The sequence below is a fragment of the Coprobacter tertius genome (assembly GCF_024330105.1).
In the GTDB taxonomy this organism is placed as follows: Bacteria; Bacteroidota; Bacteroidia; order Bacteroidales; family Coprobacteraceae; genus Coprobacter; species Coprobacter tertius.
On record NZ_JANDHW010000004.1, the window covers coordinates 173,014 to 288,356 of the forward strand.

At 40.2% G+C, this 115,343-nt stretch carries 97 protein-coding genes (2 of these 97 only partly in view); 44 read left to right on the plus strand and 53 right to left on the minus strand.

Annotated elements, in window-relative coordinates; translation table 11 throughout:
• Positions 1–359 carry the final stretch of an AraC family transcriptional regulator gene (locus NMU02_RS05555; RefSeq protein ID WP_255026409.1) on the plus strand. Its footprint begins 757 nt before the window's first position, so the window shows 359 of its 1,116 coding nt (coding positions 758–1,116); its start codon lies beyond the left edge, outside the window; the stop codon is at positions 357–359.
• Between the two features lie 224 nt (positions 360–583).
• The gene (locus tag NMU02_RS05560) at positions 584–2,275 is read left to right on the plus strand and encodes a leucine-rich repeat domain-containing protein (protein WP_255026410.1); all 1,692 of its coding nucleotides are present in this window, start codon (positions 584–586) and stop codon (positions 2,273–2,275) included.
• A gap of 727 nt (positions 2,276–3,002) precedes the next feature.
• Here NMU02_RS05560 and NMU02_RS05565 read toward each other — a convergent pair.
• From NMU02_RS05565 to aroC, 4 genes are read right to left on the minus strand one after another with little or no spacing between them, the layout of a single operon-like run.
• A complete protein-coding gene (locus NMU02_RS05565; RefSeq protein ID WP_255026411.1) occupies positions 3,003–4,121 on the minus strand; it encodes a DUF362 domain-containing protein in 1,119 nt (372 codons plus the stop codon).
• Positions 4,122–4,162: 41 nt separating this feature from the next.
• Complete coding sequence (mnmL, locus tag NMU02_RS05570) at positions 4,163–5,083, minus strand: tRNA modification radical SAM protein MnmL/YtqA (protein WP_255026412.1); 921 nt, start codon at positions 5,081–5,083, stop codon at positions 4,163–4,165.
• 2 nt (positions 5,084–5,085) lie between these two features.
• Positions 5,086–6,444 (minus strand): dipeptidase, encoded by a 1,359-nt coding sequence (locus tag NMU02_RS05575; RefSeq protein WP_255026413.1) that lies wholly within the window; start codon positions 6,442–6,444, stop codon positions 5,086–5,088.
• Positions 6,445–6,454: 10 nt separating this feature from the next.
• A complete protein-coding gene (gene aroC / locus NMU02_RS05580; protein WP_255026415.1) occupies positions 6,455–7,528 on the minus strand; it encodes a chorismate synthase in 1,074 nt (357 codons plus the stop codon).
• A 230-nt stretch (positions 7,529–7,758) separates the two neighbouring features.
• On the opposite strand from aroC, the gene NMU02_RS05585 reads away from it, so the two are divergent.
• A complete protein-coding gene (locus NMU02_RS05585; protein WP_255026416.1) occupies positions 7,759–8,454 on the plus strand; it encodes a YiaD family glycine zipper/OmpA-like lipoprotein in 696 nt (231 codons plus the stop codon).
• A 568-nt stretch (positions 8,455–9,022) separates the two neighbouring features.
• On the opposite strand, the gene NMU02_RS05590 is transcribed toward NMU02_RS05585, so the two are convergent.
• Complete coding sequence (locus NMU02_RS05590) at positions 9,023–12,118, minus strand: ATP-binding protein (protein WP_255026586.1); 3,096 nt, start codon at positions 12,116–12,118, stop codon at positions 9,023–9,025.
• 397 nt (positions 12,119–12,515) lie between these two features.
• On the opposite strand from NMU02_RS05590, the gene mtnN reads away from it, so the two are divergent.
• Both mtnN and NMU02_RS05600 read left to right on the plus strand, forming a co-directional pair.
• The gene (gene mtnN / locus NMU02_RS05595; protein ID WP_255026420.1) at positions 12,516–13,208 is read left to right on the plus strand and encodes a 5'-methylthioadenosine/S-adenosylhomocysteine nucleosidase; all 693 of its coding nucleotides are present in this window, start codon (positions 12,516–12,518) and stop codon (positions 13,206–13,208) included.
• 411 nt (positions 13,209–13,619) lie between these two features.
• Entirely contained in the window at positions 13,620–14,171 is a 552-nt protein-coding gene (locus tag NMU02_RS05600; protein WP_255026422.1) for a DJ-1 family glyoxalase III, read from the plus strand.
• Positions 14,172–14,235: 64 nt separating this feature from the next.
• Here NMU02_RS05600 and NMU02_RS05605 read toward each other — a convergent pair whose 3' ends face one another.
• Positions 14,236–15,507 carry a hemolysin family protein gene (locus NMU02_RS05605; protein WP_255026423.1) on the minus strand — a complete coding sequence of 424 codons (1,272 nt, stop codon included), beginning with the start codon at positions 15,505–15,507 and terminating at the stop codon, positions 14,236–14,238.
• 314 nt (positions 15,508–15,821) lie between these two features.
• Here NMU02_RS05605 and NMU02_RS05610 point away from each other — a divergent pair, with 314 nt between their 5' ends.
• Both NMU02_RS05610 and NMU02_RS05615 read left to right on the plus strand, forming a co-directional pair.
• Positions 15,822–16,094 (plus strand): HU family DNA-binding protein, encoded by a 273-nt coding sequence (locus NMU02_RS05610; protein ID WP_255026424.1) that lies wholly within the window; start codon positions 15,822–15,824, stop codon positions 16,092–16,094.
• A 298-nt stretch (positions 16,095–16,392) separates the two neighbouring features.
• Positions 16,393–17,964 (plus strand): Rne/Rng family ribonuclease, encoded by a 1,572-nt coding sequence (locus tag NMU02_RS05615; protein WP_255026426.1) that lies wholly within the window; start codon positions 16,393–16,395, stop codon positions 17,962–17,964.
• Positions 17,965–18,196: 232 nt separating this feature from the next.
• Here the strand turns inward: NMU02_RS05615 and NMU02_RS05620 are convergent, their stop codons facing one another.
• The 7 genes from NMU02_RS05620 to NMU02_RS05650 form a co-directional block, all read right to left on the minus strand.
• Positions 18,197–19,837, minus strand: a complete 1,641-nt coding sequence (locus tag NMU02_RS05620) for a tetratricopeptide repeat protein (protein WP_255026427.1) — start codon at positions 19,835–19,837, stop codon at positions 18,197–18,199.
• Positions 19,838–19,856: 19 nt separating this feature from the next.
• Positions 19,857–20,816 (minus strand): PstS family phosphate ABC transporter substrate-binding protein, encoded by a 960-nt coding sequence (locus tag NMU02_RS05625; RefSeq protein WP_435522014.1) that lies wholly within the window; start codon positions 20,814–20,816, stop codon positions 19,857–19,859.
• A gap of 14 nt (positions 20,817–20,830) precedes the next feature.
• A complete protein-coding gene (locus NMU02_RS05630; RefSeq protein ID WP_255026429.1) occupies positions 20,831–21,061 on the minus strand; it encodes a hypothetical protein in 231 nt (76 codons plus the stop codon).
• Positions 21,062–21,164: 103 nt separating this feature from the next.
• Positions 21,165–21,992: an energy transducer TonB gene (locus NMU02_RS05635; RefSeq protein WP_255026431.1), complete on the minus strand. Its 828-nt coding sequence runs from the start codon at positions 21,990–21,992 to the stop codon at positions 21,165–21,167.
• A 35-nt stretch (positions 21,993–22,027) separates the two neighbouring features.
• The gene (locus NMU02_RS05640) at positions 22,028–22,684 is read right to left on the minus strand and encodes an ExbD/TolR family protein (protein WP_255026432.1); all 657 of its coding nucleotides are present in this window, start codon (positions 22,682–22,684) and stop codon (positions 22,028–22,030) included.
• A gap of 11 nt (positions 22,685–22,695) precedes the next feature.
• The gene (locus NMU02_RS05645; protein WP_255026433.1) at positions 22,696–23,313 is read right to left on the minus strand and encodes an ExbD/TolR family protein; all 618 of its coding nucleotides are present in this window, start codon (positions 23,311–23,313) and stop codon (positions 22,696–22,698) included.
• Between the two features lie 19 nt (positions 23,314–23,332).
• The gene (locus NMU02_RS05650) at positions 23,333–24,151 is read right to left on the minus strand and encodes a MotA/TolQ/ExbB proton channel family protein (protein WP_255026434.1); all 819 of its coding nucleotides are present in this window, start codon (positions 24,149–24,151) and stop codon (positions 23,333–23,335) included.
• Positions 24,152–24,855: 704 nt separating this feature from the next.
• On the opposite strand from NMU02_RS05650, the gene NMU02_RS05655 reads away from it, so the two are divergent.
• The 4 genes from NMU02_RS05655 (at position 24,856) to NMU02_RS05670 (ending at position 30,836) form a co-directional block, all read left to right on the plus strand.
• Positions 24,856–25,248 (plus strand): DUF6769 family protein, encoded by a 393-nt coding sequence (locus NMU02_RS05655; RefSeq protein WP_255026436.1) that lies wholly within the window; start codon positions 24,856–24,858, stop codon positions 25,246–25,248.
• 105 nt (positions 25,249–25,353) lie between these two features.
• A complete protein-coding gene (locus tag NMU02_RS05660) occupies positions 25,354–26,550 on the plus strand; it encodes an efflux RND transporter periplasmic adaptor subunit (protein WP_255026437.1) in 1,197 nt (398 codons plus the stop codon).
• A gap of 21 nt (positions 26,551–26,571) precedes the next feature.
• Positions 26,572–29,661 carry an efflux RND transporter permease subunit gene (locus NMU02_RS05665; RefSeq protein ID WP_255026441.1) on the plus strand — a complete coding sequence of 1,030 codons (3,090 nt, stop codon included), beginning with the start codon at positions 26,572–26,574 and terminating at the stop codon, positions 29,659–29,661.
• Positions 29,658–30,836, plus strand: a complete 1,179-nt coding sequence (locus tag NMU02_RS05670; protein ID WP_255026442.1) for a TolC family protein — start codon at positions 29,658–29,660, stop codon at positions 30,834–30,836. The genes NMU02_RS05665 and NMU02_RS05670 overlap by 4 nt, the downstream gene beginning before the upstream one ends.
• 328 nt (positions 30,837–31,164) lie before the next feature.
• Here NMU02_RS05670 and NMU02_RS05675 read toward each other — a convergent pair whose 3' ends face one another.
• On the minus strand, positions 31,165–32,037 hold the full coding sequence (locus NMU02_RS05675; RefSeq protein ID WP_255026443.1) for a nucleoside phosphorylase: 873 nt from the start codon (positions 32,035–32,037) through the stop codon (positions 31,165–31,167).
• Positions 32,038–32,273: 236 nt separating this feature from the next.
• Here NMU02_RS05675 and hisS point away from each other — a divergent pair, with 236 nt between their 5' ends.
• From hisS to cysK, 4 genes are all read left to right on the plus strand, one after another.
• Positions 32,274–33,635, plus strand: a complete 1,362-nt coding sequence (gene hisS / locus NMU02_RS05680; protein ID WP_255026444.1) for a histidine--tRNA ligase — start codon at positions 32,274–32,276, stop codon at positions 33,633–33,635.
• Between the two features lie 10 nt (positions 33,636–33,645).
• On the plus strand, positions 33,646–34,152 hold the full coding sequence (locus NMU02_RS05685) for a GNAT family N-acetyltransferase (RefSeq protein ID WP_255026445.1): 507 nt from the start codon (positions 33,646–33,648) through the stop codon (positions 34,150–34,152).
• A 72-nt stretch (positions 34,153–34,224) separates the two neighbouring features.
• Positions 34,225–35,577 (plus strand): sulfatase family protein, encoded by a 1,353-nt coding sequence (locus tag NMU02_RS05690; RefSeq protein ID WP_255026446.1) that lies wholly within the window; start codon positions 34,225–34,227, stop codon positions 35,575–35,577.
• Between the two features lie 123 nt (positions 35,578–35,700).
• Positions 35,701–36,648: a cysteine synthase A gene (gene cysK / locus NMU02_RS05695; RefSeq protein WP_255026447.1), complete on the plus strand. Its 948-nt coding sequence runs from the start codon at positions 35,701–35,703 to the stop codon at positions 36,646–36,648.
• 68 nt (positions 36,649–36,716) lie between these two features.
• Here the strand turns inward: cysK and NMU02_RS05700 are convergent, their stop codons facing one another.
• From NMU02_RS05700 to NMU02_RS05735, 8 genes are all read right to left on the minus strand, one after another.
• Positions 36,717–37,442 carry a BT1926 family outer membrane beta-barrel protein gene (locus NMU02_RS05700; RefSeq protein ID WP_255026448.1) on the minus strand — a complete coding sequence of 242 codons (726 nt, stop codon included), beginning with the start codon at positions 37,440–37,442 and terminating at the stop codon, positions 36,717–36,719.
• A 428-nt stretch (positions 37,443–37,870) separates the two neighbouring features.
• Positions 37,871–38,089 (minus strand): immunity 17 family protein, encoded by a 219-nt coding sequence (locus NMU02_RS05705; RefSeq protein WP_255026449.1) that lies wholly within the window; start codon positions 38,087–38,089, stop codon positions 37,871–37,873.
• Positions 38,090–38,093: 4 nt separating this feature from the next.
• On the minus strand, positions 38,094–38,510 hold the full coding sequence (gene tsaE, locus NMU02_RS05710) for a tRNA (adenosine(37)-N6)-threonylcarbamoyltransferase complex ATPase subunit type 1 TsaE (RefSeq protein WP_255026451.1): 417 nt from the start codon (positions 38,508–38,510) through the stop codon (positions 38,094–38,096).
• A 41-nt stretch (positions 38,511–38,551) separates the two neighbouring features.
• The gene (porX, locus tag NMU02_RS05715; RefSeq protein ID WP_255026453.1) at positions 38,552–40,099 is read right to left on the minus strand and encodes a T9SS response regulator signal transducer PorX; all 1,548 of its coding nucleotides are present in this window, start codon (positions 40,097–40,099) and stop codon (positions 38,552–38,554) included.
• Positions 40,083–42,851, minus strand: coding sequence for a type IX secretion system periplasmic lipoprotein PorW/SprE (gene porW, locus NMU02_RS05720; protein WP_290427115.1), 2,769 nt, complete (start codon positions 42,849–42,851; stop codon positions 40,083–40,085). The genes porX and porW overlap by 17 nt, the downstream gene beginning before the upstream one ends.
• 180 nt (positions 42,852–43,031) lie before the next feature.
• Positions 43,032–43,847, minus strand: coding sequence for a metal ABC transporter permease (locus NMU02_RS05725; RefSeq protein WP_255026590.1), 816 nt, complete (start codon positions 43,845–43,847; stop codon positions 43,032–43,034).
• Positions 43,848–43,861: 14 nt separating this feature from the next.
• Positions 43,862–44,263 carry a phospholipase gene (locus NMU02_RS05730; protein ID WP_255026455.1) on the minus strand — a complete coding sequence of 134 codons (402 nt, stop codon included), beginning with the start codon at positions 44,261–44,263 and terminating at the stop codon, positions 43,862–43,864.
• Positions 44,264–44,270: 7 nt separating this feature from the next.
• Entirely contained in the window at positions 44,271–45,494 is a 1,224-nt protein-coding gene (locus NMU02_RS05735; protein WP_255026457.1) for a 3-phosphoshikimate 1-carboxyvinyltransferase, read from the minus strand.
• Positions 45,495–45,595: 101 nt separating this feature from the next.
• Between NMU02_RS05735 and NMU02_RS05740 the strand changes: the two genes are divergently transcribed.
• Complete coding sequence (locus tag NMU02_RS05740; RefSeq protein WP_255026459.1) at positions 45,596–45,808, plus strand: hypothetical protein; 213 nt, start codon at positions 45,596–45,598, stop codon at positions 45,806–45,808.
• Between the two features lie 203 nt (positions 45,809–46,011).
• On the opposite strand, the gene NMU02_RS05745 is transcribed toward NMU02_RS05740, so the two are convergent.
• The 3 genes from NMU02_RS05745 to NMU02_RS05755 are packed head-to-tail and all read right to left on the minus strand — an operon-like array spanning position 46,012 to position 48,488.
• Positions 46,012–46,782, minus strand: a complete 771-nt coding sequence (locus tag NMU02_RS05745) for a TatD family hydrolase (RefSeq protein WP_255026460.1) — start codon at positions 46,780–46,782, stop codon at positions 46,012–46,014.
• A complete protein-coding gene (locus NMU02_RS05750) occupies positions 46,782–47,477 on the minus strand; it encodes a hypothetical protein (protein ID WP_255026462.1) in 696 nt (231 codons plus the stop codon). Before NMU02_RS05750 ends, NMU02_RS05745 begins: the two co-directional genes overlap by 1 nt.
• A 36-nt stretch (positions 47,478–47,513) precedes the next feature.
• Positions 47,514–48,488, minus strand: a complete 975-nt coding sequence (locus tag NMU02_RS05755) for a polyprenyl synthetase family protein (protein WP_255026463.1) — start codon at positions 48,486–48,488, stop codon at positions 47,514–47,516.
• A 212-nt stretch (positions 48,489–48,700) separates the two neighbouring features.
• Here NMU02_RS05755 and porQ point away from each other — a divergent pair, with 212 nt between their 5' ends.
• The 10 genes from porQ to NMU02_RS05805 all read left to right on the plus strand — a co-directional run bounded on the left by porQ (position 48,701) and on the right by NMU02_RS05805 (position 63,818).
• Positions 48,701–49,753 carry a type IX secretion system protein PorQ gene (gene porQ, locus NMU02_RS05760; protein ID WP_255026464.1) on the plus strand — a complete coding sequence of 351 codons (1,053 nt, stop codon included), beginning with the start codon at positions 48,701–48,703 and terminating at the stop codon, positions 49,751–49,753.
• A 72-nt stretch (positions 49,754–49,825) separates the two neighbouring features.
• Positions 49,826–50,710, plus strand: a complete 885-nt coding sequence (locus NMU02_RS05765) for a helix-turn-helix transcriptional regulator (RefSeq protein ID WP_255026465.1) — start codon at positions 49,826–49,828, stop codon at positions 50,708–50,710.
• A gap of 64 nt (positions 50,711–50,774) precedes the next feature.
• Positions 50,775–51,521 (plus strand): (d)CMP kinase, encoded by a 747-nt coding sequence (gene cmk / locus NMU02_RS05770; protein WP_435522015.1) that lies wholly within the window; start codon positions 50,775–50,777, stop codon positions 51,519–51,521.
• Positions 51,522–51,530: 9 nt separating this feature from the next.
• Positions 51,531–52,400: a 4-hydroxy-3-methylbut-2-enyl diphosphate reductase gene (locus NMU02_RS05775; RefSeq protein WP_255026469.1), complete on the plus strand. Its 870-nt coding sequence runs from the start codon at positions 51,531–51,533 to the stop codon at positions 52,398–52,400.
• Positions 52,401–52,476: 76 nt separating this feature from the next.
• Positions 52,477–53,457 carry a 6-phosphofructokinase gene (pfkA, locus tag NMU02_RS05780; RefSeq protein WP_255026474.1) on the plus strand — a complete coding sequence of 327 codons (981 nt, stop codon included), beginning with the start codon at positions 52,477–52,479 and terminating at the stop codon, positions 53,455–53,457.
• A gap of 108 nt (positions 53,458–53,565) precedes the next feature.
• Positions 53,566–56,418: an endonuclease gene (locus NMU02_RS05785; protein WP_255026476.1), complete on the plus strand. Its 2,853-nt coding sequence runs from the start codon at positions 53,566–53,568 to the stop codon at positions 56,416–56,418.
• A gap of 313 nt (positions 56,419–56,731) precedes the next feature.
• A complete protein-coding gene (locus NMU02_RS05790) occupies positions 56,732–58,978 on the plus strand; it encodes a RelA/SpoT family protein (protein ID WP_435522016.1) in 2,247 nt (748 codons plus the stop codon).
• Between the two features lie 45 nt (positions 58,979–59,023).
• Positions 59,024–61,120, plus strand: coding sequence for an HD family phosphohydrolase (locus tag NMU02_RS05795; RefSeq protein ID WP_255026480.1), 2,097 nt, complete (start codon positions 59,024–59,026; stop codon positions 61,118–61,120).
• A gap of 241 nt (positions 61,121–61,361) precedes the next feature.
• Positions 61,362–62,087, plus strand: coding sequence for a carbohydrate binding domain-containing protein (locus NMU02_RS05800; RefSeq protein ID WP_255026481.1), 726 nt, complete (start codon positions 61,362–61,364; stop codon positions 62,085–62,087).
• A 162-nt stretch (positions 62,088–62,249) separates the two neighbouring features.
• On the plus strand, positions 62,250–63,818 hold the full coding sequence (locus tag NMU02_RS05805; RefSeq protein WP_255026482.1) for a T9SS type A sorting domain-containing protein: 1,569 nt from the start codon (positions 62,250–62,252) through the stop codon (positions 63,816–63,818).
• 305 nt (positions 63,819–64,123) lie between these two features.
• On the opposite strand, the gene NMU02_RS05810 is transcribed toward NMU02_RS05805, so the two are convergent.
• Together NMU02_RS05810 and NMU02_RS05815 are read right to left on the minus strand one after the other, a co-directional pair.
• Positions 64,124–64,723 carry an OmpH/Skp family outer membrane protein gene (locus tag NMU02_RS05810; protein WP_255026483.1) on the minus strand — a complete coding sequence of 200 codons (600 nt, stop codon included), beginning with the start codon at positions 64,721–64,723 and terminating at the stop codon, positions 64,124–64,126.
• Between the two features lie 29 nt (positions 64,724–64,752).
• Positions 64,753–64,965, minus strand: coding sequence for a hypothetical protein (locus NMU02_RS05815; protein ID WP_255026484.1), 213 nt, complete (start codon positions 64,963–64,965; stop codon positions 64,753–64,755).
• Positions 64,966–65,126: 161 nt separating this feature from the next.
• Between NMU02_RS05815 and NMU02_RS05820 the strand changes: the two genes are divergently transcribed.
• Positions 65,127–66,590: an aminoacyl-histidine dipeptidase gene (locus tag NMU02_RS05820; protein WP_255026485.1), complete on the plus strand. Its 1,464-nt coding sequence runs from the start codon at positions 65,127–65,129 to the stop codon at positions 66,588–66,590.
• A 71-nt stretch (positions 66,591–66,661) separates the two neighbouring features.
• Here NMU02_RS05820 and pgeF read toward each other — a convergent pair whose 3' ends face one another.
• From pgeF to hpt, 4 genes are all read right to left on the minus strand, one after another.
• The gene (gene pgeF, locus NMU02_RS05825; RefSeq protein ID WP_255026592.1) at positions 66,662–67,474 is read right to left on the minus strand and encodes a peptidoglycan editing factor PgeF; all 813 of its coding nucleotides are present in this window, start codon (positions 67,472–67,474) and stop codon (positions 66,662–66,664) included.
• Complete coding sequence (obgE, locus tag NMU02_RS05830; protein ID WP_255026486.1) at positions 67,471–68,595, minus strand: GTPase ObgE; 1,125 nt, start codon at positions 68,593–68,595, stop codon at positions 67,471–67,473. Before obgE ends, pgeF begins: the two co-directional genes overlap by 4 nt.
• A 190-nt stretch (positions 68,596–68,785) precedes the next feature.
• Positions 68,786–69,358 carry an adenylate kinase gene (locus NMU02_RS05835; protein ID WP_255026594.1) on the minus strand — a complete coding sequence of 191 codons (573 nt, stop codon included), beginning with the start codon at positions 69,356–69,358 and terminating at the stop codon, positions 68,786–68,788.
• A 108-nt stretch (positions 69,359–69,466) separates the two neighbouring features.
• A complete protein-coding gene (hpt, locus tag NMU02_RS05840) occupies positions 69,467–70,003 on the minus strand; it encodes a hypoxanthine phosphoribosyltransferase (protein ID WP_255026487.1) in 537 nt (178 codons plus the stop codon).
• 322 nt (positions 70,004–70,325) lie between these two features.
• Here hpt and NMU02_RS05845 point away from each other — a divergent pair, with 322 nt between their 5' ends.
• Complete coding sequence (locus NMU02_RS05845; RefSeq protein ID WP_255026488.1) at positions 70,326–71,849, plus strand: NAD(P)H-hydrate dehydratase; 1,524 nt, start codon at positions 70,326–70,328, stop codon at positions 71,847–71,849.
• A gap of 25 nt (positions 71,850–71,874) precedes the next feature.
• Positions 71,875–72,939 carry a DUF4831 family protein gene (locus NMU02_RS05850; protein WP_255026489.1) on the plus strand — a complete coding sequence of 355 codons (1,065 nt, stop codon included), beginning with the start codon at positions 71,875–71,877 and terminating at the stop codon, positions 72,937–72,939.
• A 41-nt stretch (positions 72,940–72,980) separates the two neighbouring features.
• Here NMU02_RS05850 and NMU02_RS05855 read toward each other — a convergent pair whose 3' ends face one another.
• Positions 72,981–74,075, minus strand: a complete 1,095-nt coding sequence (locus tag NMU02_RS05855; protein ID WP_255026490.1) for a glycosyltransferase family 4 protein — start codon at positions 74,073–74,075, stop codon at positions 72,981–72,983.
• 161 nt (positions 74,076–74,236) lie between these two features.
• Between NMU02_RS05855 and NMU02_RS05860 the strand changes: the two genes are divergently transcribed.
• Positions 74,237–75,520, plus strand: coding sequence for a phenylacetate--CoA ligase family protein (locus NMU02_RS05860; RefSeq protein WP_255026491.1), 1,284 nt, complete (start codon positions 74,237–74,239; stop codon positions 75,518–75,520).
• A 355-nt stretch (positions 75,521–75,875) separates the two neighbouring features.
• On the opposite strand, the gene argB is transcribed toward NMU02_RS05860, so the two are convergent.
• The 5 genes from argB to NMU02_RS05885 form a co-directional block, all read right to left on the minus strand.
• Entirely contained in the window at positions 75,876–76,643 is a 768-nt protein-coding gene (gene argB / locus NMU02_RS05865; protein ID WP_255026492.1) for an acetylglutamate kinase, read from the minus strand.
• Positions 76,644–76,645: 2 nt separating this feature from the next.
• Positions 76,646–77,762, minus strand: a protein-coding gene (gene prfB / locus NMU02_RS05870; RefSeq protein WP_255026493.1) for a peptide chain release factor 2 whose coding sequence is annotated in 2 segments (ribosomal slippage) — positions 76,646–77,698 and positions 77,700–77,762 — 1,116 coding nt in all. Because the reading frame shifts where the segments join, the coding sequence is not laid out codon by codon here.
• A 110-nt stretch (positions 77,763–77,872) separates the two neighbouring features.
• Entirely contained in the window at positions 77,873–79,678 is a 1,806-nt protein-coding gene (locus NMU02_RS05875) for an AMP-dependent synthetase/ligase (protein ID WP_255026494.1), read from the minus strand.
• Between the two features lie 121 nt (positions 79,679–79,799).
• Complete coding sequence (locus NMU02_RS05880) at positions 79,800–80,696, minus strand: helix-turn-helix transcriptional regulator (protein ID WP_255026495.1); 897 nt, start codon at positions 80,694–80,696, stop codon at positions 79,800–79,802.
• A gap of 184 nt (positions 80,697–80,880) precedes the next feature.
• On the minus strand, positions 80,881–83,283 hold the full coding sequence (locus NMU02_RS05885; RefSeq protein ID WP_255026496.1) for a glycoside hydrolase family 127 protein: 2,403 nt from the start codon (positions 83,281–83,283) through the stop codon (positions 80,881–80,883).
• A gap of 262 nt (positions 83,284–83,545) precedes the next feature.
• Here NMU02_RS05885 and NMU02_RS05890 point away from each other — a divergent pair, with 262 nt between their 5' ends.
• Complete coding sequence (locus tag NMU02_RS05890; RefSeq protein ID WP_255026498.1) at positions 83,546–84,616, plus strand: M20 family metallo-hydrolase; 1,071 nt, start codon at positions 83,546–83,548, stop codon at positions 84,614–84,616.
• Here the strand turns inward: NMU02_RS05890 and NMU02_RS05895 are convergent.
• The 8 genes from NMU02_RS05895 to dut are packed head-to-tail and all read right to left on the minus strand — an operon-like array spanning position 84,606 to position 93,343.
• Entirely contained in the window at positions 84,606–85,604 is a 999-nt protein-coding gene (locus NMU02_RS05895) for a glycosyltransferase family A protein (RefSeq protein ID WP_255026499.1), read from the minus strand. The two genes, NMU02_RS05890 and NMU02_RS05895, sit on opposite strands and share 11 nt — an antisense overlap.
• A complete protein-coding gene (locus NMU02_RS05900) occupies positions 85,552–86,598 on the minus strand; it encodes a glycosyltransferase (RefSeq protein WP_255026500.1) in 1,047 nt (348 codons plus the stop codon). Before NMU02_RS05900 ends, NMU02_RS05895 begins: the two co-directional genes overlap by 53 nt.
• Positions 86,591–88,063, minus strand: a complete 1,473-nt coding sequence (locus tag NMU02_RS05905) for an O-antigen translocase (protein ID WP_255026501.1) — start codon at positions 88,061–88,063, stop codon at positions 86,591–86,593. Before NMU02_RS05905 ends, NMU02_RS05900 begins: the two co-directional genes overlap by 8 nt.
• Before the next feature lie 4 nt (positions 88,064–88,067).
• Positions 88,068–89,006 (minus strand): GNAT family N-acetyltransferase, encoded by a 939-nt coding sequence (locus NMU02_RS05910; RefSeq protein WP_255026502.1) that lies wholly within the window; start codon positions 89,004–89,006, stop codon positions 88,068–88,070.
• Complete coding sequence (locus tag NMU02_RS05915; RefSeq protein WP_354003105.1) at positions 89,006–90,310, minus strand: murein hydrolase activator EnvC family protein; 1,305 nt, start codon at positions 90,308–90,310, stop codon at positions 89,006–89,008. The genes NMU02_RS05910 and NMU02_RS05915 overlap by 1 nt, the downstream gene beginning before the upstream one ends.
• On the minus strand, positions 90,307–91,134 hold the full coding sequence (gene lolB1, locus NMU02_RS05920; protein ID WP_255026503.1) for a lipoprotein insertase outer membrane protein LolB1: 828 nt from the start codon (positions 91,132–91,134) through the stop codon (positions 90,307–90,309). Before lolB1 ends, NMU02_RS05915 begins: the two co-directional genes overlap by 4 nt.
• The gene (locus NMU02_RS05925; RefSeq protein ID WP_255026504.1) at positions 91,131–92,870 is read right to left on the minus strand and encodes a tetratricopeptide repeat protein; all 1,740 of its coding nucleotides are present in this window, start codon (positions 92,868–92,870) and stop codon (positions 91,131–91,133) included. The genes lolB1 and NMU02_RS05925 overlap by 4 nt, the downstream gene beginning before the upstream one ends.
• 32 nt (positions 92,871–92,902) lie before the next feature.
• Positions 92,903–93,343 (minus strand): dUTP diphosphatase, encoded by a 441-nt coding sequence (dut, locus tag NMU02_RS05930; protein ID WP_290427116.1) that lies wholly within the window; start codon positions 93,341–93,343, stop codon positions 92,903–92,905.
• 246 nt (positions 93,344–93,589) lie between these two features.
• Between dut and NMU02_RS05935 the strand changes: the two genes are divergently transcribed.
• From NMU02_RS05935 to dprA, 9 genes are all read left to right on the plus strand, one after another.
• A complete protein-coding gene (locus NMU02_RS05935; protein ID WP_255026601.1) occupies positions 93,590–94,921 on the plus strand; it encodes a deoxyguanosinetriphosphate triphosphohydrolase in 1,332 nt (443 codons plus the stop codon).
• Between the two features lie 20 nt (positions 94,922–94,941).
• Positions 94,942–96,192, plus strand: a complete 1,251-nt coding sequence (locus tag NMU02_RS05940) for a TPM domain-containing protein (RefSeq protein WP_255026505.1) — start codon at positions 94,942–94,944, stop codon at positions 96,190–96,192.
• A 145-nt stretch (positions 96,193–96,337) separates the two neighbouring features.
• A complete protein-coding gene (locus NMU02_RS05945) occupies positions 96,338–96,913 on the plus strand; it encodes a helix-turn-helix domain-containing protein (RefSeq protein ID WP_255026506.1) in 576 nt (191 codons plus the stop codon).
• Between the two features lie 20 nt (positions 96,914–96,933).
• Positions 96,934–98,586 carry an AMP-binding protein gene (locus tag NMU02_RS05950; RefSeq protein ID WP_255026507.1) on the plus strand — a complete coding sequence of 551 codons (1,653 nt, stop codon included), beginning with the start codon at positions 96,934–96,936 and terminating at the stop codon, positions 98,584–98,586.
• A gap of 105 nt (positions 98,587–98,691) precedes the next feature.
• Positions 98,692–99,456 (plus strand): YaaA family protein, encoded by a 765-nt coding sequence (locus NMU02_RS05955; protein ID WP_255026509.1) that lies wholly within the window; start codon positions 98,692–98,694, stop codon positions 99,454–99,456.
• A gap of 79 nt (positions 99,457–99,535) precedes the next feature.
• The gene (gene hflX / locus NMU02_RS05960; RefSeq protein ID WP_255026510.1) at positions 99,536–100,774 is read left to right on the plus strand and encodes a GTPase HflX; all 1,239 of its coding nucleotides are present in this window, start codon (positions 99,536–99,538) and stop codon (positions 100,772–100,774) included.
• 33 nt (positions 100,775–100,807) lie between these two features.
• Entirely contained in the window at positions 100,808–102,808 is a 2,001-nt protein-coding gene (locus NMU02_RS05965; protein WP_255026512.1) for a DUF4954 family protein, read from the plus strand.
• A gap of 111 nt (positions 102,809–102,919) precedes the next feature.
• Entirely contained in the window at positions 102,920–103,324 is a 405-nt protein-coding gene (locus tag NMU02_RS05970; RefSeq protein ID WP_255026515.1) for an acyl-CoA thioesterase, read from the plus strand.
• A 13-nt stretch (positions 103,325–103,337) separates the two neighbouring features.
• Positions 103,338–104,447, plus strand: a complete 1,110-nt coding sequence (gene dprA, locus NMU02_RS05975) for a DNA-processing protein DprA (protein WP_255026519.1) — start codon at positions 103,338–103,340, stop codon at positions 104,445–104,447.
• A 10-nt stretch (positions 104,448–104,457) separates the two neighbouring features.
• Here dprA and NMU02_RS05980 read toward each other — a convergent pair whose 3' ends face one another.
• Positions 104,458–105,120 carry a metal ABC transporter ATP-binding protein gene (locus NMU02_RS05980; RefSeq protein WP_255026521.1) on the minus strand — a complete coding sequence of 221 codons (663 nt, stop codon included), beginning with the start codon at positions 105,118–105,120 and terminating at the stop codon, positions 104,458–104,460.
• Complete coding sequence (locus NMU02_RS05985; RefSeq protein WP_255026523.1) at positions 105,104–105,979, minus strand: metal ABC transporter solute-binding protein, Zn/Mn family; 876 nt, start codon at positions 105,977–105,979, stop codon at positions 105,104–105,106. The genes NMU02_RS05980 and NMU02_RS05985 overlap by 17 nt, the downstream gene beginning before the upstream one ends.
• Before the next feature lie 210 nt (positions 105,980–106,189).
• On the opposite strand from NMU02_RS05985, the gene NMU02_RS05990 reads away from it, so the two are divergent.
• Complete coding sequence (locus NMU02_RS05990; protein WP_255026524.1) at positions 106,190–107,377, plus strand: M20 metallopeptidase family protein; 1,188 nt, start codon at positions 106,190–106,192, stop codon at positions 107,375–107,377.
• A 7-nt stretch (positions 107,378–107,384) separates the two neighbouring features.
• Here the strand turns inward: NMU02_RS05990 and NMU02_RS05995 are convergent, their stop codons facing one another.
• Complete coding sequence (locus tag NMU02_RS05995; protein WP_255026526.1) at positions 107,385–107,924, minus strand: GNAT family N-acetyltransferase; 540 nt, start codon at positions 107,922–107,924, stop codon at positions 107,385–107,387.
• A gap of 232 nt (positions 107,925–108,156) precedes the next feature.
• Here NMU02_RS05995 and NMU02_RS06000 point away from each other — a divergent pair, with 232 nt between their 5' ends.
• From NMU02_RS06000 to trpS, 3 genes are all read left to right on the plus strand, one after another.
• Positions 108,157–108,636, plus strand: coding sequence for an Lrp/AsnC family transcriptional regulator (locus NMU02_RS06000; RefSeq protein WP_255026527.1), 480 nt, complete (start codon positions 108,157–108,159; stop codon positions 108,634–108,636).
• 92 nt (positions 108,637–108,728) lie between these two features.
• On the plus strand, positions 108,729–109,502 hold the full coding sequence (locus NMU02_RS06005; protein ID WP_255026528.1) for an inositol monophosphatase family protein: 774 nt from the start codon (positions 108,729–108,731) through the stop codon (positions 109,500–109,502).
• Positions 109,503–109,579: 77 nt separating this feature from the next.
• The gene (gene trpS / locus NMU02_RS06010; protein WP_255026529.1) at positions 109,580–110,572 is read left to right on the plus strand and encodes a tryptophan--tRNA ligase; all 993 of its coding nucleotides are present in this window, start codon (positions 109,580–109,582) and stop codon (positions 110,570–110,572) included.
• A 152-nt stretch (positions 110,573–110,724) separates the two neighbouring features.
• On the opposite strand, the gene NMU02_RS06015 is transcribed toward trpS, so the two are convergent.
• The 5 genes from NMU02_RS06015 to NMU02_RS06035 all read right to left on the minus strand — a co-directional run.
• Positions 110,725–112,095 (minus strand): FAD-dependent oxidoreductase, encoded by a 1,371-nt coding sequence (locus tag NMU02_RS06015; RefSeq protein WP_255026531.1) that lies wholly within the window; start codon positions 112,093–112,095, stop codon positions 110,725–110,727.
• A 2-nt stretch (positions 112,096–112,097) separates the two neighbouring features.
• Entirely contained in the window at positions 112,098–112,691 is a 594-nt protein-coding gene (locus NMU02_RS06020; RefSeq protein WP_255026532.1) for a DUF417 family protein, read from the minus strand.
• Positions 112,692–112,780: 89 nt separating this feature from the next.
• Positions 112,781–113,617, minus strand: coding sequence for an AraC family transcriptional regulator (locus NMU02_RS06025; protein WP_255026533.1), 837 nt, complete (start codon positions 113,615–113,617; stop codon positions 112,781–112,783).
• 41 nt (positions 113,618–113,658) lie between these two features.
• Positions 113,659–114,912, minus strand: a complete 1,254-nt coding sequence (locus NMU02_RS06030) for an Nramp family divalent metal transporter (protein ID WP_255026534.1) — start codon at positions 114,910–114,912, stop codon at positions 113,659–113,661.
• 51 nt (positions 114,913–114,963) lie between these two features.
• Positions 114,964–115,343, minus strand: partial view of a cation diffusion facilitator family transporter gene (locus NMU02_RS06035; protein WP_255026535.1) — the end only. It continues 529 nt past the right edge of the window; 380 of the gene's 909 nt are visible here — the last part of the coding sequence; its start codon lies off the right edge, out of view; its stop codon occupies positions 114,964–114,966.

The following is a 115,343-nucleotide window of genomic DNA, read 5'->3' on the forward strand; positions in this document are numbered from 1 at the left end:
CATCGGAGATAACGAAGGAGAAAGAGCATCTGCGGATCGCGCTCGAACGCTGGGTTGCCGGGCGGGGTTTCACCCGTCCCGAAGAGAGCCGGGAACAAATCACACGGGAGCTGGGGACGACAAAGGATTTTCTTAATTGGTATTTCAAAACCGAAATCCGGCAGGATTTCCGCTCGTGGCGGATCGGGTTGCGTATCGAATACGCCAAACAGTCGATGGCCGAAGAATCCGGTCTCTCCATGAACGGTCTCGCAAAAAAGGTCGGTTACGCCACCAAAAGCAATTTTTACGGACATTTCAAAAAACTCACGGGCGAAACTCCGGTCGAGTACCAGCGGCGGATCGCATCGAAACGCTGAAACCACACCCTTTCTTCGAGTAAATAACAGACTCCGCAGGAAACGTCAAACGTGTTTTTGCGGGGGATCAGGCGGTCTATTTCGTGTAAAAAATGAAATAGACCGGTCTATTTCACGCCACAACATCAAATAGACCACCCGCGTCCTTGCCTCCATGCCCTCCGTGACGTAAATTTATGGCTATTAAATAGCGAATATTAATATTTTATTACTGTAAAGAACTTATGAAAGCGAAATTCTTGACTCTTTTCTTGTCGGCGGTGGCGCTGCTGGCAGCGTGCGATAAAGACAATGATCCGGTAGCGGTGTCGGATGCCGTGCCGGAAGGTATCACCGTCACCACCTACGACACCCTCCTCGAAGCCCTGAAGACGGGCGGCGCCTCGGCCGACGCCCCTACACTCATCACGCTGGGCGGCGACATCACGATACCCGCGGGAGGTGACAACACCAACCCTCCCATAAACGGCAGCGGCCACTTCAAGATAGACGGCGGCGGCCACACCCTCACCTGGGAAGGGGAAGACAACAACTTCCACTTCCTCGGCAATGCCAGCCCCGACGCCGATGCCGTTTATATAGAACTCACCAATATCAATCTGGTCCGACAAGGTATGAACGCCGCGGTAGGTGTTTACAACGGCAGGATTACGCTGGGCAAAGACGTGGCATTGAACGGGCAATATAAAACCATGATTGTGGCTGTCGGCGAGAAAGCGGCATTGGAACTGGGTGACGGCTGCGAATTGTCTTGCACGGCAGTCAGCGGTTCGTGCTGTGTAAGCGTCTGGTATGGCGCCACCCTCGTGCTGAACGGGGGAAAGACCGCTGCCGGGGCTTACATAGACCTAAGCTGCTATTTTTACCCGGCCGTCTCCTATCCCCTCATCTCCGTTCCGAAAGCCCTCACGGGTGATGTGCAACTCCTTCTCACCACGATCGGTGTAACCTCCATCGCCCAAGGTGCTGGCGGTTACCAACTGACGCAGGCGGACTGCGACCGTCTGAAAGTGGATCCGGAGTCAACGGTCAGCCTCTATGGAGAGCCGCATCAGAAGTACGGCGACAACTTCGAGCTTTACCTCGACCCGGCGGCGGAACATCAAATCAAGCTGCGCCTGAAGAATTTCACACCCCCCACTTCCGGCAACATCGACATGACCTCTATGACTGCCGACGAAGCGCAGCTAACTATCCTTGCCGCCCTCGCCGCAGGCTTCACCGAAATCAAGCTGACGGGCGAACTTTACAAAACAGGAATTGGCGGTAACTGGGGTACGTTTATCAATAATAAAAAAATCACGAAATGCGACCTCACCGGAGTGACGGACTGGGGTAGAACGCCAACTCTACCCGATGTCGCCTTTGCGAATTGCACCGCCTTGCAGGAGGTGACGCTGCCCGATGATATGAAGGTAATCGGAAATGGTGCTTTTTTAGGTTGCGCTGCGCTGACTACGGTGAATCTTTCGCAGGTTACCTGGATTAATCTAAACGCATTCTGGGGATGCACTTCATTGGAGACGCTCGCTTTGGATAATGTGACTGCGATAGGCCAAGAGGCTTTCTACGGATGCACGGGCCTCGAAACGCTCAAAATACCGAAGTGTACCCAGTTCGGCACTTATATCGTAACGGGCTGCCGCAGCCTCACCCGGATAGAAGCCACCGCAGCCGGAGATTTCGTTGACATAAGTGATGGTACCAACAGTATAGAGCGTATCGCCGTTTTTCACAACAGAGACGGTCATTCCGGAGATAGCGCATTCAATCCCGCCAAGTGCGACCTCGTGCTGAACGCCGACAAGAAGCAGGATGGCAATGCCACCCCCCAAGTCTTCAGCGGCAACGAATGGCTTATGATGCCCAGCGGCGAACTCATGAGATGGAATAGCATCACCTTTGCGCAGCAGTAATCCGCGCCTTTCCCGAAGTTGAACTTTACCCGACTCGAAGTTCGGCTTCGGGAAATAGTAGGCATAACTATTTCCGACTATCAAATGTCTGTCAAGGAAGGAAAAACATAAAAATCATTCAATAGGATAGAGTTTACGAGTACGTTTGTGTGGTATCGGCTACAAGTATGCTTGCGGCAAGCTTTTTTTTCTTGCTTGATGAGGAGTGCACTCTATTTCGTGAAGCGTATCGCCGGCCTTGTCGGGCTTAGGTAGCTTGCTTCCGCCACTTCATTTTATGCCGTTAAATGAAGATAAACGAATTATCAGGCAGATTCGAGACGGTAAGAATAGTGCCTGCGCTATTCGCAATATAAGGGGCGGAGCCACCGCCCGAAAAAGAAAATCTTTCCGTTTCTTACGAAGCGGGGAGCCTTTATACGGTTATACTATTGTTGGAGAAAAGGCGAGAGAAAGGATCAGAAAATGCGGAAATCTTTTGCCATATCCGGTTTTGATCTATATTTGTATAGAGTTGTTTGAAAAATATGCAAAGCGCGGCAATTCACAGCAGTTGCACGTTCGCTAAAGCATAACCTACCTTATTTCAAGGTCATACTCTATGGCTTATTTTCAATAATTTGTCTCAAATCTGCATTTTTTATTTAAAAATCATTTATAAATTCTTTAAGAAACAGATTTACCCGAACAACATAAGTCATTCGGGCTTTCATCTTTTTTATATTTTTCAAACATTTATAAGCTCGTAATCTCTATTCCCGAGGCCTATCTTTTCGGCGTGTTCAAGACCGGCACGCCAATCGGTATCAGGATGCAAATACGTAAATTTATCCTTTCCCGCTAAATGATCATGACTATGCGCTTCGTATAATTTACTGCCCGGAATGGCCGGTGCACCTGTTACCAAATCGGCGCAAGCCATATCTAAAGCGACCGGGTCGAAAGATGCCGCAATACCTAAATCGGGAACAATAGCTGCATCGTTATGGTTCCAGCAATCACACTCCGGCGATACATTCATGATAAAACTGACATGAAAATGCGGTTTTCCCTTCAATACCGCCAACGTATATTCGGCGATTTTACAATTTAGGCGTTGCGAGGTATCGTCTTTTCCCAATTTCGCCGCATCAAACTGACAAAGCGCCACACACTGCCCGCAACCGACACATTTTTCATAATCGATAGTCGCAATATGTTCCATATTTAAATGAATCGCGTCGTGCGCACAATTTTTTACACAGATATTGCAGCCACGACAATTTTCAGCAACGACTATGGGAGCCGAAGCGGAGTGTAATTCTAACTTACCACCTACACTCGCACAACCCATCCCCAAATTTTTCAACGCTCCACCGAAGCCTGTCTGCTCATGTCCTTTAAAATGATTCATTGTAACGATAATATCAGCATCTGCAATCGCTGTTCCGATTTTTGCCGTACGGCAAAATTCCTGATCGATCACGATTTCACGATAGTCAGTACCTTTCAGGCCGTCAGCAATAATCACTTGACATTTGGCCGATATGGGGTTAAAACCGTTATCCATTGCACTCTGTAAGTGGTCTACAGCATTAGAGCGGTGTCCCGAGTACAAGGTATTACTATCGGTAAGAAAAGGTTTTGCACCCATTTCTCTCAGAACATCGGCCATACGAGCCGCATAATTAGGTCGTATATAGGCCAAATTGCCGGGCTCCCCGAAATGTATCTTTATCGCTGTAAACTGATGATTAAAATCGATGTCGGCAATACCGGCCTTTCGGACCAAACGCTCCATTTTATCCAGTAAATTGGAAGAGGGAGTAGTGTGTAAATTTGTAAAATAAACTTTTGACTTTTCCATATAGATCATTTTTTCAACAAACCACTTTCTTTTTTAACATATCATTTAAATAAACGTCCTTGTGAAGCATTCCGCTCTCTCATCTTACGCAATAAACGTGCAGTAAATTCGTGATTCTTTATTCCCCAACGGGGAGCAATCAATAACTCATCGGGCGATTGAGACACAAAACGCTCGAGTATGATATTCGGCCGCAACATTTCTATAAAATCCACGACCAAATCGATATATTCGTCAAGCTGATATAAATGAAACCCTTCGGGATCTTTTTTATATTCAGCCGCCATGCGGGTATTACGTATAAGTTGCAGTTGATGTAGTTTAAGTGTCGTCAACGGTAACTCAGACAATTTTACGGCATGTTGCAATATCATATTCCGCGACTCTCCCGGCAATCCCATAATCATATGGGCTCCTGTAAATATACCGGCTTCTGCCGTACGACAAATAGCTTTTACAGAATCTGAATACCGGTGTCCCCGATTTATTCGCATAAGCGTTTCATCAAAAGTAGATTCTACGCCATATTCAACCAGAACAAATACTTTTCGAGATAACTCCCGTAAATAACCCAACAATTCATCGGGCATGCAATCGGGCCGTGTACCGATGATCAGACCCACTACTTCCGGATACCGTAAAGCTTGTTCATATTTTTCAATCACATCCGCTACATCTCCGTAAGTATTTGTGTAAGCCTGAAAATATGCCAAATAACGCATCTCGGGATATTTACGTCGAAAAAACGAAATTCCTTCACTTAGTTGCCGGTCGATACTTTTATCTGTATGGCAATATTGCGGACTAAAGGTCTGATTATTACAATAAGTACATCCGCCCCAGCCCTTTTCACCATTCCGGTTAGGGCAAGTAAAACCTGCATTTACCGATATCTTCTGCACTTTAAACGGGAAACGACTTTTCAGAAAATCTCCGAATTCGTTATATCGTTTCTCTTCCATCCCTATTTACCGAATTCTCTGTAAAACTCAATAACAGCTTCTATTCCTTTTTCAAACACTTCGATCTGATGATTCTCATTGGGAGAATGAATTGCATTTGATTCGAGTCCGAATCCCATTAAGACCGTTTTAGTACCCAAAATTTTTTCAAACGAAGCAATAATCGGGATACTTCCTCCACGTCGTACTGCCAGCGGTTTCTTTTCGAAAGCCTTTGTATAAGCTTTTTCGGCAGCCTTATACGCCGGTAAGTCGATAGGACACACGTAACTTTCACCGCCGTGCATCGGAGTAACTTTCACTTTTACGTAATCGGGGGCAATACGTTCGATATAATCGATGAACAATTTAGATATCTTTTCATGTTGCTGATGCGGAACCAACCGGCTCGATACTTTAGCTGTAGCCTTCGATGGCAACACAGTTTTAGAACCTTCAGCCGTATATCCTCCCCAAATTCCGCAAACATCGAACGTAGGACGTATAGCTGTACGCTCGAGTGTCGTATATCCTTTTTCTCCAAAAAGCGACTTTACTCCGATAGCCTCTGCATACGCTTCATCACTATGAGGAACTTCAGCAAGCATTTCCCGTTCGATCGTTGAAACTTCCTCTACATCATCATAAAAATGAGGAATAGTAATTCGGCCATCTTTATCGGTAATATCGGCAATCATTTTACACAATATATTTATAGGATTAGCTACGGCCCCACCGAATATCCCCGAATGCAAATCTCTATTGGGACCGGTAACTTCTATTTCCCAATATGCCAAACCACGCAATCCCGTCGTAATAGAAGGAGTCTCTTTTGCTACCATACTGGTATCTGAAACCAAAATCACATCTGACTTCAATAGATCTTTATTTTCCCGGCAAAAATCCTCCAAACCGGGAGAACCGATTTCCTCACCCCCTTCTAATAAGAATTTTACATTACATTGTAATAATCCACTTTTCAACGCAGCTTCAAAACCCTTCACCTGAATAAACGACTGGCCTTTATCATCGTCGGCCCCTCGAGCCCATATACGCCCATCTCTTATCTCCGGTTCAAAAGGATCGCTTTTCCATAACTCGAGAGGTTCTACCGGCATCACATCATAATGACCGTAAACCAAAACGGTAGGAGCATTATCATTAACCGTTTTAGAGGCAAAAACTACCGGATTTGCCGATGTAGGCATAATCTCCGCTTTATCTACCCCCGCTTCGAGCAACAGCTCTGCCCAACGTTTAGCACACGCCAACATATCGCCTTTATGAGATGGCTTATCACTTATCGACGGTATACGCAGTAACGAAAACAACTCACGATAAAATCGATCGGAATTAGCAGTTATATATTCCTTTGCATTCATAGGATTAAAATTATAAATGTTTTGTTTTATTCAATAAATAATGATCGAGGACGACCATAGCAGCCATAGATTCTACAATAGGTACTGCTCTGGGTAATACGCACGGATCATGCCGGCCTTTCGCTTTCAGTGTAACTTCACGACCTGATGCATCGACCGTCTGAATATCGCGCAATATAGTCGCAACCGGTTTAAAAGCTACCCGAAAATAAATATCTTCACCATTGGATATTCCTCCTTGTATACCTCCCGAATGGTTGGTAAGCGTCGTAACCTTTTCCCCATCGACAGTAAAAACATCATTCATTTGTGAACCTCGATACTGTACTCCGTTAAATCCCATACCATACTCAAATCCTTTTACTGCATTTATTCCGAGCATCGCAGCACCAAGATCGGCATGTAATTTATTGAATACAGGATCGCCCAACCCGACAGGAACGTTACGTACAACACAGGTTATCACCCCACCGACCGTATCGCCCTGAGAACGCACCTCATCGATCAATTCTATCATACGAATCGCAGTTTCGTCATCGGGGCAACGTACGATATTCGACTCGGCATGAGAGATATCGTATTGGGTATACTCTCCGGGTAACTTAACATCACCTACCTGTGAAGTAAAGGCATTTATTTCTATCGATAACGAACGCAATGCCAACTTGGCAAGAGCACCGGTTACAACCCGCGCAATCGTTTCCCGGGCCGACGAGCGCCCTCCACCACGGTGATCACGATTCCCATATTTACTAACATAAGTATAGTCGGCATGCGACGGACGATACGTTTCACGAAGATTATCATAATCGGACGAATGTTGATTTTCATTATAAATAACAAAACCGATAGGAGCACCCGTAGAACGGCCTTCGAATATACCGGAAAAAAATTCGACCCGATCGTTTTCTTTACGAGGGGTAACAATAGATGATTGCCCCGGGCGCCTGCGGTCGAGTTCGTGCTGTATAAAATCCATATCTATTTCTATTCCGGCAGGCATACCGTCTATCACTCCACCAACTCCAATACCATGAGATTCACCAAAGGAAGTGAGCCTGAATAATGTTCCGAATGTATTCATCTGTTTCTATAATTAAGCAAAGTAAAGATACTTCTTTTTATGAAAAAATAATGATAAAAAAAGAACAATTTCCCGACAAAAGAATGAACAAAATACGTTTTTACCTCCCAATAATTAACTTTTTAAACTAAATAAAACTAATCTACTTTAACTTTTTATCCAAAATTGGTATTTTTGCGCTTGTAATATTCATTATTATATGCTTATATAAACTCAAAAACAAGACAACGATGAAAAATGTAAGATTTATGGCTGTTTTATTATCAGCCTCTCTTTTATTCAGTAGTTGCGGTACTATGAACAATACCGGAAAAGGTTCGTTAATCGGAGGATCGGGCGGTGCAGCATTAGGGGCAGGACTCGGTGCTCTTATCGGAAAAGACAAGGGTAAATCGGCGGCTATAGGTGCGGCTGTAGGCGTAGCTGTAGGTGCGGGAGCCGGTGCTCTTATTGGCCGTAAAATGGATAAGCAAAAAGAAGAACTTGAAAAAATACAGGGTGCCGAAGTAGAAACGGTAACCGATGCCAATGGTTTACAAGGGGTAAAAGTAACTTTCTCAAGCGGTATTTTATTTCCCACCAATGGTGTTAGTTTAAGCAGTAAATCACAAACAGCATTACGTGATTTTGCAGTTTCTCTTGTCAATAATCCCGAAACTGATATCACCATATGGGGCCATACCGATAATACGGGTACTGACGCTGTAAACGAACGAATCTCGACCCAACGCGCACAAGCTGTGGCTACATTTCTCAACCAAAACGGTATATCTACAAATCGTATGACAGTTGCCGGAAAATCTTATTATGAACCGGTTGCGGATAATTCCACAGTTGAAGGAAGAGCACAAAACAGACGGGTAGATATTTATATTACGGCAAACGAAAACATGATTAAACAAGCCGAAGCAGGAACACTAAAATAAACACATAGCGGGAAAGTAAATCTGAATAAAGCGTAGCGAAATAGCTGGAAAAAAGTTCGTTACGCTTTATTCTTCTATAGCGTAGAGCCAACTAAAAGCCAAATTGCACAGAGTTCAGTTACCACTTAATTGCTCCCGTAATAGGTGCAGATTTCTTGCTAAACAAATTTTTCACTGCGGTTTTCGCTAATTTGCATAGCTGTCGGCAACTCACTGTAACTTATTTTTTTTAACCCCCAAAAGAGTAAGTTATGCTACTCTCAAAGTATTATTTTACGTGAAGAAAAAAAAACGTTTCCCCGTGTGAAACGACGGTCGTCTGTCGTTTAATCCCTTTGCGGAGTATATCAACTTCCCGTAAACGTCAATAAAACTTATCTTACTCAAAAAAATACAGACGTTCATGAACGCACCAATGAAGGGCCTGAACCACGAACTTGCGATGGATTTGTTTGTCTTTTTGGGGTTCACAGGTTTGCCGTATTCAGCCCCAGAACATCATCTTTTGTAAATATAATGCCGATGGCGAAAGTATTCTGCCTTTATGTTTGGTAAATAGCCGGCCATCTTACATGAATATCATCCGGGTGCGAATCAGTTCCACCATTTGTTTTTTCAACTTAACGGCCTGGATAGGCTTGGGTATATAGGCATCGAAGCCGTTGGAAAGCATTCGCTGTTCGTCATCGGCGAAAGCGTAGGCGGTAACGGCGATTACGGGTATGCTGTCCGATAGTTCACGGATTCTCCGGGTTGCCTCATAGCCGTCCATTACCGGCATATTCACATCCATCAGAACGATATGGGGACTATATTGCTTGAACATGGTAACTGCCTCTTCGCCGTTCCAGGCATGAAGCAACTGGTATTCTTGCCCCAGAATAGACTGGAACAATTCGTAATTATCCACATTGTCCTCAGCGATCAATACCATTAACTTTTCCTTCTCTATTTTCAATGGCTGGATGTCATAAACCGGCGTGTCCTTTCTCACGCTACGCTGATAAGGTACGGTAAACCAAAACAAAGCCCCTCGTCCCTCTTCCGACTCCACGCCGATCTGACCGCCCATCTTTTCAACGAGCGTCTTGCAGATAGATAGTCCGAGCCCTGTTCCTTGAGCAAAGGCATTAAGTTTCACGAAGCGCCCGAAAACAGAATCCAGCTTATTTCCGGGAATACCGCAGCCGGTATCCTTAACGTAGAAATAGAGGAAATCCTGATTTTGCAAACGATACCCGAACCGGATCGTTCCGTTTTTCGTAAATTTCGCGGCATTGGTCAACAGATTCGAGATTACCTGTGTCAGACGATTCTTTTCCGTATGCACATAACAGTCGTCCAGCCCTTTGTCCAATTCGAGCTTAACATTATTTTCATCCACCCGCGTTTCAAAGGCAATCCGCAATTCTTCCATAATATGGTTTATATCCACATCGGAATAGACAAACTCCAATGTGCCGGCTTCGATTTTCGATAAATCGAGAATATCTCCGATCAATTGCAACAATAATTCATTATTGTTTTCAATAATACTCACATACCTTTGTTTCTCCGTATCCTCTTTTTCATCCGCCAAAACTCCAGAGAATCCGACAATAGCATTCAACGGAGTACGAATCTCATGGCTCATATTGGCGAGGAATGCGGATTTCAACCGATTGGACTCTTCAGCTTTCTCCTTAGCCGAAATCAGGTCGGCTTCCATACGTTTACGCTCACTGATAACCAGTGACGAACCGATCAATGACAAAGGGCGACCGTTGCTGTCCCGCCTATCGACCGCCGCCTGTCCCTCTACCCAATCAAACTCCTTCTTGCCGTTATTCTGCCTGAATACACGATACTCCATTTTTATTTTATTGGTTTTTCCTTCGATCAATTCGCGGTATGCCTGTTTCACCCGTTCCCGGTCTTCCCTGCAAATCTTTGCAAAATACTGATAGTCTGGCACCGAAAGATGTTCCTCATCGGCGTTCTCCTGTCCGCTCAATTCAATCGGGCGATTGATATCGCACAATATCGTTCCCTTTTCCAGATCCCAGCGCCAAGGGACGATATTCGCCACATCCAACACCATCGCCAGTTTGCCGTTGACTTTCTGCAACAGTTGTTGTATATGAGCCAGTTCGGTATTGTCCATCCAGAAAACATCGATATCCCCATCCTGAGATGACGGAACTGCAATGACGCTAAAATGCTCATTCGTCTGCTTGTGATAATATTGGAATAATATTTCCCGCTTATCCCGGACCACCAACTGGTAAAGTTCGCTCCACTCGGAAAACTGATCGGGGAAAATTTCGCTGATCATACGACCCATACACTTATCTCCAGATTCAAAGTGTTTCTCAAAACAGGGATTCACTTCCATAATACGATAATCCGCAATCTCACTGCTGGAATATTTCCGCAATTGTAATTTCATATAAACGACCGGCATATTCCGGAAGAGAACACTGTAATCCGCCCGCAATTTCAGTTGTGCGGCCTGTATATTGCGGATTTTCCGTATGGAGCGGTAACGGATGAGCAGGATGAGCACGATAAGGCCCATGGCACAGAGCAATACGATATGCTTGTTGGCCTGCCAGAAAGAGGGCGGCCGCTGAAAGAACAGGCTGTGTGGCGGACAATCCCCCGGCGACAGATTAGCGGCCAGTAATGCGGGATAATTGAACTCATAGAACGGGGGACCCGCTTTCTGGTGCGGGATGTCCCGGGCGGCCTTCCCGTCCAGAATTTGGGAAACGGTTTTTCCCAACTGAATCCCGACCTTCTCCTGCGAAGCGAAATAACCGCCCACCATATCGGAATGAACCACCGGATATTGAGTCAGTGAGAATATGGGTAAGTCTGTATATCCGCCCAGGATCTTGTACAACTGCGTCATAATCAAAACGTCGATCCCGGAGCGGCTGGTCGTGTGGCTGGAATAAAACAGGATGCCGTACTCCGGGCCGGCACTCTTTACCCGCCTGACCAGCGAATCCATGGAGATATCACCGGGAATCAGGTATTCCGCCTCGATATCGGGATAGGACTTTGCCATCAGTTCACGGGACTGACGGGCCAGTTCCAGTCCCACGGGCCGTTTGCAGATAATGAACAGCAGTTTCTTCATATCCGGCAACATCCTTCGCATCAGGGATATATTCTTATCCAGGTAAACCGGGTCGTACACAACGGTTGCATTCACATCTTTCAGCGCCTCAGTCCACGATATGCGCTGCTCTTCGGGGATGGCTTTTGACAGACTGAACTGGCCAGGACGGCAAGTGTAATCGGTCTCTACGCATAACACGCACGGTATATCGTCCCATCGCTTTGTAACGTCCTCTCCGATGAGCATAGAGCTGGTCTCGCCTAAAAAAACGACCGCCCTGGGGCGTTTGCGGTAACGCGAGAAAATCTTCTTTTTATAAGCCTCTACCTGCTCGGGAGTATCCCATCTGAGGGCAATCATGTGTTCGACCAAAACATCGACTTTACCGTTGGCGGCACGGATCTCTTTTTCCATTGCTTTCCGGATCTCGGTGCTCCAGTAAGTGGATTCGGTATAGGAATTCAAAACCAGGACATAATCTTCATGTTCGGACGATTCTGCAAATACCTGATTGACAGACACGGAAAACAGCAGTAATAAAATGAATAGAATGCGCATCAATCTGTTGAAATTATAATATATAATAAATATGTAAAGATAATATAAAAAATTGTTCTTCAAAGTAAAAATATTCAGGTAACGGATATCGGTCTTTTCATCGATATTCGTTTTTTATATTAAAAAAACGGGAAGCATTTATCATTCCTTCTAAAAAACTCTCTTCGGATATAAAGATAGTTTTTTACAGCATAGTACTAAAATCGCACGGTTGCTAAATCGTTATCTCTGCTTCTCAAATAATCTGCTAAATATCTATTTTTCATACGTTTATATCAGAACATTGAAAATCTAAAAAAATGAAGTTCTTCATTCGTGATCAACAGTGTTTTTATGTAACTTTGCATATAGTCAGAAGGCATGGAAAAATATATATATTTATAACCCAACTAATGACATGAAAGAAAAAATAGGAATATTATGCGCCAGTGATACTGAATTAATGCCATTTTTAAATAGCATCCATCCGCACCAGACCATAAAAAAAGCAATGTTGGAATTTCATATCGGCCGAATTGGGAAAATCGATGCTATCATGGTGTATAGTGGTGTTTGTAAAGTAAATGCAGCAATTGCATCTCAATTGCTGATTGATTTTTTCCATGTAGATGCCATCATCAATGCCGGAGTTGCTGGAGGAATTGATTCAAACATTCAGTTATTCGATACTATCATATCCGAACGGATGGTTTACCACGATGTATCCGATGATATTCTGACAGAATATCATCCTTGGCTGGAAAGCAATTATTTTTTTGCAGATCCAGCTTTGCTCGCCATTGCTCGTGAATACAGCTCAACTGCAATGTATCCGGTTTTATTCGGTACGATGGCTACCGGAGAACAATTTATTGATGATGAGAATAGGGATAAAATCAATCAAAAGTATGCTCCACTTTCGGTTGATATGGAGACAACAAGTATCGCTCATGTTTGTCATGTAAATAGAATTCCATTTTTAAGCGTCAGGACAATCACGGATACTTCTACACATAAAGGTATGGAAAATTTTGAAAAGAATTGCGAGGTAGCTTCCGAAATATCTGCCGGAATCGCATTAGGGATATTGAGTTTATTAGAAGGAAAATAAATATGAATTTCAAAGACATATACAATTGATAATAAATGATTTATAATAAAATACATTCATCGATATTTGTACATTCCAATATATGTTATATTTTTGTGTTCTGAAAGAATTATGTGACAGCATAGCACCGTAAATCACTAAAATTCGCACGGTAGCTAAATCTTTACTAAAATTCCTCAAATACTCCGCTAAATATTTATTCCTCAAACGGTTTTGTTAAACCGTTGAAAATCTACAATAAAACCGGCTCACTAATTTATAAAAAAGAGTGTTAGCAAGCATTAAGTTCCGACCAACACTCTTTTTCTTTTAAGGTAAAACCAGTATATTTGTTAACAGGCACAAACCTGTAATCTTTAATATTACTTTAATACGATAATATAAATAGGTATTCATTTAATAAATATTTCTATGAAAACATCTTACTTATTTCTGGCCGAAGGCTTTGAAGAAATAGAAGCACTGACCATAATCGACATGTTACGTCGTGCCGGAATGGCGATAAAAACCGTCTCTATTACATCTCAAAAAGAAGTAAAAGGAGCTCACAACATTACCGTGCTTGCCGATATGCTTTTTGAACCGAATCGCATTACCGATATCGATTGGTTGATTTTACCCGGTGGTATGCCAGGGACCAAACATTTAGGTGAATTCAAACTGTTGAAAACTCTCTTAAAAGAGCATTATAAAAATAATGGAAAAATAGCGGCTATTTGCGCTGCTCCCTCGATTTTAGGAGATATGGGATTACTCAACGGACGTAAAGCAACCTGTTATCCCGGCTTCGAATCTCATTTACAAAATGGAGACTGTACCGGTAATCCGGTAGAAATATCGGGAAATATCACCACCGGTAAGGGACCGGGTGTGGCTCCCGAGTTTGCTTTGGCAATTATAAAACAGGCGTTAGGAGACGAAACAGCCAAAAAAGTAGCAAAAGAAATGCTTCTTGTAGATTGAAAATGTTTTGTTGGGATAATCGCCGCAGAAATGGTCGATAAGCTTTTTTTGCGGCGATTATTTTTTATTTCAGATCATCTTTCTTAACCAAAACCTTATCGATTCGCGCCCCGTCCATATCGACGATCTCAAGTTTAAAATTCATCCATTCGAGTTGTTCACCCGTAGCCGGTATGTGTTGTAAAATCCCGAGAATCAATCCACTTAACGTATTGTAATTATAATCAGGATAAAGTTCTTCCATATCGAAATATGCCAAAAAATCATAAAACGAGCATTGCCCGTCTACCAGGCAAGAACCATCGCTTCTCACAACAATATCCAATTCTTCTCCCGGATCGGGAAGTACTCCGATAAGAGCCTCCATAATATCACTCGAAGTTACAATCCCCTGTATACTACCGAATTCATCGGTAACCAACGCATATTTTAGCCGTTCTTGCTTCATCCTTTCAAGACCGTTATAAACGCTAAGGGTTTCGGGCATATAATTGGGTGTTTTCAATAATATACTCAGATCGAAATCTGCTTTATCCACCTTATCAATCAAATCTCTCAAAGTAACCACCCCGAGAATATTATCGATACGGCCTTCACATACCGGGTAAACATGAAACAAGTTAGCCAATATCACCCGGTTAATTTCTTCGGGCGGCCAACTGATATCGAGCCATACCAAATCATTTCTGTGCGTCATAATAGACCCCACATTACGGTCTCCCAAGTTAAAAACCCGTTCGACAATATCTTGTTCTACTTCCTGAACTTCACCGTCCTCAGTACCTTCTCTTATAATGGCTTTTATCTCGTCTTCGGTTACTTTATTATCATTTCGATCATTAAGCCCGAGTAATTTAAGCATTGCTGCCGTACTTTTCGAAAGTAACCATACAAAAGGAGAAGCAATCTTCGATAAAAAATTCATAGCCGGAGCCACTAAGCGGGACACTCTCTCAGCTGCAGCCATGCCGATACGTTTAGGTACCAACTCACCGATAATTAAAGTAAGGTACGTTACTACCGTTACAATTATGATCTTTGCCACTGCAACAGAATAAGCCGCAGGAATAAAGCGTTCGAGAAAAACGCCGAAATTTCCGGCAAAAGATTCACCTGAATAAAGACCGGTAAGAATACCGATAAGAGTAATACCAATTTGTATGGTTGAAAGGAACTTATCGGGGTCTTCGGCCAAACGTAAAGCCGTACGAGCCGCTTTACTACCTTTTTTAGCATCTGTTTCGAGTCTCGATTTTCGCGCAGAAACCAAAGCAATCTCAGACATCGATAATACCCCGTTTAAAAGAATAAGAAAAACGATAATAAAAATTTCCATCGAAGTTTATACAATTTTAGCGGTTTAAAGATAAAAAGAATAAAACAAAACACATTATTTTTTTACTGAATATTCGGCAATTTATGTTATAAAATATGGTACGCTTTACCTGTCTAAAAAAAATACATTAATATTCATCCCAAAGAAGGCTGTTTCAAAAATAATTACGATATTTGCAAGTGCTTTTCGGCTGAGAACTATACAGTTTTCATAAAAATATATCATTTCATTTTTTTAGTACCGGAAAAAGCTATATATTTGCAAGCCAAAAAATTAAAACATAAATAATATAATCATAATAAAATTGTAAAAAGATGACTAAGGCAGACATTGTGAACGAGATTTCAAAAAACACGGGTATTGAAAAAGCCATCGTTCTTGCAACAGTTGAACAATTCATGGAAACTGTTAAAAAATCACTGAGTGATGGAGACAACGTTTATTTAAGAGGATTCGGTAGCTTTATCGTTAAGAAAAGAGCTCAGAAAACAGCCAGAAACATTTCAAAGAACACAACCATAATTATTCCCGAGCACAACATTCCGGCATTTAAACCGGCAAAGACATTTATGAGCAACGTGAAATAAATTATAGTTACAAAGTATTATTAATTTAAAAAGCATAAAATCATGCCAAGCGGAAAAAAAAGAAAAGGGCATAAAATGTCCACTCACAAACGCAAAAAAAGACTGAGAAAGAACAGACACAAGAAGAAAAAATAAAATAGTCTGTATTCTCTAAAATATTTACAGGAGAAACAAAAGAACAAACTTATTAAAGAGTTATTTTTCTAAGTTTGTTCTTTGTGCTTTTATAAGAAATGTTTCTACTTATAAAAGTCATAAATTTTAATCTTTATTTTTGTAACCTAAAAATAAAATAATCGTGTCCAGTGAACTTGTAGTTGACGTCCAATCCAAAGAGGTTTCTATTGCAATTCTCGAAAACAAACGTTTAGTAGAATTACAAAAAGAAGCTCGTAATATATCGTTCTCGGTCGGCGATATTTATTTGGGAAAGGTTAAGAAACTCATGCCAGGACTAAATGCTGCATTTGTTGATGTAGGTTATGAAAAGGATGCATTTCTTCATTATCTCGATTTAGGGGCTCAATTTAATTCCTGTGCCAAATTTATCAAACAATCCCTGTCTGACCGGAAAAAATTGTTATCGATCAGCAAATTCAATATGCTACCCGATATCGATAAGGAAGGTACGATAGGAGATGTACTTAAAGTAGGCCAAGAAGTTCTGGTGCAGATTGCCAAAGAACCTATATCATCTAAAGGTCCCCGATTAACTGCCGAAATATCTTTTGCAGGGCGTTTTCTCGTGCTTATTCCTTTTGCCGACAAAGTATCGGTGTCTCAAAAAATAAAATCAAACGAAGAAAAAGCGCGACTCAAGCAACTGATCCAAAGCATAAAGCCTAAAAACTTTGGGGTAATCGTACGTACAGTTGCCGAAAACAAACGAGTCGCTGAATTAGATAATGAATTAAAAACATTGGTAAAATGCTGGGAAGATTCACTCGTCAAACTCCAAAAAGCCAAAACACCATCGCTCATATTCGAAGAAACGGGACGCACGGTCGGAGTACTACGGGATATATTCAACACATCATTTGAAAGTATCCACGTAAATGACGAATTAGTCTATCAGCAAATATACAATTATGTAAGCCTGATCGCTCCCGAACGGAAAGACATCGTAAAGCTATACAAAGGGGAATTACCCATATTTGATAATTTCTCGATTACAAAACAAATAAAGTCATCGTTCGGTAAAACCGTATCGTTTAAAAGCGGTGCATACCTGATCATAGAACATACAGAAGCTTTGCATGTAATCGATGTAAATAGCGGAAACCGATCCAAAGCGACTAATGATCAAGAGAGCAACGCTCTCGATGTAAATATGCATGCTGCAGAAGAAATCGCCCGCCAATTGCGTTTACGTGATATGGGTGGCATTATCGTTATCGACTTTATCGATATGCAGGAAGCAGAAAACAGGCAAAAGCTTTATGACCATATGCGCGAATTGATGGCGGCAGACAGGGCAAAACATAACATATTGCCTTTAAGTAAATTCGGTCTGATGCAAATAACCCGGCAACGTGTGCGGCCGGCACTTGATATCACTACAACCGAAAACTGTCCTACCTGCTTCGGTAAAGGTACTATTCCTCCTTCTCTTCTTTTTACCGACCGCCTTGAAGACAAAATAGCATATATGGTAAACAAACTGAAAATCAGAAATTTCCGGTTACACGTGCACCCTTTTATCGCAGCATTTATAAATAAGGGTTTTTATTCCCTTAAATGGCAATGGAAGTGTAAATACACTTTCGGTTTCAAATTAGTGCCTGATCAGTCTCTCGCATTTCTCGAATATAAATTTTACGATAAAAATAATGAAGAGATCGATCTGAAAGAAGAAATTGAAATAAAGTAAGACCGAGATTACTTTACAACCGTAAAATCTTGAAAGCCCCGGATACCAGTAGTATAGTATCCGGGGCTTTTTCAGCCTGTTTAAGACCGTTTTATACTAAGATTTAGCATTTCCCTATAATGTGATAAAAAACGATAAATAACGCATTATTTCACTATCTTATTATTTAATAGAAATAAAAAGCCTGCATGACGAAATGTCAAGCAGGCTTCATATATATTAATACTATAATTTACTTAGGCAATTGTTCTAAAGCCCCCTTTATATCGGCTGCTTCCGGATCTACAGTCAATACTTTTTCCCAATAGAAGCGAGTCTGAGGGAAGCCTTTTACATTATTTTCATGCTCTTTCAAGTAATTATAATAACCGAGATATTTATAGCATTCTACCAATGCTCTAGGATTATTATTATCTTTTTCAAGAATCGCCATAGCCGCTTCGTAATATGGCTTTGCCGTACCCATGGTCGTTTCAGGATCGAGACCGGCATTAGCTCTTGCCCTCCATAAATGTCCACGGTAATCTTCGGGAGCTCTTTCTATTACAATTTTAAACAAACTATCTGCAGCAAGATAAAGACGTGTTTTTTCGGCCTTTTCTACATCGGTAGAATCAGCAGCCGTCGCAGCTGCCTGATAATAAGCACCACCTAAAATAAAATAGTCCTGAACACGAACATTAGCAGAATCGAGCTTCATGTATTCATTATATGCATCTGCACTTTTCACATAATCACCTGCACTACGATATGCATCGCTCAATTCTTTATATAAATCGAGATTAGTAGGCTCTATCGCAATTGCTTTCTCAAATACCGAAACAGCTTTATCGGGCTGATCGTTTTTAATCAACAAATATCCGTAAGTCAAATAATCGCGACTATTAAATTGGGGATTATTAGGAGAGCTCATGAACTTTTCAGCAGCAGCAACACCATCTGCATATCTCTTCAATTCGTAATTATCATACATAGCCAAACGCTTTGCTACGAAATTATCAGGATCACTTTCGAGAACTTTATTTATTAAATCAAGAGATTCTTCGTATTTTTTATCGAAAAACAGTAAAGCTCCATAACGTGCCTGGTCCGAGTCGAAATGATTAGGATTCGACATATACAATCCATAAGCATCTACAGCTTTTCCATACTGGCCGTTTTTATAATATGCCTCTGCCATTTCCCGCTGAGCTAAAGCCGAATTAGGCGCCAATTGAAGTAAAGTTTCAAGTTTCTGAATAGCTGACTGGGCATTGATAGGGAAATATATATTTGAATACTTCACATAAGCAGGCACACAGTTAGGATCGAAATTTATAGCCATTTCATAATATCCCGCAGCATCACCATATTGCTGTCTGTCTACCAAAATATCCCCTTCGAACATATACGTTTCAGCGAATTTCTTATCATAATCCAACGCTTTATCAAGATATTTTTGGTACTCCGGAATCAGATTCTGATAATAAGCTTGTGCAACAGCCAAATAAACTGCCGGATTTTTTTTCGACATTTTTTCCTTCAGTGCATCTTTTATCATCGATTCTGCTTCTTTAAGATTGCTTTTCATCAGCAATTTAGCCTCACCGATCTTATTGAATACATAGGTAGGATCTGCAGCCAACCCCATTTTATAATAATAAGAAGCGGAGTCATTCTTATTCATTTTCGAATAAACTTCACCCAGATAATAACAAGCTTCGGCTTTATTTGTCGCAGGGTCATTAAATGTGCGTTCGAGTATAATCTTGGCACGTTCGGGCTGACCGGCCTTAAAATATTCTATACCGTCGGTATAACTCGCCCCAAGGGCCGTAGCAGCCATCCCTCCGATGAAAATGAGCGATGAAAGTAACAGAAATTTAAGTCTCATACATATAAGATTTTAGTTATTATAAATTGTCTCGTACATTAACAATACGGATTACCTGGGTAGCCGGTACCATCCCGCTCTTCAGAATAATTTTCTGTCCCCTGTCGGTACTAACAAATTTAGTAAATCCTGAAGGCAATCCGGTTTTGGGATCTGTTGAAATTATATAAACATTTCGTGTAAAAGGATATAATCCCATAGCAAGATACGCCTGATACGGTTTATAACTATTCGCATTATTAGCAAAATCGTCACTACTCACCGCCATTACATTTATTCTTTCAGAAAAAGACAACCGAGTCGTATCGCTTCTATTACCGATCCAGCTCGCACCAATTACACCAATCGCATTCGGAACTTGAGCAACATAATCGATCACATCGTTATTATTTTTTTGAGCTCTTAATTTATCAGATAATTTTTGTCCCTTGCAAATAGAATCGATAGCATAACGTATCGTACTTGAATTGGCATTATCAAAAACCATCTGTATTTCGCCCAATTTCGATTTGGGATACAATTGTTTCCACTGGGTAATCTTACCTGTAAGAATTTTTTCAATATCATTTACCGTAATCAAAGTATCGGTATTTTCTTTATTCACAATAAGAGCGATTCCGTCAATAGCAATCTTTTCTGTCTTCGGATATAATTTTTTTGCATGTAAAGTTTCTTCTTCCTGTTGGGTCAATACCCGGGTAGTAACAGCCAACCGTACGCTATCGCGAATCAATAATGTAATCGCATCCACTTCACTTACATATTCAGGAACAATCCCCGCTTTAGGATATAACGATTCGAACACATCGATTTCTTGCTGAATAATGGGTTCGAAAGATTCGTCAGCACTAATTTTTATTACGCCTGAAGTAGGTGTATCACTCGCTTCTTTTTTCTGAGCAGGCCCACAGGATGTAAAACTATAAGAAACCGACATTATAAACAATATTACGGCTATTGATTTAAATATATTTTTCATAGCTTAATCTCCTTTTAATTTACACGATTAGCCTTAACCAGGCGATAAGCACGGTAAATGCCGTAAATTACAAATACCCCTCCGAAACCATAACGGATAACAGGGGCGAAATTTCGCTCAAATAAAGGGGTGAATACTAGTAAATATGCCATTCCCAAATATATGAGAACCATGAATATACCGAAAATATACCCGGCATTCCACTTACGTTGTTTATTTCCCTGAGGCTCGTTATTTGTCTCCATAATAAGAAAGGTATTTAATTTAAAATACCCGCAACCTGTCTATCCTAAGATATCAGATTGCGGAGTATAATGTTATTTCATCTTGTTATATAACAAACCAAGATTACATAAGTTTAAACAGAACCGGAACGGTAAAATATACCGGAACCGTATTTCCGTTTTGTTTACCGGGGATCCAGCGGGGCATCGATTTGATTACCCTTACGGCTTCTTTATCACAAGAAGCATCGATACCTCGGATTACCGTCACATCCTGTATTTCACCCGATTTGGCAACAACGAAACGTACTACGACACGTCCTTGTATACCATTCTCGGCTGCAATTACGGGATATTTCAGGTTTTTCTGAATATATGCCATCAACTCGGCTTCACCACCGGGGAACTGAGGCATCTGTTCTACTGCAGTATACGGTTTCTGTACCTCTTCTTTTTTAACTTCGGGAGCAATTGCTTCTTTAAAATCGGCAATATCCTTACCGTTAATTTCGTCATTACCTTTAACGTCGGCGATAGAAATGGTTACTTTATCGTTTTTCTGCAATTCGTCCTGAGACTTAATTTCATCTTCAGGCTTTATCTCTTCGTCTTTTTTAATGACAGGAGGTGTAAATTTAATAGAGCTTTTCAAAGGAGGAGGAGGCGCAACTTCCTGTATAGGTTTTACTTCCTCATTCTTCTTTACCTCAGCTTCGGGAAGTTTCGTTAAAGTCGTAACTTCGGTCATAACCTCCTGTGTTTTTTCGGGAGTCACGAAACGGATTAAAGCGGGCATTGTAAATGCAAAGATAGCTACGATAATCACGATCACCATTGCAATATTGTGACGTTTCGGAGTATCCTTGCGCATTTCATAAGCACCATAGGCCTGATTACGGCCCTCAAAAACCATATCGATCCATTCCTGAGAAGTTAAATTTATTTTAGCCATTTTCTTCTGTTTTTTAGTATTCGATTAGTTTTTGTTTATTTCTTAGTCCGGTCGATCTGTTCTGTTAAACCACCTTTTTGTTCGTAGTTCTTCAACAGAAACTTATCTCCTTCTGCCATATCTACAATCGCATATTTGCTAATATTGGCAATATGCATCTCGTCAAGAGCATCGATAAGATTTTTATATGTAGATTCGTCCGAGGCTTTGATCATTACAATCGGGGCTGTCTTGGAATCCCTGATTTCAGAAGCTTCCTTTTCATATTCTTCTTCCGAAATCTGCTTATCGAGTTTTTTCTGTTTCAATACTTTCATCTTTTCGACTACCTCTTTATTTCGATTAAGAAGCATCGCCCTTAGCCCATCGGCATTATACGTTGTTTGTTTCAGACTGGTATAATCTTCATAATTCGGTTCACCGGTATAATAATATACCAGATCCTTATCACCCAAAATCAACGTAATCGCACGAGATGCGGCCACTTTATTCTGTTCAGCCTCTGTAATCTTCTTGTCATTCGAAGGCATGCTTATCTCCATTGTCTGGGGCTTGCTCAACGATGTACACAGCATAAAGAACGTAATCAAAAGCATATTCATATCGACCATGGGAGTAAAGTCTACCCGGATACTCATTTTTTTCTGCTTACCCTTCTTTTTCCCCGAGTCTTTTTGTTCTATTTCTGCCATACTGATATTTTTTATTTATCTTCTGATATCGTTTTAAGCGATGTAATCAGATTATAACGGTTTTCACGAAGATCCTGTAAAGAAGACATAACATTCTTAATCTTAGGATAAGGTGTCGCTTGGTCCGCTTTAATAGCTATTCTCAAATCTCTATTCTGTGCCCGGGCAGCTTTTACCCAAGCCTTAAACTCATTACTGGGATTGCTCGTCGTATCGATGGGTATACCGTAATCTTTGAGGATCATATCCTGCTTATCGGTAGGCAGATCCAAAAATGATTTCATTTGTTTAATGGGTACCCCGAACGAATTCATGAGTTTAAAATTTTGTATCTCTTGAGGAGTAAATTCGACATTGTACTGTTTGCCTACCTCTTCCAAAACCGCTACCCGATCGTCCTGCTTGTCGAGACTCATAAAAATCTTTCCGCTGGGATCGACCAAAATCTGTAATATATTCGTTTCGGGTATTTTAATTTCCGAAACAGACGACGGGGTCGATACTTGTACAGGTTCTTTCTGAATGAATGTTGAAGTCAACATAAAAAAGGTAAGCAAAAGCACGGTCACGTCACTCATCGCGGTCATATCGATGAGCGTACTCTTCCTTTTTACTTTTACTTTTGGCATAATCTAATTCCTCTTTTAATTATTTATGCGTAGCAGCGTAAGTTTGTACAATGGTAAAGCCAACTTCATCGATAGCATAAGTAATTTTATCGATTTTGCTGGTAAAGAAGTTGTACGAAATAACAGCTAATGCACCCGTTGCGATACCGAACGCCGTATTTACAAGTGCTTCAGAAATACCGGTCGACAACGCTACCGAGTCAACGGCACCACCTGCACCCAGAGCGGCAAATGATTTGATCATACCCAACACAGTACCGAGCAGTCCGACCAAAGTACCTAAAGTAGTCATTGTAGCGACAACTGCCAGGTTCATTTCGAGAGTAGGTAATTCGAGAGCCGTAGCTTCTTCAACCTCTTTCTGGATACTGGCCAGTTTTTGTTCTTTAGATAAAGAATCATTTTTCTCCATTTCGGCATATTTTGCAAGCACCGAAGTAACAACACTGGCTACAGAACCGCCTTGTTTGTCACAAAGTTCCTGTGCTTTAGCGATATCGCCTTCGTTAAGAGCAACTTTGATATTCTGAACGAATTTTGTCAGTTTACCTTTACCTCTTGCCTTAGAGATTGCGAATGCACGTTCAACACTTAATACAATAACTGTAAGGAATAATGTTTGCAGAATGGGCACGATAACACCCCCTTTATATATAGTACCTAACATGTTTCCAGGCAGAGGATGACCGGAAGGATCTCCGTCCATGAAGTTTGCGGGATTTCCTAAAACGAATTTAAAGATACAAACAGCAACGATAAAACATCCTACGATCACGAGGAATGCAGACTCAATGCCACGAAATGTTTTTTTCTTTTGTGCTTTTGTTTTTGTTTCCATAATAAAAAAAATTCTAAGTGGTTGACTGTTAAATAAATTTGTTTGATAATATTGTTAATTTCTATTATATGACGGCTCTTTATATTTAAAGAGTTTTCGTTTTTTTATTGTTAGATTAATTATTGATATTTCTACTAAATTCCAAGATATTCAAGATCACTTTTTCGCTAATTATTCTCAGAAGGTTGCAAACGACGTATTATCTATACAGTCAATCTTTTCTACCTTAATCATCTAATAAACGGTAAAAGGTCCGTTTCATTGCGCTTTTCATATAATATTTATCAAGGTTACCCTAATAAGCACAATAATCAAATATCTTTTGTGGGCCAAATTTAGTATATTATTTTCAGATAAAAAAATAATCAGTTTTTTTTACAAGGCCTCGCCATCGGTTTTTTACCGTTTTAAACTTAAAAAATTAATGCTCCCGGCCTATATATGTAAATCGATTTTTTAAGCGATGAAAAATATAAAAAAAGTATATACTCCGAGACAATTCACTACTTATCATACTTATAACGAATTACAATATTAAAACATCTCAACATTCTGACATTTACGATACCAATTACCTTTTTCTTATTACAAAAAGATCAAAAAAAAAGCAGACACCCATCCATTTTGTTAAAAATAACAAATCAACAGTATTTTCTTCCCGGGAGTACATTTTTGTAACTATCTTTGTCGGTAATTAAAAGAATATGAATAAAAAGCGTATCCCGATAGCTTGCTTATTTATTGCTGCTTTCATCATGTTGACGTTGTCGGTCGTACCTCATCATCATCATGAGAACGGTTTTTTATGTATTCATCTTAACGGTCATATTCCGCAATCACAAGATGCAGGAACTCCTTGTGAAAATAATTGTATCGCCCGTTTTCACCAAGCCGACCGGGCTCCTGAACGCCAGATTCATATAAATTTATTACTCTTATCATTCGCAGTGTGCGAACTTCCACAATTTATTTCGTCTCTATTTACTAGCAAAATTTTACCCGGAACCGTAATATGGTCAATATATCGGGAAAGGCTTCATCCCGAACATCTTATTAGGCATTCGGGACTGCGTGCTCCACCTTTTAGCATTGCATAAATACATTATCTATACTATAATCGATAATGAAATTTACATGTCTATCTTATAATGACACGTAAACTCTTTTCAATCTATTTATCTTCACCGACAAAATATTATGCAATGAAAAAAATATTTTTCTTATGTACTTTATGTGCATATATTCTCTCCGGGTGTAACGGAGAAAACTCTCACAAAGATCATGAACACGCAAATGAATCGGAACTACACGAACATGAGAAAGACCAGGAAAGCCATGAACATGAGCATGAAAATGAAAAAAACGAACATTCTGATGAAATAATACTCACTAAAGAAAAAGCCTATGCAGCAGGTGTAACCGTAGAAGAAGTTATACCGAAAGATTTTGTTCAGGTAATAAAAACCAACGGACAGATACTTGCTGCACAAGGAGACGAATCTACGATTGTCGCAACAGTGCCGGGTGTAGTTTCATTCGGGAAGACTTCTGTTAGTGAGGGAGCGTCTATAAAGGCCGGGAACCCTTTACTTACTATTTCTTCAAAAAACCTAATGGATGGAGATCCGGTTTCTAAATTAAAAATAAATTATGAGACGGCACTAAAAGATTACAATCGTGCCCAATCTCTTGTAAAAGAAAAAATCATTTCTGAAAAAGAGTTTAACCAAATACGGCAAAACTATGAAACCGCCCGGTTAAATTGGGAGGCGACATCCAACAGACATGACGGTAACGGTACCATCGTAGCTTCACCTATTTCAGGATATATTAAAAACCGGCTTGTAAATGAAGGTGACTTCGTATCGGTAGGAACTCCTTTATTAAGTGTATCGCAAAATCGCCGACTAATGCTTCGTGCCGATGTAAGCGAACGGCATTACAGTTCTCTGCCTACTATCACATCTGCCAATTTTAAAACTCCTTACGACGCAAAAGTATATGAATTAAAGAATCTGAACGGACGACTGGTTTCTTATGGAAAAACATCGGGAGAAAACTCCTTTTATGTTCCCATCATATTCGAATTCGATAATAAAGGGAACATTATTGCCGGTTCCTACGTTGAAATTTACCTCTTGTCCTCCCCTCGTAAAAACTCGATCATTGTACCGGTCACTGCTCTTACCGAAGAACAGGGAGTAAATTTTGTTTATATTCAACTAGATGAAGAAGGGTACAAAAAACAAGAGGTAAAAACCGGGAATAACAACGGAAAAGAAATAGAAATTCTTTCAGGGTTGAAGCCGGGCGACCGGGTAGTAACCCAAGGTGCTTACCAAGTTAAACTGGCATCGAACTCGAATGTAATACCCGAAGGACATTCTCATAATCATTAATGTCATTAAACAGAAAACACTATGCTTAATAAAATAATACGATATTCGCTAAGTAATCGGCTGTTAGTACTTATCGCGTCTATCATCTTACTTATAACCGGGACATACACTGCCGCTAAAATGGAGGTCGATGTATTTCCCGACCTGAATGCTCCCACTGTCGTTGTAATGACTGAAGCCCCGGGAATGGCCCCGGAAGAAGTTGAACGACTGGTTACTTTTCCCATAGAAACAGCTGTAAATGGAGCTACAGATGTACGTCGTGTAAGATCCTCTTCAACTACCGGCTTTTCGGTTGTATGGGTAGAATTCGACTGGGGAACCGATATTTACCGCGCCCGCCAAATAACCGCTGAAAAACTGGCGACACTCGGAGAGCAACTACCCGATAATGTAGGTACCCCGACTATGGGTCCACAATCATCTATATTAGGTGAAGTTATGATATTGGGAATTACTTCCGATTCGACCTCATTACAACAGCTTCGCACGATAGCCGACTGGACCATACGTCCTCGGTTATTATCAACAGGAGGCGTAGCGCAAGTAACTGTAATTGGCGGAGAGATAAAAGAATACCAAATATTACTCGACCCTGCCCGTATGAAACATTATGGAATAGGGTTGAATGAAGTTATGAGTGTGGCCCGCAAAATGAATCAGAATGCGAATGGAGGCATTTTATACGAATTCGGGAATGAATATATCGTTAGAGGGTTATTATCTACTGATAAAGCAGAAGAATTATCGAAAGCTGTTGTAAAACGTATCGGGAATGTACCTGTTACACTGGAAGATATAGCAACCATAAAAATCGGGAACAAGGCTCCCAAACTCGGTGTCGCTTCAGAAAAAGGGAAACCTGCCGTTCTCGTTACCGTTACGAAACAACCTAATACCAGTACTTTAGAATTGACTGAAAACCTGGACAAATCGGTCAAGGATTTACAACAGTCATTACCATCAGATATTCATATATCCACTGATATATTCAGACAATCCCGATTTATCTACAACTCTATCGATAATATACAGAAATCTCTTTTCGAAGGATCGTTTTTCGTAATTATCGTACTGTTCCTTTTTCTTATGAACTTGAGAACAACGGTTATTTCTCTGGTTGCATTGCCTCTTTCATTATTAGTATCTATTCTTACTCTTCATTTTATGGGGCTCACCATAAATACCATGAGTCTCGGGGGTATGGCAATTGCAATAGGATCACTGGTCGATGATGCTATTGTCGATGTGGAAAATGTATATAAACGATTACGTGAGAACCAAAAATTACCTGAAAACGAGCGCAAAAAACCGATCGAAGTCATTTTCGAAGCTTCGAAAGAAGTACGTATGCCCATTTTGAACTCAACTCTCATTATCATCGTGAGTTTTGTCCCGCTGTTTTTTCTCACAGGAATGGAAGGGCGTATGCTAATGCCTCTCGGAATTGCTTTTATCATTGCCTTACTGGCCTCTACCATAGTTGCTCTAACTCTAACCCCTGTGTTATGCAGTTACTTGCTCGGCTCGGGAAAAACAAACAAGAAGTTAAGCCGCGAGCCTTGGTTTGCCCGAAAACTCAAAGAAATATATAAAAAAGCATTAATATGGGCCTTGGGACACAAAAAAGTTGTTTTAGGCTCCACTGGAGGGCTTTTGATTGCCGCAATTATTGTATTTTTCACTTTGGGGCGTAGCTTTTTACCTCCATTCAACGAGGGTTCATTCACCATTAATGTCAGCACACTACCGGGTATTTCCTTAGAAGAGTCGGACCGAATCGGTCAAAGGGCGGAAGAGTTGCTGCTTTCTGTTCCGGAAATAAAAACCGTAGCTCGTAAAACAGGTCGTGCCGAACTCGACGAACATGCATTGGGGGTAAACGTTTCTGAGATCGAAGCGCCATATGAACTGAAAAACCGCTCACACGACGAATTAGTCGCCGAAATCCGAAATAAATTAAATTCTTTATCGGGAGTAAACATTGAAATAGGGCAACCCATCTCCCACCGAATCGATGCCATGCTGTCGGGTTCGCAGGCAAAAATTGCCATTAAACTATTCGGTGACGATTTAAATAAGATGTTTTCTTTAGGAAATGAGATAAAAACATCTATCTCGGGAGTAGAAGGTGTCGTTGACTTAAATGTAGAACAACAGATCGAAAGACCTCAGTTAAAAATAAAACCGAAAAGGGATATGCTTGCAAAATATGGTATAACATTACCCGAATTTTCAGAATTTATTGACGTAGCCCTTGCCGGAGAAGTTGTTTCTCAGGTTTACGAAGCCGGGAAAACATTCGATCTTACAGTAAAAGTCAGAGATGACCTACGGGACAATACCGAAAAGATCGAAGACCTGATGATCGACGCAAACGGATCTAAAATTCCACTTTCATATGTGGCTGATATCATTTCGTCTTCAGGACCGAATACGATTAACCGGGAAAACGTAAAACGTAAGATCGTAATTTCTGCTAATGTAGCCGAACGAGATTTGCGTAGCGTCGTTACCGATATTCAAAAAGAAATCAACACCAATATAACGTTACCCGAAGGTTATCATATCGAATATGGCGGACAATTTGAAAGTGAAGAAGCTGCTTCTAAAACATTATTACTAGCATCAGCCATTTCAATTCTGGTTATTTTCTTGTTGCTCTACAACGAATTTAGAAACGGTCTCGAGTCGGGAATTATCCTGCTAAATCTACCATTAGCCCTTATCGGTGGAGTATTTATCCTGCGATTTACGACAGGAGAAATAAGCATACCGGCCATTATCGGATTCATTTCGCTATTCGGCATCGCCACACGTAACGGAATGTTATTGGTATCTCATTATAATCAACTACGAAGCGAAGGATTATCGCTAAAAGAAACCATATTACAGGGTTCTCTCGACCGACTGAACCCGATATTGATGACTGCATTATCATCTGCACTGGCCCTTATCCCGTTAGCGATCGGAGGCGATCTTCCGGGAAACGAAATACAAAGCCCTATGGCAAAAGTCATTTTGGGAGGATTAATAAGTTCTACATTTTTGAACGCATTCATCATCCCGATCGTTTATTTATTTTTAGACCGTAAAAACAAAAAAGCATGAAACTATATATCATCCTTTTATCCATTTGTTTAAGTATAGGAGAGCTTTCGGCACAATCCCAAATCGACCATATACTGAGAAGCATATCTGAGAACAATCGGGAATTGAAAGCTAACGGTAAACTTACCGAATCGAAAAAACTCGAAGCAAAAATCGGAAATACTTTACCTGATCCTACCGTATCGTATGATCATTTGTGGGGCTCTCCCTCTCAATTGGGAAAGAGTAAAGAACTTAACGTACAACAATCGTTCGATTTCCCTTCGTTATATGCCCACCGGAACCGGTTATCGAAACAAAAAGCCGTATTATACGACCGACAATACGAAACGACACGCCAGCAAATTCTTTTAAATGCAAAAGAATTATGCATCGACATTATCGCCTTAAACAAACAACATGCATTACAGCTATTAAGGCAACAAAATGCATATTCATTGGTAAAATTTTATCAAGAAAGAGTAAAGAGAGGTGATGCTAATATTTTAGAAACGAATAAAATAGAAATGGAGTTGCTAAATGTAAAAACGGAAATAAGACAAACACTTACCACCCGTACTGCCAAACTGAAAGAACTCCAAATGTTGAATGGCGATATTCCTGTTATCATTACCGATACTACTTTTATACCGGTTGCCTTACCAACAAACAAAGAAGAGTGGAAACAGGAGGCCTTATCTGCCGACCCGTCGATGCAATCACTTTTACAGGAAAAAGACATCGCTCTGAGAGAATTAAAACTCAGCAAGTCCCAATGGATTCCGAAATTCGAACTCGGTTACCGACGTGAAAAATCTCTAGATGAGAATTTTAACGGAATTTCATTCGGAGTATCTATACCTCTTTATGAAAACCGGAACCGAATAAAACAAGCCAAAGCTTTAGCAGCTTATAGCGATCTACAAATATCGAGTGCTGCCGCATCTAATCAAAACGTTCTCGACCAACTCTACAGTCAGGCTGCCTCACTGAAAAAATCCATTGAGGAGTATCGTCAGGTTCTCAATTCTCAGCATACGATCGATCTTTTAAATAAAGCCCTTAAAGCCGGTCAGATATCGATGATCGAATATTTTACCGAAACCACCCTTTGGTATCAAAGCCTGAGTAATTACATACAATTAGAGAACGAATATCAAAAAACAATGGCACAACTTTATAAATATAGGCTCTAATATATTAAATCACAGCAAAAAAGGAACTTATATTTATAGATTATTTAAAATTTTAAATATCTTTGTAATTGACAAAAAGAAGTGAAAAAAGCCTGATTAAGAGAAAATAAACAAATAAAGGACATATTTTCTTTAACGGTTTCATCTAATCTCACCCATTAAGCTTCAAAAACACGAGATTAAGAAAGAGAATCTGCATACCGTAAATAAAATATCATAGATTATATCCTTTATTATAATTATTTCTTCGAATCGGGTAACTTCATTATTACATTCAAAAGCCGGCTGATCTTTGTAGACCAGCCGGCTTTTTCCAACAGACATCCCATCAGATACGGTCGAGTACGACTTGTATCAAATCAGATATCGAATTTTTATAATTACTGTTAGCGTTATGTGCTACTCTATTAGCAATAATACTGCAAACTGTCATTGCCTTATGTCCCATAAGCTTTGCCAATCCAGCCAAAGCGGAACTTTCCATCTCATAATTCGTTATCACATGACCATCGGCATATTTAAACGATTCTATTTTTTTATTTAATTCCGGATCGGCTAATGGCACCCGAAGCTCACGTCCCTGGGGACCATAAAAGCCATTAGCGGAAATCGTCACGCCCTTAACCATTTCACCCTGTCCGATACTTTCTACCAAATCAGACGCTGCATCGATTACATACGGGGCTGCCCATAGTGGAGACCAGCCGACATGCCTACGAAAAGCCGCTTCAAAATCAAGATCACAAACTTCGTTACGTCCGGCATAAAAATTCAAAACGCCATCGAAACCTATCGATTTTTCAGAAATAACGAAAGTACCCACCGGTACATGAGGCTGTAATCCGCCAGAAGTTCCGATACGTACCAGTGTCAACTGTCGGAATTCCGCTTTTTCATCCCGGGTTTCGAAATCGATATTCGACAACGCATCCAACTCGTTTATTACGATGTCGATATTATCGGTACCTATCCCATGGGAAACAACCGTAAGCCGTTTTCCCTTATACATACCCGTTATTGTGTGAAACTCACGATTAGAGACATCGCACTCCCGCGTATCGAAAAAAGAAGCGACCATATCAACCCGGGAAGGATCTCCTACAAGAATCACTTTATCGGCCAGTTGCTCGGGTCGTAAATGTAAATGAAAAATACTTCCATCATCATTTATAATAAGCTCGGATTCCGGAAAATGTTTCATAGTTACCAGTTTTTTAAAATTACTATTTTTATCCATGGAAAAACGAATATACAAAAATAAACGATACTTGTTATTACAGTTTACTAATTTTAAATATCGATATTTTTAAATTTAACTCTATATATTAATTCCATTCTTCACATCACAAAAAAATAGTATATTTGCATCCGTCAAAAACGATGAGTAACAAGGGGCATCGGATCAGAAAAAAACTACCCCAAATTCATAAAAATATTATGGCAACAAAACCGGCAATACCAAAAGGAACGAGGGACTTTTCTCCCGAAGAAATGGCTAAACGCAACTATATATTCAATACGATCAGCAATGTATTCCGTCTTTTCGGATTTCAACAGATCGAAACTCCAGCCATGGAAAACCTTTCCACTCTAATGGGAAAATACGGAGAAGAAGGAGATAAACTCTTGTTTAAAATATTGAATTCGGGAGATTTTCTTTCAGGCATTTCCCCTGAAGATATAACCTCTGGCAATACAAACAAACTGGCGGCCATGCTTTGCGAAAAAGGGCTGAGATATGATCTTACCGTACCATTCGCCCGTTTTGTAGTAATGCATCGTAACGAAATAAGTTTCCCTTTCAAACGTTATCAGTTACAACCTGTATGGAGAGCCGACAGACCCCAAAAAGGACGTTATCGTGAATTTTATCAGTGCGATGCCGATGTCGTAGGTTCAGACTCATTGCTTAATGAGGTAGAACTACTGCAACTTATGGATGAAGTATATCACCGTTTCGGGATACGGGTTTCTATTAAACTAAATAACCGTAAAATACTCAGTGGTATAGCGGAAATTATCGGTGAACACGATAAAATAGTAGATATTACCGTAGCGATCGATAAACTCGATAAAATAGGACTCGAAAATGTCAATGAGGAACTGAGATCAAAGGGAATACCAGACAGTGCCATTGCAAAATTACAACCGATTATCCTGTTACAAGGAAGTAATCGGGAAAAACTTGCTGTTTTACGTAACGAACTATCGTTATCGGAAACCGGATTGAAAGGAGTCGAAGAACTGGAATATATCCTTGATAAACTCGAAACTTCTCCCCTACGGTCGGAATTGGTCATCGATCTCACCCTTGCACGCGGACTCAACTATTATACGGGTGCCATCGTAGAAGTAAAAGCTATCGATGTACAAATAGGAAGTATTACCGGAGGGGGACGTTACGATAATCTTACGGGAGTATTCGGTATGCCCGGTGTCTCAGGAGTAGGTATCTCTTTTGGAGCAGACCGTATATTCGATGTACTAAACCAACTCGATCTTTATCCCGAAGATTCTTTGCAAACGACACAAATCATGTTTGTAAATTTCGGAGAAAAAGAAGAAGCCGTATGTCTGAAACATATATCGGCCTTACGAGCCGCCGGTATCCGCGCCGAAATTTATCCCGAAAATGCAAAAATGAAAAAGCAAATGGGATATGCCGATGCAAAAAAAATCGGATATGTAGGTATTGTTGGCGAAACAGAAATAGAGGCGGGAAAAATCAACCTCAAAAATATGTCTACCGGTGAACAAAAATTACTCACTCTGAACGAAATTATTGACCTGATAAAATAAACAAACCGATATGGAATTTGATTGCCGTAAAGCCGGATTAGAGGATGCCCCTCTCATACAGAATCTTGCAAGTCGGGTATTTGGTCCAACCTATAAAGATATTTTATCACCCAACCAACTCGATTACATGTTCGATATGATGTATTCGTTACCGTCTTTACACGAACAAATGACAACGTTGGGGCATCAGTACTACATCGCTTACAAAGAAGACGAGCCATGTGGTTATATTTCGGTAGAAAGAGAAAAAGAAAATCTTTTTCATTTGCAAAAAATATATATTCTTCCTTCTTTTCAGGGAACAGGATTAGGACGTTTTTTAATGGAAAAGGCTTTCGAACATGTCAGATCAGCTAGTCATGGTATTCCTTGTACTCTCGAACTAAATGTAAATCGATACAACAAAGCATTGGATTTTTATCTTCATATGGGTTTTAAAATAGCCCGAAGTGGAGACTTTCCTATCGGAAACGGATATTTCATGAACGATTACATTATGTCTTTAGATATAAATTAATTTCTTAAATACCGGTTTTCAAGTACTACAAATAAAATTACTCAATTATCATAACTTTTATTACTAAATCGTATGAAAAAATTACTTTTTCAGGGAGCTGCCTTAAGTATGGCAGTAACAGCATCTGCCCTTTCTCCACGCCCTAACATCGTGTATATCTTTACCGACCAACATACGGCAAACGCTCTGAGTTGCGCCGGTAATGACGATGTAAAAACACCCAATATCGACCGTTTGACACATAACGGAATCCGGTTTATCAATGCTTATTGCTCCTGTCCGTTAAGTACCCCCTCGAGGGCTTCCATGTTTACAGGAGTAACTCCCGGCAAACTCGACCAACTAAAAAACGGATCATCTATTCCTTCTGAATACCGAGGAAAAACACTTGGAAATCTCATTTCTGAAGCTGGTTATGATTGCGTTTATGCAGGAAAATGGCATATACCCGAGCCGAGTATCCCCGATTCGATATACGGGTTCAGAAAAATACACGATCACAACGATTACGGTCTTGCCGAATCATGCAATAAATATCTGAAACAAAAACATACCAAACCTTTTTTTCTCGTAGCGGCTTTCGATAACCCACACAACATTTGCGAATATGCCCGCCAGCAAGGCCTACCTTTTGCCCATATTGAGGAACCGGCTTTAGCAGATTGTCCCAACCTGCCGGTAAATTTTGCGATTGCACCATACGACGCAGATGTCATTCGCCGTGAACAAGATAAAAGCTACAAAAGTTATCCAGTAGCACGCTACACTCCAGATGATTGGAGGCGATATCGTAATGCTTACTATCGACTGGTAGAAAATGTTGACACCGAAATAGGGAAAATACTCAACTGCCTCGATGCCCAGGGGCTTACTCAAAATACATTAATTATTTTTACCTCAGATCATGGCGACGGAGTAGGTGCCCATCACTGGAATCAAAAATCTGTTTTATATGAAGAAGTCGTAAATATACCGTTTATCGTTAAATTACCTGAAAATCGTAATGCAGGAAAAATTATGCATCAAATCATAAATAACGGTACCGATCTGCTACCTACCCTCTGTGAATTCGCCGGTGCTACAACACCAGATTACTGCTTGGGAAAAAGTTTAAAAAGCATTCTCGAGAACAATTCCAACAAAGAAGTACATGAATTTATCGTTACAGAAACCTTGTTTAACCAATCCGACACTAAAGGATGGATGGTGCGTACCCCCGATTATAAATATGTTGTTTATGATAAAGGAAACCATCGGGAACAACTGTTCGATATGCGAAAAGATCGTGGAGAAATGCAAAATTTAGCGATAGAATCACGTTACCGGGAAATCCTCAATCAACATCGAGCATTACTTAACCGCTGGCATGATGAAACAGGAGTTCCCAAAATCCCTAAAATAACACCAGTTCCCGAACCAAATTAAAAAGTTCACAAAACATACCCCTTTTATGGTATATAAAATACCACATCGGTGCGATTGTAATTAGCAAACCAGCAGATTATCTTTGTTGTTATTAATTATAAACTCATTTAAAACAATCAAATCATGGCTAAAATTGCTTCTAAACTGACCGATCTCGTGGGGAATACCCCATTACTCGAATTCTCGAACTTCAACCGGAAACACCAACTGCCTGCACAGGTAATCGGAAAATTAGAGTACTTCAACCCAGCGGGTAGCGTAAAAGACAGGGTAGCTCTGGCTATGATCGAAGATGCCGAAGCTAAAGGAAATCTTCATCCGGGTAGCACGATTATCGAACCGACGAGTGGCAATACCGGTGTAGGGCTAGCTTTCGTTTCTGCTTCGAAAGGGTATAAACTTATACTCACGATGCCCGACACCATGAGCATCGAACGCAGAAATTTACTTAAAGCACTCGGTGCGGAAATCGTTCTTACTCCAGGATCGGAAGGAATGAAAGGTGCGATTGCCAAAGCAGAAGAATTGAAACAGAAAACTCCGGGAGCTATTATCCTGCAACAATTCGAAAATCCGGCTAATCCGGCTATGCATAAACGTACTACCGCTGAAGAAATATGGCGGGATACCGACGGGAAAATTGATATTTTCGTTGCTGGAGTTGGAACAGGAGGTACGGTAACGGGAGTTGGGAAACGATTAAAAGAACTGAAACCTACGGTACAGATCATAGCAGTAGAACCCACAGATTCACCCGTATTATCCGGAGGCAAACCCGGTCCTCACAAAATACAGGGAATCGGAGCGGGTTTCATTCCCAAAATCTACGATAACAGTGTAGTTGATGAAGTAATCGGCGTAACAAATGACGACGCCATACGTACCAGCCGTGAATTGGCACAACAAGAAGGATTATTGGTTGGTATATCCTCAGGAGCCGCCGTATATGCCGCGATAGAACTGGCAAAACGCCCAGAAAATAAGGGAAAAAATATCATTGCGCTTCTCCCCGATACCGGAGAACGTTATTTATCTACTGTTTTATACGCTTTTGATGAATATCCGCTCTGAAAATATTATAATAAAAAAATCCCGGTCGGAGTTTCCGACCGGGATTTTTTTATTATAATATTTTCAGATTAGAATCTCCATCCTAAGCGAATCGTAGGAATAGCTTTAAAAGCTACATCCAAAGTATTGCGTTTGATATTGGGTTTTTCTTCGTTAACCGTAGTACCTTGTTTTACTTTGATAGAAGGTTTCTTTGAAGAGAATGTATTCATATCGAGACCAAATTCAGCACCGCAATAAAGACCTTTATACATGTAAAAATCGATACCGGCAAAAGCGCCTAAATTATATTCGAAACCGGCATTCATTAAAGACGAAGGATCTATATTAGATGGATCATCGACATCATCTTCACTCAGCGCACCACCTTTTATTTCTACTTCACTTTTTGTACCGTTACTTTCGTATTTACCGGTTGTTTTTGCATTTTTGATATTAAAACCGGTTTGCAATCCGACATAAGCCGATAAACGAGGTGCGATATCGATATGATATTCATAACCAAGATTCAGTTTAAAATTACCCTGACGAGTTTTATATTCAGAAGAAGAATTATCGTCTTTTTGAGTAAATTTGTTGTTATAAACTCCAAAACCGATAGTCGCACGTAACGCATTATTTTCATTAAAGAAATACCGCAGTTTAAGTCCGTCTACCGAGAAGTTTTGTCCATTTTGATTAAAAGGATTAAACTGGATTTCAGTTGTTACTGAACCCGCTTCGGGTTTGTACTGTGCAAATGTAGTTGCAGTCGCCAATAAGCATAAGATCAATACGATAGAAAATTTTTTCATAATTCTTGTTTTTTTAAGTTTCACAGATTTTAATAGTATCGATATTTTATTATGGAGTTACTATAATTACTCCTTTTTTGCATTTCTACTAACTTCTAAGGATATTTTATACAGTGCAAATATTATATGATTTCAGTATTCTAACAAGAAAATTACATTTTTTAACCAATTAAAATCAAATATGCAGCGTTTCGACATTTTGCTTATTCTATTCAATCTTCTAAATATAAATTTATTACGAATAAAAAGTTTCAATATTAATAAATTCCTAAAAGAAAAAACAACGTTAAATATCGCTAAATAAAAATAGAATAAACATATAATACTGATTATTAAATTATTAATTTACACATCGATTGCAATTTATTAAATATGGGACAAAAAATATTAACAAAAGAGAAGATCCTAAAATCAAATTATAAACTACATTAATTCGTGTATCCAGATTCTAACCACAAACATACAGCCATTGCCCAAATAACAAATGCCATCACGGCATAAAAAACGCGAGCACCACGTCTCCCGAACCATGCGACCAACATACGTCCATTCTGTGTATCAAAAAACCATTTCCAGTTGGCAATCGCAGCTCCCAAAGATAGAGCACCTAAAAAAACGAACAGAATTATCAACAGTAACGTAACCATCTTTTTAATTTATTGTAAGCATACGCGATCCGTCTGACTGTACCGAAATGTTTACTACGACACAATCTCCCGGTAAAAGTTCTGTCACTTTCTCAGGCCATTCGATTAAACAAAGCGCTCCGCTGTAGAAATAGTCTTCATACCCAAAATCATAAACTTCTTCCAGTTTATTAATACGATAAAAGTCAAAATGGTATATTAATTCTCCCGATCTTGAACGATATTCGTTTACAATTGCAAAAGTCGGGCTGTTTATAACGTCCCCAACCCCCAATTCTTCACAAACGGCTTTTATAAATGTCGTTTTCCCGGCACCCATTTCCCCCTTAAATGCGAAAACAGTAGCATCCCCCATTTTATCGATAAAGGTTCGAGCCGCTTCATGAATACTTTCTAAATTATCTATTTTTATCGATTCCATCTGTCGTTACATTCGTTAATCGCTAAATTTTCCCAAAGATACTATTTACGCGTCATTGTCACAAGCGGTACCATCATTTCCTCCATAGATATACCACCATGCTGAAACGTATCCTTATAATAACTTACATAATAATTATAATTATTCGGATAAGCCAAAAAGTCCCTGTTAGTAGCAAAAATATATGCCGAACTTACATTCGGAGAAGGCAGTCCGAACCTTCCAGGGGTTTTTATCTCATATACTTGTCGAGGATTATAACTCATATTTTTCCCGACTTTATAACGAAGATTCGTATTGGTATTTCTGTCACCCACCACCTTTATCGGATTATCTACATTTATTGTCCCATGATCGGTTGTAAGAATCACCTTATAATCCTTTTCAGCAATTTTTTTAAGTAGTTCGAGTGCAGAGGAATGCTTAAACCACGATTCGGTTAACGAACGATAAGCAGCGTTACTTCCTGCCAATTCCCGTATCATTTTCGATTCGGTGCGAGCATGCGACAACATATCTATAAAATTCAACACACACACATTCAAAGGGAAGCGATCAATTTGGGAAAAATTTTGAATCAACCGGTCTCCAAACTGCGATTCGTTTATCTTATTATATGAAAAAGCATACTTCTTACGAAAGCGATCGAGCTGTGTTTGTATCAACGGTTCTTCGTTCAAATTCTTTCCTTCTTCTTCATCTTCATCCACCCAAAGGTCAGGATACAATTTGGCGATCTTATCGGGCATGAGTCCGGCAAATATAGCATTTCGGGCATACTGTGTCGCAGTAGGCAAAATGCTGAAGTATAATTCTTCTTCAAATGTAAAATAATCGGACAATAACGGCTTTACGACACGCCATTGGTCGAGACGGAAATTATCGATAAGTATAAGAAATACTTTTTCTCCATTATCGAGAAGAGGGAAAACTTTATTTTTAAAAAGCTCATAACTCAAGAGCGGATGTTCATCGGTCGTCACCCACTTTTCGTAATTTTTCTTTATATATTTCACAAAAGCCGAGTTAGCTTCGCTTTTTTGCATGGCTAACATATCGGCCATTCCGGTATCGGTCTGTTCAAGCTCGAGTTCCCAGAATACCAATTTCTTATAAATCTCGTACCAATCTTCCCACGACGAAGAATCGTTTATCAGCATACTGATACGGTTGAATTCCTGCTGATAATTCGATGTGGTATTTTCTGAAATAATTTCGTTTCGGTACAGGTTTTTTTTAATCGAAAGTAGAATCTGATTAGGATTTACCGGTTTAATCAGATAATCGGCAATTTTATTCCCGATCGCCTGATTCATAATATTTTCTTCTTCGCTCTTAGTAATCATGATCACGGGAACGAGAGGATTTATCTCTTTTATACGCGTCAAAGTCTCGAGCCCGCTAAGGCCCGGCATATTCTCATCGAGTATAATAAGATCGAAATGTTCTTTTTCACATCGTTCAAAAGCATCTCTCCCGTTAGTAACAGTCTGCACATCATAACCTTTCTGTTTCAAAAAAAGAATATGAGGCTTCAACAGATCTATTTCATCATCGGCCCAGAGTATCAGTTCATTCTTCATAAGCATTCCGGTTATCTTTCATAAAATTAAAATAATCCTCGAAACTGCGACCTTCGAACAGCAATTTCAAGTTGGGCTCGCTTATCATTACCGGACGCACTCCTTCGGGAAGTTGTACACCTTTTTCACCACTCATCATCCGGCGATATTGCAATAATTCATCAAAGTTATTAAATCCTTTGATAACAAGCATACTAATTTCGTTAAAGGAGATTATTTCAATATCAAAATCCTTAATCAGGAAATTGGTAAAATTATATTTCGCCACATTAAATAATAACTGGTTAGAGGCCACACTGTCGGTTGCAAATACCAATACCAGATCGTGCGGGACATTTTTGTCGAGAATAAACGGAGGGATAGAATCGGATGCGATGAAAGTAGAATCACCGTCAACTCCACTCCCTAGTTTTATCTTCCACAACATACCCCGCGCAACTCCCCCTTCGGTATTTACCGAACGTCCCTGCATAATTCCTTTAAGCATATCAGAAGCTAACGGACTTACGTCGGCATCGGGATATTTCTCGAGAAGTTCTTTCAATCCCTCTTTAAATGCTTCAACATTTTTCTCCCCGATATACGACAAAGCATCCAGGAACATAAATTTAGGCATCAGTTCAGATAACGGGTATTTATTTTTCATCTGGTCATAATAGCCATGTACCAAATCACTTCTTCCTTTCAGATAAGCTTCATAAGTACGATTATATAATGTATCCTGCATCGCCGACATATTCCTTAAATTTTCCAAATAATTAGGATCTTTAAGAGCCACGGCATAATCACTTTCCGGATAACGGGATATAATACGGTTCTTATACTCGTTAGCCGCAGCCACATCTCCCATACGCATATACATGAGATACATATTATAATAGGTTTCGAGCAGGTATTCGCATTCTGGGAAACGTTTATCGAGCAGATTAAAAGCATCGATCGCCGCAGGGAAATCTTCGAGCTTGTTTTTCAGAATAAGTCCCATATTGTAAAGACCGTCTGAAATAATCTCGTTCGAATTTTCTATATCCTCAGGAGTCAATGGCAGCTGTTGTATATAATATTGCGGATTCTTGGTATCTGTAACCAACGCGACATTCTCTCCCAATTCCGGAGGAGTACCACCTTCTCCGTTTTCAGGAACTTCACCGCCACCCTTGTTTTCATCCCCTTCTTCTGCCGGTTCTTCTTTATTTTCGGCAAAATCATCCATCGAGAACGAATTTTTATTCCGACGGCGCCAATCGTCTTCCAACTTACGTCGTCCCCATCTGCGTTGGAATTCAGACTTACCGGCAGTTACCAATGCCTGATTATAAAAATACCAGGCATTGTCTCCATTCCCCATATTCATCGTGGGAATAGTCGGTTGTTTAGCTCCGTTATTATTTTGCATCGCAGTTTGTAAACCCTGATGTTCATCGAGATAAGCTTGTTTCTTAGCCTCCTCTTCGGCCTTCTTTTCTTCCGCGATCAAGTTATCAATAATCTTCTGTATGGTTTTCATTCGTTCCTCTTCAGGCAACGAAGCCAAATGTTGTAAACTATCTTGAAGTTCAACATTTTGGGCATGCACAGCCAACTCATCGAGCACCGCCGAACGTTTTGAAATATTTTCATACCCCGGATATGTCTCGTCGATAAGCGGTAACGCTTCGGCATAACAGGGTTGAGCTTTTACATAATCACGCTGGTTAAAATAGATTTCACCCAATTTTAACTGACTTATCGCTTTATCTTTTCCGTTACGTGTACTCTTTTCGGCAGCTAGTATGTAATTATTTACTGCTTTTGCCGTATCGTTTCTCGATAACCACAAATTTCCTATTGCATAATATATCTGATCGAGATACTCTTCATTTTTTGCCTGACGTGTCATCTTGGTCAGCCCTTTTATCACTTTATTTATGTCTTTACCTTCAAAAACTTCGGTTTGCCGTATCCGGGCATTCAATTCGGTTCGATAATCAGGAGATGATTTTATAACGGCACCATACGCATTATAAGCCGCATTATTATCTCCTGTAAGAGTATAAAGCTGAGCCAGTAAATAATTCATACGGGTACGCTGGCGTTTATTAGGTTCTGCCTTTATTGCTGTTTTTAGAAATGGTATCGCCTGTTTATAATCCTCATTCCGAATCAGATAATCGGCATTTACAGCAGCAAACAAATCTTCTTGACTTTCAGGAAGACCGTCGTTATTAATCTTGTTAAGAACATCTTCCGCTTCATATACCCAATCCATGGCTAAATAACATCTGGCCAACCAAAGTTTAGACTCAGCCACCAGATCGGGTTTCCATGTAAAATGCCGGGTAATATAAACAAACGTAGCTGCCGCACTCAAAAAATCGCCTTTATAATACTGAGCCTTTCCCATTAAACGCCAAGCATTATGTATAAACGGGTTATATTCATCTCGATTTACATACTCGCGATATTTAGGATCACTCATTTTTTTAGGATCTCGACGGGGCTTTTTCTTTATCGAGTGTAACTGTATAGCCTTCTGGCATTTTTCTATCGTACGATCGAAACTTCCAGTAGGTTTTGTTGCTTTCGGATTATTGTATGCTTCGGCAGGATGCATATAGATACGGGTAAGGGTATAATCATCTTCGTATTTCCCTTCCATAATCTGAAGCTGTTCTTTATAATTTTCGTTCCCGTTGAAATATACGTTATAACGCGTGGTAAGCGAATGATAAAAACGAGTCGCTTTCGTATTCTTTTTCACCGAACACGAAGCCAACATAAGGAGACAAAAAAGGATCCCTGTTATATGATATATTGTTTTCCTCAATTTAATCTTTTTCCATTCTTATAAGCTCTCATAAAATAAACTGACAGAGAGCCTTTTTATTGCCTTACAAAACATGAAAATCAGCAGATGTCCTCGAGCAAAAAACAGGCACTGCAATATCATTAAGTCGATTTATACAGGTAAACGGTATCTTTTGGCCCAGACAAATATTTTCGTAACAATGTACAAAATAACCAAAACGAATACAATACAAGCTCCGGCAGGAACATTTATATAATAAGAAATAAATAACCCGGACAATCCGCTAATGATAGCCAATATACCCGACAAATACAAAATATTCTTATATCGGCTGCAAAATTGATCGGCAATAATTTGCGGCATAGTAAGTAGCGACATGAGTAGCATGATACCCACCAGACGAATTGTAAGCACTACACAAACAGAAACCATCAGCATCATGCTGTACTCTATAAGCCTCACCGGAATATGCCGGGTAAAAGCAAAATCCCGGTCAAATGCGACATACATCACCGGCCGATAAAAGATAATAAAGAAAAGAGATAACACCAATGTGTAACCGCCAAACAACATAATGTCATAATGAGTAATCGTAAGAATATTTCCGAATAAAAATTCACTCAATCCCGGTGTATAACCCGGTGTAAGGAAAATAAAAATAACTCCGAGCGCCATACCCAAAGCCCAAAAAGCCGCAATGGCAGAGTCTTCTCTGACCGCATTACGTTTAGAAAGCCATTCGACTCCTAAAGCAGATAATACGGCAAAAAACAATGCTGTTACGGTAGGACTTATTCCTAAAAAGAATCCAAGGCCCAAACCTCCGAACGATGCATGAGTAATTCCGCCTGTTATAAATACAAGACGACGGGTTACGATGTAAGTTCCTATTATCGCACCGGCAACTCCTACCAGTAAAACAGCAAGCAACGCATTCTGAAAAAATGTATATCGTAATATATCCAGCATCGTACTTTTATCTAATTTCTCCTTTCTCCTACAACAAGTAAAACCTCATCCTTTAAAGAATCGGGAAGTTCTATTCCTCTGAGCTGGAGACTGCGTATCCAACCTGCAACATCGTCGCTCTGTAAAGTATAAAATACATCTGCAAATTCCGATGACTGTTCATCGGTGTAACCATCTGAAGAAATTCCGGTAAATCGGTCGAGTTCCTCATCATCGTAGTAAACGATCTCTTTACTGGCAGCTGCCAGAAGGCTCTCTTTTTCACAAACCTCATGTGCACCGCAACATCCGTCGGGAATAACACGGGAAGCCTCATCGGGTCGAACATCCTCACCTATTTTTTTTTCACGATATATATGTATCCCGTAAGTAACCGCTCCCAATAATAATATGCTCAAAATAATGATCCACATAAGTTCGTTATTTTTCGATTATCGTAAATCCAGACTTTTTCAAATCATTCCAATATCCGGGATACGATTTACTTACCACTTGCGGATGATTTATCATCAGTGGATTTACAAGAATCGATGCCGGGGCAAAAGCCATAGCCATGCGATGATCATCATAAGTATCTATCCCTAATGAATAATGAGGTTCACAACGCTCTCCATTCCACACCAAAACAGATCCGTTTATATCCTTTATTACAAAGCCCAGTTTATGCAATTCGACTTTTAATGCTTCGATACGGTCGGTCTCCTTTATTTTTAAAGATTGTAAACCGCTAAACCTGAAGTGGACTCCTTTCAGTACACAAGTAACGACAAGTGTCTGTGCCAGATCGGGCTGATCAGACAAATCGAAATTCAATCCTTTTGCCAATTTTCCGTTATGAAATAATTTTACCCCGTCGGAGACATACTGTGTAGAAATACCCAGCTCTTTAAAAAAAGAGGCAATACGGGAATCTCCCTGTACACTGTCTTTTTGCAAGCCCGTTAAAATGACTTCGGCATCGGGAATCAACGAAGCTATTTCGCACCAATAAGAGGCTGCAGACCAATCGGATTCAACCGTAAACCTAACCGGACGATATTCTCCCGGCCTAACTCTAATCATATGATCATTCCACACTGCATCGACCCCATATACTTTCATCATTTTTAATGTCATACCGATATAAGGCCGGGAAATAATATTACCCGCAAGTGTAAGGTCGAGACCTTCCTCCATATAAGGAGCAACCATTAAAAGAGCCGAAATATATTGCGAACTTACATTTCCGTTCAACGTAAGGCTCCCCCCCTTCAGTGCACTTCCATAAATTTTTAAAGGAGGATATCCGTCTTTTTCGAGATATTCTATACGAGCACCCAATGAACGTAACGCATCTACCAATAACCCGATGGGACGCTGTTTCATCCGGTCAGAACCAGTTATTACCCATTCTCCCACTATCTTAGATAAAAAAGCTGTCATAAAGCGCATTGCTGTACCGGCTGCATGTATATCGAATTTATTATTATTCGACTCAAATGCGTCTATCATAACACGGGTATCATCGCAATCCGATAAATTTTCGACCGGATAAGAGCTATAACTTAGCGCATTAAGAATAAGAGCTCTGTTGCTTATACTTTTCGAAGCCGGTAGATTTATCGTTGTCCGACACTCTTTAGGAGGCGTAATCAGAATACTCATAACCTTTATTTTTTAGGGTATGCAAAAGTAACGAAAAAATGCGAGAAGTAGTTTCCTTAGTTATCGGCATTCTTATTTTATAACAACCCGTTTTTCTTTTTTTGCTTATTTTTCTATTTACCGGTTGTTATTACTACATAAATGGAACAACCGACTGGATGATTCGAAATTTCGACCGCTATATAGAAGTCATAACATCCATATTTGATAAATCGATACAGAAAGACTCGAAAAAAACAATCGAATACGATCTAATAGATACTCTACACGGACAAATCATAAACGGAAGCGGTTTTCCCCGCTTCCGTTTATGATTTGTCCTGAAAACCGCCACTTTGCTTCCCCAGAAGCTTTATTATGAAATGTACAAAAAAAATCGGGACTAACTCTGATTACCATCATGAATAAAACCAACTATGCCGCCTTGATATCGGTTCTAATGCTTCCCGCATGTTAATTAAAAATCTCGATAGGGAGGAAGGAAATACAGCATTCTCAAAAATCTATCGAAGAATATTTACAACGACAACCGAAATAACGAAAGTGCATTTTTTGTCGTTTCGTCATTTATTTCATCGAAAGATACATTTAATATTTCTGCAATACGGGTAGCTGTATGTACCATAAATGCAGGTTCGTTTCTCTTCCCCCGATAAGGTACAGGCGACAAGTAAGGGGCATCGGTTTCGAGTAATAAACGAGAAATACCGATTTCTTTTACAGTATCTTCCAAATGCGCATTTTTAAAAGTAACGACCCCATTTATACCGAAATAAAAATCCCCGAGCTCTTTAATCATTTTTACCTGTTCGGGAGTCCCGCCAAAACTGTGAAAAACCCCTTTTACCGGGATATATTTAATCGTTTTTAATGCTTTTATGATCTCTTCAAAAGCGTCTCGACAATGAATTATAACGGGAAGTTCCCTTTGAGCCGCCCATTCAACCTGTTTTATAAAAGCATCGAATTGTTGTTTATAATATGTTTTATCCCAATACAAATCGATTCCTATTTCCCCTACACCACAATATTTCGATTTGTTCAATTCTTCGTAAACGGTATCGAGAACCGACTTATAATTTTTTTCTACCGACGTAGGATGCAGCCCCATTGCCGCCGAACAATAAGCGCCGAACTTTTTTTGAGTGTTCTGTAAACAAAGAATAGTTTCTACATCGACATTCGGCAAAATAAGATGATCCACCCCCGATTCCTTCGACCGGGAAACAATCTCATCCAAATCATCTGCAAATTCCGGTAAATAAATATGGGTATGTGTATCTATCATTATTCTTTGATTTCATTTTTACGGTAATAATATATCAATCCGTATTCTTTACACTTCTTCAACCGTTCTTTAGGAGGTAAATCTGCATAAGAACTTTCTACCTGATTCCATATCTCAAGAATAATCCGGTCGGCCTTATCCCGCAAAGCGACTAACTCCGATAATGCCCGAGCAGTATTCGACCGGTAATTTTTCTGATTATTATACGATTCTTTAAAAATATCGAAATGTACTTTGACCTTAGCAATCGTAGGATTATAAATCGGAGTTCCGCCTTGTCTTATTCTCGTTGTTTCACCCTCTATTACTCTTACACCCCATTTCATTAAAGCATTCTCACTCATTAAATTAGGAACAGAAAGATTCGAATCGGAGAGATGATAAAAAGCCAACGATTCGGTCTTCATCTCACGGCGTATTACACAAAAATGCAATACCTGTATAAAATGAGAAACATACATACGTGCCTTTTTTATTTGCATCTGATATTTCCTGTTGGCTTTTACTTGTTCCGAAAAATATTGGCGATACCGTTCTCTTGCCATTTTAAAAAACGGCAAAAAAGTTTTCGCCTCGTTAATGACATGAAAAGAAACAGCTAAATCGCTAATGCTAGCAGTATCCCCCTTATTCAAGGCACACTCCAATGCTTTTAAACGGGCGTTATCCGTGTTGGGTAATCGACGGTACGGCATAAAATTAAGTAATTAATTAATATAAATTGTCCCGCATTAACTTTCTCGATACATTAAATCGGCAGCTAAAGCCGATAAAGGAGAACGGTATTTATCCTCCACTTCTACCGCATCGAGTAAAACGGTGGCTTTATCGTAATATTCTTTCATTTTCTTTTCACAAAGCTCTTTAATCCCCAAACGATCGTATATAGCGGTTACAGCCCCTATCTTTTCGGCAGGATTATAATCGGTACGTTTAAGCCAATCCTTCAAGAGTTCCATTTCCGTCCCACTTGCAAGGCGTAAAGCATTAATCAACATATACGTTTTTTTATTATTAAGGATATCCCCTCCTAATTTTTTCCCGAAAACTGCCGGGTCACCATAAACATCGAGATAATCGTCTTTTAGCTGAAATGCCAAACCGATATTCTCGCCAAAACGGTATAACCGATCGGCATCAGCTGGTTCCGCATCGGCAATAATCGCCCCTATTTTCAAAGCTGCTCCCAACAATACCGCAGTCTTCAGACGAATCATATCCAAATATTCCTCCTCGGTTACATCATCCCGATGCTCAAACTCTATATCGTACTGCTGGCCTTCACATATTTCGAGAGCCGTTTTAGAAAATACGTCCAAAACCCGGCTCATATAACGTTCTGGTGTTTTCGCAATCTGACGATAAGCAATAATTTGCATGGCATCACCCGAAAGTATAGCACTATTTTCATTCCAAACTTTATGTACAGTCGGTTTTCCACGGCGCACCTCGGCCTTATCCATCACATCATCGTGTAATAAGGTAAAATTATGGAAAATTTCGATACCTAAAGCAGGATGTATCGCCTGGCTGTAATCCAGACCGAACATTTCACAAGCCATCAGTGTCAGTAAGGGTCTTATACGCTTCCCACCCAAAGAAAGTTCGTATCTGACAGGTGCATATAACTCATCGGGTACTTTGGGATAAGGTAATTCGGATAAGGCTTTATTTATTATATCTATATATTGTTCTGTCGTCTTCATAAAACCGTTAACTATAATTGATGGATTCAAAGATATATTTTTTTTGCGACTTTAGGAAATGTCAACTTTTAAAATTGCGATTTTCATATCTGAAAAAGAATCGGTTACAATTGTAAACAAATAATTTTACCGGCATTTATACTTCATAAACCTTTTTTCCGTTAGTATAAATAACACACGGATTTTTAATTTTTCAGAAAAAAATTCCGTGAATGCTCGAACTCAATTTAATGCGAATGAACCGGATCTTTTTTTGCCTTTTGTGTTGTCTATTTTACAATTTACAAGGATGGAGCCAGGAAGGGAAATCGTCATACGATTTTCTTAATCTACCTGTTTCAACTCACGTAAACGCATTAGGAGGAAATAATATCTCGATCATTGAAGAAGATGTAGCGGTAACAAACCAAAATCCGGCATTACTGGGTCCGGAAATGGATCTTCAACTTAACCTAAATTACATGCGTTATGTAGCAGGCATAAATATTGCCGGCTTTACCTTCGCTAAAGCGGCAGGAGACCGGGGCGCATGGGCTGCCGGATTACAATATCTCGGATATGGGGAAATGAAACTTACCGAACCGGATGGTTCCATCACCGGTAAATTCAATCCGAAGGATATAATCTTTAACGGTATATACTCGCATGACTTAAACGATCGCTGGCGAGGCGGAATAAATGCAAAATTGGTATATTCACAATACGAGCAGTATTCTGCACTTGCTTTGTGCGTCGATTTGGGGGTAAATTATTACAATCCCGAAAAAGACCTGTCGATGTCGATACTCGTAAAAAATGCAGGAGGGCAGTTAAAACGATTTAATGATAAGTTCGAACGTATGCCTTGGGATATTCAACTGGGGCTTTCCAAAACCCTCGATCACGCCCCTTTCAGATTTTCTGTCACAGCACAGCATCTTACTCGTTGGAAACTGCCTTATACCTACCTCGATTCTAATCTCAACAATAACGAAGGAGACCTGAAAGAAAAAAATAACTTTGCTTCGAACCTTTTCAGACACCTTATATTTGCGGTGGATTATATTCCTTCTCAAAATCTGTATATCGCTATCGGATACAACTATAAAACACGTACCGATATGAAATCATACAATCGTAACTTCCTTTCGGGATTTACGGCCGGTGCCGGTATAAAAGTAAGAATGTTCAGTATCGGAGCCTCTGTCGCTCAACACCATAAGGGGGGGACATCTTTCATGTTTAATCTGAATACCAATCTCAACGATCTTCTCGGCTCTCGTTAAAAAAATTATTTATGCCATTTTTCGGCATACCGCCCCGTTATTTTTGATTCCGGAATTTAAATTAACCGGAATATGAACGTTTTAACACGCTTATATGAGACTTTATCACTTATAGATAAAATAAAAAATACTCCTTATTTATCTATCGAAGAACTGACACTCTTTATCAATTCACTTCGGGAAGATGGTCAAACATATTCGGTACGACAAGTAAAACAAAAAATCCGAGAGATAAAGATAAACTGGCATATTTCGATCGAATACAGTCGATACTATAAGGGTTATTACCTTCCTGCACAAGAAAACAGAGAGATACAAAGGATTACCGATGCCCTGTATGTTTTTTATGCATTGACGAATTCACCCGAAATCGTATTTCCGGAAAAACACATCGATGCGCAAAACAGGTATTTACCAGCTTTAGCAAAAGCCGTGACAAACCGATGTGAACTACAGTTCGATTATCATAGTTTTTCAAAAGAGACTTTCGAGATCAAAACGGTAGAACCGGTAGCTCTGAAAGAATCATATTCTCACTGGTATCTTTTAGGGAAATACCCCGGAAAAGAACGGCTGAGATCTTTTTCCCTCGATCGAATCAGAAACCCTAAGGTTACAGGTAGGATATACAAACAACCCGCATCAGAGAATATAGAAAATTTATTTGCCGACAGCTTCGGGATGTTTTCAGGCAAACAATATCCGGCAGAAGACGTTATACTGTCGTTCGACTCCCTTACCGGAAAATATCTGAAGAACAAACCCTTGCATCACTCACAAACCGTTCTCTGCGATATACCGGGCCAATTTGTCGTTCAACTCCACGTTCGCATTACTCCCGATTTTATTTCGGAATTAATGTCGCACGCAGAATCGTTACAAGTAATACATCCTGTTTCATTAAAAAAACGTATTACGGAGGTATTTGCAATGGGTATCGTGCGTAACCGTTTTTAATAAAAAAGTAAAACTTAAAATCGGACAATTTCTGACTGGAATTTATATCTTTGCCGACAGGTTAATGATTTATTACATTTCTCTTTCGCGCCTTTTCACAATAATTGAAACGAATATGAACGCAAATAATAACATAGTAATCGCAATCGACGGTTTCTCATCTTGCGGAAAAAGTACGATGGCAAAGGAGTTAGCGAAAAAATTAGGTTATATTTATATCGACAGCGGAGCTATGTACAGAGCCGTAACCTTATTTTGCATACAAAACGGTTTAGTGACAAACGGTGTTATCGATGAAGACCGTTTAAAAGACGAAATGAGAAATATTAAAATCGAATTCAGAATAAATTCCGAAGGACGTCCCGAAACTTACCTGAACGATAAAAACGTAGAACAAGAAATACGAAGTATGCAAGTATCCAATCTGGTAAGTCCGGTAAGTGCAATCGGATTTGTAAGAGAAGCGATGACACGCCTGCAACAGGACATGGGTCGTCGAAAAGGGATTGTCATGGATGGCCGAGATATCGGAACTACCGTTTTTCCAAATGCCGAATTAAAAATATTCGTTACTGCATCATCCGACACACGGGCCAAAAGAAGGCTCGAAGAAATGCTGCGAAAAGGACAAACCGCTACTTACGATGAGGTACTCAAAAATGTAGAAGAACGGGATTATATCGATCAGCACAGAACTGTAAGTCCTCTGCGTAAAGCTGATGACGCTATTCTGCTCGACAATTCGCATATGACTCTCGAGCAACAGGATCAATGGTTGTACAATGAATACTTAAAAGCAGTAAAAAAGTAAATATTCTTTATGGTAAAAATCGAGATCGACAGCGGATCCGGATTCTGTTTCGGTGTAGTTAACGCCATAAAAAAAGCAGAAGAAGAGCTCAATAAAAGCGGGATATTGTACTGCCTTGGAGACATTGTGCACAACAACCATGAAGTCGACCGGTTAAAAGCCAAAGGCCTCATTACTATCGACCACGAAAAGTTAAAAGAATTGCATGATGTTAAGGTCCTCTTACGTGCTCACGGAGAACCTCCTGAAACTTACCGTATCGCCCGGGAGAATCGCATCGAGATCATCGACGCCACTTGTCCTGTCGTTCTGCAACTGCAAAAAAAAATAAAAGAATCATATAAAGATACCGACAAAACTAACAGTCAGATCGTTATTTACGGAAAACCGGGGCATGCCGAAGTAAATGGTCTTGTCGGACAAACAGATGGAAAGGCTACCATTATAGAAGGAATAGAAGACCTCACGAAGATAAACTTCGATCAGGAAATACGGCTCTATTCGCAAACAACTAAATCGGTAGAAGGTTTTAAACATATTGTTTCTGAAATAAACCGAAAGAAAAAAGAAGGAACTTCTTTCCTATTTTACGATACCATCTGCCGCCAAGTAGCCAACCGCATTCCGAACATTCGGGACTTTGCACGAAAACACGAGCTCATTCTTTTCGTAAGCGGGAAAAAAAGTTCGAACGGAAGAGTTCTTTTCGAAGAATGTCTAAGTGTAAACCCTCAATCGAAACTCGTTTCCAATAAAGACGAAATCGAGGAAAGTTGGCTCGAAGGGAAACGAAGTATAGGTATTTGTGGAGCCACATCTACCCCTAAATGGCTTATGGAAGACGTATATGAATTTTTAAAATCGAAATTACAGGATTAAAGGTAAAAGAGATTATAACTGAATATTAATTTGTATTTTTGCTGCAAATTAATGGTTCGCAAAATTTTTAATTATTATGGCAAAAGCTAAATGTATCGGCATTCTTACTTCCGGAGGCGACGCTCCCGGAATGAACGCAGCCATTCGTGCGGTCACCAGAGCCGCAATTTATAACGGATTCGAAGTAAAAGGTATTTACAGAGGATATAAAGGATTGCTTACCGACGAAATACAAACTTTTAAAACCCAAAACGTCAGTAATATCATACAGCAGGGCGGAACGATTTTAAAAACAGCACGTTGTAAAGAATTCGAAACACCCGAAGGACGACAACTGGCATACGATACTCTGGTAAAGGAAAAAATAGATTCTCTTGTCGTCATCGGAGGAGACGGAACCCTTACCGGAGCCCGTATATTCGCCAATGAACATAACTTCCCTATCGTAGGTCTTCCCGGAACAATCGATAACGATCTTTACGGCACCGATACGACTATCGGATATGACACTGCCCTGAACACCATTATGGAAGCTGTTGATAAAATAAGGGACACGGCTACTTCTCACGAACGATTATTTTTTATAGAAGTAATGGGCCGTGATGCAGGTTTTCTGGCATTGAACGGAGCCATTGCATCGGGTGCTGAAGCCGCGATCATTCCTGAAATTGCGACAGAAGTCGACCAATTGGCAGAACTGATTAAAAACGGATTTAGAAAATCGAAAAACAGTAGTATCGTTCTCGTTGCCGAAAGCCCGAGTACCGGAGGAGCCATGCAATTGGCCGAACGGGTAAAAAACGAATATCCGCAATATGACGTCCGGGTTTCTATTTTAGGTCATCTCCAGCGAGGAGGATCTCCCTCGGCCAACGACCGTATCTTAGCTAGCCGTATGGGTGCAGCTGCTATCGATGCTATTCTCGAAGATCAGAGAAATGTAATGATCGGAATACGTAATGACCAAATCGAATACGTTCCGTTTAACAAAGCAATCAAAAACGACAAACCCATTAACCGGGAATTATTAAATACATTACGTATTCTTTCGATATAAAAGAAACCTGGTAAAAAAATAAAAGAATATCTTCCAGGCCCTTTAAAAGCTGAAGATATTCTTTTTTCTTTATATTTCAGATTATATTCCCTTAAAAACCTACCGACTATGAATAAACTTTACTCCCGCTTGTTTTCAACGGCCTTTTTGCTGTTTCTGGTCCTTGTATCTTATGCCCAAATACCTTCGGGATACTATTATCCGGCCTACGGAAAAAAAGGAGCCGAACTTAAAACAGCTCTGCATCTGATCATACGGGAAGCTCATATGCTTGCATACGGAGCCGGTCCCGGAGCGACATGGGACGGTTTCTCTCATACCGACCGTAGAGATGACGGATCGGTTTACGACATGTATTCCGACATACATAGGGAATTCGATGGGACTAATGGTGTTAATGGTATGCATATAGAACATTCTTTACCAAATAGCTGGTGGGGAGGTATACACAATAATGCCTTCAACGACTTACACCATTTATATCCGGCAGACGCAACGATAAACATTTCTAAAAGTAACAATCCTCTTGGTATCGTCACCGGAAAACCATTACAAGATAACGGGGTAAGTAAAACCGGAAAAAATGGATTTGGAACTGTATATACCGGTAATTGTTTCGAACCGGCCGATGAATACAAAGGAGATTTTGCACGTTCGTACCTTTATATGGTCACAGCTTATGAAGATTTCGCTCCGATTTGGAACAGTCCCATGATAATTCCGAACAGTACCTATCCGGTATGGGAAAAATGGGCGATCGATTTACTGATGAGTTGGGACAAAAAAGATATAGTCAGCGATAAAGAACTGAAACGTACTGAAGAAGTATATAAAATTCAGGGAAACCGGAACCCATTTATCGACTACCCCGAACTGGTTGATTATATCTGGGGAGATAAAACAGATCAGGTATTTCCGTTCCCTGAAATTACCGAGCCTACTATTATTACTCCGAGAACAGGAAAAGAAATCGATTTCGGACTATTGCTCAAAGGTAACAGCAAACAGCTGTCATTAGATATTCAAGCTCTTTGTCTGACTTCTCCCCTTCATCTGGAATGGAAAAATGCAACCGAACGACTCTCTCTTTCAAAAAATGAAATTCCGGTAAACGAGGCTTCTGCCGGGACCAGCGTCGTTATAACGTATTCGGCCGTAGAAGACGGATATAATACCGATACATTACTCATCAGTAGCGATGGCATAGCCACTCCCGTAATGGTAAAAATACAGAGTGGGTGCAGTTCCGATTTTATGGTATTACCCGTAGAAAAAATATCGGCAACAGATGCTACTCTTACCTGGATGAACCATCCTGAGGCTACCCAATACAGTGTAGACGTATATCAGGGAAACCTACAATCGGGAGATTTAATGATCTCATCTTATATCGAAGGCAGCAGTAACAATAAAGCAATAGAAATATATAACGGAACCGGAGAAGATGTAAACTTGTCGAAATACAGTCTGCGAAAACAGACCAACGGTGACGGGGAATTCCTCGCTGAATATAAAATGACCGGTATTTTGGCCGACGGGCAATCTTATCTGCTTGTTGCCGCGAATTGCAGTAACGAAGCATTACTTTCTCAAAGCGACGTACTGGTTCCTTCGACCAATTCCAGTCCCCTCTCATTTAACGGAAACGATGCAGTTGGTCTTTATCATAACGGCATACTTATCGATATGGTGGGTATCGTCGATGGGGGCAACGATAATTATTGGGGACAGGATGTCACTCTTACCCGAAAACAAGAAATAACAATGCCATCGATAAAATACATTGAAAGCGAATGGGATAGTTATCCGGTCGATTATTTCGATGCGATCGGAACCCATAAAATTACATTCGACCAAGATCAGCATTTTATTTTACAAGGAAGTAAGAGCGTAAGTAACCAAATAAATATAAAAAACCTCGAACCGCTACAGCAATACAGTTTCAAGGTAAGCGCTATCACACCCTCAGGCAATATCCTTTCAGAAAATTCAGTACGATTCACAACATCGCCTCTATCTGCACCGGAAGCTCTCGAAGCGACCGGCATCGCCTCCGATTCTTTTAAGGCAAACTGGGATCCGACCCCGGAAACCGACGAATACCGAATCGATCTGTTTACACTGACAGGAAATGGAGAAAAAACGGATGAATATGATTTCAATACAGTTGTAAACGGAAAACCCCTTCCCGAAGGTTGGACCGGAACCGTTAGCGGGAGTTATACTTCGACAACCAATTCGGGAAAATCTCCAAACTCATTGGGGTTCAAGAATGACACCGAATATATACAAAGTACCGAATACGCAAGTCCGATTAGCAAATTATCGTTCTTCTATGGATTTGTTTCGGCAGGAGAAGGATCGCATTTTACTGTAGAACTTCTGAAAAATAACGCCTGGACACTGGTTGAAACCGTGCAATACGAAACCGGTAAAAAAACTTGGGAACAATCTTTTACAGAAGAAGAAAATGTAAAAGCATTCAGAATCACTTACTACAAAACCAAAGGAAATTTTTTCATCGATGACGTATCGGTAACTTACGGAAATTCCCAGTTGAACTATATTGTCGAAAAACTACCTGTTACAGGAAATAACTATTCCTTCACCGGACTAAATGAAAAGACAACTTATTATTATCGTGTATTCGCAGCTTCAGGTGATCTCTTGTCAGAAGCCAGTGAAACGATTTCGGTAACGACTACCGACGCATCGGGTATCGAAACCGATATACTCGGAAATTCCGTTATCTATACATACGGCGGAAACATAATCATCGACGGATTGCAAGGAAATGAACACATCACGATCTTCAACCTTTCGGGAAATCTTATTACAAATATATCTGCCGGTAATATTCAAGTAAAATACACGGTAAATACTCCGGGGATTTATCTCGTACGCATACAATCGGGCAAACAATGTATAACACGCAAAGTAGCCATATCGGGAATTAATTGAATTTAATTCTTCCTGAAAACCCCAAAATCGGCAACAAGAAAAAAGATTTCCTTGTTGCCGATTTTTTTTAAGAATACCGCCCACCGCATTTACATCTGATTATATTTCAAAAAAAGGGACAAAACTCCTCTAAATATTTTCATTTCATCCGATATATTTATAAAACTTTCACATAAAAGAAATCAGATAAATTTTTATTTCTTTTGTTATTCATGTAAATACAATTCCTGAAGGCCAAATTCAGCAGCAAACCATAGTTCTTTTTGAATTATTTTTTTTAAGTTTGCTGATTATGTATAACCCGGGCATGAATATGAGTGAACCAAGCAATATAGAAAAAGCGGAAAACGAAATGATCGAAAGGGAATTTCAGGCTTTACTGACTGATTACCTGAAATCGAACCACCGCAAAAAGACCGACATAATCGAACGGGCTTTCCGTTTTGCCAACGAGGCCCACAAGGGCATTCGGCGTCGTTCGGGCGAACCGTACATATTGCATCCGATTGCCGTAGCCCGTATTGCCTGCAAAGAGATAGGACTGGGTTCCACATCGATTTGTTCGGCTTTGCTGCATGACGTAGTAGAAGATACCGAATATACAGTAGAGGATATAGAAAATCTTTTCGGACGAAAAATTGCACAAATTGTTGCCGGTCTTACTAAAATATCGGGAGGTATTTTCGGAGATCAAGCCTCTGCTCAAGCCGAGAATTTCAGAAAACTCTTACTCACTATGTCCGAAGACATACGTGTGATTCTGATAAAAATGGCCGACCGTCTGCACAATATGCGCACCTTAGGTTCTATGCTACCCAGCAAACAGTACAAAATCGCCGGAGAAACACTGTATATTTATGCTCCTCTCGCCCATCGCTTGGGATTATTCGCAATAAAAACCGAACTGGAAGATTTGAGTTTTAAATACGAGCATCCCGACGCATATAATGAGATCAGCCAAAAAATAGCCGAAACCGAAGCAAACCGTCAGGCTATCTATAAAGATTTTGCTGCGCCAATCGTAAAAAAATTAAAAGAGACCGGCCTTAAATTCGAAATGAAAGCCCGGGTTAAATCGGTATATTCTATCTGGAATAAGATGCAAAGTAAGAATATACCGTTTGAAGAAGTCTACGATTTATATGCGGTACGCATTATTTTCGATCCCGATAAAGACGAAGACGAAAAAAAAGAATGCTGGAATATTTATTCGATCATTACCGATATATATAAACTGCATCCCGAACGTATACGGGATTGGGTTAGCCGTCCGAAAGCAAACGGCTACCGGGCTTTACATGTTACGGTAATGGGACCCGATGGAAACTGGATCGAAGTACAAATACGCAGCCGCAAAATGGACGACATTGCCGAAAGAGGTTTTGCCGCCCATTGGAAATACAAAGTCGGCGAATCGGATGAAGAATCGGAACTCGATATCTGGCTGAAAACAATTAAAGAAATTCTTGAAAATCCGGAACCTAACGCCCTCGATTTTCTCGATACGATAAAACTAAACCTTTTCGCTTCCGAAATATTCGTATTTACACCGAAAGGAGAACTAAAAACATTACCCAAAGACGCCACTGCACTCGATTTTGCATTTACCCTGCACTCGGATATGGGATACCACTGTATTGCCGCCAAAGTAAACCACAAACTCGTGCCTATCAGTCAAAAACTGCAAAGCGGCGACCAGGTAGAAATTCTTACCTCACGATCTCAGTCGCCTAAACCCGAATGGGTGCAATTCGTGACTACGGCAAAAGCGAAAACAAGACTTCAGGCTGCTTTACGCAAAGACCGCAAAGCGATCATTGCTAAAGGAGAGGAGATATTTAAAAACTTCCTGAAAGAAAACAACTTTGCTGAAAGTCTGCAAAACATCGATAAATTACTGAACCATTACCGCATCGACAAAAAAGATGAACTCTTTTATCGATTAGGTGAAAATGAAATCTCTCTGAACGAAAATACCAAGAAACTACTGAAAGAAAAAAATCAGAATGTTTTCATGAAATATTTGCGAATTCCGTTCGGAGGTAACAACAAAACACCACAAACGATCGAAAAAGGGGATACCTGCCCTACTGAAAAAATCGATCGCAAAGCAACTTATCTCCTTAAAGATGACGGGAATCACAAAAATTATTCACTGGCCACCTGTTGTCATCCCATTCCCGGAGACGATGTTCTCGGCTACGTGAACGAAAACGAACAAGTCATCGTACACAAACGGTCATGCCCCGTAGCCATGCGACTGAAAAGCAGTTTCGGTTCCAGACTGGTTTCTACACAATGGGACAATAACATAATAGAATCTTTCCCTGCAACAATCCAGATAAAAGGGATCGACCATGTAGGAGTCCTCAATCAGATTACACAAATTATTTCTACCGACCTGGCTGTAAATATACGGAACCTGTCGATAGATGCCAAAGACGGTCTTTTTACCGGAACGCTAAGTGTACTGGTACATGATGCAAAAGATGTAGAACGTCTCTGCAACGATATTAAAAAGGTAAAAGAAGTTAAATCGGCAATACGCATCGACAATTAACCCGAAGCCGATATCGTCAAACTGATAATTCTGATATAAAGATTTATGGAAGTAAAGAAAAAATATAAATTCATTTCGAGGAAAGCCCTATTTCAGACCTTATTTTTTATAGGGGCAGTATTACTCACCATTTATTTTTATCCGAGAGAAGAAAAATTCCGTTACCATTTTCAGGAAGGGAAACCATGGAAATACGGACTATTGACAGCTTCTTTCGATTTTCCTATTTATAAAAGCAGAGATCAGGTAAAAAGGGAACAAGATAGCATCTTAAAAACCTTACAACCTTATATAACTTACAATCCCGAGATCGGGAAAAAACAAGTAGAACGGTTTCAGTCGGCCTATCATACCTCTCTGAAAAACAAACTTTCCGTTTCTTTATATAATAACATTTTCAATGCAATACAAGAAGTTTACAAACAAGGAATCATCGCGCCTTCAGTATATGATTCGTTGCAAAAAATACCTGGATTACAAGTAAGGATCATCGAAAACAATATTGCCAAAACATATCCTGCTCAAAATTTACTTACGCCTCGAGCCGCATACGAAGAAATCCTGGCAAAACTTCCTGACGACGGAAGTCGCAGCTCGCTTTACGACTATAATCTGCATACTTACCTGAGCGAAAATATGACATTCGACAGAGAGACGACTAACAAAATAAAAAACGAACTACTGCAACGAATTTCACTATCATCGGGTGTCGTACAAGCGGGTGAACGCATTGTCGACCGAGGTGAAATAATTTCACCGCATACATATCGCATTTTAAAATCACTCGAAAGCGTTACTTTAAAGAAAACGGTAAATCTCGAACACCGGGAAACTACACTTTTAGGAGAAGCGATCGTAATTACCTGTCTGTTTTCATTTTTCTATCTATTTCTGGCATTATTCAGACCTCATATCTTCAACGACCTGCGAAGCCTGGGATTTCTGTTGCTTATGATAGTAAGTGTTACGCTGACTGCCTATTTCCTTACCCAAATGAAATTACTAGGAATCTATCTGGTTCCATTCGCAATTCTACCGATCATTGTAGTCACCTTCCTCGATTCCCGTATCGCTTTATATGCACATCTCATTACAGTACTGTTGTGTGCGTTCGCCGCCCCATTTTCCCTCGAATTTATTTTTCTTCAGATTATTGTCGGTATGACGGCGATCGACAGTTTGAGCGAATTGGTTAAACGATCACAACTCGTACGCTGCGCATTTCTCGTATTTATGGCATACAGTATCAGTTACGTAGGATATACTTTACTTTCAGAAGGAGACTGGACAAAAATAAACTGGAATATGTTCCTCTATTTCGGAGGAAGCAGTGCATTATTATTATTTGCATACCTACTTATTTACCTACTCGAAAAAACATTCGGTTTTATTTCGAATGTTACTTTGGTCGAACTATCGGATATCAACTCTCCCATCCTGCGACAATTGTCCGAGATTTGTCCGGGAACCTTCCAGCATTCTATGCAAGTCGCAAATCTGGCCTCCGAAGCAGCCAACAAAATAGGGGCAAAAGCACAACTGGTAAGAACCGGCGCTTTATATCACGACATCGGCAAATTAGGAAACCCCGCATTTTTCACTGAAAATCAGTCGGGAGTCAATCCTCACCAAACCATCTCTTATGAGCAAAGTGCAAAAATTATCATACAACATATTACCGATGGGTTAAAGATGGCCGATAAGCTGATGCTTCCACAAGCAATAAAAGATTTTATCGCTACACATCACGGTAAAAGCAAAACAAAATACTTTTATAATTCATACAAAAATGAATTCCCCGATTACCCCATCAACGAAGCATCTTTTACTTATCCGGGGCCTAACCCATTTACCAAAGAAACAGCCATACTCATGATGGCTGATTCGGTAGAAGCCGCATCCCGAAGTTTAAAAGAATATACCGAAGAATCTATATCTAAACTGGTAAACCACATCATCGACAGTCAGATTGCCGACGGGCTGATGAAAAACGCCCCTATCAGTTTCAGAGATGTAGAAATCATCAAAAACGTATTTATCGAAAAACTAAAAACGATGTATCACACCCGTATCAGTTACCCCGAGTTGAAACAAGAAGAAAAAAATCCCGGCTTTACTGATAAAGCGAACACAAAAGAATAAATATTTTCCAGAAAAATTAGAATGGTACCTTTTGACAAAAGGTACCATTTTTTTTACACACCCAATCATTTCCTCCATTAACCACCCCTACAGATAGCTGAGAATGAATAGGTGTTCCAAAATTAAAAATATGGGATTCACACAAGTAGAAAAAGCATTTCGGTTATCTCATTTGTATGTAATATTGCAACTGTAATACTACCTGAAAAGTAGCCGGTTTTAGCCTTTTAAAATAATCATTATGAAAGCTATGAAAGCATTGTTTCTATTCACATTATTTTTTTCTTTGGCACTACATGTCGAATCACAAAATATTATTCATAACGGTGGATTTGAAGATACCCCGTCGACATATACGATATTGCTACACGATGCATATTTTATACCTCGTGTAAAGGGATTTTTCGAAAAGAAAACAGAAACCTCTAATCCCCCGATAGAAACAAATAAAACAGAAACCGGGAAATGGTACAAAAAAGCTTCGAATACAGGTTATATCATTGCCGAAATACAAGATAAAGAAAAAGCCTCGGGCGAATATTCTCTTTATTTACGCAATTCCCCACATATGAACCAAGATAATCCCAAATGGTATCAGTGCGTGCTTATACAACCGGTTTCTCTCGAAAACGATTCTCAATACCGTCTTACCTTTAAAGCTAAAAAAGAAAACGATCCCGAAAATCATATCACAAAGCTTACTGCTGTTATTACCGATGAATCTTCAAAAATAAATTATACGATATTTATTAAACTAAAAGACAATGACGAATGGAACGACTACTCGGTTCTTTTCGATTTAAAAAATTTCAAAGAAAGGCAACTAAGTAAAAAAGAAAATGAAAATAAGACATTCGATTATAGAAACGGGATTATCGGTATCTCGGCTAATCCCGAAACAAGCAACCATAAAACATTGTTGAGCAGCATCTTTTTAGACGATATCTCATTAGAGAAAATACAATAAATAAAATAGACTCATTATCCAATCAATTCATACTATTTCAATCCGGTGTTCCTTTTTGTTTCACGCCAGAAACGAATACCATAAACAAAAAATGGGTATCCAAACCCACATTAGATACTCGTTTTTTGTTTAAAATCAATTTTACAAACTAAAACAATACCTATGAAAACAAAACTACTCTCTTTTTTATTAATCACCGGCTGTATTGCCGTACAAGCTCAGGAAAACAAAATTCTGAACGGTGGATTCGAAATCGGAGAACTTCAGCCCAATCCTAATAGCGTTACCCACAATTACGAATGGTATTCAGTGGTTAAAAATACCGATTCCCCCCAGGAAGGAACACTTGGGTATTCGTCCGAATCATCGCGGGAAGGTCTCCAGTCATTAAAATTCACCTGCAATTATAATCTCAATGACCGCTATTCGATGTATGTCGCTCAATCCGGCCTTGCACTCGAGAAAAAAATATATACTGTAACCCTGTTCGCAAAATCAGATAAAGAAGTACAACTTGCCATACAATTCTATGGGTACGAAGGCGATACTCAAAAATTATCGAATGACCGATCGATCACAATAAGCGGAGACAACAACTGGCATTCTTATTCTATCGATGCCGACATGAATAGCTTAGGTACCAATTGGGATTATGATAAACCGATCGATATAAGGATCGCACTGGCAAAACAAGATTTATCAGGTAGTCCTGTCAATGTATATGTCGACGACGTTTACGTAAAAGAAAAGACAAACGAATTTTGGGTAAAATTAGGAAATTACAGTTTCGAAGGAGATGGCTCTACCACCACATCCATACCGGGCTGGGGTGTAAGCAAACCTATACAGAACAAATTTCAAATTATATCCGACGATGTCATTCAAGGAAACAACGCATTCAAATCTATTCCTGAAGAAGATGGTGGCTATATCGAATTGTATCCCAATGCTGCCAATACTCCCATTCCTAAAGATAAAAAAATACGGGTAACTTTCTATGCAAAATCAGCAACAACCAACCCAATATTACAACCATTCTTTTTTGTCATGAACAAAGGCGCAGGCATGGGAAAAAACGCAAATAATTTACTATCGCTAAGTAACCGATGGGAAAAATACAGCGTTATATATAATTTCGACGATCCCGATTACAATGCCGACCAACCCTCGAGATTACGCTTCGCGCTTTCTCCCCAAGATACCTATCTCGATTTTATTACTATCGATGAAGTTTCAAACAGCCGATATATTACTCCCGAGATTACAGGATTACCTTCTACACTGAGTCTCGATAAAAATCAAGAAGGAATAATTCAACCGGATATTATCTCGACCGATTATATATTTTGTAAAGCGACCAGCCCGGATACGAATCTTACCATCGAAAAATATGGACGTACCGGTTTTAAAGTATCGAGTGCGAAAGATGGGATATATACACTTAATATAACTTACACCGATAATATTACGAAAACAAACTTTGTTGTAGAAATAACCGTCGGCAATGGAGAAAATATCGAGAATAACTCGAACACCGACCATCTTGTATACAGCGATAAAGGCAATATCATCATTAAGGGGGAAAAAGAAACAGTTTCTATTTACGATATTAACGGTTCTTTAATCGATACACGGATAATTTCAAACGGGGTAGAAATAATTTCCGTACCGACTCCGGGAATCTATCTGGTTCGTATTTCTGAGAAGACCTATAAAGTCTTTGTAAATTAATAAATTGCTCACAGTTTATAATTAAGGCTTGATTAATTGATCAGGGGTGAGAGCAGAAATATCGGCTCTTACCCCTTTTTATTCGTAAATACAATATCTTTTGGATGAAAATTCGGGACCTTACCAATAAAGGTGCATAGAAAAAAAATAAAAACGTCTATTTTCTTATCACATCAACCTTAACACATATCCATTATTGTATAGCAGAAACGCCTTATCTATATAAAACGGGACCCAAGAATATATAAAAATGCAGAAGGCCGCTATATATAAAGCGGCCTTCTGCATTTTTATATATTTAATTTTTATTTCTTGGCAGCGTTATAACGTTTATTCAACATTACGATCACTTCATTGGTAATATCGAATGAAGGATTAATATATAGCGTACTCAGATTATTCAGAATCACATCGTATTTCTTAGTCTGATTATACTCTTTGATAAAAGTCATGATGGAATCATTCATTTGAGAAAGCATATTTTGCTGCTCTTGTATATTTTCTTTTTCGAGTCGTTCGCCCAAAGCTTGCAAATCGTTCTGTTTTTTCGCTAACCGTTGCTGTTCCTGCTCGAAGCGTTCTTGAGATAAAAACGCATTATTTTTATATTTACGCTGAAAATCTTCTCCGTCACGTTGCAAGTCACGAGCCTTTTCATTAAAGCTCGCCCGGGCATCTTCTGCTTTACGGATAAGTCTTTCATTAAGGAATTTAGCATATTCATACTTTTGCAATACCGAATCGACATTGATATATGCGACAGAGAGTCCGTTTGACGCAACTTTTTCGACATTAGCGGTGGTTTCTGCTTTATCATCCGCAGCCTTTTCTTGTTTGCACTGGGCAAAAGATAATACAACGGCAACAGCGACAGCCGAATGCATCAAATGAGTAGCAATTTTCATAATTTTCTAATTTTATTCTGGCTTAAAATTTAGTTGTTCTTCATCAGATCGGTTAATGTTTTTTGTTCACGATCCCGCAAATCTGTGGTCATCGCACACGATATATTTCTTTTTCTCATTTCCTTGCTATCGCCGATATGCGTACTGGGGAAACGGCCGTTTTTAACAAATATGACTTTTATTCCTAAAAGAATAAAAGCAAGTGCAACAATCAAGGCCGTAAAAAGAATCGTATTCCACATTTTGATTATATTTGTGGTGCAAATATAAAAATAAAGTCTGATTTAATTGGTTAATAGCCGTATTTTTGAAATATATATCGTTTTAACGGCTTAATTTAACACTAATTTATCAGCACTCCGACTGTTTTTAAGAATAATAACCCCTATAATCCATTTATATTATGGAAATAAAAGATCTTAAGCCCGAACTAATCTGGCATTATTTTGATGAAATCACTAAAGTTCCGCGTCCTTCGAAAAAAGAAGGTAAAATAAAAGCATTCCTTCTCAATTTCGCAAAAGAGAATAGCCTCGAAGCCAAAGAAGACAAAACGGGGAACATACTCATCACAAAACCAGCTACTAAAGGGCATGAAGAAGCCCCTACCGTTATACTGCAATCACACATGGATATGGTATGCGAAAAAAATAACGGTACAGTTCACGATTTTGAAAACGATCCTATCGAAACTTATATCGACGGTGAATGGGTAAAAGCAAAAGGAACCACTCTCGGAGCCGATAACGGAATCGGAATGGCTGCAGCACTGGCTGTTTTGGCTTCGAACGATCTCCCACACGGAAAAATAGAAGCATTATTTACCGTCGATGAAGAAACCGGCCTTACAGGAGCCTTCGGTATGAAAGCCGGATTTATCACCGGTGACATCCTGCTCAATTTAGACTCGGAAGACGAAGCCGAAATATTTATCGGATGTGCCGGCGGAATCGGAACAACAGCAATATTTACATACAAGCCCACCATGATCCCGCAAGATCATATTTTTTTCCGTATTACAGTAAAAAACCTGAAAGGAGGACATTCGGGCAGCGATATCGATAAAGGACTGGGCAATGCAAACAAGATACTCGACCGTTTCTTGATAAAAATACTGAAAAAGTACGACATGGCACTTTGCAGTATCGACGGTGGAAACCTGCATAATGCTATCGCCCGCGAAGCAACAGCCGTTATCGGATTACATAAATCCGAAAAAGAGAAATTACGGGTCGATATGAACCAGTTCATCGCCCTGATGGAAGAAGAATATAACGGGATAGAACCCGATATGAAAATCCTGCTCGAAAGCGAAGAACACCAGAATATTTGTATCGATCGCCAAACGACTTTCGCCCTTATCAATGGTCTGAACGCCTGCCCGCACGGAGTTATCGCCATGAGTCGCGATATTCCGGGACTGGTAGAAACATCAACTAATTTGGCATCGGTAAAAATGGCGGGCGAAGACAAAATTATTGTTACTACAAGCCAGCGCAGTTCTACCGAATCGTTTAAAGAAGAGATCGCATCCCGTATCGAAAGCGTATTTACACTTGCCGGAGCCGTGGTAACCCACAACGAGGGATACCCCGGATGGAAACCGAATCTCAACTCTCAGATTCTGAAGATCGCCATCGAATCTTACGAAAAACTCTATCACATTACCCCGGCTGTAAAAGCGATACACGCCGGTCTCGAATGCGGACTGTTCCTCGAAAAATACCCGCATCTCGATATGATTTCGTTCGGCCCCACTTTACAAGGAGTTCACTCTCCCGACGAAAAAATGCACATACCGGCCGTAGAAAAGTTCTGGAATCATCTGGTTGCTATCCTTAAAAAAGTAGCAGAATTAAAAAAATAATTCCTAAAAGGATTTTATAAATAAAGAGCGCCTGATTGAAAACGGCGCTCTTTATTTGTATCTTATAAAAATCAACGCAAAAATATTCCCGATACGAATCGTCCGGAAGCAATTCCCAGTTTGCGAGCCGAATAAAACTCTTTATGATACGTTCGGGTACAGATGCCTGCCGTTTCGATATGAGAAAGCAAAATCCCCGAACGAATAAGCATATACCGATTGGCCTCCCAAAGATCGATATGAGATTTACCGGTCGCAGCATTTCGCATCCAGATGCGGTCCATCGGGAAACCGGCATCACGAAATTCTAAAACGACTTCTTCGCCCACCTCAAACCGAGATATACTTATCGACGGTCCGATCCCCACAATCACATCGCGAGGATCACAATCATATAAAGCAATCATCTTTTGCACACACCCGGCGGCAATCCCATTCACAGTTCCTCTCCATCCGGCATGTACAGCCGCAACCACTTTCTTTTCGGGATCATATAGCAACAATGGGACACAATCGGCTGTTGTCACCCCTATCGCGATATTTTTCATAGAAGTAATCAGGCCGTCGATTCCGGCTAAAGCCATCGACCGGTCTTTTCCCGGCAACGAAAACCATTCTTCATTTATCTCGAGAATTTTATCCCCATGTACCTGATACGGAAGAATTAAAGACGAAGTATCGATACCGAGTACATCGCATAACCTTTTCCGGTTACTCTCCACAATACAGATATTCCGATCGCCCGATACCCCCAAATCAAAAGATGAATAGGCATCTCCCGCTTCGGCACCGTTACGAGTCGTCACAAAATTAAAAATGTCGCCATACGCCGATAAACGGTCGAACGACAACATTTCTATCCCTTTTTTACCGGTACGAATCATTCTTTCCAATCCATTTCTTCATAATTATCTTCATCATTCGACTCTGAACTTCCCAAATCGAAGTCATCTTCTTCACGCACACGATGACTAACATCGAGATTACGATGCGTTACGGTAGTTATCTTATTTTCCTCCTTATTCAGCTCTATCCATAAAAGATCTTTCAGTTCCTGTATTCCCTGTCCGGTTACAGAAGATATGAAAACACAAGGGATATCGGGTAAATCCTGCTTAAGAGCATATGTAAGTTCATCGTCGAGCATATCGCATTTCGTTACCGCCAGTACTCTTTGTTTATCGAGCAATTCGGGATTGAACTGCCGAATTTCATTCAATAAAACCTCGTATTCGGTTTTAATATCCTTGCTGTCGGCCGGAACCATAAACAACAACAAAGAATTACGCTCGATATGCCTCAAAAAGCGCAATCCGAGCCCGCGTCCTTCACTGGCTCCTTCGATAATACCCGGTATATCGGCCATAACAAACGACCGGTTATCACGATAAGATACGATACCCAAATTTGGTTCTAATGTCGTAAAAGGATAGTCCGCGATTTTCGGTCTGGCAGCAGATACGGTAGAAAGTAATGTCGACTTACCGGCATTCGGAAACCCGACCAAACCGACATCTGCCAATAGTTTCAATTCCATAATCACCGACCGTTCCTGAGCCGGTTCTCCGGGTTGCGCATAACGCGGCGTCTGATTAGTCGCCGAACGAAAATGCCAGTTTCCCAATCCTCCTCGGCCCCCCTTCAATAAAATCAATTCCTGGCCGTCTTCGGTCACTTCGCAAAGGTATTCACCGGTATCAGCATCGAAAACAACCGTACCGCACGGAACCTCGATAACTTGATCTTCCCCATCTTTTCCGTAACTGCGGCTTGCACCGCCGTGCCCGCCGTGCCCGGCAAATATATGTCTCGAAAACTTCAGATGCAACAGCGTCCAATAATTACGGTTAGCCTTTAAAATAATATGACCGCCGCGACCACCGTCACCTCCATCGGGTCCTCCTTTGGTGATAAATTTTTCCCGGTGTAAATGTACCGAGCCTGCCCCTCCTTTTCCGGAACGGCAATGTATTTTTACGTAATCGACAAAATTAGACCCTGCCATAATCTATATTTATTATTGTATGCAAACCGGTATCAAAATAATTCCGGCACCCATACGATGATGATTTAATTAAACAAAGATACGATTTTCCTGATTTCCGGCAAAACTCGGTATTCTCTATAAAAAACAAATCGGGAAAGAAATGACCCGAAGGCATTCTCTTTCCCGGCTTATTTAATCGACTATACGATTATAAATTTTCGATCGCTTCAGTGACAGCTTCAAAAATAGAATCTACACTACCCATTCCATGTATGGGTTTATATTTTTTCTCTTTAATATAAAAATCTTTTAACGGAGTAGTTTGTTTATGATAAACATCGAGACGACTTTTTATCGTTTCCAGATTATCATCAGAACGTCCCGAAATCTGTCCCCTTTTCAGAAGGCGGTCGATCAGCTCGGCTTCTTCCACTTCGAGACCGATTACAGCAGATACTTCGGTACCGCGTTCGGCCAACATTTTTTTCAGAGCTTCGGCCTGAGGTATCGTACGGGGAAAACCGTCGAAAATAACTCCTTTAACTCCCTCTTTTTTAGCATCGAGAACTTTCGCCAACATATCAACGATCAACTCATCGGGGACCAACTGTCCTTTAGCGATGTATTCTTCTGCAATTTTCCCCAGCTCCGTACCGTTCTTCATTTCCGAACGCAATACGTCCCCGGTAGAAATGTGATGGAGGCCGTATTTACTGATAATTTTCTCACTCTGGGTTCCTTTTCCCGAACCAGGAGCGCCAAAAATAACAATATTCAACATGTCGTGTTTCATTTAGTTATACTTTTTTTTGATACTGAATTTTCTTTCACAAGTATCTTTCAAGGTATTATTGCGGTCTTACGATACACCGGGCCGTTTTCGCCCTCGTTATTCGGTAATCACGTATATATCTTTCAGATTACGACCCTGCTCGTCGTAATCGAGGCCATAGCCTACAATAAACGCGTTGGGTATTTCCAGTGCGGCATAATCTACGCTTATATCGCATTTCAATGCCTGTGGTTTAAATAACAAAGTGGCCACTCTAATCTCTTTCGGACCTCTCCGGGAAAGTTCATTTATAATGTGCTGAATAGTATAACCGGTATCTACGATATCTTCTACAATCACGACCGTACGGTCTTTAATATCTTCGTTGAGACCCTGAATTTCTTTTACCGATCCGGTCGTTTCAGTACCACTATACGATTTCATACGCATAAAAGTAATTTCGCTTTCTATCTTTATTTCCCGATAAAGATCCGAAGCAAAAACAAAAGCACCGTTCAGAACACAGATAAACAAAGGATTTTTCCCGGCCAACTCCTCATTTATTCTGGCAGCGATTTCCCCTATCGCCAGCCTTATCTTTTCCCGGTTTATATAAGGCTTAAAAGTCTTGTCTTTAATTTGTATGGTGTCCATTGGAGATGAGTAATGAATTAAAGTGACAAAAATACAATAAATAATCTTTTTTATCTCCGATTTAAAAAACAAAATTTATATTTCCGGTATCACCTTTTTTCGAAAAAGAGCTGTCGAGCAAAAACGCCGTAACGATAAAAAAGTCATAAATATGCTTTATCATCGCTATCCTTTTAACGGTGAGATTGCGAATAACTTACAAAAATCGTTATATTTGTCATCGGATTATACTATACCGGGAAAGAATAATACAGTTGAAATACGACCGTATCCCTATAATTTTCCGCGGGCAGTCTAATGCGCAAACAAAAGGATCTCAAAGATGAAGATATTCTTTACAAACGAAACTAAAAAACTCGACGAATATACCATCGAACACGAACCGGTAAGTTCGATCGACCTGATGGAGCGAGCCGCTTCATCGGTTACCTTCGAAATTATTTCACGATGGAAACGAAATACCCGCGTAGTCGTCTTCGCCGGTTCCGGCAACAACGGAGGCGACGCCCTGGCAGTTTCCCGTATGCTTATCGAAGAAGGCTATAAGGTAGAAATATTCCTTTTCAATCCTTTCCAAAAACTATCGCCCGATTGCTCTAAAAACCGGGAACGACTAAAAGAAATAGAAGGTGTTCATCTCACCGAAGTAGTCAAAGGAGATTTTCTCCCTCCTCTTCTCGACGAATATACGCTCGTCATCGACGGACTTTTCGGTTCGGGCCTACGTACAGGACTTACCGGAGGTTTCGCATCGGTAGTACAATACATCAATGCGGCACATCCGCAAGTCGTTTCTATCGACCTGCCATCGGGACTATTCGGAGAAGACAACCGGGACAATTATAGCCGCAATATCATACGGGCCACACTTACCCTTACGTTCCAATATCCGAAACTGGCATTTATGTTGCCCGAAAACGCCGAATATATCGGAGAATGGAAGGTTATAGACATCGGTATTCATCCTGAAATTTTAGACTCTACTCCTTCCCGCTATTTTTACCTCGAACCCGAAGAAATAGCGCCTATCGTCAAACCGAGAAAACGGTTCTCCGACAAACGCGAATACGGGCATACTTTAATGATCGCCGGAAGTAAAGGTATGATCGGAGCCGCCGTACTCTCTACAAAAGCTGCTTTACATACCGGTGCTGGTCTTGTGACCGTACACACCGCACAATGCGGCTATGAAATTTTACAAAGTACAGTTCCCGAAGCCATGGTGCAAACCGACAACTGCGTTGCACATATTACCGAAATACCCATACAAAGACATTATAAAGCTATGGGAATAGGCCCCGGGATAGGCAAAAATGAGGAAACCGCCCGAGCCCTCGAAGCCGTACTGCCTCAGCTACGGTACCCGGTCGTTATCGACGCCGACGCCCTCAACCTGACTGCTTCTCACCAAAACTGGCTGGCCTTTTTGCCGGCCGGAAGCATACTTACGCCCCACATAAGAGAATTCGACCGGATATTCGGCCAACATGATAACATGTACGAACGGCTGGGAAAAGCCGCCGAGATATCGAAACGATATAATCTCATTATCATTCTTAAAGGAGCCTATACCGCAATCATTACCCCGAAAGAGAAAATATACTTCAACAGTACCGGTAATCCCGGAATGGCGACAGCCGGTAGCGGCGATGTACTTACAGGAATACTTACCGGGTTGCTTTCACAAGGCTACGCTTCACATGAGGCTGCCGTACTGGGAACTTTCCTACATGGGATGGCTGGTGACCTCGCTGCCGAAGAACTCTCTGAGGAATACATTACGGCCGGTGATATCATCACCCATATCGGTAAAGCCTTTAAAAAACTAAAATCTTATTTCGATTAAACAGAACATTAAATTCATCGAGTATATGAAAAAATTCACATTACTTCTGTGCCTGTTATTTCCCATATACGGCTATGCCCAAGAAACGACAAAATTTACTGCCGGAAAACATAATGAATACGGACTCGTATATTCTTTGCCTAAAACCGTATTCGATATCGAAGTAGTCGCTACTAAAACCACTCAAAAAGCAGGTCCTTATTATATGTATGCCGAAAGATATTTGGGTGTTCCCGTGAAAATTACCGAAAACAAAGAAAACTGGCAACTCGATCGGGCTACGATAAAAGCCTATGGCATACCGGATAAAGAACAGGAGTATCTCGTAAAATTCAAATCGGGTTCTACCCCTTATATGTATCTCAATAAAGACGGATTGCTGTTATCGGTAAATACCGATCCCGAAATTCCAGCAACGTCACTCACCCAGGCAAAAAAGAAAACCGAATCGGTTCTCGATAACAATAACTATGCGTCGGTTCTTACCGAAGACATGCTTATGTCGGGCTCTGTAGCAAAAATGGCAGAAATAGCCGCCAAACAGATTTACCGCATCAGAGAGAGCCGTCTCGACCTTTCTACCGGAGAATCGGATCAAAAACCGGCCGACGGTGCCGCTCTGAAACTAATGATGCAACAACTCGACGAACAGGAGCAAGCTCTTACCGCTCTTTTTTTAGGAACCGAACAAACCGAACAGGTCGTGAAGCATTTCATCTGGACTCCTAACGGAGATACAGCCAATGAGGTAGTATTCAGGCTATCCGATTTTACCGGAATCGTAGATAAAAATAACCTGAGCGGAACTCCCATATATATGCAATTAAAAATTACCGAAAAAGGAGAAATGCCTATCGATGCTAAAGGGAATATAAAAGAAATGCCAAAAAATGCATTAGCATATTGTATTCCCGGAAAAGCCGAAGCACAACTTACCTATAACGGAAAAACAATTTTCAAAGGAGAATTCCAGCTCTCTCAAGCCGGTATCGTTTATGGTTTAGATCCCAATCTTTTTACCGATAAAAAGGCGCCTTCACATGTTACATTTTACCCCGAAACTGGGGCAATCAAAGAAATCGGACAATAAATAAATTTTTTATTTTTATAAAAAGGCATAAACTTTTTTGTTTATGCCTTTTTTTCAACTACCTCACGCAACAAGTTTTCCCAAATATTCATAATATTTTCTACCGAATATCGCTGCATATTTTTTATCGCATTATGCGACAATTTCTTGCGTAAATTCTCATCTTCGATCAAATAAGAAATATTTTCTTCCAATGCTCCGAAATCATCCGCACCTACCAATATACCGTCTTCCCAGTTCGAGATAATTTCCTCCGGACCCGAGGGACAGTTTAAACTCACTGCGGCACACCCTTGTGACATAGCTTCGATAAGAGCCATCGAGAACCCTTCATATTGAGAAGGAAGAACAAATATAGAAGCTCTTTGATAAAATGATTGCATATCATCTATAAATCCGGGAAACTGAACCCGATCATCGACCTTATAGCGAACACAAAGTTGTTGTAAGTTATTTACCGATTCGGAATTTCCCGTACCCGCTATACATAATTTCCAGTCGGGATATTTATGCGCGATATGCGACCACGTTTCTATCAACCGATCAAATCCTTTTTCCTTATAACGGTTTAAATAGCCTACTGCCAAAATCACTTTTTTACGATCACAGTCTTTTTCAGGAGGTAAAAAAGGCAATGGATCGGGTACAATCACCTTATTTTTAAGCTTAGCACCTACATAATCAAAATCCGCCTTTGTCAGTATAGTTACCCGGTCAGCCAGTTTATTGATATATTCACGCCTTATAGTCTTTAACCATGTACGTTTTACTTTAAAATTTGTATGCTCAGACGATATAACCGGTATATGTAAACCCCGACTTGCCAAAATAACTTTGGGATTAAGAATATAGAGAAAAGAAATAACGGCATCGGGCCGGATTTCCTTAATTATTTTTCTAATCCTTCTGTAAAAATAAAAATTATACGAGATCTTCCCGTAAAGACTTTTCCGGTACTTCCGCTCGGTTAAAGCGACTAACTTTATTCGGGAATCGAGCGGATATTTTATTCCTTCCGAAAGATCGGTCGACAAAACTACTTCATGCCCCCTTTGCGACAATCCGTTACACAGTACTGCCATTACCCTTTCGGCCCCGCCGCCCCGCATCGAAGGTATAAACATGAGTAGTTTCATTCTATTGTTTTTATATCGTATTCGTTCAAATATATAATTTATTTTTTATAAATCATGTATGATTTAATGCTTTTTACGACTTTATAATATAGCGGTCTTTACAAAAAGAAGCCATTTAATCATTTAATAAATGTATATTTGTAAACAATAATATTTTTACCATGTTTCGTAAACTTATTTATCGGTTATACGAAAATTACCGTAACCCATCACTAAAGGCCGATTTCCATTTTTTAATCGAATCGGACCGTTGGTCATTGCCGCAACTACAAAACTACCAAATATCGGCTTGTCGCGAACTATTATTTTTCGCAGCCGCCTATTCTCCCTATTATAAACAGCAGTTTCAGAAAAGCGGTTTTTCCCCGGAAACGTTCCATTCGTTAGAGGATCTGAAAAAATTACCCATAACCGATAAAAAGACATTAACCGAACACAATAAACAACTGCAAGCCGTTTATCCTTTCAAAAAAACAATATATTCCAAAACCTCCGGCTCTACCGGTGAAATACTTTCTTTTTACCGTGACGAGGCTTGGGAATCATTTCACCTGGCATCTATCTTTCGGGGATTATCCTGGTACGGAATTTCGCGCTGGGACAAGTCTGCCGTTCTGTCGGGAAGCGACCCTGGGCAGAAAACCCAATTAAAGATACAAATTCTCGATTTTATCAGAAACCAATTCCGGCTATCTTCTTATAACAAAAGAACGACCGATAAATTTATCGGTCATTTAAACAAGGCGGTATCTATACAAGGCTATTCTTCGATGATATACGAACTGGCCTGCATGTGTAATCGCAAAAACAATTCCTCCTTTCCGAAACTCAAACTTGTAAAAGGAACCTCCGACATGATTTTCGACAGTTACCGGGAAGAGATAAAAAAAGCCTTCGGGAAACCGATTATCAGCGAGTACGGTGCTGCCGAAACCGGAATCATTGCGTTTGAATGCCCCGAAGGTAATATGCATATCAATATGGAAGGGGTGATTATAGAAGAATCCGACGGAGAGATTATAGTAACCAATTTACACTCTCGTTCGTTTCCTATCATTCGTTATCGGTTGGGAGATTACATCCGGTTGGCTCCCGAAGGATATAAATGCCCCTGCGGACGGCAACACCCTGTATTACTCGAATTACAAGGACGGGTTGGAGGCGTAATATGCGGTAAAACAAATCGTTTCCCCAGCGTCATACTTAATTTCGCGTTCAAAGAAATAATGAGTAAATATAATCGGATATTTTCATATCAGGGAATCCAGAAAGAAAAAAGCCGGTTAACCATTCGCATCGCGGAAGCCGAAAACCCGGGTGACAGGGAAATCATAAAGCGAGTATTCGAGCATTATCTGAAAGACGATGTGATTCTCGAGATTCTTTTTTCACAAGACCTGCGTCCCACTCAAGGAAAACGAAATTATTTCATATCAGAAATTTAAAACCAAAACCATACAACGTAATCCATGCAACAGTAAGTGAACACATTCAATTAAAATTTGTAATTCTTAAAAACAAGAATCTCCTAATTTCTCTTTTCTACCGGTATAACAAACAGATAACGATATAGGAGATTCTTGCTAACAATTAAGTTCGCTTATTTTAAAACGAACTAAATCGGTATGGTGATATTATCTTTATTAATAAATATATATCTTTTTTAGGAAATACAAAAAAACAAACGGGGTTCCAACTTCAAAACCGAAGTTAGAACCCCGCTTGTTTCGGGTATAATGACAATTTTTTTATCGGCAAACCCGACTAAAACTATTATTATTACAGTAGAGGAAAAAAATACTATACAATACGGGTACCTCCACCATTAGCGATATCGGAAGCTTGAGTAATAATCACCTCTTTCACCCCCGAGCGTATCGCATCGAATGAATTTTCGAGTTTGGGAATCATACCGCCCTGTATTATTCCGTCGGCCACATATTGTTTGAAAGACGATTCGTTTATCTCGGGGATGACACTATCATCATCGTTTTCGTCACGCAACACACCTTTCTTTTCGAAACAAAAAACCAGTGTCACGTCGAAATATCGGGCAAGAGCTTTGGCCGCCTCACCGGCAATCGTATCGGCATTGGTATTGAGCATATTTCCCTTACCGTCGTGCGTTAACGGAGCCAATACGGGAATAACTCCCCGGGAAATAAGATCGGCGAGTGCAGCACCATCGGCAGCCTTAACATCACCGACATACCCGTAGTCGATCTCTTTTACAGGACGTTTCACCGATAACAAAATATTCATGTCGGCTCCTGTCATGCCTAAAGCATTAAGCCCGCGTGCCTGCAAGCCGGCTACAATATTCTTGTTCACCAGGCCGCCATATACCATAGTTACCACTTTCAGGGTTTCAGCATCGGTAATACGGCGTCCGTTCACCATACGACTCTCTATACCGAGTTGTGACGCAATGCGAGTAGCCGAACGCCCTCCACCATGAACCAGTAACTTTTTTCCTTGAATACGGGTAAATTCCGACAGCAAACCGTTCAATGTTTCGGATTCTTCGACAATTTTACCACCGACTTTTATAATCGTAAGTTTTTCCATCGTTATACTTGTTCTCCACCGAATTCCATCAGGTATGCTTTAATGAAGTCATCGATATTCCCGTCCATCACGCTTTGTACGTTAGAAGTCTGATAATTGGTACGGTGATCTTTCACGCGGCGGTCATCGAAAACGTAGCTACGAATTTGCGATCCCCACTCGATTTTTTTCTTTCCGGCCTCTACCTTCTGCTGTTCTTCCATTCGTTTTCGCAATTCCATTTCATACAACTGCGATTTTAATAAACGCATGGCATTTTCGCGGTTATCGAGCTGCGAACGGGTTTCGGTATTTTCGATAAGAATTTCCCGAGTTTCCCCGGTATCGGGATCTTTATAATTATAACGCAAACGTACACCGGTCTCCACTTTATTTACATTCTGTCCTCCTGCACCTCCCGAGCGGAATGTATCCCAGGTAACATCGGCCGGGTTGATATGAATCTCGATAGAATCATCGACCAAAGGCACAACAAAAACCGAGGTAAACGAGGTCATACGTTTTCCCTGCGCATTGAAGGGAGATACCCGTACCAGACGATGCACACCATTTTCCGATTTTAGATATCCGTAAGCGTAATCGCCCTCGATCTGTATCGTGACACTTTTGATTCCCGCTTCATCTCCTTCGAGAAGATTGGTAACGGTAACCTTATATTTATGGTCTTCGGCCCAACGTATATACATACGCATCAGCATCGATGCCCAATCCTGGCTTTCGGTACCTCCGGCTCCGGAATTTATCTTAAGTACGGCTCCCAATTTATCTTCCTCACGACGCAGCATATTACGCAGTTCGAGATCTTCGATAATCTCTTTGGTTTTTGCATATACCTGGTCGAGTTCTTCTTCGGTAATCACCTCCTCTTTAACAAAATCGAAAGCCAGTTCTAATTCTTCTACTGCCTTATCGGCTTCATTATATCCTTCAACCCAAAATTTCAGACCCTTGATCTTCCGCATCTGCGCTTCCGCCTTTTTCTGGTCGTTCCAGAAGTCGGGAACATGAGTACGCAGTTCTTCTTCTTCGATTTGTATCAGTTTCTCATCGATGTCAAAGATACCTCCTCAACGCCAACTTGCGTTCTTCAAGCTCTTTTAATTGTTCTACTGTAATCATATTGTTCCGTTATTAATTTTTTAAATGCGCTGCGAAGATAATAAAAAAAGTCTGCCGTTCGTACACCAAGACTTGCGACAGACCTTATATATTCTGTTTTTGACTAAAAATCACACATACATCGCCTCTATTTCGGCCCGATACATCTTATTTATAATCGGACGCCGTATCTTAAGCGTATTGGTAAGTTCCCCGGCCTCCATACTGAAAGCTCTGGGTAAAAGCGTAAATTTTTTTATCTGTTCGAAACGGGCAAAATTTTTCTGAAGTTCATTGACCCGCTCCTGTATCAGTTTCTGTATATTCTGATTTTTTATCAGTTCCTCGAGATTACGATACTGTATTTGTTTTTGCGCCGCATATTCCTTCAATGCTTCAAAAGCCGGGATAATGATTGCAGTCACATATTTCCGCTGATCTCCGATTACCGCAACCTGATCGATATACTTATCTTCTCCGAGCTTTGTCTCGATAGCCTGAGGAGCAATGTATTTACCATTAGAGGTTTTAAAAAGATCTTTTATACGTTCGGTAAGTACCAAAGCACCGGTAGAGGAAAGATTACCGGCATCTCCCGTACGAAACCATCCGTCTTGGGTAAAGACCGCTTGTGTTTCGAGCGGTTTTTTATAATAGCCCTTCATCACCGTCGGGCCTTTTACCAATATTTCGTTGTTCTCCCCTATTTTCACCTGTACTTCGGGCATTACAGTACCTACCGTCCCGATTTCGTACCCGACGGTATCGAAACAGGTTACTGTCGCAGTCGTTTCGGTAAGACCGTATCCGTAAACGATATTGATGCCGCAAGTATGCAAAAATTCGTTGATCGTATCGGATAAAGGAGCCCCGGCCGTCGGGAAAATATTTCCTTTGGGAATACCGATAGCTGCCCGCAGGCGAGTAAACACGACTTTATCGAAAAATTTATATTTCAATTCGGTCCATAAAGGCGCTTTACGACCTGTACGCGCATAACTAAGATTACGTTTACGGCCTACCTCGAGAGCCGCCGACATCATTACTTTCTGTATTCCTTTGGCCTGCGCGATTTTCTCTTGCACGGCCGTGTAAACTTTCTCCCAAAAACGCGGCACACTGCACATTATGGTAGGCTGTACTTCCCGTATAGTTTTCTGAATTTCTTTCGGATCGAAATTAATGGCGACCCGTATTCCTGATTCGAGGCAGAAATAAGTCCACGCCCTTTCGAAAACGTGGGTTAAAGGAAGGAAACACATCGAAAGATCTTTATCGGAAACCATATTGAGTCGATCGATATGTATACGCATTGCCTGCCGGTAATTACCATGAGTAAGCATCACGCCTTTGGGTTCTCCGGTAGTTCCCGAAGTATAAATAATATTACAGAGATCGCTATCGGTAACTTTACCCGAACGTTCTTCAACAACATCGTCTCGCTGCGAACGTTCTCCCAAAGCCATCATTTCACTGAAATAAACCGAAGTAGTATCTTCATCGTCTTTTTTTACCTCGGAATCGAGAATAATGAGTTTCTCGAGTACTGGAAATCTTTTTTGCACCGCACGGGCATTATCATACTGGAACTGCTCCCCAACAAAAAGGAAGCGTATTTCGGCTTCTTTTATAATATACTCGATCTGTGCTTCGGAACTGGTAGCATATAAAGGAACCATCACAGCTCTATTAGAATAGGCGGCAAAATCGGCAATAAGACCTTCTGGCCGGTTTTGCGTATATGTAGCCATATTTTCCTGCTCATTCACGCCCATTTCTACCATCGCTTTGGCTATATTTTTTACCTGAAGGGCAAATGTTTCCCAAGAGGTAGAAATCCAGTTCTTTGTGTGAGGGTCTTTATGGCGGAATGCTTCACGGTTGCCATACTTCTGTTTCTGGCGACGAATTAAATTTGAGAAGTTTTCAATTATCATAAAATCGATATAAAATCTGCGGCAAAGTTAATCAATAAAACCAATCAAAGTCGATTTTAAAGATATTTTAGTCTCGATAAATCCTTTTCAGTTATTTATTATATCCGAAAAGTACCTATATTTAACAATAGCGAGCCATTGTTTGTTCTAACATTTCTTTTATTCGCAGGCGTAAATTTTCGGGTGAAACGACCTCTAACCGGTATCCGAAGGAAAGAATTTCCTGGCAAAAATCGTAAGTAGGTTTCAACCGGTAACGGAATAGCGTATAGTTTTCTCTCTGCTCGACTTCTTCCTGAGAATGATGTAACGGCAAATCCCTGAGATAGTTATCTTGTCCGTCATAGGCCTTGACCAAAATGGTTACGGGATGACTTTCATCCTGCACGATACCGAAATAATCGTACATATAAGCCGCTGGAGAAAAACCAGCCGGGAAAACAAAACGCTTTCCGATAGCGGTAAGGGCAATCATCCGGTCGAGTGCATATACACGTAAACCTTCGTAACGCGGAGTACGTGCGATAAGATACCATCTTTGTTTAAAAATTTTAAGGAAATAAGGCTCTATTTCATATTCCGACGGAACTGAACGGTTATACCCACGGTAAGTCAGCCGCAATACCTGATTATCGCGAATCGCTTCGATGAGAGGAGCCAGAAACCGTTGCCCTGAAGGGATATTTTCGAAAATAATGCGGTCACGCACTCTATGGCTCTCGTTTATCAGATCGCTCACCGCAAACGTATTCAACAACCAATTACGCACTCCTCCTTTTGTAAACTCGTCTGCGTCTTCGATATAATATTCGTACGTACTTTTATCGCAGTTGATATTAATATCGAATAGATCTTGTATCGCTTCCCGGTGATTATGAAATGTACGCAAGGGGATCTCTTTTCCTTCGGAATAATCGGTTTCGATCCACTTTGCATTTATTTCCTTTAAGGTAAGACGACGGTTTCGGTAAATCGTATTTACCAACCAGATATAACGGTTAAACAAGTTCTTCGCCATCGTGATAAAAAATTATTTATAACTTACGACAAAAGTAAATATAAAACACCCCGTAACCGACAATTAAAGAAACTTTTTTAAAACCTTCTTATTTATATCACATATCGCGTTCGGATAAAACAAACGACCGGGAATCAGAACTGTAATCCCAGCCGTTTGCATTCGTTATATAAAATCGGTTTACTTACTCGACCGTGCGTATCTTGCATCCGAAAATTCCGCCGGCTATATTCCCCGGAAAAGCTTCGATCTTAACGGTTACTTTGTTTTTACCCGAGGTTATTTGACGGGGTATCGTATAAACACGATCCATTAATACATCGTATGTCTCGGTACGCAAAGTTTCTTTAGAAATCAACTGATTATCTATGTAAATACCGAAATGACGGTTACCTCCGTCGGTGCTGTGATATGTCAGCACCAATTCCTGCAGTTTCTCGGGATCGACATTCATCGTATAGGAAAACCATCCGTCGAAGGCATCGCGCCATCCCGTGCTTCGGTCTGTACGGGTATTGCACCCCTGTAAATCATGTTTATTTTCAGAAATCTCATTCCCGATAATCACTTCGTCTATAAGTCTCAATTCATCATACAAACCGGCTTTTATCGTTTTTCCATCGAAAGGAAGCCATACTTTCATTTCTCCGGCTCCCCGGTATGCTCTTGCATAATACGGGATAAGGTAAAGATATGAATCGGATTCGGTTACATTTTTCCGATCAGATGAAATATCGTATTTTTTTCCTGTCGCTTTGATCTTATAGATCCCCTTCAGCGGGTCGGATGATTCTCTAACTTCGAAAACAGCATCGAGCGGTAACGACAGATTAAATACTTCTCCTCTGTTATCGGCGAATTCGGCACAATAAACCAATGGCCCCCTCTCGACAGCGACTGCCCCCCTATTGTCTTTTACCGCTTTATGAGAAAGAACTTCCCGTACTTCCATCGGGATGGATATACTTATTTTATCTCCTTTTTTCCAACGACGTTTCAATACCGCATATCCTTTTTCGGCGGCAAACGAATAGGGAACCCCATTGATGCTTATCTTCACCTCTTTTTGTTTATCCTCGGTATATCTATACAGATCGGAGGGAACGGCTTGATTCTGCGCCCACCCCGGAATACGTATTTTCAAATCGAATTTACCGGTTTGCAATGCATCGACCGTTATATCGACCTCCCCTTTCCAGGGATAGTCGGTTTTTTGTATTAATCTTACATTTTTTCCGTTAAAATCGATATCGCTGGTATTCCCAATAAAAAGATTGGCATATATAGCATTTTTATCAGTCGCATATACATAACCCGGCACAGCAGGAATAAACCGGGAGAGGTTGGTAGGACAACACGAACAATCGAACCACAAACTTCTTTCCTGTCCTTTTCTACCCGCTTCAAGAACATTGGGATAAAAAAACTTATCACCGCTTACCGATATACCGCTCAACACCGTATTATAGAGGGAACGTTCCAATACATCGATATATTTCGATTCTCCGTGCAACCTAAACATACGTAAATTGAACATACAGTTTGCGATCGAAGCGCAAGTCTCACAATAAGCAGATGCGTTAGGCAGTTCAAAATTTTTTCCGAAAGCCTCATTTCTGGGCAAAGCTCCCAAACCACCTGTAATATACATTTTTTTACCGACTATATTGCTCCAGATCGAATCGATAGCTTCATGGTATTCTTCGTCGTGCATATACATGGCAATATCGGCCATTCCGGAATAAAGATATAAGGCCCTGACAGCATGTCCTTCCGCTTCTCTCTGCTCTCTCACCGGCAAATGATCTTGCCAATATTTACCGTTTTCCCTGAGATCTTCTGAAAATTTATCGAACTTTCTTTTACCCCTGCTTTCCAGAAAAAAACGCGATTGTTTCAGATATTTTTCATCCCCTGTAGCTTCATATAATCTAACGAGAGCCATCTCGATCACTTCATGTCCCGGCGCCATAACAATACCGTTTTCATGAAAAGTATTACAGACCAGATCGGCATTTTTTATAGCGACATCGAGTAGTTTTCGTTTTCCGGTCGCATAATAATAAGCGATAGCCGCCTCGTAAAGTTCACCGGCGTTAAAGGTCTCATGGCTGACATTCCAATCCAACTCCCACCGTTCTTTTCCCACCCAAGGGTGCAAGGGATTATTAATGGTACGATTGGTAAACAAATATCCGTCGGGTTCTTGTGCCGAAGCGATAATCGTAATTACACTGTCGATATATGCCTCGAGCGACGCATCTTTTTTCACCGACAATAAATAAGAGGCTCCTTCGATAATTTTATATACCTCAGCATCATCGAAAGGAAACATCGACTGGTACTTGCCTTTTTTCAAACCGCCAGCAATCGCAAAATTATCGATATAACCCGCTTTCTCACTTCGTAAAAAAGCATACGGTATCGTTTTACACCGGATCGTATCGATACGCGGTTTCCAGAAATTATCGTTAAAATGTACGGCAGTGAACGGTACGGTACGAATGGGTGCTCTCCCTTTTCCGCTGACTTCCGAAAAAACGGAAATCGCCATTATCAAGACCAAAAGAAGAATAATTTTTTTCATTTTTACGACCGATATTTAAAATTAAAGCATTGTGAATCCTTTTCTGTTTACTCCTGGAAACAATCTTTTACCATTCCTCCTTAACAAATCTTCATATAATCTTAGGCATATATGCGACTAACTATGTACAAAAATATATCAATTATAAATGCTGGTACGGACTGGTATGTATGTTTTTAAACATATATCGGGCGAAAACTAACCTTATTCGATTATTCCGTTTTTATTTTTTAACTTTGCATCAGACAAAAACGTATCCGATATGAGTACCGACGAACTTTATTATGCATCGATCGATCTGTTGAAACAATTAATCGCAATTCCTTCCCCGAGCCGGGAAGAAAAGGACGTCGCCGATGTTATAGAAAAATATTTGAAAAAAAACGGGATGTCTACATACCGGCAAGGTAATAACATCTGGTGTATCGCCGAAAAATACGACGATAAAAAACCGACCCTTCTCCTCAACTCCCATATCGATACGGTAAAACCTGTTTCGGGTTGGAAACATGACCCTTTTACCCCGATCGAAGAAGACGGCAGAATTTACGGATTAGGCAGTAACGACGCCGGAGCCCCTCTGGTATCGCTATTGCATTCATTTTTTTATTTACAAAGCAAAGAACAACCTTATAACCTTATTTTTCTGGCGTCGGCAGAGGAAGAAGTATCGGGCAAAAACGGAATAGAAAGCGTACTGGATAAACTACCGCCTGTTACACTTGCCGTTGTAGGAGAGCCGACTGGCATGCAGCCGGCAATCGGAGAGAAAGGTCTGATGGTGCTCGATTGCCGGGTATACGGCAAATCGGGCCACGCCGCCCGAAACGAAGGAGACAATGCGATTTATAAAGCGCTAAAGGTAATCGAATCTCTCCGGGATTTTCGTTTTCCGAAAACATCCGAAATACTCGGCCCGGTAAAAATGAGCGTTACTATGATTCAAGCCGGTACCCAGCATAATGTAATTCCCGACCGATGCGATTTTGTCGTCGATATACGCACAAATGAACTTTACCGGAATGAAGAAGCCTTTGAAATATTACAAAAAAATATCGATTGTGAAATGGCGCCCCGATCATTCCGGCTAAATTCGTCACGTATTTCGACAGACCACCCAATCATCGTACGAGCATCGATATTGGGACTGACTCCATTCGGTTCTCCTACTCTTTCCGATCAGGCTCTCATGCCATTTTCTTCCGTTAAAATCGGTCCGGGAGACTCCCGACGATCACATACCGCCGACGAATATATCGAAACCGGAGAAATACGGGAAGGTATAGAGCTATATATTAAATTACTCGATCAACTGAACCTTCCTACCGAATAAGCCGACGGATAATAATGTCCTGTCCGCGACCTCCTCTACTAACATACCGGTAGAGCATTCGCCATATCTTACGACGGGCTATAGTAGGAGATAAGATTTGCATAAGCGTATCGAACATTCGGTCTCCCTGTTCCCGGTTATTTTCTTTCCTGTAACGGCCAGCCAAAAACAAACGACGAGCATGGGCCAACGCAGCATACTCTTTTTTTCTGGGGTAATTACTTTCGGCAAGAAGAGTAGCCGTCTTATCTATTGCAGCCTCGTGACGAGACATTGAATCGATATAAAAATCACCTGTTATACTATCGGAATGTCTATTGATAATTACCAAAGAAGGACGTTTAAGCCAAACGACTTTACGGGTATGCATCAGTAATCGAATTCCCATATTCCAATCTTGCCATGCCTGCAAATCTTCATCCCATCCTCCTATCGCTTTTATCGTATCGGTCCGTGCCACATAGCATTGGGTTGAAAACATCGTATGTACGATTTGATCTTCGATTTTTACCGAAAAACAATGACGTTTTTTACGCATCCGGCCATCGGGAAAACGAAGCCAGGCTGTAAAACCGACTACATCGGCAACCGGATATCTTTCGATCGCATCAGCGATCCGTTGTAACGCATCCGGCACAAGTTCATCATCGGAATCGAAAAACATCACCCAAGGTGAGACTGCCTCCTTTAAACCTTTATTTCTCGCTGCATTCGCTCCGGGTTTGAGTTCCTGTAATACATCGATTCTGAAATCGTCTGTACTGTTCTCTGCCTGCAAACGATAGCATAAACTAAGCGATGCATCATTCGAATTATTATCTACCAGAATAATACGAAACGGACGGTAAGTCTGATTCCGCAACGAGGCAAACGTTCGTTCGAGATAAGAGACCCGATTATATACAGGAATTATGACGGTAATTAAAGACATGGTCTTATAATTTGTTTTTAATAACGAACAGATGATAAACTTTACGTAATTTGCCATATAAAAAATATATGACCGGAGATAATACTTTATCGGTTACACCCCAATATAGTAATCGGGTACATACAGATAACGACTCGCTATTTTCTTTTATCAGACGGTATGCTTCCCGAGCATATTCACCTTTCCCCGCTCTTACAGAATAACGCATTATCAATGCAAACTGTTTTTTGGAATAGGGTTTCAAACGGCTCATATCCAAGTTAAAACAACGGGCAAGGGCATATCGCAAACGAAACATATCGATAGAAAAACGAAATGCCTTCTCCGTATCCCACTGGTTACTTACCGAAGGACGCCCTACCCGGTAAACCATCGTTTCTCGATCGAGATAATGAACTTCACCCAAATGCATACAAACAGCAGCCAACTGAATATCTTCACACAAGTAATCCCTAAATAGAGCCGTATGCCGGCCGTAAAATTCGTATACCGGCTTGAACCGATATATTCCTGTAGCCGGAATTACATAGGGAGTCCCTCTCTGATGCAATAATTTTATAATCGAGTCTTCTCCCGTTTGTATCTTTTCTCCCGGATCGTAACGCGAATCCCGCGCTCGTAAAGTAAAATTTCCGGTTATGGTATCGTACACACGCCAATTGGCGTGTACCATCATTACCGCCGGATGTTCTCTCATGTATTCTACCTGCTCTTGCAAACGGCTTTCACCGATCCAAAAATCATCTCCCGCACAGTCGGCGATATATTCTCCCCGACAAACGCAGAAAGCGTCAAAATAATTTTTTACCGCACCTTTATTTTTTTTGTTACGAACATAGCGTATCATATCGGGGAAACGACTCTGATAATGTTCACAAATTGCTGATGTTCTATCTATAGAGGCATCGTCGGCCAATATAATCTCGTATGGGAAATCGACTTTCTGCAAAAGAACACTATCGATTGCCTGAGCGATCGTATCTTCCTGATTATAAGTTATAATAATAACCGATACTACAGGCTTATTTATTTTATTACCATTATCATTCATTTTTCCCCCGTTCTTTATTCCCTATAAGCTTTAAAAGCCGTTTTAATGTAATGAAAAAAATCACAACCGTGAATCCTCCGGTCAACATATAACCGATCAATCCGGGTGAATAATACAACAATAACGAAATGAATAAAGCCGAAGCTAATCCTCCGAAAAGATATAACATTACTCCGCGTTCGAGTTTCAGAGAATAATACCGGTATGCCAAATACCAGATACCGGCCAGATACAATGCAAAATTCAGTAAAAACGCAAATCCGAGTCCATAAAGATTGAAAAAAGAATATAAAAATACGTTACACGCCAATGTGATAACTGACGAAATCAATTCGGAAAACAAAAATAACTTCGATGCGCCTTTCGCGATAAAAACATAACCTATCGCCCAAGATACTGCTTTGAGCAAGATTCCCGGAGCCGCAAACAAAAGATAATCTTTTACAACTAAAAAATCGGCTGTATATAGCAACCGGATAATACACTCCTGCAAAACTATAAACAAACAGATACCCGGAATAAGCATGAGCAACGATATTTCAGCCTGTTGATTAACCGATTTTTCCATACTCGCATTATTATCGCTTGCAGCAGCCAGTCTGGGGAAATACTCGGCACTCATGGCAATAAAAACAAGTCCGACATATTTATCCACCAATGTAAGTCCGGCTTGATAAAATCCTTCACCGGCCATACCCGACCGGTAGGTAACATAAGAATTAAAAATAAGCTGGAAAAGCGTCGTTATAAAACTGCTCACCGTCATAAATATACCCAATACGGCAATGGGCTTTCCTTTCAGATAGGTTTGGGCAAGTGTTAATTGCTCTTTATCAAAACGGCGGCGACGATAAAAAAGAATGGCGACCAACGAAGCCAATGAAGATAATACAAATGAAGGTACGATCCCTTTTATTCCGAAAAAGTAATATAAAGGAACCGATATGATCAGTGAAAGGAAAGTTCCTGTGACAGAACTTTTCGCAAGTACTTTTAACTGTCTGGTACCTTGCAAGATTGCTTGTTCTCCGGCAAACAAAGCATTGAACAATAGGGCACAAGATAAAAATACATAACCCCAGGTATAACTAGAATCATGGAAAACCATACGGCTTAAAACCGGAGCCAGAGATAGTAATACGACCGCCCCCAATAACCCGGCAAACCAAGACCACCGCCTCACGACAGTTATTATCGTGCTGATAATAGTAGCATTTCCGTCGGCCTCTGCTTTTGAAATATCTCTTACAGAACTACTACGAAGACCAAGTCCGGTTAAAGAAGTTACCATATCGACAGACATTCCGAAAAGACGAATGATACCGACACCTTCGGCGCCTAACCAAACCGCAATCACTTTATTTTTTATGACCGAACAAACTATATTGAGAAATTGTACCCCGCCGAACAAGCCGGTAGCCTTTACAATACGCCGATAAACAAATGTCTGATCTTCGCCGGTCATTCTTTTATAAAATTATTTCATAAATATCGTAATTGATTCCTCGACCACCAAACCCTTCTTTATAGGAGATAAGTCCTTCATTCAGAAAAAATCCGTTCTCTTCAGTCGATTGTCCGAATTCAAAATATTTTTTTCCGGCACATCTATTCTCTATCAAATAAGAGAATAACATATCGCTTGCTCCACACTCTTTGCCGACATGAGAAGCGGAAGAATACTGAACATGCATGACCGGGCCTCCATCATAAATAACGCAGCCAGCTATCGTTTCATTGTTTTTACGAGATTCGAATAGACGTATTTTTTCGGGGAAACGCTCTTTCAAATAAATGATTTCTTTCAAGGAATGCACTGGATTTACTCCATAACGTTCCTGCAAGTTTTCGGTTAGCACTTTCCAAAACGGTTCAAAATCAGACGATTCTCGAACGGCTATTCCCATATTATGCGCCATTTTAACAGAGTGACGACGTGATTCGTTATAACGAAGACGATTCTCCAGTAATACTGCTGTCGAGAGATTTCGAGCCATTAATCGAGCATTATTCCGAAACATCGCATAAAGATCTTCTTCTGCCGGATAACGATGATAAATATGCGGGATACATTTATACACCAATCGAAAAATTCCAACCGACCGTAAATAATGCAATAAAGCGGTAAAAATTTCGAGAACAGCCGTAGCCGTAATTTTAAAATTCATCACCAGGCCACCGTAAGTAAGACCTTGGTGAGAAAAAAGAGTATCATCTTTCCGGTTTGCCGGTAAAAGTCCCAAAAGTTTATTTCCCTCGAAAAACAGTAACGAATAATCAGTAAAACGATCGGCATGATATTCCATATAATCCCGTTTAAATAGAAACGTACCGTTTTTGGAACCGTCAACAAAACGATCCCATTCGTTTTTCATAGCTGCGTTATATTTTACAATCTCTATTGCCATTACTTATCGAGCCATGTTTCGGGATTGAGTTTTGTCGTTTCTTTCCAAAGCTGGAAGTGCAACACGGTGCGGTTACCGTCTTCAGGATCGGAATAAATTTTCCCGATCGACTGACGAGCCGATATCTTTTCCCCAGTCTTTACATAGACTTCACTCAGATTTGAATAAATCGTCAGATAATTACCATGACGAACAATTACCGAACTGTTATATCCCGGCATAACGAATACTTTGGTAACGACCCCCGCAAAAACCGAACGGGCTACCGTACCCGGGGTGGTTTGTATATCTATACCACTGTTTTTTATCTGTACATATTTCAGTTCCTGATGTTTCTGTTGGCCAAAGTGTCCCACAATCAAATACTTGCCTGAAAGAGGGAAAGGTAAACGCCCCTTATTTTTTTCAAAGCTTCCGGATAATTCCCGTTCAGCTTTGGTCATGGCATAACCGCCCTGAGTCTGAGCATGGCGTTCCTCCGGTTGATTTTTATTGTCATCCGCTCCTTTTTTCGTACCGCCCTGAGCCCTTTTTCGTGCGGCTTCTTCAGCTTTTCGAGCTTCCTCGGCAGCTTTTCGAGCCTCTTCTTCAATCAGGGCCTCGATGCGTTTGTCCAAAGCGATTGCTTGTTTGTTCTGTTTCTCAAGCTCCTTCTTCAAATCTTTTTCTTTCTTTTTAAGTCCGGCAACAACCTCCTGTTGCTTACCTTCTTTTGTTTTCAGATCATTGGCTACCTGAGTCCGCTGGCTCAATAATTTTTTCTTCGCCTGCATGGTCTTTGCCAGCTCTTCTTTCCGAGCATTTAACTGCACTTGCATGGCTTTTATAGCTTCGGCCTCTTCTTTGCGCCAAGCGGAATATTCCTTAAGATAACGAATACGGCGATAAGACTGTTGCAACGATTCGGACGAGAAAATAAACATCATGATGTCGTATCCCGAACGATGATTATATATCCCGCGCATAGCTTTAGCATAAGAATCTTTTTTTATTTTCAGGTCTTTTTCAAGTAAATATACCGTATCGGAAATCGCCCTTTGCTGGCGATTAAGTTCGGAAAGTTCTTTATTCAACAAATTGATAACCTCATGCTGAGCCGAAATTTGACTATTGAGCAAACGCAACTGATTAAGACTACTTTTAGTAGTCTTTTGTGTAGTCTTCAGGAGTTTCTGGGTTTCGGCAATATTCTTCATAGCCGTTTTACGCTTGTTCTGTAATTCGCGAATTTGCTTCGATTGTCCCGAAACCACACCACAGCTTATACAAGCGAGAAAAAATAATATGAAGATCCTACGCATCATTTCAAAAATATTTTAAAGAGATCCGTCATTTTTATCCTTCGGTATTGAGAAGGAACAGAAAAGTCTATTTTCTGTAACGAATTCCATTTTGGACTATTATATCCGATATTGATTTGTATATTTTTACTCAATCCTTGCGCATCGATACGAACTTTCCCAGGATACCACCATCTGTCGGAAGGAGTCAATAAAGAATAGGCCCAGTTAAGCCTGACATTCCCCGACCCTGTTTCCGCATTTATTTCGGTCTGTTCCAACCGGCAACCCGAATCGGTTGTAAAACGGAAAGAAATCCCTTCTTCATTTACCGGCACGAAGCTCCAACCTTGACCGGCACGGCTAAACGAAAAATATCTGAAATCTTTTATCGAAATATCATCCTGTCCCGAAATAAAAGGACGACCAAGAAATAACGCCTGTAACGATACCAGATTAATATCTACAGGCAAACTTTTACGATAATCGGCTAAAGACTCAGCCACATAATAACCGTTTATACGATCTACCGCAAAAAGGCTATCGGGAGTTACTCTTATACGGGCAATCTCGATACCGGCAAAAGGCTGTACTGATATTTGCAGAACCTTATCTCTGATTATACGTACATTCGCTTTAGTCGATACCGTACCGGAAGAAGTCGCCAGCGAAAGACTGATTTTAGCCGAAAACGAATCGTATCCGGGATAATTCGCTAATAATTCGGAAAAACAACTTTTCTCCGAGTTTATCTCTTTCTGCTCTAAACTACCAGTCGTTTTTGAAGATTTACATCCCGTAAAGAGAAGCATAATCAGAACCAAACAACCTGTCAGAAAACGCTTCATTTCTCGTAATATTTTTTATCCTTTATCTTGCGTAACAAAACGTCCGATTCGCTGCCGGCTTCTTTCGCTTTTTGCCAATATTCCAGCGCCTCGTCGGCATCTCCCAACATAAACATAACATCGCCATAATGTTCCATCAGTTCGGGACTGTGTTCCGGGTCTTTACTAAGCGCACTTTGTAAGTATAACTTCGCCAAAGAATAATTGCCTTGCTGGAAAAAAATCCAACCGTACGTATCGAGATAAGTCGCATTATCCGGTTCGAGTTTAACCGTTTCACCACTCATTCGCTCTGCTTTATCGAGATCTTTCTTTTCCAACGAAAGATAATAACTGTAATTATTCAATACACCCACATTTTTGGGGTCGTAAGTAAGAGCTTTCTCATACATTTCGTATGCTTTTTCAGGCTCACCCTTGGCATGATAACTATCTCCAATCTGACCATAAAGATCGGCTATCGCAGTCGGACGTTCTGTTCCTACATTTTCCAATCCTTTTTGGAATATCGCAATCGCTTCATCATATTTTTTCAACATAATATAACTCCCACCCCAATACAAATAAATATCAGCTATTTCGGGAACATATTTTATCGCATTCTCTCCGATCCTGATTACGTCGTCATACTTTTCAAGAAACATAGTAATACGCATCAGTTGCACCCAATTCCCCGCAACCGCCGGAGAAAGATCAACTACAATCTGCATTTGCTCCTGGGCTTCCGAAAAACGTTTTTGAGAAATTAGAAAGTCGGCATACAATTTATGTATCCCGTCTTCTTGAGGATGCATATCGAGTAAAGCGGCAAACAAATCGTCAACTTTTCCGATATCTTCTTTCTTTTGCAACAGAAGATTCAAGTAATCAGTCAGGATCGATAATTTCATACCGACATCGACTTTATCATTAAGCAAGGCCGTATATATCTGTTTTTCAAACTCTTCCTTATTACCTATATGATTATAATAATTGGCCTTCGACATCAGCAAATATCCGTTATCCGGTTCTATCTCAGCTGCCTGATTATACATTTTCAACGCCTCATCGGGCTTGTTGTCGTCGAGATACAAATCTCCCAAAAGAACCATATATCCGATATTCCGAGGACTGGCAGCAATAAGCCGATTCATTTCGGCATATGCCATATCCGGTTGATTCAGGGCTTTATATAATTTTACTTTTTGCAATGTAATCGATTCCATTATACCCATCGAATTCTCCATGCGATTAAAAGCATCGATTGCATTCTGATATTCGCCTTTTTTAGTATAAGCATCGGCTAGCATATAATTCAATTCCGGTTTCTTAGGATTATGACTGATCAAATTCTGATAAGCAATTATCGCTTCATCCGTATCACCCAAATTACCGGCAAGATTAGCCAGCATCATCCCGTACCAATAGTTATCAGGAGCTTCAGCCGAAGCCGTCTTGATCAAATCATAAGCCGGTTGAGGCTTATTCATTTGCAAATACAAGGCGGCAAGTGCATACTTTGCAACAGCACTTGCTGTATCTATCGCTGCTGCCTGTTGCATTATATCGAACGACTCGTCTGATTTACCAGCCTGTGCCAACCGGGTTGCTTCAAGAAATAGATAATCGAATTTACGCTGTTCCTGAGGAGACAAGGTTTCACGGTCATACGTCGTGTTCGCCGATTTCCGAGCGATACCGCAAGAAGTAAAAAATACTGATATTAATAACAGACATGCAAAAACCGATTTAGACATATTGCTTCGTTTTCAAAAATTATCTTTTTATTTTATTTTACACCGGTATGCCCAAAGCCACCGGTTCCACGTTCACTTTGTTCCAACGTGGGTACCTGTTCCCATTCGACTTTTACATATTCCTTTACGACCATCTGGCAAATACGCTCCCCATCGTTGATTACAAAATCTTCATCCGATAAATTCATCAGGATAATGCCTATCTCTCCCCTGTAATCGGCATCGATCGTACCGGGAGAATTAAGCACAGCAATTCCTTTTTTCAACGCAAGACCGCTACGCGGACGTATCTGAGCTTCGTAGCCCTCAGGCAATTCGATAAAAAGGCCGGTAGGTATCAATATGCGCTGCATAGGTTTTAAAACGACCGCATCATCGAGATTCGCACGTATATCCATCCCTGCGGCATTCGCCGTTCCATAAGCAGGTAATGCATGTTTCGAACGATTCACTATCTTTACTTTTATTTCCATAATTCCTCTTTATTTTACATTGTCTGCACAAAGACAGCCCTTTTAACTTGCGAAAATAACGAAAACCATTCAAAAGAACGGTATATTTTCGTTTTTTAATGCATATTTTTATGGCTCCGACAGGATGAATGCCTCTAACTCTTAAAGAAATCTGTTTTTAAGAAATCCTTAACAGGATAATCACAGATTTTATGTAAGTTTGCTTTTCAAAATTAAGTATATATGACAAACAACGACATATCGCGTATGAGCTGGGAAAGGCTATTATCGGCCAAACGTTTCGGTATGGAACGTTATCACGACGAAAGACACCATACCCGGTCCGATTTTCAAAGAGATTATGACCGGCTGGTTTTCTCGGCACCTTTCAGACGCTTACAGAACAAAACTCAAGTATTTCCTCTACCGGGAAGTGTATTCGTACACAACCGACTTACTCACAGCCTCGAAGTTTCATGTGTAGGACGTTCTCTCGGAAATAATGTTTCGGCTATATTTTCGGAAAAATATGCCGACAAGCCCTGGGTAGATAAATTACAAGGAATAGGGCCCATCGTTTCGGCAGCTTGTTTGGCACACGATATGGGAAACCCGCCGTTCGGTCATTCGGGAGAACGCGCCATAGCAACTTATTTTTCGGAAGGAAACGGAATGGATCTCAAGAAATTCTTGAAAGAAGATGAATGGAAAGATCTTACCCATTTTGAAGGAAACGCAAACGCATTCAGATTACTCACCCACCAGTTCAACGGCAGAAGACAAGGCGGTTTTGCCATGACCTATTCTACCTTAGCTTCTATTGTAAAATATCCTCATTCCTCGACTTTAGCTAAAAAGAAAGGGAAATTCGGATTTTTCAAATCGGAAGAAGCCGATTTTATTAAAGTCGCAGAAGATTTGGGTATGATCCGCATGAAAGAAGAAGACGGTGTACGATATTGCCGCCACCCACTGGTATATCTGGTAGAAGCTGCCGACGACATTTGCTACCAAATCATGGACATAGAAGATGCCCATAAACTGAAAATTCTTACCACAGACACTACCAAAAAACTTTTACTGAGCTTCTTTGAAGGACAAAGGCTCGAACATATAATGGAAACACTCGATATCGTTACAGATATCAATGAACAAATCGCCTATCTGCGTTCTTGCGTAATAGGAGTCTTAGTCGACGAATGCTCTCGGATTTTCTGCGAAAAAGAAGATATTTTATTGGAAGGAAAATTCGAAGGAGCCTTAATCGATCATATCGGAACCGTTCCCTGTAAAGCATATCAAGACTGTTCGAAAGCCGCATATGCATATATTTACAAATCCTCTGATGTTCTGGACATCGAATTAGCCGGTAACCGAATTATTTCTATATTACTCGATAAGCTCACAGATGCTGTCATAAATCCCCAAAAGGCTTATTCTCAATTATTGTTGAATAAGGTCCCGACCCAATACGAAATGCAAGCCGAATCTCTTTATAACCGCTTACAGGCTGTTATCGATTACATATCGGGCATGACCGATGTATATGCTCTCGACCTTTATCGAAAAATAAACGGAATGAGTCTCCCTGCCGTATAAAACTTAGAAAATCAAAAACAATGAAAAGAATACTATTATTTTTACTGATATTTCTTTCGAGTTCGCTCTCGCTCATGGCAGACAATGCCTATACGATAGAGACCATCCCGAATACACATCTAAAAAATGCAAAAGATTTCGTTTCAAATCCCGACGGTATACTTTCAGCTTCTTCCGTTGCCGCCATCAATCAAATCCTCGATTCTCTGCAAATTAAAACAACTGCAGAAGTAGCGGTCGTCGCAGTTAATTCTATCGGAGATGAAGAAATTAAGCCCTTCGCCACTCGCCTTTTCGAGCATTGGGGTATTGGCAAGAGAGAAAAAGATAACGGATTGCTCATTCTTCTCGTTGCCGACAAACGGCAAATTACCTTCGAAACAGGTTATGGCCTCGAAGGTGTATTGCCCGATGCCATCGTCAAAAGAATACAAATGGTGAATATGTTGCCATATTTTAAAAAGGGTGATTACAGTAGCGGTATGCTGGCTGGCATAGAAAGGGTTACCGATATTTTGACTAATCCCGAAGCGGAAGATGAAATAAAAGCGACCCGTCCCACTGAACAATATCAGGGAACTAATAATATAAATCCCTTGTATTTCTATCTCGGAGCATCGTTTCTGATTTCAGTTCTTCTGTTGAGTATGATCCGAAGTTCATTAAAACAAAAATATAATAACAATAATTATAACCGTTATAAATCACTCGTCCGCTTTAAAGGAACTGTAACTATACTGGCATTTATTTTCCCTTTTTTCGTCGCTTTTATTTGTTTTTGGTTACGCTGGAAACTCAAAAAGCTACGCAATGAAAAACAAATTTGCGACAAATGCGGCAGTACGATGCACAAACTCAATGAAGAAGAGGACAATCATTATCTTTCTCCTCAAGAAAATACCGAAGAAAAACTCAACTCGGTAGATTATGATGTATGGCTATGCGATAAATGCGGAAATACCAGAATATTCCCCTATGAAAACGCATACACACGATACACGGTATGTCCTAATTGCCGGGCCCGGGCCTATAGTCTTCAAAAAGATTATATCCTATCCCCGGCAACCCCTTTCAGTGCGGGAGAAGGAGAAAAAATATACGGTTGCGCCCATTGCCATAAACAATTCAGAAAACGTTATGTCATACCTATGATCATCGTGGCATCCGGAGGAGGCCATCGAGGAGGAGGTTTTGGAGGAGGAGGAGGTTTCTCGGGGGGTAGTTTCGGAGGCGGCCGTTCGGGCGGAGGAGGAGCGACCTCCGGTTGGTAAAAATAGAAACGGGAAAATGAAAACTATATCGTAAAAGAAATTTCTCTCATTTTTCGCAAGAATAATTAAAGTTTTATTTATTTTTGCAGAAAAATATTTCATTCTGAAACCTAAAAACATCGATTAATTAACAAACGAAACAATAATGAACTGTAACAATTTTGTCGGAGATAAAATAAAGTCTCTGCGCGAAGACAAAAAAATGACACGGGAAGAACTCGCTCAACATGCGGGACTGAATGATGAAATAATTGAAAAAATCGAAGATAATACCGACTTACCGGCTTTGGCCATATTACTGAAAATAGCACGAGCTCTCGGAGTCAGACTCGGAACATTCCTCGATGGTCAAGAAGAATTAGGTCCTGTAGTTTGCCGTAGCGAGGAACAAAGCAGTAATCTCACATTTTCTACCCATGTTTCGGGAACTCGCCGACATATGGATTATTATTCGTTATCGGGATCGAAAGCTAACCGGCACATGGAACCATTTATGATAAATATCGCTCCCGCCGACCCTGAAACATACGAACTTTCTTCTCACGAAGGGGAAGAATTTATTTATGTTATGTCGGGTAATATCGAAATTAATTATGGAAATAAAACTTACCGGCTTACGAAAGGCGACAGCATTTACTACGACTCTATCGTTCCTCACCATGTACATGCCGATAATTGTGAAGATGCGCAAATACTTGCCGTCATACACATTCCGGTTTAACGATCTCTCAAAAAAGACCTATGAAACTATTTGAAAAAACATTGGGGGATTTTCTTGAATACTGGACAGAAAAAACTCCGGATAAAGAATTTATCGTTTACTCCGACCGAAACCTGAGATTTACCTATTCGGAATTCAACCGACGTGTCAACAATCTGGCGAAAGGATTGATGGCAATCGGCGTTAAAAAAGATTCCCACGTAGGCATATGGGCAACTAATGTCCCCGACTGGACCGTTTTTCTCTTCGCAACGGCTAAAATCGGAGCCGTACTGGTAACGGTAAACACCAATTACAAACAGCACGAACTCGAGTATCTCGTAAAAGACTCCGATTTGCATACCCTTTGTATTTCGAACGGAACATTCGACAGTGATTACCGGGATATGACTTATACTATGTTACCCGAATTACGCACGTCTCAACGGGGGAATCTTAAAAGCGAACGTTTCCCTTTTATGAAAAATGTGGTATATATCGGGCAGGAAAAACATCGGGGAATGTACAATACAGCCGAACTTTTGTTGCTGGGTAGTACAATGGAAGACGATATTCTGGAAAAACAAAAAAAATTATTCGATTGTTATGATGTGGTAAATATGCAATATACTTCAGGAACAACTGGTTTTCCTAAAGGAGTAATGCTTACCCACCACAACATTACAAATAACGGGTATTGTATCGGACAATGTATGAAATTTACCGAAAACGATCGCGTATGTCTTCCCGTTCCTCTTTTCCATTGTTTCGGTATCGTATTAGGCATTATGGCTATCATTACCAACGGAGCCTGCGCCGTTATGCTCGAACGCTTCGACCCTCTGGTCGTTCTTGCATCGGTACATAAAGAACGGTGTACCGCCCTTTACGGTGTGCCTACCATGTTTATTGCCGAACTACATCATCCGATGTTCGATATGTTCGACCTCAGTTCTTTACGTACCGGGATTATGGCCGGTTCTCTCTGCCCCGAATGGCTGATGAAAGAAGTGGTGGAAAAAATGAATATGCGGGAAATAACCAGTGTTTACGGCCTAACCGAAACCTCTCCCGGTATGACACAAAGTAAAGTAGATGATCCGCTGGAAGTACGTACCTCGACGGTAGGGAGCGACCTCCCGTTTGTAGATGTTAAGGTAATTGATCCCGATACTCTCGAAGAATGCCCCGTAGGCGTACAAGGCGAAATGTGTTGTAAAGGCTACAATATTATGAAAGGCTATTACAAAATGCCGGAAGCGACTGCCGCAATTATCGATAAAAACGGATACCTTCATTCTGGTGATTTAGGGGTAAAAACTCCTGAAGGGAATTATATTATTACAGGACGTATAAAAGATATGATTATCAGAGGAGGCGAAAATATTTATCCTCGTGAAATCGAAGAATTCTTATACCAGTTACCTCAGATAAAAGATGTACAAGTCGCTGCAGTACCTTCTAAAAAATACGGAGAAGAAGTAGGCGCCTTTATTATTCTAAAACCCGGAGAGACCCTGCAAGATTGTGATATTAAAGATTTTTGTAAAGGAAAAATATCACGGCATAAGATTCCTAAATATATTTTCTTTATCGACGAATTTCCAATGACAGGAAGCGGGAAAATACAAAAATTCAAATTAAAAGATCTCAGTCTCGAATTATTGGCCAAACAGGGAATCACTCCTGAATGAGAAACAAACAAACATAAAAAGGGAATAGAAAACTATTCCTTTTTTTATTCAACCCTAAAAATTATATTTGTAAAATTATTAAATACGTTTTATTAATTCCCCATTATGATGCTTCTTCTTTCCTGTGCAAAAACAATGAGTCGTAAGTCGGAAATTAAACCTCCTTTCGCTACGGAACCCACCTATGCGAAAGAAGCATCATACATAATCGGACGGTTACTGCAATACGATGCTGAAGAACTGAAAAAAATTCTTAAAATACCCGATCGCATCGCAGCAGAAAACCTTCTAAGGTATCAAGATTTTCACTCGACAACAACAACTTCGCTACAAGCATTACTGGCATATACAGGCATCGTTTTCAAAAATATTTCTCCAGAGGATTTTTCACAAGAAGATTTCGAATATGCACAGAACCATTTGCGCATCACCTCTTTTTGCTACGGACTTTTACGTCCGATGGATCTTATAAAACCTTACCGGCTCGAGGGAGACGTAGATCTATCGGAATCAGGAACGGAAAATATGTACGCTTATTGGAATAAAAGACTTACAGAGGGCTTCATTTCCGAGATAAAAAAAACGGGAGGAATTTTATTCAATCTGGCCAGCAACGAAATGAAATATCTGTTCGATTGGAAACGGATCGAAAGCGAATGCCATATCATAACACCACAATTTAAGCTTATAAAAAACGGGAAAATGAAAACCATTGTGATTTATACCAAGATGGCACGTGGAGCAATGACCCGTTTTATATTAAAAAACAGAATCGAAAATCCCGAAATACTAAAAACATTTACCTGGGAAGGTTTTCATTTCGACCCTACACTTTCTGACGATAAAAACTATATCTTTACACTGGAATAAAACAGTAGAGATTCATAAGGACGAAGAACATTTTCTCCGCTATTTCATTATATTTGCATATATTATACCAAAATCATATATGAAGGAATTTATTCTTACAAAACAAGATACCGAACGTACCGTATTGGTAGGTATCATTACGCAAACACAAAACGAAGCTAAAGCAAACGAATATCTCGACGAACTCGCATTTTTGGCCGAGACGGCCGGAGCAGAACCTGTAAAAAAATTTTTACAGCGACTCGAGTACCCTAATCCTACGACATTTGTAGGAGCCGGGAAACTAAAAGAAATTAAAGATTACATCGATGAAAATGAAATAGGGCTCGTTATATTCGATGACGACCTCAGTCCCAAACAACTAAAAAACATAGAACACGAATTACAGGTAAAAATTCTGGATCGTACCAGCCTTATCCTCGATATTTTTGCCAAACGGGCACAAACGGCCCATGCAAAAAGCCAAGTAGAACTGGCACAATACCAATACCTACTTCCAAGGCTGACTCGGCTATGGACCCACCTCGAGCGACAACGAGGCGGTATCGGAATGCGCGGCCCCGGTGAAACACAGATCGAAACCGACCGTCGTATCATTCTCGATAAAATATCACGACTGAAACAGGAACTGAAACAAATAGACCGGCAAAAATCGATTCAAAGAAAAAACCGGGGTAAAAATGTGCGGGTAGCTTTGGTTGGCTATACAAATGTAGGAAAGTCTACCCTGATGAATTTACTCAGTAAATCGGAAGTATTTGCCGAAAACAAATTATTCGCGACACTGGATACTACTGTACGTAAAGTCATTATCGATAACCTTCCTTTTTTACTGACAGATACCGTAGGCTTTATCCGAAAATTACCGACGCACCTCGTCGAATCCTTTAAATCGACTTTGGATGAAGTGCGTGATGCCGATCTTCTTTTACACGTAGTAGATATTTCCCATCCTTCTTTTGAAGAACAAATAGAAATCGTAAACAAAACTTTGTATGAAGTTTGCGATTCGGCCGATAAACCTATGATTATTGTTTTCAACAAAGTAGATGCTTTTTCCTACGTCGAAAAAGATGCAGACGATCTTACTCCTCGTACAAAAGAAAATATTTCCCTTGACGAGCTGAAAGCCACCTGGATGGCTAAAATGAATGACAATTGCATTTTTATTTCAGCGAAAGAAAAACAAAATATCGACGAACTAAAAAAACGGTTATATGATAAAGTAAAAGAAATTCATGTCACACGATTCCCTTATAATGATTTTCTATACACAAAATACGATGAGAATGATATAGAATCGGCTGAAGAAAACTAAGTCTTTAACACTATCGCTAAAAAATACGGAACAATGTGTAAAACATTCAGAAAACTGACCGACCTCGAAATAGAAACGTTGAAGCAGCAACATTGCACCTCGGATGACTGGTCGGCTATTGAAGTAGCAGAAGCTTTTACGCCCGAGTATATATTCCATACCCGTTTTTCAGGTAAAATTCGCATGGGTGTATTCGAAAAAGAATTCATTTTACCCGGAGGCTTCCGAAAACATTCGGGACTAAGACATGTCAGCCTACATAATTGTACCTTGGAAAACAATGTCCTGATCGAGAATGTATCGAACTATATAGCCAATTATAATATCGGAGAGAACAGCTTTATACAAAATGTAAATGTTATCGTAGTAGAAGGAAAAAGCTCTTTCGGAAACGGTACGGAAGTTTCTGTACTCTGCGAAACAGGTGGACGTGAGGTCCCTATTTATAATAAATTGTCGGCACACCTCGCCTATATTATCGCATTATATCGTCATCGTCCCGTGCTCATAGGAAAACTACGAGAAATGATCGCCGCATATGCCGAAAAACATACTTCGGAAATAGGATACATCGGGAAAAATGTCGAGATTATAAATACCGGAACGATAAAAAACGTATGTATCGGTGATTTTTGTGAAATCAACGGTGCTTCGAAACTCGAAAACGGTACCATAAACAGCAACGAGAATGATCCTGTAAAAATAGGCTGCAATGTCATGGCAGAGGATTTTATTGTCAGTTCGGGGGCTCACATTTCCGACGGCGTAGTTATGGTAAGATGCTTTATCGGGCAGGCTTGTTCTTTATCCCATCTTTTTTCGGCACACGACTCCCTTTTCTTCAGCAATTGTCAGGGAGAAAACGGTGAAGCCTGCGCCATATTTGCAGGACCATATACCGTATCGATGCATAAATCGAGTTTACTCATTGCCGGTATGTTTTCTTTCCTGAATGCTGGAAGCGGATCGAACCAAAGTAATCATATGTATAAACTGGGACCCATACATCAGGGTATTGTCGAACGAGGATCGAAAACAACAAGCGATTCATATATCCTTTGGCCGGCAAAAATAGGAGCTTTCTCTCTGGTTATGGGGCGACATGTCAGACACCCGGACACATCCGATCTGCCTTTCTCTTACCTCATCGAAAAAGGAAATGAGTCGTATCTGGTACCGGGAGTGAACCTGAAAAGTGTAGGAACCATACGCGACGCTCAGAAATGGCCTAAACGGGACAAACGAAAAGATCCCGAAAAATTAGACAACATCAATTTCAATTTATTAAGCCCTTATACGATACAAAAAATGCTGACGGCTATCGAAGTGCTACGCTCACTGCAACGTACTTCGGGTGAAACATCGGAAGTTTATTCTTACCAAAGTGCCAATATACACAACGGATCATTATTAAAAGGGATATTGCTTTATTCTAAAGCTATTAATAAATTTCTCGGTAATTCGATTATCAAGCGACTTGAAATTACCCGATTTAAAGATAACGATGAAATTCGAAAACGACTAAAGCCGACAACAAAGGCAGGAAATGGAGAATGGCTCGATTTATCGGGACTGATCGCACCTAAATCTGAAATCGATAAACTGATTTCAGATATCGAATCGGAAAAAATTACTTCTCTCGATGAAATAAACGATACTTTCACCAGACTTCACCAAAATTATTACGACATGGAGTGGACCTGGGCTTATGAAATCATGCAAAAATGGTATGATAAAGATATTTCTCAAATGAAAGCCGATGATATTATCGAGATCGTAAATATTTGGCGCGAAGCAGTTGTTAGCCTCGATGATATGTTATATGCCGATGCAAAGAAAGAATTCTCTATAACTGCTAAAACCGGATTCGGGGTCGATGGAAATTCCCAACAAAAAAATATCGATTTCGAACAGGTTAGAGGCGCTTTCGACAGCAATACTTTCGTACAAACAGTTAATGAACACATCCGGGCAAAAACCGCATTGGGGAACGAACTGATAGAACGGATCTCTTCTTTACAAGGAAAAATATAACTTCTTTTACATAAAAACGGGAAGCTACGTAACTTCCCGTTTTTACAATAATATCGTATATATAAATTATTTCGTTATTTTTGAAATCTATATAAACGGCCAAGTATAAAAATGGAAACTAAATATTGCTACGAACTCGAATTTAAAGTACGTGATTACGAATGCGATATGCAAGGTATTGTAAACAATGCAAATTATCAGCACTATCTCGAACATGCCAGACACGAATTCCTGCAGCAAACCGGCACTAATTTCAATGAAATACGGTTAAAAGGAATAGAACCGGTCGTCAGCCGTATCGAGATCGATTATAAAAACTCGTTGCATAGCCAAGATTATTTTATTTGTAAATTATATGTTAGAAAAGAAGGAATCAAATTTGTTTTCTATCAAGATATATACCGAAAATGCGATCATAAACTTTGTGTAAAAGGACGAGTCGAAACTGTATGTATAAATAACGGAAAACTAAGCCGAGGAGACGAACTTGTTCCATATTTTGAAAAATACCTTTAACCCCTTAACATTAATGAATTGCAACAACGACCTTATTTATAAAATAGCTCTTACCCGTATTAAAGGCATGAACATGCTAATGGCCCGGTTATTACTGGAATCCTTCGGAGAAGTACGGGAAATTTTTTCTTGTAAACAGGACATATTACAAAAAGTTTCGGGATTGCAAAGCCCTGTTTTTGCTGACGATAAACGACAAAAGGCAAAAGAACAAGCCCTTAAAGAAGCCGAGTTTATCGAAAAAAATAAGATTACTCCTTTATTCTTTACCGACCCGGATTACCCTTCCAGACTGCTCGAATGTGTCGATGCCCCATTGATGCTCTACTACCGGGGAAATGCCGACCTGAATGTATCCCGCATAATAAGTATCGTCGGTACACGCCATGCGACCAATTATGGTCGGGGATTTTGTACCGAATTCATCAACGACTTATCGCAAATATTTCCCGAAAGTATTATCGTAAGCGGCTTAGCTTACGGTATAGATATTGCCGCACACCGTGCTGCTTTACAGGCCGGACTACAGACTATAGGCGTACTTGCTCACGGTCTGAATACCTTATATCCCCCAGTTCATCGCCAAACAGCAATAGAAATGTTGTCTCACGGCGGATTACTTACCGAATACATTTCACAACAATTGCTACACCGGGGGAATTTCATCGCTCGTAATCGTATCGTAGCAGGATTATCTGATGCGACTGTCATCGTAGAATCGGCAGAAAAAGGAGGGGCATTGATTACCGCAGGAATTGCCTCGGGATATTCAAGGGATGTATTTGCTCTTCCGGGACGTATCGGGGACACCTATTCTAAAGGTTGCAATCGTTTGATCGCATGTAACCAAGCTGCATTGATTACTTCTGCCGAAGACTTCATAGATGCCATGTGTTGGGAACGTCCTCTGAAAAAAGAAATACAACCCAGCCTATTCTCCGAAGTTAACGAACAGGAAGAAACTATCTTAAAAATATTACAGGATAAAGGAGAATGTCAGATAGAACAACTGACCATTTTTACCGATCGTCCCGCCCCTGAAATATTAGCTTCGTTACTCGAACTCGAGTTTAAAGGACTTATACAAGCGTATCCCGGAGGTGTTTACAGAAGAGTCAAATAATATTCTGTATTTATAAAACCTCTTGCAGGGTCTTATTTATTCTCACTGTACGACTCGCCAGTTCTGTTACATGATTCACCTCGTGAGAAACGAGTAAAATAGTCGTTTTGTAAGATATATCCTTCAGTAAATCATACATGCGACTTTCAAAAACCTTATCTACATAAGAAGACGGCTCATCGAGAATGAGTATTTCGGGCTGTGAAACCAAAGTACGTCCCAATAATGTACGCTGCAACTGGCCTCCCGAAAGTCCTCCTATAGGTCGATCCGCCAATTCTTCGAGTCCCATCAGATGAATCATTTCAGATACCATAGCGTACTGTTCAACAGAAAGACGCCCCAATGATCGGCCGTTCATCAAACCGGATGCAATTACCTCTGAAACTGTTATGGGAAAACGGGAATCGATCCCATTTTTTTGAGGAAGATAGCCCAAATTGAGATCACGCACCCAATGACCGTCCCGATAATAATGCACCTTTCCGATATTAGGCTTCAATAAGCCTAATATAATCCGCAACAAAGAAGTTTTTCCTCCCCCATTAGGTCCGGTTATTGCCAAAAAATCACCTTTATAAATATCAAGATTTATATTTTCGAGTACAGGAAGCCGGTCATAACATAAAGATACACCGGAAACCTCGATTACTTTATTATCGACTGAGCTCATTGGTAATATGTTCCAGTTCTTCATTCCAGTTATAATTCAGCGGATTGATTTGAGCAATTCTGCACCCGAGTTCTTTAGCCAGGGTTTGAGCTTGCTTTACATCGAATTCTTTCTGAATAAATATTACTTTCACATTGTTTTCACGGGCCGTATCCACAATTTGTTTCATATATCGTGCAGACGGGGATTTTCCGTTCAATTCGATACTCATCTGTTTTAAACCGTAATCATGTGCCAGATAGCTTAATGACGGATGATAAATAATAAATGCAGAACCCTCTACCGGAGCCAGCTTCTGAGTCATAAAAGTATCCATACGCACAATTTCAGACGTAAGATTATCATAATTCTTACGGTAAAAATCTTTATTTTCAGGATCTAATTCGACAAAAGCCTTATACATATTACGAGCAATTACCTGCGCCTGTTTGGGAGAACTCCAATAATGAGGATCAACCTCTATTTCGTGTTGCTGATGTTCTACATGCCCTTCATGCTGATGCGTGCCTGTTAATATCTCAATTCCCTCTGCATTGTCATAAATTTTCATAGCGGGATTATTCTGAGCTAATTTGCCCAACCACGCCATTTCAAACCCGATATTTCCGATTTTAAAATAAGCGACGCTTTTCCCTACATGCACCAGATTCGAAGGAGAAGGATCGTATGCTTCGGGATTACTACCATTAGGAACAATACAGTTTATTTCGAACTTATCGCCGGCAATTTTCTCTGCGAAATATTTTTGCGGTTGAATGGTTACCGTTATGATCTTCTTATTGTCGGAATCACCGACACACGATAACAGAAATATGCTAATACCTAAAACAACGGCTACAAAGCCGCAATACAGTCTCATTTGTCTTTTTTATTTATATAAATTCGAAGTACAAACTCCGTAAAGCAAATGTAATACTATTTTCTGAAACTACACTATTTAATCATCGTTTTAACATATTAACTAAATTATACATAATTAACTCGCATATCGTATAAAGAAATAACATCGGATAATTGCCACACTCTACAGGAATGTTTAAGTTTGCCCCAAGAATAAACACCATATCCCATGAAAGGAATTGTTAAAGAACTTGTGAGACAGACTCAACAAAAAGTTTCTGAAATATACCGCCATTTGCATATGTATCCCGAATTATCTTTCGAAGAAAAAGAAACCTCGGCATACATAACACAGATACTTGTAGATGCCGGTGTACCTTTTAGAAAAAATATCGGAGGATACGGGATCATGGCTCGCATAGAAGGTAAAGAAAAAGGACGTATTATCGGTTTGCGGGCCGATATGGACGCTTTATTCATACAAGAAGCCAACGACATACCTTTTCGTTCGGTAAATCAACATATTATGCACGCTTGCGGCCACGACGCACACACCGCCTGCCTGGCTGGAACAACGCTAATCCTAAATCAGTTGCGTGATAAATTCGACGGCATCGTTTTGCCCATCTTTCAACCGGGAGAGGAAAAACACCCGGGAGGGGCCAGATTAATGCTTGAAGACGGCATTTTCAATGAAATAAAACCGGAACTGATGATCGCACAACACACCAACATGGAAATAGATAGTGGTAAAGTTACTTTCGGCGAAGGTTGCGTCATGGCCTCTGCCGATGAAATACATATCGTCGTAAAAGGAAAAGGAGGACACGGAGCAATGCCTCATCGCATAAACGATACTGTACTGGCAGCTTCAGAAATTGTTGTAGCGGTACAACAAATTGTCAGTCGACGCAGAAATCCGTTTATACCTGCCGTAATTACATTCGGCCGCTTAATCGCCGATGGGGCAACGAATATCATTCCCGATAAAGTTACCCTTGCCGGCACCTTCCGTTGTATGGATAATAATGAACGAAAAAGATTAAAACCATTAATAAGAGAAACAATACAGCACACAGCAAAGGCTTGCGGATGCGAATGCGAAATATCTATTCCCGAAGGATATCCGGCCGTTACAAACGATGCGTTCGTCACACGAAAAGCTGCCAATTATGCCCGAGAAATATTAGGGTCGGAAAATGTAGGAGAAATGGAAAGGAGAATGACATCAGAAGATTTCGGATTCTTCGCTGAAACCATACCCTCCACTTTCTATCGGCTTGGGGTAAAAGGGAAAAACAACCCTCAATGTGGAGAACAGCATACCGACCGTTTTCTTATAGACGAATCGGCTCTAATAACAGGTGTGGAAACATTTACTTATCTGGCCTTACGTTTTTTACAAGATAAATACTGACACAATTTTATTCTTTTACCCCATATACTTCCCTGTGCAAAGTTGTATTTACCAATTTAAAGGTAGAAGAAAGATCGATATCTCCGAATGTCATCAGCAATAAATCAAGAGGTTTCCGGGTTGTATCGTAAGGCGGTTGTATATATGCAATTTCTCCCCATAATTTAAAGCCTACACGTTCATAAAAGGCGATACGACGACGGCTGAAATCGTCTTCAGGCCTTTCTACTTCAAGCACTACCGGCTTTGTAACATCACTGAGGAAACACTGTAAAGTTTCAGCTCCATAGCCACCACCCCGGCACGACGGATCGATGGCAAAATGCTCGACATAGATAAAATCGGGAAATTCCCAAGAAGAAATAAAACCCACTTCTTTCCCATCAGATTCAATCAGATACAATACAAACTCGGCACGGGACTTCAATAGCACTTTCACTTCGTTAAAATCCCTTCGTTCATCTATCGGAAAAGATTCATCATAAATCTGTCGTATATACGACATGACTTTATCATCATTATTTGCAACCGGCACCAATCGTATCATCTTATCTATTTTTAAAATCTATAAAATACGAAGATACAGCTTCACCTCGAATTTTGCAAACGGACTTCAGAAACAGAAATGCATATTATTTTTAATTATGAAATAAATCAGTCGTTTTATTATCTGTTTTTTTATTAAACACAAAGAAAAAAGGCCGTTTTTGTTGAATATATTATCTTTCTGTTTAACTTTGTATATTATTGCAAATTTACATACGATAAATAACAAGGAAATGGGACACCATCAGTTAGACAGCTTGGATTATAAAATTCTAAAACTTATCGCATCGAATGCCCGAATACCGTTCCTTGAAGTAGCCAGAGAATGTAACGTTTCGGGTGCAGCGATACATCAGCGTGTACAGAAACTAACCAACCTGGGTATCATCAAAGGATCGGAATACACGATCGACTCCAATAAAATAGGTTTCGAAACTTGTGCTTACATCGGATTATATCTCCAAAACCCGGGACAGTTCGGCGATGTTCTTGCTAAACTGAAAGAGATACCCGAAGTAGTCGAATGCCATTATACTACCGGGCAATATGATATGTTTATAAAATTATATGCCCGTAACAACAGTCATTTGTTGAGTATCATACATTCTAAGCTACAACCTTTGGGCCTCGCCCGTACCGAATCACTCATTTCTTTCAAAGAAGCTTTTAAAAGACAACTGCCGATCGAAGATCTCGAAGAAGAAAATGATTGATAAAATTCTTATAACATACGTAAAAAAAATTTATACAGGCGGGGATTCAGGTTCTACGCCTGTTTTTATATCAAATCATCAATAAAGAGACTATGGAAGACTTGAACCAAATGCTCGCGCACGCCATAGACTGGGCACACGAAATAGGACGCATACACTTAACTTATTTCAGGGGAAACAGTCTTAATCTACAACTAAAAGCCAACATCAATGATGTCGTAACAGCGGCAGACAAAGAAAGTGAAAATTATTTTCTGAGACAAATCGAAAAAACATACCCCTCTCATTCGGTTTTAGGGGAAGAGAGTGGTATGCACAAAGGTCATAGTGACTACGAATGGGTAATAGATCCGCTCGATGGAACGACCAATTTTAGCCAAGGACTTCCTATTTTCAGTGTTTCGATCGGTTTGCAATACCAGAACGAAACGGTATTAGGTGTAGTATATATCCCCTATTTCGACGAATTATTTACCGCCATAAAAGGTAAAGGAAGTTTTATGAACCATCAGCCAATACACGTATCACAAAAAACATCCCTGGCGCCTTCGGTACTCACAACAGGATTTCCCATCGATAAAGATACGAATCCCGACAACAACCTCGCCGAATTATCTAAAATATTACCGTTGATACGAGGTATCCGCCGATCGGGATCGGCTGCCTATGACCTATGTTACGTAGGTGCTGGTTTTCTCGATGGATATTGGGAACCCAACTTACACCTTTGGGATATTTGTGCAGGAATGCTTATCGCTCAAGAAGCTGGAGCTCTCGTTACCTATTACCGGACAGATCGAGAAATATCGATACTGGCCGCCCCTCCCGCTCTACATTCCCTGATCGAAAAGCAATTATTAGGATAAATCCCGCTTGGTGCAAAACGCTATTTTTGTTACATTTGTACCTCGATTTTGAGAAATTATAATTTATATCAAACTATATGAATGAAACTGTTGTGAGCGGTATTCGCTCTACCGGGAACCTACATTTAGGGAATTATTACGGGGCTCTTCGCAATTTCGTAAAAATGCAACATGAAAACAATTGCTTCTTCTTTATTGCCGATCTCCATTCCCTGACAACCCATCCCGATCCCTCTTTATTACATGTAAATGTAAAAAATATACTTTCGGAATACCTTGCCGCAGGACTCGATCCGGAAGCTTCCACTATTTTTATACAAAGCGATGTACCAGAAATTTCCGAATTGTATCTTTTACTGAATATGCATGTATATATAGGGGAGCTGGAACGCACGGTATCTTTTAAAGAAAAAGTGCGAAAACAACCCGAAAATGTAAATGCCGGCCTACTGACCTATCCCTCTTTGATGGCAGCAGATATTATGATACACAAAGCGACAAAAGTTCCCGTAGGAAAAGACCAGGAACAACACCTTGAAATGACAAGACGCTTTTCGCGCCGGTTCAACAGCATCTACGGAGTAGAGTATTTCCCCGAACCGGAAAGTTATAATTTCGGAGCCGAATCCATTAAAATTCCGGGGTTGAACGGAACCGGGAAAATGGGGAAATCGGAAGGAAACTGCGTATATCTAATCGATGACGAAAAAACTCTGCGTAAAAAAGTCATGCGGGCCGTTACCGACGAAGGTCCTCAAACACCGAATTCGCCCAAATCGGAACCGGTAGAAAACCTTTTTACGATTTTGAAAATTGTTTCGACTCCCGATACAGTCGAATATTTTGAAGAAAAATACAATAATTGCGAAATTCGATACGGAGATCTGAAAAAACAACTGGCAGAAGACATCCTGAAAGTAACTCTCCCGATAAGGGAACGTATTCTCGATATACAGAATAACGAAGATTATTTGCGGAAAGTTGTTAAAGCCGGTTCAGAAAAAGCCCGTGAAAGCGCTGCTAAAACATTACGTGATGTGCGGGAAATTATGGGTTTCAAACCATTTTAAAATATCTGATATACCCAAAGACCCGGTTTTCAATGAAAACCGGGTCTTTGGGTATTTAACCGACCGGACTTTTATTTTCTAAAATTCAATTTTTATCAATCTATTCTGGTAGCATTCGCATTTTAAACGAAATTATATCCTAAAAAATCGCCTTATTTAAACAATTCATTAAACGACTCGCTCATACTCGGATGAGTATAAATACAATCCCTCAGGAAGGTATAATCCCGACCAGATTTTATAGCTAAGGAAACTATATTGATTATTTCACTCGATTCGGGACAAAACAAGGTACAACCCAAAACTTTCCCGGTTTTAATATCGATAACCGCTTTCAACAAACCTTCGCTTTTTCCCGATATTTTCATACGTGGTATCGCCGACACAGATAACTTATTTACTTTTATTTCATAACCTTTTTTAAGGGCTTCGGTTTCATTCATACCCACATGGGATAAGGGAGGATCGATAAAAACCGAATATACCGGAGGATACTGATCACTAAGCGAACGTTCTTGCCGACCAAACAATCCTTCTCGTACGATACGGTAATCATCGAGAGAAATATAAGTAAACTGTAAACCACCTCTCACATCTCCCATTGCCCAAACATGCGGATTAGATGTACGTAAGTATTCATCGGTAACAATTGCTCCTTTTTCATCAACTTCGATTCCTGCTATCTCGGGAAAAAGATCATCGGTATTCGGGTGACGCCCAACAGCTACCAGTACGGCATCAGCTTCGATTACGTACTCTTTATGGCTATTCAAATCAATATACGATACCCTGGCATTCAACTCTGTTTCATCGATCGAATTTACCTTTACATCAGCTAAAAAAGTAACTCCTTTACGATTAAGCGATTCCACAACTGCCTCTGCAATATCCCGGTCTTCACGTGGCAACAATTCTTTTCCACCTTCTAAAACAATCACCTCAGTGCCGAACATAGCATACATCGAAGCAAATTCAAGACCGATATAACCTCCTCCTATAACCACTAGCCGGTGCGGAAGTTCTTTCAAATTCATTATCGAAGCACTATCGTACACAAAACGATTCCCTTTTATTCCGGCAATAGGTGGAACAACTGTTTTAGCACCGGTATTTATAAAAATATACCGTGCTTTTAATACGATCTCACCGTCATTTGTCTTAACAGAAACTTCATCGGAAGAAACAAACGATCCGACTCCTGTATAAATCTTAATATTCTCATGGGAAGCCAAACTATCGTAATTTTTTTTCCGTAGTACCGTTGTTACACCATTTTTTCTTTCAACGGCATTATAATAATATGCAGCCTTATCTTGCCACTGATCTCCGGCCCGATATTTGGCCATACGCGCGTCATATATCAATGTTTTTGTAGGAATGCATCCTACATTTATACATGTTCCGCCGTACATCTTATCGGAACGTTCTACTATCGCGACTTTCCATCCCCGGCCCGCCAGGTCGGCAGCAAGGGTTTTTCCACCCTTACCGAACCCAATAATAATCGCATCGTAATTTTCCATAATCATTTATTTTTTTGTTTATTCAATATTCGCTGTGCCGAGTCGGATAACACGACAAGAACTCCTGCTAATATCGCGGTATCCTTTATTACCAACCTGCCCGCACCCGAAAGTAAAGGAAAACCATATTCACCGCTTCCCAGATCAGGAACCCACACCTCGGGAGTCGTTACCAAAAACGATAAAGTGCCAACCGTCATAATTATTGCGAGTACGGCACCTACCATCCCTATTTTAGGCCAGATTATTCCCAAAAACACAAAAATGCCAATACCCATAATAAGAATACCGAGTCCCTTGGAAAACCCGTATGTATTATTCTTTTTATGCCATGCCTGTTTTACCGCATCGTATTCTCCCTCCTTTAATTTATACGATTTATAATCGGGTGCTTTTTGAGTATAAAAAAAGTTCATAAACGGACTGTTAGCTACAAACGGTACAATTCCTTCCGCTTCATAGTTCCAGAACTTAAGGCCTCCTATCCAAACAAAAATTATCAAAATTGCAACACGAATAAGATTAATACCAACCTTTTGCAAAGAAGCAGTAAACTGTAAAAACGACTGATATAAACTTTTCATCCTCGATATCATAATCTCTTTATTTTAAAATTTTATTATGATACAAAAGTCGGTATTCAAAAACGAAAAATAAATGGCAATTTTACAGCATAAGTTGTCGATTATTCCCGTTTTATATTTTTTCGGAAACCGGAAATACTTTCTCCGCTCATATTCCTGAAAAAACGGCTGAATGTGGCCAAATCCTCAAAACCAAGTATATCGGCAATTTCTTTAGCACTTTTGGTACTATACAATAATAATCGTTTTGCCTCGGCTTCTGTTCGTTGCCGGATTATCCGTAAGGGAGAAGGCAAACCATAGGAAGCAAATAAATTGGTAAGCGTTTTGGGCGACCGGTGTAACATAGACGCATAGTCCTGTACCATCTTCTTTTCTTTAAAATGATTATCTACCAATACATAAAACCGGCGTACCAGGTCGAAACTTTTTTCTTTTTCGCGATTAATCGAAAACTTATTACGGGCAATACGAGTGCAAGTTATAATAAAACGTTTCAAGAATATGCGAAGCATTTCTTCCTGCAAGTTATCCTTGTTATCATATTCTTTTTCGATATTATTAACGATCTCATGTAGAATATCGGACTGCTCTTCACCCAATTCGAGATTCATTACATAAGAAGATCCGTTAAAAAGAAAACCATTACAAGACACCTCATTATCATGGCCGTAAATACAGTAAAAATTACTATTAAAAAGTAACATAATATATTCTCCATCAATACCGACCCTATCGATATGATGTAACGGAGTAAGAGAGATTACCTCATCTTTTCGTAATATAACGGGAATATGGTCAATTTCCAGTTGCAAGCACCCGTCTTGTACCCAGATAAATTTGTACAAGGATTTGTCCCTTTGCAGATTTTCATTTTCATGAAAAGCCGATGTAAGAATAATACTGCCCCCAAGACGGGTATGAAAACTGTATTCCATGGCTTTTTATTTTATTCAGTAATAATAGATTCGGATATATTTCAGAACAAACTCACGAGCAATCCGATATTCAATCCGGTAACCAGCAAACCCAAAGCCAACAAAATGATATTAGTCGATCTTTTATTAGCATGCTTTCCCATTACTCTGCGAGAAGAAGTGAGGTATATCTGAGTAAATACAGTAATCGGCAGTTGTACACTCAACAACATCTGTGAAATAATAAGTCCCTGAAAAGGATTTTTTATTACAAATATTAATAGCAAAGCAGGAATGAACGATAACAAAGTCCCCAGTTTAGTATGAATATCTTTGGGGTCATAAGCCTCGTCAAAAAAACCTCCGAATATAGAGGCCCCTGCAATACCCGAAGTCACGGTAGAAGATATGCCCGCAAATAAAAGTGCAACGGCAAAAATAACCCCCGCACTGTTTCCAACAAGAGGAGTAAGAAGTTCCTGAGCCTGGCTCAGTTCTTCTACGACAATACCTTTTTTAAAAAAGGTAGATGCCGCCAGTATTATCATTGCTGAGTTTATAGCCCAACCAATTATCATAGATAGCAGGGTATCGTAAAACTCATACTTTAATTGCTTCTTTATCACATGTTCATCTTCGAGATTCCATTCCCGGCTCTGAATTACTTCTGAATGTAAAAATAGATTATGAGGCATCACTACAGCACCCAACACACTCATAATAATCAGCATCGACTGTTCGGGAAACGATGGGGTCACCCAACCCCGAACAGCAGTTCCCCATTCTACATCGACCAAAAACAGCTCATACAAAAACGAAAGTCCGATAATAGAAACGAACATAATAATCCACCGTTCTATTTTACTGTAGGTATTACTGAATAACATAAATACAGATACTGCAGTAATAATCACAGCTCCTATCTTAACCGGAACAGAGAATAACATTTGTAACGCAATCGCTCCTCCCAATATTTCTGCCAGAGATGTAGATATACTCGCCAACATAGCCGATCCGAGTATAGGTCGTGCCAGTGCCGGACGTATATATTTATTTGTAGCCTCTGCCAAACATAGTCCCGTAACGATGCCCAAATGCGCTACATTATGCTGTATGATAATAAGCATTACCGATGAAAAAGTTACCACCCATAAAAGAGCGTAACCAAAAGTAGATCCCGCTGCCAGATTAGTAGCCCAGTTACCCGGATCGATAAAACCGACTGTTACCAACAAGCCGGGCCCGATGTATTTAAGCAGATCGAGTGCTGCCGATTTGGGATGATGAGTATGTTTTAATTTATCGAATATCTTCATATTTTCTATTAAGTTACAAAACACCGCTAATTAATTCAGACAGAATAAATTTCATTCGCAACAGGTACCGTCGCAATGAGCCCCTTTAAGTTCTATCTCAAGGGTAGCATGCTGTATATTTTCTTCTTTCAACTCGTGTTTCAATTCACATTTCAGATTTTCCATATCTTTTGCAGAATCTACCACAACATGTGCCGTAAGGGCATTCTCCGTTGTACTTAAGGCCCATATATGCATATGATGTACCCCTTTTACCAATGGATTTTTCAGAATCGTTTTCTTTACTCTTTCTACATCTATTCCTACCGGCACACCATCGAGAGATAACCGGATACTGTCATGCAATAATCCCCACGTAGAGACAAGGATAACAATTGCCACAATAATACCGATCAGTGGATCGATAAGATACCATCCCGTATGTTGTATGA

Coding starts and splice junctions, on each gene's coding strand:
- NMU02_RS05820 (WP_255026485.1), top strand. CDS start 65,127: ATGGAAATAAAAGATCTTAAGCCCGAACTAATCTGGCATTATTTTGAT.
- NMU02_RS05970 (WP_255026515.1), top strand. CDS start 102,920: ATGGAAACTAAATATTGCTACGAACTCGAATTTAAAGTACGTGATTAC.
- porW (WP_290427115.1), bottom strand. CDS start 42,851: ATGTTGGCTTCGTGTTCGGTGAAAAAGAATACGAAAGCGACTCGTTTT.
- NMU02_RS05635 (WP_255026431.1), bottom strand. CDS start 21,992: ATGGCTAAAATAAATTTAACTTCTCAGGAATGGATCGATATGGTTTTT.
- NMU02_RS05775 (WP_255026469.1), top strand. CDS start 51,531: ATGGTAAAAATCGAGATCGACAGCGGATCCGGATTCTGTTTCGGTGTA.
- NMU02_RS05835 (WP_255026594.1), bottom strand. CDS start 69,358: ATGTTGAATATTGTTATTTTTGGCGCTCCTGGTTCGGGAAAAGGAACC.
- NMU02_RS05620 (WP_255026427.1), bottom strand. CDS start 19,837: ATGAGACTTAAATTTCTGTTACTTTCATCGCTCATTTTCATCGGAGGG.
- NMU02_RS05785 (WP_255026476.1), top strand. CDS start 53,566: ATGAATAAACTTTACTCCCGCTTGTTTTCAACGGCCTTTTTGCTGTTT.
- NMU02_RS05950 (WP_255026507.1), top strand. CDS start 96,934: ATGAAACTATTTGAAAAAACATTGGGGGATTTTCTTGAATACTGGACA.
- NMU02_RS05850 (WP_255026489.1), top strand. CDS start 71,875: ATGAAAAAATTCACATTACTTCTGTGCCTGTTATTTCCCATATACGGC.
- NMU02_RS06015 (WP_255026531.1), bottom strand. CDS start 112,095: ATGGAAAATTACGATGCGATTATTATTGGGTTCGGTAAGGGTGGAAAA.
- NMU02_RS05605 (WP_255026423.1), bottom strand. CDS start 15,507: ATGGAAATTTTTATTATCGTTTTTCTTATTCTTTTAAACGGGGTATTA.
- NMU02_RS05675 (WP_255026443.1), bottom strand. CDS start 32,037: ATGAAACATTTTCCGGAATCCGAGCTTATTATAAATGATGATGGAAGT.
- NMU02_RS05590 (WP_255026586.1), bottom strand. CDS start 12,118: ATGCGCATTCTATTCATTTTATTACTGCTGTTTTCCGTGTCTGTCAAT.
- cysK (WP_255026447.1), top strand. CDS start 35,701: ATGGCTAAAATTGCTTCTAAACTGACCGATCTCGTGGGGAATACCCCA.
- NMU02_RS05765 (WP_255026465.1), top strand. CDS start 49,826: ATGAACGTTTTAACACGCTTATATGAGACTTTATCACTTATAGATAAA.
- porQ (WP_255026464.1), top strand. CDS start 48,701: ATGCTCGAACTCAATTTAATGCGAATGAACCGGATCTTTTTTTGCCTT.
- NMU02_RS05575 (WP_255026413.1), bottom strand. CDS start 6,444: ATGAATGCAAAGGAATATATAACTGCTAATTCCGATCGATTTTATCGT.
- pgeF (WP_255026592.1), bottom strand. CDS start 67,474: ATGATTCGTACCGGTAAAAAAGGGATAGAAATGTTGTCGTTCGACCGT.
- NMU02_RS05915 (WP_354003105.1), bottom strand. CDS start 90,310: ATGATGCGTAGGATCTTCATATTATTTTTTCTCGCTTGTATAAGCTGT.
- hpt (WP_255026487.1), bottom strand. CDS start 70,003: ATGGACACCATACAAATTAAAGACAAGACTTTTAAGCCTTATATAAAC.
- NMU02_RS05980 (WP_255026521.1), bottom strand. CDS start 105,120: ATGAGCTCAGTCGATAATAAAGTAATCGAGGTTTCCGGTGTATCTTTA.
- NMU02_RS05685 (WP_255026445.1), top strand. CDS start 33,646: ATGGAATTTGATTGCCGTAAAGCCGGATTAGAGGATGCCCCTCTCATA.
- NMU02_RS05670 (WP_255026442.1), top strand. CDS start 29,658: ATGAAACTATATATCATCCTTTTATCCATTTGTTTAAGTATAGGAGAG.
- NMU02_RS05880 (WP_255026495.1), bottom strand. CDS start 80,696: ATGGCGAAGAACTTGTTTAACCGTTATATCTGGTTGGTAAATACGATT.
- NMU02_RS05790 (WP_435522016.1), top strand. CDS start 56,732: ATGAGTGAACCAAGCAATATAGAAAAAGCGGAAAACGAAATGATCGAA.
- NMU02_RS05755 (WP_255026463.1), bottom strand. CDS start 48,488: ATGAAGACGACAGAACAATATATAGATATAATAAATAAAGCCTTATCC.
- NMU02_RS05815 (WP_255026484.1), bottom strand. CDS start 64,965: ATGTGGAATACGATTCTTTTTACGGCCTTGATTGTTGCACTTGCTTTT.
- NMU02_RS06025 (WP_255026533.1), bottom strand. CDS start 113,617: ATGGAATACAGTTTTCATACCCGTCTTGGGGGCAGTATTATTCTTACA.
- NMU02_RS05735 (WP_255026457.1), bottom strand. CDS start 45,494: ATGAGTATTCTGATTACGCCTCCTAAAGAGTGTCGGACAACGATAAAT.
- NMU02_RS05895 (WP_255026499.1), bottom strand. CDS start 85,604: ATGGCAAATTACGTAAAGTTTATCATCTGTTCGTTATTAAAAACAAAT.
- NMU02_RS05995 (WP_255026526.1), bottom strand. CDS start 107,924: ATGATACGATTGGTGCCGGTTGCAAATAATGATGATAAAGTCATGTCG.
- lolB1 (WP_255026503.1), bottom strand. CDS start 91,134: ATGAAGCGTTTTCTGACAGGTTGTTTGGTTCTGATTATGCTTCTCTTT.
- NMU02_RS05925 (WP_255026504.1), bottom strand. CDS start 92,870: ATGTCTAAATCGGTTTTTGCATGTCTGTTATTAATATCAGTATTTTTT.
- NMU02_RS05890 (WP_255026498.1), top strand. CDS start 83,546: ATGAGTACCGACGAACTTTATTATGCATCGATCGATCTGTTGAAACAA.
- obgE (WP_255026486.1), bottom strand. CDS start 68,595: ATGGCAGGGTCTAATTTTGTCGATTACGTAAAAATACATTGCCGTTCC.
- NMU02_RS05645 (WP_255026433.1), bottom strand. CDS start 23,313: ATGCCAAAAGTAAAAGTAAAAAGGAAGAGTACGCTCATCGATATGACC.
- NMU02_RS05600 (WP_255026422.1), top strand. CDS start 13,620: ATGAAAACATCTTACTTATTTCTGGCCGAAGGCTTTGAAGAAATAGAA.
- NMU02_RS05800 (WP_255026481.1), top strand. CDS start 61,362: ATGAAAGCTATGAAAGCATTGTTTCTATTCACATTATTTTTTTCTTTG.
- NMU02_RS05940 (WP_255026505.1), top strand. CDS start 94,942: ATGAAAAGAATACTATTATTTTTACTGATATTTCTTTCGAGTTCGCTC.
- NMU02_RS05810 (WP_255026483.1), bottom strand. CDS start 64,723: ATGAAAATTGCTACTCATTTGATGCATTCGGCTGTCGCTGTTGCCGTT.
- hisS (WP_255026444.1), top strand. CDS start 32,274: ATGGCAACAAAACCGGCAATACCAAAAGGAACGAGGGACTTTTCTCCC.
- NMU02_RS05560 (WP_255026410.1), top strand. CDS start 584: ATGAAAGCGAAATTCTTGACTCTTTTCTTGTCGGCGGTGGCGCTGCTG.
- NMU02_RS05805 (WP_255026482.1), top strand. CDS start 62,250: ATGAAAACAAAACTACTCTCTTTTTTATTAATCACCGGCTGTATTGCC.
- NMU02_RS05640 (WP_255026432.1), bottom strand. CDS start 22,684: ATGGCAGAAATAGAACAAAAAGACTCGGGGAAAAAGAAGGGTAAGCAG.
- NMU02_RS05795 (WP_255026480.1), top strand. CDS start 59,024: ATGGAAGTAAAGAAAAAATATAAATTCATTTCGAGGAAAGCCCTATTT.
- NMU02_RS05885 (WP_255026496.1), bottom strand. CDS start 83,283: ATGAAAAAAATTATTCTTCTTTTGGTCTTGATAATGGCGATTTCCGTT.
- mnmL (WP_255026412.1), bottom strand. CDS start 5,083: ATGGAAGAGAAACGATATAACGAATTCGGAGATTTTCTGAAAAGTCGT.
- NMU02_RS05665 (WP_255026441.1), top strand. CDS start 26,572: ATGCTTAATAAAATAATACGATATTCGCTAAGTAATCGGCTGTTAGTA.
- NMU02_RS05935 (WP_255026601.1), top strand. CDS start 93,590: ATGAGCTGGGAAAGGCTATTATCGGCCAAACGTTTCGGTATGGAACGT.
- pfkA (WP_255026474.1), top strand. CDS start 52,477: ATGGCAAAAGCTAAATGTATCGGCATTCTTACTTCCGGAGGCGACGCT.
- hflX (WP_255026510.1), top strand. CDS start 99,536: ATGAAGGAATTTATTCTTACAAAACAAGATACCGAACGTACCGTATTG.
- NMU02_RS05845 (WP_255026488.1), top strand. CDS start 70,326: ATGAAGATATTCTTTACAAACGAAACTAAAAAACTCGACGAATATACC.
- NMU02_RS05855 (WP_255026490.1), bottom strand. CDS start 74,075: ATGAAACTACTCATGTTTATACCTTCGATGCGGGGCGGCGGGGCCGAA.
- NMU02_RS05690 (WP_255026446.1), top strand. CDS start 34,225: ATGAAAAAATTACTTTTTCAGGGAGCTGCCTTAAGTATGGCAGTAACA.
- argB (WP_255026492.1), bottom strand. CDS start 76,643: ATGGAAAAACTTACGATTATAAAAGTCGGTGGTAAAATTGTCGAAGAA.
- NMU02_RS05860 (WP_255026491.1), top strand. CDS start 74,237: ATGTTTCGTAAACTTATTTATCGGTTATACGAAAATTACCGTAACCCA.
- dprA (WP_255026519.1), top strand. CDS start 103,338: ATGAATTGCAACAACGACCTTATTTATAAAATAGCTCTTACCCGTATT.
- NMU02_RS05655 (WP_255026436.1), top strand. CDS start 24,856: ATGAATAAAAAGCGTATCCCGATAGCTTGCTTATTTATTGCTGCTTTC.
- NMU02_RS05745 (WP_255026460.1), bottom strand. CDS start 46,782: ATGATAGATACACATACCCATATTTATTTACCGGAATTTGCAGATGAT.
- NMU02_RS05985 (WP_255026523.1), bottom strand. CDS start 105,979: ATGAGACTGTATTGCGGCTTTGTAGCCGTTGTTTTAGGTATTAGCATA.
- NMU02_RS05945 (WP_255026506.1), top strand. CDS start 96,338: ATGAACTGTAACAATTTTGTCGGAGATAAAATAAAGTCTCTGCGCGAA.
- NMU02_RS05625 (WP_435522014.1), bottom strand. CDS start 20,816: ATGAAAAATATATTTAAATCAATAGCCGTAATATTGTTTATAATGTCG.
- NMU02_RS05650 (WP_255026434.1), bottom strand. CDS start 24,151: ATGGAAACAAAAACAAAAGCACAAAAGAAAAAAACATTTCGTGGCATT.
- NMU02_RS05955 (WP_255026509.1), top strand. CDS start 98,692: ATGATGCTTCTTCTTTCCTGTGCAAAAACAATGAGTCGTAAGTCGGAA.
- NMU02_RS05750 (WP_255026462.1), bottom strand. CDS start 47,477: ATGCCGTACCGTCGATTACCCAACACGGATAACGCCCGTTTAAAAGCA.
- NMU02_RS05905 (WP_255026501.1), bottom strand. CDS start 88,063: ATGACCGGCGAAGATCAGACATTTGTTTATCGGCGTATTGTAAAGGCT.
- aroC (WP_255026415.1), bottom strand. CDS start 7,528: ATGAATACATTCGGAACATTATTCAGGCTCACTTCCTTTGGTGAATCT.
- NMU02_RS05610 (WP_255026424.1), top strand. CDS start 15,822: ATGACTAAGGCAGACATTGTGAACGAGATTTCAAAAAACACGGGTATT.
- NMU02_RS05910 (WP_255026502.1), bottom strand. CDS start 89,006: ATGGCAATAGAGATTGTAAAATATAACGCAGCTATGAAAAACGAATGG.
- NMU02_RS06030 (WP_255026534.1), bottom strand. CDS start 114,912: ATGAAGATATTCGATAAATTAAAACATACTCATCATCCCAAATCGGCA.
- NMU02_RS05630 (WP_255026429.1), bottom strand. CDS start 21,061: ATGGAGACAAATAACGAGCCTCAGGGAAATAAACAACGTAAGTGGAAT.
- NMU02_RS05700 (WP_255026448.1), bottom strand. CDS start 37,442: ATGAAAAAATTTTCTATCGTATTGATCTTATGCTTATTGGCGACTGCA.
- mtnN (WP_255026420.1), top strand. CDS start 12,516: ATGAAAGAAAAAATAGGAATATTATGCGCCAGTGATACTGAATTAATG.
- trpS (WP_255026529.1), top strand. CDS start 109,580: ATGAATGAAACTGTTGTGAGCGGTATTCGCTCTACCGGGAACCTACAT.
- NMU02_RS05730 (WP_255026455.1), bottom strand. CDS start 44,263: ATGTGGATCATTATTTTGAGCATATTATTATTGGGAGCGGTTACTTAC.
- NMU02_RS05585 (WP_255026416.1), top strand. CDS start 7,759: ATGAAAAATGTAAGATTTATGGCTGTTTTATTATCAGCCTCTCTTTTA.
- cmk (WP_435522015.1), top strand. CDS start 50,775: ATGATTTATTACATTTCTCTTTCGCGCCTTTTCACAATAATTGAAACG.
- dut (WP_290427116.1), bottom strand. CDS start 93,343: ATGGAAATAAAAGTAAAGATAGTGAATCGTTCGAAACATGCATTACCT.
- NMU02_RS06005 (WP_255026528.1), top strand. CDS start 108,729: ATGGAAGACTTGAACCAAATGCTCGCGCACGCCATAGACTGGGCACAC.
- NMU02_RS05965 (WP_255026512.1), top strand. CDS start 100,808: ATGTGTAAAACATTCAGAAAACTGACCGACCTCGAAATAGAAACGTTG.
- NMU02_RS06020 (WP_255026532.1), bottom strand. CDS start 112,691: ATGATATCGAGGATGAAAAGTTTATATCAGTCGTTTTTACAGTTTACT.
- NMU02_RS05565 (WP_255026411.1), bottom strand. CDS start 4,121: ATGGAAAAGTCAAAAGTTTATTTTACAAATTTACACACTACTCCCTCT.
- NMU02_RS05900 (WP_255026500.1), bottom strand. CDS start 86,598: ATGAATGATAATGGTAATAAAATAAATAAGCCTGTAGTATCGGTTATT.
- tsaE (WP_255026451.1), bottom strand. CDS start 38,510: ATGGAATCGATAAAAATAGATAATTTAGAAAGTATTCATGAAGCGGCT.
- NMU02_RS05875 (WP_255026494.1), bottom strand. CDS start 79,678: ATGATAATTGAAAACTTCTCAAATTTAATTCGTCGCCAGAAACAGAAG.
- porX (WP_255026453.1), bottom strand. CDS start 40,099: ATGCTTATGAAGAATGAACTGATACTCTGGGCCGATGATGAAATAGAT.
- NMU02_RS05990 (WP_255026524.1), top strand. CDS start 106,190: ATGAAAGGAATTGTTAAAGAACTTGTGAGACAGACTCAACAAAAAGTT.
- NMU02_RS05705 (WP_255026449.1), bottom strand. CDS start 38,089: ATGGTTACGTTACTGTTGATAATTCTGTTCGTTTTTTTAGGTGCTCTA.
- NMU02_RS05660 (WP_255026437.1), top strand. CDS start 25,354: ATGAAAAAAATATTTTTCTTATGTACTTTATGTGCATATATTCTCTCC.
- NMU02_RS06000 (WP_255026527.1), top strand. CDS start 108,157: ATGGGACACCATCAGTTAGACAGCTTGGATTATAAAATTCTAAAACTT.